At 63.0% G+C, this 111,989-nt stretch carries 117 protein-coding genes, 2 pseudogenes and 2 riboswitches (1 of these 121 running past the window's edge); of the genes and pseudogenes, 42 read left to right on the top strand and 77 right to left on the bottom strand.

The annotated features are described in order from the left end of the window. The 4 genes from cobN to JVX98_RS10975 all read right to left on the bottom strand — a co-directional run. Positions 1-1,117, bottom strand: partial view of a cobaltochelatase subunit CobN gene (gene cobN / locus JVX98_RS10990; protein WP_205238610.1) — the 5' portion only. 2,666 nt of this gene lie to the left of the window's left edge; 1,117 of the gene's 3,783 nt are visible here — the first part of the coding sequence; it begins with the start codon at positions 1,115-1,117; its stop codon lies beyond the left edge, outside the window. A gap of 103 nt (positions 1,118-1,220) precedes the next feature. Beyond that, entirely contained in the window at positions 1,221-2,285 is a 1,065-nt protein-coding gene (gene cobW, locus JVX98_RS10985) for a cobalamin biosynthesis protein CobW (protein ID WP_205238609.1), read from the bottom strand. Between the two features lie 3 nt (positions 2,286-2,288). Beyond that, the gene (gene cobU / locus JVX98_RS10980) at positions 2,289-2,813 is read right to left on the bottom strand and encodes a bifunctional adenosylcobinamide kinase/adenosylcobinamide-phosphate guanylyltransferase (RefSeq protein ID WP_205238608.1); all 525 of its coding nucleotides are present in this window, start codon (positions 2,811-2,813) and stop codon (positions 2,289-2,291) included. 134 nt (positions 2,814-2,947) lie between these two features. Further along, positions 2,948-3,402, bottom strand: a riboswitch (cobalamin riboswitch). 196 nt (positions 3,403-3,598) lie between these two features. Beyond that, complete coding sequence (locus JVX98_RS10975; RefSeq protein WP_205238607.1) at positions 3,599-4,771, bottom strand: MFS transporter; 1,173 nt, start codon at positions 4,769-4,771, stop codon at positions 3,599-3,601. Positions 4,772-4,887: 116 nt separating this feature from the next. Between JVX98_RS10975 and JVX98_RS10970 the strand changes: the two genes are divergently transcribed. Continuing rightward, on the top strand, positions 4,888-5,403 hold the full coding sequence (locus JVX98_RS10970; RefSeq protein ID WP_192446386.1) for a CGNR zinc finger domain-containing protein: 516 nt from the start codon (positions 4,888-4,890) through the stop codon (positions 5,401-5,403). Between the two features lie 25 nt (positions 5,404-5,428). On the opposite strand, the gene JVX98_RS10965 is transcribed toward JVX98_RS10970, so the two are convergent. Both JVX98_RS10965 and JVX98_RS10960 read right to left on the bottom strand, forming a co-directional pair. Next, positions 5,429-6,049: a trans-aconitate 2-methyltransferase gene (locus JVX98_RS10965; RefSeq protein ID WP_192446387.1), complete on the bottom strand. Its 621-nt coding sequence runs from the start codon at positions 6,047-6,049 to the stop codon at positions 5,429-5,431. A 157-nt stretch (positions 6,050-6,206) separates the two neighbouring features. Then, positions 6,207-7,664, bottom strand: a complete 1,458-nt coding sequence (locus JVX98_RS10960) for a cobyric acid synthase (RefSeq protein ID WP_205238606.1) — start codon at positions 7,662-7,664, stop codon at positions 6,207-6,209. Between the two features lie 250 nt (positions 7,665-7,914). On the opposite strand from JVX98_RS10960, the gene JVX98_RS10955 reads away from it, so the two are divergent. The 4 genes from JVX98_RS10955 to JVX98_RS10940 all read left to right on the top strand — a co-directional run bounded on the left by JVX98_RS10955 (position 7,915) and on the right by JVX98_RS10940 (position 12,083). Then, positions 7,915-8,058, top strand: coding sequence for a hypothetical protein (locus tag JVX98_RS10955; protein WP_089044242.1), 144 nt, complete (start codon positions 7,915-7,917; stop codon positions 8,056-8,058). A gap of 785 nt (positions 8,059-8,843) precedes the next feature. Further along, entirely contained in the window at positions 8,844-9,842 is a 999-nt protein-coding gene (locus tag JVX98_RS10950; RefSeq protein WP_192446388.1) for an ABC transporter substrate-binding protein, read from the top strand. A 293-nt stretch (positions 9,843-10,135) separates the two neighbouring features. Beyond that, the gene (locus JVX98_RS10945) at positions 10,136-11,044 is read left to right on the top strand and encodes a proline/glycine betaine ABC transporter permease (RefSeq protein WP_205238605.1); all 909 of its coding nucleotides are present in this window, start codon (positions 10,136-10,138) and stop codon (positions 11,042-11,044) included. After that, a complete protein-coding gene (locus JVX98_RS10940; protein WP_192446390.1) occupies positions 11,037-12,083 on the top strand; it encodes a glycine betaine/L-proline ABC transporter ATP-binding protein in 1,047 nt (348 codons plus the stop codon). The genes JVX98_RS10945 and JVX98_RS10940 overlap by 8 nt, the downstream gene beginning before the upstream one ends. A 111-nt stretch (positions 12,084-12,194) precedes the next feature. Here JVX98_RS10940 and JVX98_RS10935 read toward each other — a convergent pair whose 3' ends face one another. Together JVX98_RS10935 and JVX98_RS10930 are read right to left on the bottom strand one after the other, a co-directional pair. Beyond that, entirely contained in the window at positions 12,195-12,425 is a 231-nt protein-coding gene (locus JVX98_RS10935; RefSeq protein WP_205238604.1) for a hypothetical protein, read from the bottom strand. A 237-nt stretch (positions 12,426-12,662) separates the two neighbouring features. Beyond that, positions 12,663-13,514 carry a D-alanyl-D-alanine carboxypeptidase family protein gene (locus tag JVX98_RS10930; RefSeq protein WP_371742513.1) on the bottom strand — a complete coding sequence of 284 codons (852 nt, stop codon included), beginning with the start codon at positions 13,512-13,514 and terminating at the stop codon, positions 12,663-12,665. Between the two features lie 382 nt (positions 13,515-13,896). Between JVX98_RS10930 and JVX98_RS10925 the strand changes: the two genes are divergently transcribed. Both JVX98_RS10925 and bmt read left to right on the top strand, forming a co-directional pair. Further along, the gene (locus tag JVX98_RS10925; protein ID WP_205238603.1) at positions 13,897-15,255 is read left to right on the top strand and encodes an O-antigen ligase; all 1,359 of its coding nucleotides are present in this window, start codon (positions 13,897-13,899) and stop codon (positions 15,253-15,255) included. A 65-nt stretch (positions 15,256-15,320) separates the two neighbouring features. After that, on the top strand, positions 15,321-16,337 hold the full coding sequence (gene bmt / locus JVX98_RS10920) for a betaine--homocysteine S-methyltransferase (protein ID WP_205238602.1): 1,017 nt from the start codon (positions 15,321-15,323) through the stop codon (positions 16,335-16,337). A 90-nt stretch (positions 16,338-16,427) separates the two neighbouring features. On the opposite strand, the gene JVX98_RS10915 is transcribed toward bmt, so the two are convergent. From JVX98_RS10915 to JVX98_RS10905, 3 genes are all read right to left on the bottom strand, one after another. Further along, positions 16,428-18,395, bottom strand: coding sequence for an acyltransferase family protein (locus JVX98_RS10915; protein WP_205238601.1), 1,968 nt, complete (start codon positions 18,393-18,395; stop codon positions 16,428-16,430). 169 nt (positions 18,396-18,564) lie between these two features. Further along, a complete protein-coding gene (locus JVX98_RS10910) occupies positions 18,565-19,695 on the bottom strand; it encodes an aminotransferase class I/II-fold pyridoxal phosphate-dependent enzyme (protein ID WP_205238600.1) in 1,131 nt (376 codons plus the stop codon). A gap of 105 nt (positions 19,696-19,800) precedes the next feature. Next, positions 19,801-20,436 (bottom strand): transcriptional regulator, encoded by a 636-nt coding sequence (locus JVX98_RS10905; protein WP_205238599.1) that lies wholly within the window; start codon positions 20,434-20,436, stop codon positions 19,801-19,803. A gap of 234 nt (positions 20,437-20,670) precedes the next feature. Between JVX98_RS10905 and JVX98_RS10900 the strand changes: the two genes are divergently transcribed. Then, positions 20,671-21,018 carry a hypothetical protein gene (locus JVX98_RS10900; RefSeq protein WP_192446398.1) on the top strand — a complete coding sequence of 116 codons (348 nt, stop codon included), beginning with the start codon at positions 20,671-20,673 and terminating at the stop codon, positions 21,016-21,018. Positions 21,019-21,355: 337 nt separating this feature from the next. On the opposite strand, the gene JVX98_RS10895 is transcribed toward JVX98_RS10900, so the two are convergent. The 6 genes from JVX98_RS10895 to JVX98_RS10870 all read right to left on the bottom strand — a co-directional run bounded on the left by JVX98_RS10895 (position 21,356) and on the right by JVX98_RS10870 (position 28,057). Further along, entirely contained in the window at positions 21,356-23,524 is a 2,169-nt protein-coding gene (locus JVX98_RS10895; protein WP_205238598.1) for a VWA domain-containing protein, read from the bottom strand. Next, on the bottom strand, positions 23,521-24,048 hold the full coding sequence (locus JVX98_RS10890; protein WP_192446400.1) for an RNA polymerase sigma factor: 528 nt from the start codon (positions 24,046-24,048) through the stop codon (positions 23,521-23,523). The genes JVX98_RS10895 and JVX98_RS10890 overlap by 4 nt, the downstream gene beginning before the upstream one ends. Before the next feature lie 102 nt (positions 24,049-24,150). Beyond that, positions 24,151-24,900 carry a phosphodiester glycosidase family protein gene (locus JVX98_RS10885; RefSeq protein ID WP_192446401.1) on the bottom strand — a complete coding sequence of 250 codons (750 nt, stop codon included), beginning with the start codon at positions 24,898-24,900 and terminating at the stop codon, positions 24,151-24,153. 89 nt (positions 24,901-24,989) lie between these two features. Then, positions 24,990-25,517 carry a hypothetical protein gene (locus JVX98_RS10880; RefSeq protein WP_205238597.1) on the bottom strand — a complete coding sequence of 176 codons (528 nt, stop codon included), beginning with the start codon at positions 25,515-25,517 and terminating at the stop codon, positions 24,990-24,992. A gap of 153 nt (positions 25,518-25,670) precedes the next feature. Continuing rightward, positions 25,671-26,375, bottom strand: coding sequence for a 4Fe-4S dicluster domain-containing protein (locus JVX98_RS10875; protein WP_205238596.1), 705 nt, complete (start codon positions 26,373-26,375; stop codon positions 25,671-25,673). A 107-nt stretch (positions 26,376-26,482) separates the two neighbouring features. Beyond that, positions 26,483-28,057: a trimethylamine methyltransferase family protein gene (locus JVX98_RS10870; RefSeq protein WP_205238595.1), complete on the bottom strand. Its 1,575-nt coding sequence runs from the start codon at positions 28,055-28,057 to the stop codon at positions 26,483-26,485. 334 nt (positions 28,058-28,391) lie between these two features. Here JVX98_RS10870 and JVX98_RS10865 point away from each other — a divergent pair, with 334 nt between their 5' ends. Next, the gene (locus tag JVX98_RS10865; RefSeq protein WP_205238594.1) at positions 28,392-29,090 is read left to right on the top strand and encodes a B12-binding domain-containing protein; all 699 of its coding nucleotides are present in this window, start codon (positions 28,392-28,394) and stop codon (positions 29,088-29,090) included. A 95-nt stretch (positions 29,091-29,185) separates the two neighbouring features. Here JVX98_RS10865 and JVX98_RS10860 read toward each other — a convergent pair whose 3' ends face one another. Next, positions 29,186-29,344, bottom strand: coding sequence for an entericidin (locus JVX98_RS10860; RefSeq protein WP_205238593.1), 159 nt, complete (start codon positions 29,342-29,344; stop codon positions 29,186-29,188). A 39-nt stretch (positions 29,345-29,383) separates the two neighbouring features. Here JVX98_RS10860 and JVX98_RS10855 point away from each other — a divergent pair, with 39 nt between their 5' ends. The 5 genes from JVX98_RS10855 (at position 29,384) to JVX98_RS10835 (ending at position 32,442) form a co-directional block, all read left to right on the top strand. Further along, positions 29,384-30,004: a DUF1638 domain-containing protein gene (locus JVX98_RS10855; RefSeq protein ID WP_205238592.1), complete on the top strand. Its 621-nt coding sequence runs from the start codon at positions 29,384-29,386 to the stop codon at positions 30,002-30,004. 99 nt (positions 30,005-30,103) lie between these two features. Further along, entirely contained in the window at positions 30,104-31,096 is a 993-nt protein-coding gene (gene dmeF / locus JVX98_RS10850; RefSeq protein WP_205238591.1) for a CDF family Co(II)/Ni(II) efflux transporter DmeF, read from the top strand. 21 nt (positions 31,097-31,117) lie between these two features. After that, entirely contained in the window at positions 31,118-31,393 is a 276-nt protein-coding gene (locus JVX98_RS10845; protein WP_205238590.1) for a metal/formaldehyde-sensitive transcriptional repressor, read from the top strand. A gap of 396 nt (positions 31,394-31,789) precedes the next feature. Beyond that, the gene (locus JVX98_RS10840) at positions 31,790-32,023 is read left to right on the top strand and encodes a hypothetical protein (RefSeq protein WP_205238589.1); all 234 of its coding nucleotides are present in this window, start codon (positions 31,790-31,792) and stop codon (positions 32,021-32,023) included. Positions 32,024-32,139: 116 nt separating this feature from the next. Next, a complete protein-coding gene (locus tag JVX98_RS10835) occupies positions 32,140-32,442 on the top strand; it encodes a hypothetical protein (RefSeq protein ID WP_192446409.1) in 303 nt (100 codons plus the stop codon). 30 nt (positions 32,443-32,472) lie between these two features. Here JVX98_RS10835 and JVX98_RS10830 read toward each other — a convergent pair whose 3' ends face one another. The 3 genes from JVX98_RS10830 to JVX98_RS10820 are packed head-to-tail and all read right to left on the bottom strand — an operon-like array spanning position 32,473 to position 33,063. Continuing rightward, on the bottom strand, positions 32,473-32,688 hold the full coding sequence (locus JVX98_RS10830) for a hypothetical protein (RefSeq protein WP_034788194.1): 216 nt from the start codon (positions 32,686-32,688) through the stop codon (positions 32,473-32,475). After that, the gene (locus tag JVX98_RS10825) at positions 32,688-32,846 is read right to left on the bottom strand and encodes a hypothetical protein (RefSeq protein WP_192446411.1); all 159 of its coding nucleotides are present in this window, start codon (positions 32,844-32,846) and stop codon (positions 32,688-32,690) included. The genes JVX98_RS10830 and JVX98_RS10825 overlap by 1 nt, the downstream gene beginning before the upstream one ends. A gap of 43 nt (positions 32,847-32,889) precedes the next feature. Then, entirely contained in the window at positions 32,890-33,063 is a 174-nt protein-coding gene (locus JVX98_RS10820) for a hypothetical protein (protein WP_156552966.1), read from the bottom strand. Between the two features lie 414 nt (positions 33,064-33,477). Between JVX98_RS10820 and JVX98_RS10815 the strand changes: the two genes are divergently transcribed. The 12 genes from JVX98_RS10815 to JVX98_RS10765 all read left to right on the top strand — a co-directional run bounded on the left by JVX98_RS10815 (position 33,478) and on the right by JVX98_RS10765 (position 42,916). Next, the gene (locus tag JVX98_RS10815; protein ID WP_192446412.1) at positions 33,478-33,783 is read left to right on the top strand and encodes a hypothetical protein; all 306 of its coding nucleotides are present in this window, start codon (positions 33,478-33,480) and stop codon (positions 33,781-33,783) included. A 42-nt stretch (positions 33,784-33,825) separates the two neighbouring features. Then, the gene (locus JVX98_RS32545) at positions 33,826-33,948 is read left to right on the top strand and encodes a hypothetical protein (protein WP_034788190.1); all 123 of its coding nucleotides are present in this window, start codon (positions 33,826-33,828) and stop codon (positions 33,946-33,948) included. Between the two features lie 47 nt (positions 33,949-33,995). Beyond that, the gene (locus JVX98_RS10810) at positions 33,996-34,259 is read left to right on the top strand and encodes a DUF1488 domain-containing protein (protein ID WP_205238588.1); all 264 of its coding nucleotides are present in this window, start codon (positions 33,996-33,998) and stop codon (positions 34,257-34,259) included. Between the two features lie 275 nt (positions 34,260-34,534). Then, a complete protein-coding gene (locus JVX98_RS10805; protein WP_205238587.1) occupies positions 34,535-35,308 on the top strand; it encodes a pyrroline-5-carboxylate reductase in 774 nt (257 codons plus the stop codon). A 433-nt stretch (positions 35,309-35,741) separates the two neighbouring features. Continuing rightward, positions 35,742-35,921: a hypothetical protein gene (locus JVX98_RS10800; RefSeq protein WP_060601062.1), complete on the top strand. Its 180-nt coding sequence runs from the start codon at positions 35,742-35,744 to the stop codon at positions 35,919-35,921. 45 nt (positions 35,922-35,966) lie between these two features. Further along, positions 35,967-36,770 (top strand): formyl transferase, encoded by an 804-nt coding sequence (locus tag JVX98_RS10795; RefSeq protein ID WP_205238586.1) that lies wholly within the window; start codon positions 35,967-35,969, stop codon positions 36,768-36,770. A 339-nt stretch (positions 36,771-37,109) separates the two neighbouring features. Continuing rightward, positions 37,110-37,412 (top strand): virulence factor, encoded by a 303-nt coding sequence (locus JVX98_RS10790; RefSeq protein ID WP_060520592.1) that lies wholly within the window; start codon positions 37,110-37,112, stop codon positions 37,410-37,412. Further along, on the top strand, positions 37,405-38,007 hold the full coding sequence (locus JVX98_RS10785) for a methylenetetrahydrofolate reductase C-terminal domain-containing protein (protein WP_246764998.1): 603 nt from the start codon (positions 37,405-37,407) through the stop codon (positions 38,005-38,007). The genes JVX98_RS10790 and JVX98_RS10785 overlap by 8 nt, the downstream gene beginning before the upstream one ends. Further along, positions 38,004-39,095: a methylenetetrahydrofolate reductase gene (locus tag JVX98_RS10780; protein ID WP_192446416.1), complete on the top strand. Its 1,092-nt coding sequence runs from the start codon at positions 38,004-38,006 to the stop codon at positions 39,093-39,095. Before JVX98_RS10785 ends, JVX98_RS10780 begins: the two co-directional genes overlap by 4 nt. A gap of 95 nt (positions 39,096-39,190) precedes the next feature. Further along, positions 39,191-40,156, top strand: a complete 966-nt coding sequence (locus tag JVX98_RS10775; RefSeq protein WP_192446417.1) for a methyltetrahydrofolate cobalamin methyltransferase — start codon at positions 39,191-39,193, stop codon at positions 40,154-40,156. 159 nt (positions 40,157-40,315) lie between these two features. Beyond that, the gene (locus tag JVX98_RS10770) at positions 40,316-40,654 is read left to right on the top strand and encodes a hypothetical protein (RefSeq protein WP_043619775.1); all 339 of its coding nucleotides are present in this window, start codon (positions 40,316-40,318) and stop codon (positions 40,652-40,654) included. A 189-nt stretch (positions 40,655-40,843) separates the two neighbouring features. Next, positions 40,844-42,916, top strand: a complete 2,073-nt coding sequence (locus JVX98_RS10765) for an ASKHA domain-containing protein (RefSeq protein ID WP_205239427.1) — start codon at positions 40,844-40,846, stop codon at positions 42,914-42,916. Positions 42,917-42,948: 32 nt separating this feature from the next. Here the strand turns inward: JVX98_RS10765 and JVX98_RS10760 are convergent, their stop codons facing one another. After that, positions 42,949-43,347 (bottom strand): hypothetical protein, encoded by a 399-nt coding sequence (locus JVX98_RS10760; protein ID WP_205238585.1) that lies wholly within the window; start codon positions 43,345-43,347, stop codon positions 42,949-42,951. 204 nt (positions 43,348-43,551) lie between these two features. Between JVX98_RS10760 and JVX98_RS10755 the strand changes: the two genes are divergently transcribed. Together JVX98_RS10755 and acpP are read left to right on the top strand one after the other, a co-directional pair. Next, on the top strand, positions 43,552-43,869 hold the full coding sequence (locus JVX98_RS10755; protein ID WP_034788160.1) for a hypothetical protein: 318 nt from the start codon (positions 43,552-43,554) through the stop codon (positions 43,867-43,869). A 312-nt stretch (positions 43,870-44,181) separates the two neighbouring features. Next, complete coding sequence (gene acpP, locus JVX98_RS10750; protein WP_205238584.1) at positions 44,182-44,436, top strand: acyl carrier protein; 255 nt, start codon at positions 44,182-44,184, stop codon at positions 44,434-44,436. 336 nt (positions 44,437-44,772) lie between these two features. Here the strand turns inward: acpP and JVX98_RS10745 are convergent, their stop codons facing one another. The 5 genes from JVX98_RS10745 to JVX98_RS10725 form a co-directional block, all read right to left on the bottom strand. After that, complete coding sequence (locus tag JVX98_RS10745; protein ID WP_205238583.1) at positions 44,773-45,630, bottom strand: transporter substrate-binding domain-containing protein; 858 nt, start codon at positions 45,628-45,630, stop codon at positions 44,773-44,775. 64 nt (positions 45,631-45,694) lie between these two features. Continuing rightward, a complete protein-coding gene (locus JVX98_RS10740) occupies positions 45,695-46,471 on the bottom strand; it encodes an ABC transporter ATP-binding protein (protein ID WP_205239426.1) in 777 nt (258 codons plus the stop codon). 2 nt (positions 46,472-46,473) lie between these two features. Further along, on the bottom strand, positions 46,474-47,196 hold the full coding sequence (locus JVX98_RS10735; RefSeq protein WP_192446421.1) for an ABC transporter permease: 723 nt from the start codon (positions 47,194-47,196) through the stop codon (positions 46,474-46,476). After that, positions 47,196-47,915 (bottom strand): ABC transporter permease, encoded by a 720-nt coding sequence (locus JVX98_RS10730; protein WP_205238582.1) that lies wholly within the window; start codon positions 47,913-47,915, stop codon positions 47,196-47,198. The genes JVX98_RS10735 and JVX98_RS10730 overlap by 1 nt, the downstream gene beginning before the upstream one ends. Before the next feature lie 32 nt (positions 47,916-47,947). Continuing rightward, a complete protein-coding gene (locus JVX98_RS10725; RefSeq protein ID WP_205238581.1) occupies positions 47,948-49,402 on the bottom strand; it encodes a M20 family metallopeptidase in 1,455 nt (484 codons plus the stop codon). A gap of 273 nt (positions 49,403-49,675) precedes the next feature. Between JVX98_RS10725 and JVX98_RS10720 the strand changes: the two genes are divergently transcribed. Beyond that, positions 49,676-50,332, top strand: a complete 657-nt coding sequence (locus tag JVX98_RS10720) for a GntR family transcriptional regulator (protein ID WP_205238580.1) — start codon at positions 49,676-49,678, stop codon at positions 50,330-50,332. Positions 50,333-50,356: 24 nt separating this feature from the next. Here JVX98_RS10720 and JVX98_RS10715 read toward each other — a convergent pair whose 3' ends face one another. Together JVX98_RS10715 and JVX98_RS10710 are read right to left on the bottom strand one after the other, a co-directional pair. Further along, complete coding sequence (locus JVX98_RS10715; protein WP_205238579.1) at positions 50,357-50,998, bottom strand: VIT1/CCC1 transporter family protein; 642 nt, start codon at positions 50,996-50,998, stop codon at positions 50,357-50,359. An 81-nt stretch (positions 50,999-51,079) separates the two neighbouring features. Then, the gene (locus JVX98_RS10710) at positions 51,080-51,970 is read right to left on the bottom strand and encodes a LysR substrate-binding domain-containing protein (protein ID WP_034788138.1); all 891 of its coding nucleotides are present in this window, start codon (positions 51,968-51,970) and stop codon (positions 51,080-51,082) included. Positions 51,971-52,082: 112 nt separating this feature from the next. Here JVX98_RS10710 and JVX98_RS10705 point away from each other — a divergent pair, with 112 nt between their 5' ends. From JVX98_RS10705 to JVX98_RS10685, 5 genes are all read left to right on the top strand, one after another. Beyond that, entirely contained in the window at positions 52,083-52,358 is a 276-nt protein-coding gene (locus tag JVX98_RS10705; RefSeq protein WP_192446426.1) for a hypothetical protein, read from the top strand. A gap of 99 nt (positions 52,359-52,457) precedes the next feature. Then, positions 52,458-52,661, top strand: coding sequence for a hypothetical protein (locus tag JVX98_RS10700; protein ID WP_043619754.1), 204 nt, complete (start codon positions 52,458-52,460; stop codon positions 52,659-52,661). 374 nt (positions 52,662-53,035) lie between these two features. Further along, positions 53,036-53,347, top strand: coding sequence for a T6SS immunity protein Tdi1 domain-containing protein (locus JVX98_RS10695; RefSeq protein ID WP_192446427.1), 312 nt, complete (start codon positions 53,036-53,038; stop codon positions 53,345-53,347). 446 nt (positions 53,348-53,793) lie between these two features. Beyond that, positions 53,794-54,798, top strand: a complete 1,005-nt coding sequence (locus JVX98_RS10690; protein WP_034788530.1) for a GlxA family transcriptional regulator — start codon at positions 53,794-53,796, stop codon at positions 54,796-54,798. 415 nt (positions 54,799-55,213) lie between these two features. Next, positions 55,214-55,813: a YdeI family protein gene (locus JVX98_RS10685; RefSeq protein ID WP_205238578.1), complete on the top strand. Its 600-nt coding sequence runs from the start codon at positions 55,214-55,216 to the stop codon at positions 55,811-55,813. A 2-nt stretch (positions 55,814-55,815) separates the two neighbouring features. Here the strand turns inward: JVX98_RS10685 and JVX98_RS10680 are convergent, their stop codons facing one another. The 7 genes from JVX98_RS10680 to JVX98_RS10650 form a co-directional block, all read right to left on the bottom strand. Further along, positions 55,816-56,253, bottom strand: a complete 438-nt coding sequence (locus JVX98_RS10680; protein WP_205238577.1) for a DUF805 domain-containing protein — start codon at positions 56,251-56,253, stop codon at positions 55,816-55,818. Between the two features lie 353 nt (positions 56,254-56,606). Continuing rightward, positions 56,607-57,020: a DUF805 domain-containing protein gene (locus JVX98_RS10675; protein WP_205238576.1), complete on the bottom strand. Its 414-nt coding sequence runs from the start codon at positions 57,018-57,020 to the stop codon at positions 56,607-56,609. Positions 57,021-57,253: 233 nt separating this feature from the next. Further along, positions 57,254-57,730 carry a VOC family protein gene (locus JVX98_RS10670; protein ID WP_043619793.1) on the bottom strand — a complete coding sequence of 159 codons (477 nt, stop codon included), beginning with the start codon at positions 57,728-57,730 and terminating at the stop codon, positions 57,254-57,256. Between the two features lie 112 nt (positions 57,731-57,842). Next, complete coding sequence (locus tag JVX98_RS10665) at positions 57,843-59,135, bottom strand: diguanylate cyclase (protein WP_246764997.1); 1,293 nt, start codon at positions 59,133-59,135, stop codon at positions 57,843-57,845. A gap of 292 nt (positions 59,136-59,427) precedes the next feature. Next, entirely contained in the window at positions 59,428-60,261 is an 834-nt protein-coding gene (locus JVX98_RS10660) for a response regulator (RefSeq protein WP_192446433.1), read from the bottom strand. 185 nt (positions 60,262-60,446) lie between these two features. Next, positions 60,447-61,520 (bottom strand): cyclic nucleotide-gated ion channel, encoded by a 1,074-nt coding sequence (locus JVX98_RS10655; RefSeq protein WP_205238574.1) that lies wholly within the window; start codon positions 61,518-61,520, stop codon positions 60,447-60,449. Positions 61,521-61,648: 128 nt separating this feature from the next. Then, positions 61,649-62,059 (bottom strand): GFA family protein, encoded by a 411-nt coding sequence (locus JVX98_RS10650; protein WP_205238573.1) that lies wholly within the window; start codon positions 62,057-62,059, stop codon positions 61,649-61,651. 168 nt (positions 62,060-62,227) lie between these two features. On the opposite strand from JVX98_RS10650, the gene JVX98_RS10645 reads away from it, so the two are divergent. Further along, positions 62,228-63,637 carry an adenylate/guanylate cyclase domain-containing protein gene (locus tag JVX98_RS10645; protein ID WP_043619738.1) on the top strand — a complete coding sequence of 470 codons (1,410 nt, stop codon included), beginning with the start codon at positions 62,228-62,230 and terminating at the stop codon, positions 63,635-63,637. Between the two features lie 41 nt (positions 63,638-63,678). On the opposite strand, the gene JVX98_RS10640 is transcribed toward JVX98_RS10645, so the two are convergent. From JVX98_RS10640 to JVX98_RS10590, 11 genes are all read right to left on the bottom strand, one after another. Next, positions 63,679-65,436, bottom strand: coding sequence for an adenylate/guanylate cyclase domain-containing protein (locus JVX98_RS10640; protein ID WP_205238572.1), 1,758 nt, complete (start codon positions 65,434-65,436; stop codon positions 63,679-63,681). Positions 65,437-65,600: 164 nt separating this feature from the next. After that, positions 65,601-66,362, bottom strand: coding sequence for an MBL fold metallo-hydrolase (locus JVX98_RS10635; protein WP_205238571.1), 762 nt, complete (start codon positions 66,360-66,362; stop codon positions 65,601-65,603). A gap of 149 nt (positions 66,363-66,511) precedes the next feature. After that, positions 66,512-68,068: a caspase family protein gene (locus tag JVX98_RS10630; RefSeq protein WP_205238570.1), complete on the bottom strand. Its 1,557-nt coding sequence runs from the start codon at positions 68,066-68,068 to the stop codon at positions 66,512-66,514. Positions 68,069-68,358: 290 nt separating this feature from the next. Continuing rightward, positions 68,359-68,637, bottom strand: coding sequence for a hypothetical protein (locus JVX98_RS10625; protein ID WP_205238569.1), 279 nt, complete (start codon positions 68,635-68,637; stop codon positions 68,359-68,361). A 167-nt stretch (positions 68,638-68,804) separates the two neighbouring features. Continuing rightward, positions 68,805-71,612 (bottom strand): mechanosensitive ion channel family protein, encoded by a 2,808-nt coding sequence (locus JVX98_RS10620; protein ID WP_205238568.1) that lies wholly within the window; start codon positions 71,610-71,612, stop codon positions 68,805-68,807. A 126-nt stretch (positions 71,613-71,738) separates the two neighbouring features. Then, complete coding sequence (locus JVX98_RS10615) at positions 71,739-72,299, bottom strand: DUF924 family protein (protein WP_192446441.1); 561 nt, start codon at positions 72,297-72,299, stop codon at positions 71,739-71,741. Positions 72,300-72,407: 108 nt separating this feature from the next. Next, positions 72,408-73,475, bottom strand: a complete 1,068-nt coding sequence (locus tag JVX98_RS10610) for an iron ABC transporter permease (RefSeq protein WP_205238567.1) — start codon at positions 73,473-73,475, stop codon at positions 72,408-72,410. Positions 73,476-73,478: 3 nt separating this feature from the next. Next, complete coding sequence (locus JVX98_RS10605; RefSeq protein WP_205238566.1) at positions 73,479-74,432, bottom strand: ABC transporter substrate-binding protein; 954 nt, start codon at positions 74,430-74,432, stop codon at positions 73,479-73,481. Then, on the bottom strand, positions 74,429-75,232 hold the full coding sequence (locus tag JVX98_RS10600; RefSeq protein ID WP_205238565.1) for an ABC transporter ATP-binding protein: 804 nt from the start codon (positions 75,230-75,232) through the stop codon (positions 74,429-74,431). The genes JVX98_RS10605 and JVX98_RS10600 overlap by 4 nt, the downstream gene beginning before the upstream one ends. 22 nt (positions 75,233-75,254) lie before the next feature. Then, positions 75,255-75,668 (bottom strand): DUF1636 domain-containing protein, encoded by a 414-nt coding sequence (locus JVX98_RS10595; protein ID WP_043619724.1) that lies wholly within the window; start codon positions 75,666-75,668, stop codon positions 75,255-75,257. Positions 75,669-75,772: 104 nt separating this feature from the next. Further along, positions 75,773-75,989, bottom strand: a riboswitch (cobalamin riboswitch). 184 nt (positions 75,990-76,173) lie between these two features. Further along, entirely contained in the window at positions 76,174-76,650 is a 477-nt protein-coding gene (locus JVX98_RS10590) for a RidA family protein (protein WP_205238564.1), read from the bottom strand. Between the two features lie 486 nt (positions 76,651-77,136). Between JVX98_RS10590 and aspT the strand changes: the two genes are divergently transcribed. The 3 genes from aspT (at position 77,137) to JVX98_RS10575 (ending at position 82,391) form a co-directional block, all read left to right on the top strand. Continuing rightward, complete coding sequence (gene aspT, locus JVX98_RS10585) at positions 77,137-78,825, top strand: aspartate-alanine antiporter (RefSeq protein ID WP_246764996.1); 1,689 nt, start codon at positions 77,137-77,139, stop codon at positions 78,823-78,825. Positions 78,826-78,882: 57 nt separating this feature from the next. Next, complete coding sequence (locus JVX98_RS10580; RefSeq protein ID WP_205238563.1) at positions 78,883-80,535, top strand: bifunctional aspartate transaminase/aspartate 4-decarboxylase; 1,653 nt, start codon at positions 78,883-78,885, stop codon at positions 80,533-80,535. 176 nt (positions 80,536-80,711) lie between these two features. Next, entirely contained in the window at positions 80,712-82,391 is a 1,680-nt protein-coding gene (locus JVX98_RS10575) for an aspartate:alanine exchanger family transporter (protein WP_205238562.1), read from the top strand. A 173-nt stretch (positions 82,392-82,564) separates the two neighbouring features. Here JVX98_RS10575 and JVX98_RS10570 read toward each other — a convergent pair whose 3' ends face one another. The 4 genes from JVX98_RS10570 to JVX98_RS10555 form a co-directional block, all read right to left on the bottom strand. Beyond that, entirely contained in the window at positions 82,565-83,044 is a 480-nt protein-coding gene (locus JVX98_RS10570) for an SRPBCC family protein (RefSeq protein WP_205238561.1), read from the bottom strand. A 129-nt stretch (positions 83,045-83,173) separates the two neighbouring features. Then, positions 83,174-84,949 (bottom strand): SLC13 family permease, encoded by a 1,776-nt coding sequence (locus JVX98_RS10565; protein ID WP_205238560.1) that lies wholly within the window; start codon positions 84,947-84,949, stop codon positions 83,174-83,176. Between the two features lie 209 nt (positions 84,950-85,158). Next, positions 85,159-86,385, bottom strand: coding sequence for an RDD family protein (locus JVX98_RS10560; RefSeq protein ID WP_205238559.1), 1,227 nt, complete (start codon positions 86,383-86,385; stop codon positions 85,159-85,161). An 85-nt stretch (positions 86,386-86,470) separates the two neighbouring features. Next, positions 86,471-87,715, bottom strand: a complete 1,245-nt coding sequence (locus tag JVX98_RS10555) for an RDD family protein (protein WP_205238558.1) — start codon at positions 87,713-87,715, stop codon at positions 86,471-86,473. A gap of 284 nt (positions 87,716-87,999) precedes the next feature. Here JVX98_RS10555 and JVX98_RS10550 point away from each other — a divergent pair, with 284 nt between their 5' ends. After that, positions 88,000-88,302: a hypothetical protein gene (locus JVX98_RS10550; RefSeq protein WP_043626645.1), complete on the top strand. Its 303-nt coding sequence runs from the start codon at positions 88,000-88,002 to the stop codon at positions 88,300-88,302. Positions 88,303-88,320: 18 nt separating this feature from the next. On the opposite strand, the gene JVX98_RS10545 is transcribed toward JVX98_RS10550, so the two are convergent. Next, complete coding sequence (locus JVX98_RS10545) at positions 88,321-89,214, bottom strand: LysR substrate-binding domain-containing protein (protein ID WP_205238557.1); 894 nt, start codon at positions 89,212-89,214, stop codon at positions 88,321-88,323. Between the two features lie 141 nt (positions 89,215-89,355). Between JVX98_RS10545 and JVX98_RS10540 the strand changes: the two genes are divergently transcribed. Both JVX98_RS10540 and JVX98_RS10535 read left to right on the top strand, forming a co-directional pair. After that, positions 89,356-89,748 (top strand): RidA family protein, encoded by a 393-nt coding sequence (locus tag JVX98_RS10540; protein WP_205238556.1) that lies wholly within the window; start codon positions 89,356-89,358, stop codon positions 89,746-89,748. A 1-nt stretch (position 89,749) separates the two neighbouring features. Continuing rightward, the gene (locus tag JVX98_RS10535) at positions 89,750-90,862 is read left to right on the top strand and encodes an NADH:flavin oxidoreductase (RefSeq protein ID WP_205238555.1); all 1,113 of its coding nucleotides are present in this window, start codon (positions 89,750-89,752) and stop codon (positions 90,860-90,862) included. A gap of 72 nt (positions 90,863-90,934) precedes the next feature. On the opposite strand, the gene JVX98_RS10530 is transcribed toward JVX98_RS10535, so the two are convergent. Then, positions 90,935-91,900, bottom strand: a complete 966-nt coding sequence (locus JVX98_RS10530) for an MBL fold metallo-hydrolase (protein ID WP_205238554.1) — start codon at positions 91,898-91,900, stop codon at positions 90,935-90,937. A gap of 74 nt (positions 91,901-91,974) precedes the next feature. Continuing rightward, positions 91,975-92,991 carry an alpha/beta fold hydrolase gene (locus JVX98_RS10525; RefSeq protein WP_205238553.1) on the bottom strand — a complete coding sequence of 339 codons (1,017 nt, stop codon included), beginning with the start codon at positions 92,989-92,991 and terminating at the stop codon, positions 91,975-91,977. Between the two features lie 118 nt (positions 92,992-93,109). On the opposite strand from JVX98_RS10525, the gene JVX98_RS10520 reads away from it, so the two are divergent. Continuing rightward, positions 93,110-94,138: a GlxA family transcriptional regulator gene (locus tag JVX98_RS10520; RefSeq protein ID WP_246764995.1), complete on the top strand. Its 1,029-nt coding sequence runs from the start codon at positions 93,110-93,112 to the stop codon at positions 94,136-94,138. Positions 94,139-94,247: 109 nt separating this feature from the next. Here JVX98_RS10520 and JVX98_RS10515 read toward each other — a convergent pair whose 3' ends face one another. The 23 genes and pseudogenes from JVX98_RS10515 to JVX98_RS10415 all read right to left on the bottom strand — a co-directional run bounded on the left by JVX98_RS10515 (position 94,248) and on the right by JVX98_RS10415 (position 111,927). Next, the gene (locus JVX98_RS10515; RefSeq protein WP_205238551.1) at positions 94,248-94,622 is read right to left on the bottom strand and encodes a DUF1515 family protein; all 375 of its coding nucleotides are present in this window, start codon (positions 94,620-94,622) and stop codon (positions 94,248-94,250) included. Beyond that, complete coding sequence (locus JVX98_RS32295; protein WP_246765042.1) at positions 94,609-94,812, bottom strand: hypothetical protein; 204 nt, start codon at positions 94,810-94,812, stop codon at positions 94,609-94,611. Before JVX98_RS32295 ends, JVX98_RS10515 begins: the two co-directional genes overlap by 14 nt. Next, on the bottom strand, positions 94,745-94,987 hold the full coding sequence (locus JVX98_RS10510) for a hypothetical protein (RefSeq protein WP_192446457.1): 243 nt from the start codon (positions 94,985-94,987) through the stop codon (positions 94,745-94,747). Before JVX98_RS10510 ends, JVX98_RS32295 begins: the two co-directional genes overlap by 68 nt. Then, positions 94,987-95,190 (bottom strand): hypothetical protein, encoded by a 204-nt coding sequence (locus JVX98_RS10505; protein ID WP_205238550.1) that lies wholly within the window; start codon positions 95,188-95,190, stop codon positions 94,987-94,989. The genes JVX98_RS10510 and JVX98_RS10505 overlap by 1 nt, the downstream gene beginning before the upstream one ends. Next, the gene (locus JVX98_RS10500) at positions 95,187-96,062 is read right to left on the bottom strand and encodes a hypothetical protein (RefSeq protein WP_205238549.1); all 876 of its coding nucleotides are present in this window, start codon (positions 96,060-96,062) and stop codon (positions 95,187-95,189) included. The genes JVX98_RS10505 and JVX98_RS10500 overlap by 4 nt, the downstream gene beginning before the upstream one ends. Further along, positions 96,038-96,526, bottom strand: a complete 489-nt coding sequence (locus JVX98_RS10495; RefSeq protein WP_205238548.1) for a hypothetical protein — start codon at positions 96,524-96,526, stop codon at positions 96,038-96,040. The genes JVX98_RS10500 and JVX98_RS10495 overlap by 25 nt, the downstream gene beginning before the upstream one ends. Then, entirely contained in the window at positions 96,526-98,199 is a 1,674-nt protein-coding gene (locus JVX98_RS32290) for a hypothetical protein (protein ID WP_246764994.1), read from the bottom strand. The genes JVX98_RS10495 and JVX98_RS32290 overlap by 1 nt, the downstream gene beginning before the upstream one ends. Positions 98,200-98,310: 111 nt before the next feature. Next, positions 98,311-99,834: a tail fiber domain-containing protein gene (locus JVX98_RS10485; protein WP_205238547.1), complete on the bottom strand. Its 1,524-nt coding sequence runs from the start codon at positions 99,832-99,834 to the stop codon at positions 98,311-98,313. A 5-nt stretch (positions 99,835-99,839) separates the two neighbouring features. Beyond that, entirely contained in the window at positions 99,840-100,286 is a 447-nt protein-coding gene (locus JVX98_RS10480; RefSeq protein WP_205238546.1) for a GNAT family N-acetyltransferase, read from the bottom strand. Beyond that, complete coding sequence (locus JVX98_RS10475; RefSeq protein ID WP_205238545.1) at positions 100,283-101,899, bottom strand: hypothetical protein; 1,617 nt, start codon at positions 101,897-101,899, stop codon at positions 100,283-100,285. The genes JVX98_RS10480 and JVX98_RS10475 overlap by 4 nt, the downstream gene beginning before the upstream one ends. Next, the gene (locus tag JVX98_RS10470; RefSeq protein WP_205238544.1) at positions 101,896-102,498 is read right to left on the bottom strand and encodes a hypothetical protein; all 603 of its coding nucleotides are present in this window, start codon (positions 102,496-102,498) and stop codon (positions 101,896-101,898) included. Before JVX98_RS10470 ends, JVX98_RS10475 begins: the two co-directional genes overlap by 4 nt. Beyond that, the gene (locus tag JVX98_RS10465; protein ID WP_205238543.1) at positions 102,495-103,094 is read right to left on the bottom strand and encodes a hypothetical protein; all 600 of its coding nucleotides are present in this window, start codon (positions 103,092-103,094) and stop codon (positions 102,495-102,497) included. The genes JVX98_RS10470 and JVX98_RS10465 overlap by 4 nt, the downstream gene beginning before the upstream one ends. Beyond that, positions 103,091-103,414 (bottom strand): hypothetical protein, encoded by a 324-nt coding sequence (locus JVX98_RS10460; RefSeq protein ID WP_205238542.1) that lies wholly within the window; start codon positions 103,412-103,414, stop codon positions 103,091-103,093. The genes JVX98_RS10465 and JVX98_RS10460 overlap by 4 nt, the downstream gene beginning before the upstream one ends. 3 nt (positions 103,415-103,417) lie before the next feature. After that, on the bottom strand, positions 103,418-103,585 hold the full coding sequence (locus JVX98_RS10455) for a hypothetical protein (RefSeq protein WP_192446467.1): 168 nt from the start codon (positions 103,583-103,585) through the stop codon (positions 103,418-103,420). Positions 103,586-103,897: 312 nt separating this feature from the next. Further along, a complete protein-coding gene (locus tag JVX98_RS10450; RefSeq protein ID WP_205238541.1) occupies positions 103,898-105,082 on the bottom strand; it encodes a hypothetical protein in 1,185 nt (394 codons plus the stop codon). A gap of 16 nt (positions 105,083-105,098) precedes the next feature. After that, positions 105,099-105,716, bottom strand: a complete 618-nt coding sequence (locus JVX98_RS10445) for a hypothetical protein (protein WP_192446469.1) — start codon at positions 105,714-105,716, stop codon at positions 105,099-105,101. Positions 105,717-105,878: 162 nt separating this feature from the next. Beyond that, positions 105,879-107,060 carry a hypothetical protein gene (locus JVX98_RS10440; protein ID WP_192446470.1) on the bottom strand — a complete coding sequence of 394 codons (1,182 nt, stop codon included), beginning with the start codon at positions 107,058-107,060 and terminating at the stop codon, positions 105,879-105,881. Positions 107,061-107,338: 278 nt separating this feature from the next. Then, a pseudogene (locus tag JVX98_RS10435) lies at positions 107,339-107,799 on the bottom strand (DUF5309 family protein); the annotation flags it as partial. A 143-nt stretch (positions 107,800-107,942) separates the two neighbouring features. After that, positions 107,943-108,341 (bottom strand): hypothetical protein, encoded by a 399-nt coding sequence (locus tag JVX98_RS10430; protein WP_205238540.1) that lies wholly within the window; start codon positions 108,339-108,341, stop codon positions 107,943-107,945. Positions 108,342-108,551: 210 nt separating this feature from the next. Then, positions 108,552-108,665: pseudogene (locus JVX98_RS32665) on the bottom strand (head protein); the annotation flags it as partial. Between the two features lie 3 nt (positions 108,666-108,668). After that, a complete protein-coding gene (locus tag JVX98_RS10425; RefSeq protein ID WP_205238539.1) occupies positions 108,669-109,784 on the bottom strand; it encodes a hypothetical protein in 1,116 nt (371 codons plus the stop codon). 195 nt (positions 109,785-109,979) lie between these two features. Further along, positions 109,980-110,777, bottom strand: a complete 798-nt coding sequence (locus JVX98_RS10420) for a phage tail tip lysozyme (RefSeq protein WP_205238538.1) — start codon at positions 110,775-110,777, stop codon at positions 109,980-109,982. A gap of 154 nt (positions 110,778-110,931) precedes the next feature. Next, positions 110,932-111,927, bottom strand: a complete 996-nt coding sequence (locus JVX98_RS10415; protein WP_113540540.1) for a DUF5309 domain-containing protein — start codon at positions 111,925-111,927, stop codon at positions 110,932-110,934. Positions 111,928-111,989: the final 62 nt, after the last annotated feature.

Genomic DNA, 111,989 nt, shown 5'->3' with positions numbered 1-111,989 from the left:
GATCAGCGGCAAAGCGCACCCGGTCTTCGAGCGGCTCGTGCCCGACGATATTGGCCTCGACCTTGGCGTCGTAGATCGACGCCGCCTTGAACGAGACCGCGCGAGCAAGAATACGGCCGTCGACTTCAGGCAGGGCAACGTTCATGGCGAGATCGCGCGCCATCAGCCCTTGCGGCGACGTTTCCCACTGTGCCCGCGACGAGCCGGAGAAGATCACCTGCAGGACAGGCGCACCGGTCGATTCCAGCACGGTCGGCTGGCGATCGGCCCCGGGCGACGAGACGGCAAAACCGGTGGCGTTCATCACCACGTCGGGTGCAGCTTCAGCAAAGATCGCTTGCAGCGTGCCGACGGAAACGGCATCCTTGAGGCTGGAGACGAAGACCGGCAGCGCGCGGACACCTTGTTTCGCCAACGCGTCGATCAGCGCCTCGACCGGTCGTGTCTCACCGCTCTGGACGAGGGCGCGGTAGAAACAGATGGCGATGGTTGGTTCGAATTCCACCCTGTCCGTCTTGTCGGCATCAAAGCCGGCGACGAGCTGCAACCACGCCGAAACCCCGATCACGCCCTTGCCCGGCCACCAGATTCCGGCCTTCAGCAGCGGCTTGGCTGGCTGCGGCTTCTCGGCACCGGTGACCAGCGCCGCGGCATAGTCGAGGAAGAGGCCGGCATTGTCGGCGCCGCCTTCGGTGAAATAGGCCCAGAGGCGCTGGCGGTCGTCGGCTGCGACGGTGGAGAAAGGCTCAAGCCCTGGATCCGGCTTGTCGTCGCCCGGCAGCACCGCGATCTGGAAACGGTGGGTGACGGCGGCGGCATGCAGGGCTTCGAGCAGATAGCGGAAATAGCTGGCGCCACCGAGCGGACGGACGACGATCAGCTTGGCATGGCGCGCCGTACGCTCGACATAGGTGTCGACCGACATCGGATGCATCAGGCTCATGAGGCTGGCGATGCGCAGGCTCAAGCCGCCGTCGCGGCGACCATGGGCTGCAGCGATCGAGGAAAGCTCGGTGTCGGCGGCAGAGAGGAACAGGATATCGGCCGGCGTTTGCCCAAGGTCGATCGCTTCGTTGCCGTCGGCGATCGTTCCTTTCTGGGCGAGAAGCAGATGCATTCGTCTTGTCCGTTCGGGCAATCCCGGACGGAAACGCTGAAAGCTGCCTCCGCCCGAAACTGCATCATTTCAATGTATTAGATCATTTCACTCAAGGAACGGTCTAGACCAGTGCGGTGATCGCAGCGCGCACCGCCGCCTCGTCCATGTCGTGCAGGCCGATGACGACGAGGCGCGTGCCGCGCTTCTCGCCCGCGCCCCAGGCGCGGTCGTAATACTGGTCGATGCGGGCGCCGACAGCCTGGATCAACAGGCGCATCGGCTTGCCGGGCACATCGGCAAAGCCCTTGAGGCGTAGAACGTCATGCTCTGCGATCACGCCCTTCAGGCGATCGATGAAGGCGGCCGGGTCGGCAATCGCACCAAGCTCGACGACGAAGCTGTCGAATTCGTCGTGGTCGTGCTCCTCGCCCGCCTCGTGCTCCATCTCGTGGTGCGACTTGCGGTTGGCGATATCGCTTTCCGTGCCGACACCGAGGCCGAGCAGGATGGCGGCGGCGACTTCGCCGTTCTTCGCCTCGATCATCGCAGGCTTGCGGCTGGTGCGCGAGGAGACCTCGTCGCGCACGGCCTTGAGGCCGGAGGCGTCGATGAGGTCGGTCTTGTTGAGAACGATGAGGTCGGCGGCGGTCAGCTGGTCCTCGAACAGTTCCTCGATCGGGCTTTCATGGTCGAGATTGTCGTCTTCGACGCGCAGCGCATCGACCTTGTCGTGGTCGTCGGCAAAGCGGCCGGCGGCAACGGCCGCGCTGTCGACCACGGTGACGACGCCATCGACGGTCACTTCGCTGCGGATATCCGGCCAGTTGAAGGCGGCGATCAGCGGCTGCGGCAAAGCGAGACCCGAGGTTTCGATGATGATGTGATCGGGACGGTTTTCGCGCTCGAGCAGCTTGGTCATGGTCGGGATGAAATCATCGGCAACCGTGCAGCAGATGCAGCCATTGGTGAGCTCGATGATATCGTCCTCGGTGCAGGCCTCCGCACCGCAGCCCTTGAGCACGTCGCCATCGACGCCGAGATCGCCGAACTCGTTGATGATCAGCGCGATGCGCTTGCCGTCGGCATTCTGCAGCAGGTTGCGGATCATCGTCGTCTTGCCGGCGCCAAGGAAGCCGGTGATGACGGTCGCCGGGATCTTGCCCTGGTTGGCTCTCGCAGTGGTCATTTTTCAACCCTTCATTTTCAGCGGCAAACCGGCCGCGACAAAGTAAACTTCAGCGGATTTCTCCGCAACGATCTGGTGAAGCCGGCCGGCATGGTCGCGGAATTCGCGGGCCATGCGGTTCTCGGGCACGATGCCGAGGCCGACCTCGTTGGAAACGAATACGAGACGCGCCTGCGCCTCAGGGAGATACGCGGCAAGGGCGGCGAACTCCGCCGCGATGTTGCGCTCTTCGAGCATGAGATTGGTGACCCACAGCGTCAGGCAGTCGATCAGGACCACGTTGGCAGGATCGTCGATGCTTCTCAGCACGCCGACGAGATCGACCGGCTCCTCATGCGTCGTCCAGCCTTCGCCGCGGCTTGTCCGGTGATGGTCGATGCGCGCGCGCATTTCGTCGTCCCAGGCCCGTCCCGTGGCGACATAATGTCGGGTGAGGCCGGACGCTTCGGCGAGCCTCTCGGAGAAGCTCGATTTGCCGGAACGGGCGCCGCCAAGAACCAGCACGGGTCCGGCGCTGAGACTGCTCATCGTCGCCGCCTCAACACGCCGAGATCAGCGGCAGGCGGCAACAGCCATCGGGCGCGCCGCGGGCGCGTTCTTGAAAACATCTGCGAGCCAAAACAACCTCCGTGATGGCGTTGGAGACAAACGTCCCCTCGGGCGGAATGCCCATGCCGGATGGCAGGTCTCCTGGCTCACGGCGTCACGGGGCCAAACATCGCCTCGCCCTTAACGGGCAAGGTTCCGATGTCAGGACCCGAACGGCCCGCCTCACCTTCCCGGCGTTTTTCCGACAGCGAACCTTTTGCACGTCATCTCCGACGCTCGGGCGCTGTAGGCGGCTTCGTGAAAGGCGGACGATTCGTAGAAGAAGAGGCGTCCAACCCGGCTGATCACGATGCCACGCCAGTGGCTTTTCCGGCTTGATCCCCGACCTGCCCCGGCTGCCCATGCAACCGGCCGACAACCCGGCATCAAACCCGATGGCGAACCCTGACCGTTCTACAGTCGCGGGGTCGGCTGCGATAAGGATGCCCGATTTGGGTCCATCCGTCACATTCCCAATTATTCCCCCGTGTCGCCACGACAAGGAGGAACCATCCAACACCCGATGATTAGGAACCGGACCGCGCAAAGTCAATCGACGCATGCGACGCCTCCCCGGCCGAGTTGCGCCACGCGACGATTTGTCGAGCCGCGAACGGACGGCCGCGGCCCGCCAAGAACGGTCGCGCATCCGCTTGCCTTCCACCCGTGGCTCGATCCCTTACACTCTCATTGTGGACCGTGCGCTGATCGGCCCCACGGGAGCGCTACGCTTTCGGTTGAGGGTTGACGATTTTCAGCCGGCACGTCGCGATCACCGCTGTGGTCGAGACTGCGGCTGCGGCCAGATAAATGGCGCTCGCCCCCCATCCTTCGCCGAGGCTCCCGGACAAAAGCGTGCCGAGCCCGTAGCCGGCCCACATAAAGCTCGTAAGCCAGCCAAACGCCTCGGTTCGATCCTCCGGTCGGGCACTCAGCCCGACAGCGAGCTGGCCCAGCGCATCCCGGGCTCCGCTGAAAACCCCGGCACCGAGATAGAGCAGCAACAGAAGCCAATGGTCTGAGGTCATGCTCATCAAGATGAAAAAGCAGGCCGTCACCAGGTGAAAGGCAATCATGCCGCGCTTCACTGAAGGTTGCGCGCGCAGCGCGCCATAGAAAATGCCGCCGAAAACCTCGCCGGCGGCAAATCCACCGAGAAGAACACCTGCCAGGGTGGCCGTGACGCTCGCCACCGCGCCAATCTGCATGGCACCAATCGTAAAGGTGTCGAGGGCGACGATCGCCAAAAGCAGCGCCAGCGGAGCGTTCGCCAGGACGGAAAACAGCTTTCGCGGACGGCGCTCGGTGGCCTTCCTTGCCATGGGACTGTTGGCGATCAGCATGTCGCCAACGACCTTTGCGACAGCGCACGACCCCACGATCATGTTTGGCGGCATCACATAGAGCAAGGCACCGACCAGGATGGGCCCGAGTATGAAGGTGCTCGAGTTGATGACTGTATCGAGCGCATAGGCACTCGATAGATTGCTCTCGGGCACGAGATGCGGCCAACTGGCCCGGACGACGGACCCCGATGGCGGCGTCGTCGCACCCAGGGCCGCGGCAGCCAAGAGAAGATAGGCGGCCGACAACTGATGGACGAGCGCGAAGACCACCGCCACATAGGACAGGGTATGAAACCCGACGAACACAAAAAGAGTTCGCCGCGAACCGAAACGATCGACGAGGCGGCCGGCAGCGGGGGCGATCAAGGCCAAGGCAACGGCGTGCGCGAACAGGACCGCGCCCGCATCCACGACTGAGCCCGTGCTTTTCGACACCGCGATCAGAAGGGATAGGCTCAGCATCGACGTGGTCATTCGACTTATCGATGTCGCGATCACGAGACGGACGACACCATCCCCGCGCAGCACCGCAGCATAGCTCTCACCGACCATTCTTGCGTTACCTTCGTAATCCGAATAGTTAGTAACGAGTACACAACCGGTCCGTTACCTGTCAAATGCAACTTACACGTAACTCACAACGCCAGGCCGCCTTGGCGGCGACTTTGGTGAACCTCGCACTGGACGGTCAATCCGGCGGCCGCGCCTATGCTGGCTTGACAGCCGACGCGCTGAAGCGAGCATTTGCCGAACAACTCAACCCATCGATGAGCAAGCGCGTTCTGCCCGTCGTCGATGGCGGCGCGCGATTGCGGTCGGTCGCAACGGACCTCGGCCCGGTGTTTGAGGCCGCCACGGACGAGACCGCTGCGGCGACGCTGAACCACCTGATGAAGCGCTACGCCCCTCGTCCCTATCTCGTGGCCGACGTCGACCAACCCCATCACCTGCATTTCCATGGAGATGGCGAAACGATCATCGAGACGCTGGCAGCCGAGTTCGTGGTTTCCCTGGCGCTGCTCATGGACAGGTTCGGCAGCCGGCGCTTCGGACGGTGCCATGCGAACGGATGTGACCGCGCCTATATCGACGTGACGCGAAACGGGTCGAAGCTGTACTGCTCCGACGCGTGCATGGCACGTATGAAGATGGTCGAGTATCGCGCACGCTTGCGCAAAGGCTGAACGGCGCAGGATCAACCCACGCGATCTATACCCGCTCAAACACGCTGAACTGGAAGGACTGGATCGTATTCCCCGGCGTACGGTGCTGGTGCTCGAAATGCTCGACCAGGCGGAAGGACGGCCCGACCACCTCGGCAAGGGCTGCCGGGTCGTAGCGCACCACCGGCAGGCCGCTGCAACGCTCGGGACCATCGGGGGCGAAGGTGGCGATGATGGCGTGTCCGCCGGGCACGACGGCACCGGTGAGCCGCTCGATATAGGCAGCCCGGTCGCTGGCATCGGTGAGAAAGTGAAAGGCGGCGCGGTCGTGCCAGAGCTCATAACGGCGGTCCGGCATCCACGTGGTGACATCGGCCGCGATCCAGTGCACGTCATCGGCGCGGGTGCCGAGCCTTGCCTTGGCGGCATCCAGGGCGGCCGGCGACAAATCGAGCACGGTGATATCGCTCATGCCCGCAGCGATGAGCGCATCGACCAGCCGCGAAGCGCCGGCGCCGATATCGATCAGCGATGTCGAAGCCATCGGCGCATGCCGGCGGATGAGATCGAGGGAGACGGCAGGCGTATCCTCAAACCAACTGACGCCCGCCTCGCCTTTCGACTGATAGGCCTTGTCCCAATGGGCTCGTCTGGTTTCGTCCTGCATCGCGTTCCCTGCCTGGGAACGCACGACCGTGACGGGCGCTCCCACCTTCCTCCATCCATTTTACAGCGGATTGCCCGGTAACGTTGGGCGGTTTCCGTCGGGGCCTTTGCTGACACCGGCAGGCCCCCGCCGACCGCAGTCGATACCGTTCTCTCGGCTAACGACCGAGCAGCCCATCCAGCCAGCGCCGGTCAAGTACCGCCTCCAGTTCGCTCGCGACATCGTCGAGCGCGCGATCCACCGACTGGCGGTAGTTGCTGGCGCCGCCCTCGATGCCGAAACTTTTCAGCAGCGCGCCGCGATAGGCGTCGCTGGTGAAGAGCCCGTGCAGGTAGGTGCCCATAACCCGACCATCGGCCGAAAGCGCGCCATCGGCGCGGTTGTCGATGCGCACCGAAGGCCGATCACAGTCGGCACCTTGCGTCTTCCCCAGGTGGATTTCATATCCCTCGAGCGCCACATCATGCTCAAGCGACCAGGCGCGGCTGTTGCGCACGGTCTTTTCCGGCGCCATCTCGGTTTCGACATCGAGCAGCCCGAGGCCCTCGACCGCCCGTTCGCCGCCTTCGATGCCGAGCGGATCGGTGACGCACCGGCCGAGCATCTGGTAGCCGCCGCAGATGCCGATGACCCGGCCGCCGCGCCGCACGTGGCGTTGAAGGTCGCGGTCCCACCCTTGAGCGCGGAAATCGATGAGATCGCCGATGGTCGACTTCGACCCGGGAATGACGACGAGACCGGCATCCGAAGGAATGGGGCTGCCCGGCCGCACGAAGACGAGATCGACCTCCGGCTCGGCCGCGAGCGGATCGAGATCGTCGAAATTGGCGATGCGCGACAGCACAGGCACGGCCACCTTCAGGGCCCGCCCCTCGCCGCGCGTCAGCTTCTCCAGCACGACGGAATCTTCCGCCGGCAACCGTGCCGCCGCCTTCAGCCAGGGCACGACGCCAAAGCAGGGCCAGCCGGTGAAGCGGTTGACGGCGGCAATGCCGTCGTCGAACAACGTGACGTCGCCGCGAAACTTGTTGATGAGATAGCCGGTCACCATGCGCCGGTCTTCCTCGGACAGGATCGCATGCGTGCCGACCAGCGAGGCGATCACCCCGCCGCGGTCGATGTCGCCGACCAGCACGACCGGCACGTCGGCGCGCGTGGCAAAGCCCATGTTGGCGATGTCGCCGGCGCGCAAGTTGATTTCGGCCGGCGAGCCCGCGCCTTCGACCACCACGAGATCGGCACCGGCCGATATTTGTTCGAAACTGTCCATCACGGCGCCCAGCAGCTTGGGCTTGAGCGCCTGATATTCCCGCCCCCTGGCCTGCCCGGCCACCTTGCCCTGGACGACGATCTGGCTGCCGACATCCGACTGCGGCTTCAACAGAACCGGGTTCATGTGCACGGACGAAGGCACGCGTGCCGCCAGCGCCTGCAGCCATTGCGCCCGGCCGATCTCGCCGCCGTCGTCGGAAACGGCGGCGTTGTTCGACATGTTCTGCGGCTTGAACGGACGGACCTTCAGGCCCTGGTTGGCGGCAAGCCGGCAGAGCCCCGCCACCAATACCGATTTTCCGACATCCGAGCCGGTTCCCTGCAACATGATCCTGCGTGTCATGCGGCCATCGGTAACACTGAAACGATGAGCGGCAAAGGTCTGTTTCGACACGATTTCGCCGCAATTGACAAAGCCCTTTCACGCATTGTTTCGCGCTTTCGCAAGGCTTGTCGAAAATGTCGCGCCCGGTAGCCAGAATGCGACATGGCGTGGCGAGTTTGGCATTCAATTTTTTGCAGCGCACACCTATATCAACGGCATAGCAACACGCCCCGGAGGATAGGCCTCCGGCCTCTCAAGGTTCACGTCCATGCTGTATATTTTCAGCAAGCCCAATTTCGTTCAGATCGCCTGGAACTCCAAGGTTCCGTCCAGCCAGTCGCGCGTGCGCAACCTCGTCGTCGACGCGCCCTTCGGTCCGCTCGGCGTCATCCGCACGTCGAACGTCGGCTAAGGCCAGCGATCGGGGCGAATGCCCCTTCGAGCTCTCCTCCCAGAGCCTCCTCCACCGCCCCTCCGGGGCGGTTTTTTTATGTCCGGCATTGGTCCTGAAATGCGAAGGCCGCATCAACCTCGCCAAGAGGGATGCGGCCGCCAAAATACGCCTGGTCACTTCGGAAAAACACACCGAAGGTTCGCTCAAAGTCCGGGACGCACAAACCTGATCCGGACCGGCGGCAGTCCCCCGCCGCGAGAAGAACAATTAGCTGGACATCGTTACCGGATGGTTATTGAGGATTTAACCAAAGATGAATTCCGGACTTTTTTGTAAATTTTTCGCGACATGCGCGCTATTTGGCATGACGCAATCACGACAGGAAACGTCAGGATCTCGACAGGGTTTTGAGACCCGTGGCGTCCAGCGCCATTTTTTGCGGCAAGAATTGTCGCTATTGCTTAAATTCGGGGTCCCTCACGCACAAAATGCGCGCTCCCGCGATGTCGCAGACAGAACGCAAGAGCGCCCGCGCCTCCCGGTCAACCGATTGAAGAGGTTGATTTCTCAGCGAGAAACCTTAGGCTTGGCTTGCGGTATAAGAGGAGATTGGCTGGCGACAGGGTTCCGCGGCCAGGGCTGAAAACGAACTCCCGCACCGTCCGCAGCAAGGGTGAACCTTGGCTTGTTTGATGCCGACCCCCCGGCTGCATCGTTGTTTCGGGTAACGGAGGATGTGTCGCGTCCGCCGTGGATTCCCGTTTGGATCTTGGCTGCAAAATAAGACTGGGAGGTCTTGCAACATGAAGAAACTCCTCGCTTCCACCATTCTCGCCGCTGGCCTTTACGCCATGGCGGGTTCCGCGCAGGCCGCGGAATGCGGTGAAGTCAGCATCGCCGAAATGAACTGGGCTTCCGCCGGCGTTGCCGCCCAGGTGGACAAGTTCATCCTGGAAAACGGCTACGGCTGCACCGTCACGCTGGTCACCGGCGATACCATGCCGACCTTTGCCTCGATGAACGAAAAGGCCCAGCCGGATATGGCACCGGAACTTTGGGTCAACGCCGTGCGCACGCCGCTCGACGCCGCGGTCAAGGAAGGCCGCCTCATCGAAGCTGCCAAGATCCTCAGCGAAGGCGGCGTCGAGGGCTGGTGGATCCCCAAATTCCTCGCCGATGCGCACCCGGATATCAAGACAGTGCAGGACGCGCTGAAGCATCCGGAACTCTTCCCGGCGCCCGAGGACTCGTCGAAGGCCGCCGTTCACAATTGCCCGTCGGGCTGGAACTGCCAGGTCTCGACCGCCAATCTCTATCGCGCGCTGAACGCCGAGAAGGACGGCTTCCTGCTGGTTGACACCGGCTCGGCCGCCGGCCTCGACGGCTCGATCGCCAATGCGTTCGAAAAGAAGACCGGCTGGCTCGGCTACTATTGGGCACCGACCGCCATCCTCGGCAAATACGAAATGACCCGCCTCTCCTTCGGCGTCGATCACGACAAGGCCGATTGGGACGCCTGCACCGCCGTGCCGGATTGCCCGAACCCGAAGGTCAATTCCTACCCGGTTTCCGACGTCTTCACGGTCGTGACCAAGTCCTTCTCCGAAAAGGCCGGCGTCGCCATGGATTACGTCAAGGCGCGCAAGTGGGACAACGGCACGGTCAACAAGGTTCTTGCCTGGATGGACCAGAACCAGGGCACCAACGAGGACGGCGCCAAGCACTTCCTCGCCGAGTTCCCTGATATGTGGACCCAGTGGGTGAGCCCGGAAGTGGCCGAAAAGGTCAAGGCAGCGCTCTGATCGAAAGTGACGGCAGGCGGACCGTCGAATCGGCCGCCTGCCCGTTCCGGCGTTGATGCCGGGACCAAGGAACGATGGGGCGTCCTTGCGGGTTTCGTTTGAACGTTCATCGTCCCAGAGGCGGCGAACCACGGGCCTTCGCGTCGCTATCAGGTAAGCGCACGCCACATTTCGCTGCCACAGTTTAAGTGCCGGGACCCAAAGAGGTCACCCAAGTGTGCGCCGTCATCGACCCGTTCGATGCCGAGACGCGGCCGGCTTTAAAAAAACTTCCGGCCAAGAAGGGGAAACAAATGGCCTCCATCTGCAGTGTCTTGCCAGCGTTGCTCTGCAAGTTCCCTGCCATTGACGAGAGCGCTATCAGGCTCGCCCGCAAGACCGTCGATGACGGCTTCCGGGCGTTCGTGCGGGCTAACGGTTGGATCGACAATCTGGTCCAGCCGCTTCAGTGGTTTCTGAACTATCTCGAAAGTCTGTTCGTCGGCTCCCCCTGGATCGTGATCCTGGTGGCGATGGTCGCGATCGTCTATTTCGGCAGCCGCAACATCAACGTCACCATCGGCACGGCGCTGTCGATGATCGCCATCGGCCTCGTCGGGCTTTGGAACGACACCATGGTCACACTCGCCATGGTCACCGTCTGTACGCTGATCTCTGTCGTGGTCGGCATTCCGATCGGCATCCTGATGGCGCGCTCGGACCGGGTGCAGGCCTTCGTCAATCCGATCCTAGACGTCATGCAGACGATGCCGAGCTTCGTCTACCTCATCCCGGTCGTCATGATCTTCGGCATCGGCAAGGTGCCGGGCCTCATCGCCGTCGTCATCTATGCGGTGCCGCCGATGATCCGGCTCACCAATCTCGGCATCCGCCTCGTCGACAAGGAAGTGCTGGAAGCGGCCGACGCCTTCGGCTCTTCGACCTGGCAGAAACTGAAGAACGTGCAGATGCCGCTGGCGTTGCCGACCATGATGGCCGGCATCAACCAGACGATCATGATGTCGCTGGCGATGGTCGTCGTCGCATCGATGATCGGCGTCGGCGGCCTTGGCAAGAACGTGCTGCAGGCGATCAACAACCAGTTCTTCACCGTCGGCTTCCTCAACGGCTTTGCCCTTGTCGGTATCGCCATCATTTTCGACCGTACCAGCCAGGCCTTCGGCAAGCGGCTGCAAAAGCACTCGGAGGTTATCCATGGCTAGTCACGCGATCGAGGTGAAGAACCTCTACAAGATCTTCGGGCCCCGCGGCGTCGATTACGTCGACGCCGTCAAGAAAGGCATGGGCAAGGCCGAGCTCAACGAGCAGCACGGCCACGTGCTCGGCCTGCAGGACATCAACATCTCCATGCCCGCCGGCAGCGTCATGGTGGTCATGGGTCTCTCGGGCTCCGGCAAGTCGACGCTGATCCGCCACATCAACCGGCTGATCGACCCGACCGCCGGCGAAGTGCTCTATGACGGCGTCGACGTCTGCAAGATGAACGACAACGACCTGCGCGAATTCCGCCGCCACAAGACGGCGATGGTGTTCCAGAAGTTTGCGCTGCTGCCACACCGCACCGTGCTCGACAACACGGTCTATGGTCTCGAAATCCAGGGTGTGGATCGCAAGGAGAGCGAGAAGCGTGCCCGCGGCTGGATCGAGCGCGTCGGTCTCAAGGGCTTCGAGAACCACTACCCGAACCAGCTGTCGGGCGGCATGCAGCAGCGCGTCGGTCTCGCCCGCGCGCTCACCAACGATGCCGACATCCTGTTGATGGACGAAGCCTATTCGGCGCTCGATCCGCTGATCCGCGTCGACATGCAGACGGTGCTGCTCGACCTGCAGAAGGAACTGAAGAAGACCGTCGTCTTCATCACCCACGACCTCGACGAGGCGCTGCGCCTCGGCGACAAGATCGCGATCTTGCGCGACGGGCGCGTGGTGCAGCAGGGTACTGGCCAGGAAATCGTGCTGTCGCCGGCCGACGACTACATCACCGCCTTCGTCAAGGAAGTGAACCGCGGCCGGGTGATCAATGTCGAGACAATCATGCGGCCGATCTCGGGCAATGCCGAAGGCGTGCCGCTTGTAACCGGAACGGTGCTGGAATCGGCAGCCCGCACCATGACCGCCGCCCGCGTTGGCGTTGCCCATGTGGTCGATGAAAACGGCCGCCCGATCGGCGCCCTCGACCTTTCGACGGTCATCGCCGCGATGGTCACGCCGGTCAGCCACGAGGATCGCGCCGCGGCCTGAGCCACAGCTTTATGCTAACCGGCCCCTCATCCGCCTGCCGGCACCTTCTCCCCGTTCTGACGGGGAGAAGGGACGCGTGGCGCCCCCATTCTCATCGATGAGCCATTGGCACTAGGCAGTTGCGACAACTACGGCTGTAAACAGCCATAGACACACGCCGATCATGCCTGCCAAATCCATATGACACATCAGTGAGCCATCGCGGGCTCGTTTAAATCCCAACCAGTTAAATCCTCTTTCGGACGAGGATATCGGTTGCACGCGCACTTTCCCGAGTGTGATGATCGGCAGGACCAGCCGGGCTGTCGTATAGCCAAGCACCCCGACAATAATGTCCATCATGAGCGAACTCCGACGCAAGATTGCATCACAGCTTCGTCGATTCTCTTGACGAAACAAGAGGTGACGCTGATTGACAACCTCGCGAACACGTCGCTCGAAATCAAGAACGTTGCGACAACGCCGGCCACGGACGGTCAGCGGTAGCCCTCGTCCCCTCGCCCCGCCTGCGGGGTGAGGGTTAGGGTGAGGGGCATACTCTCACGCCAATCTGGCTTTGAACGACGATGCGGAGGCGCTTCAGTTCGTCGTGGTCGTCGCCGTCGTTGCCGCCACCGGCTCGGTGACGCTGGCAGCGCTCGCGTCTTCCTTCGGCGGCAGGAACTTGTCGAGCAGCGCGATCATGTCGTCGTCGCGCGATTGTGCCGTCTTGCCGCCCATGACGACGGCGACGAGGCGAGTGTCGCCGCGCTTGGCAGAGGTTACGAGATTGTAGCCGGAAGCGTCGGTATAGCCGGTCTTGATGCCGTCGACGCCCTCGTAGCGCTTCATCACGCCGTTGTGGCCGCGCAGTTTCATGCCGCGAAACTCGATCGTCTTGTTGGCGAAGAGCTGGAATTCCTGCGGGAAGTCGCGCATCAGCGCGAGGCCGAGCGTCGCCATGTCGCGCGCCGTGGTCACCTGCGCCGGATCCGGAAGGCCGTTGGCATTCTTGAACACCGTGCTGGTCATGCCAAGCGTCCGGGCCTTGCTCGTCATCATCTGGCCGAAGGCCGCTTCCGTTCCGGCCAATTGCTCGCCGATGACGACGGCAGCATCGTTGGCCGAAAGCACGACCATGCCCATGACGGCTTCACGCACGGTAATCTGGCGTCCGGCGCCGACAGCGAGCTTGAAGGGCTCCAGGCTGTTTGCGCGCTCGGAAACTGTCAGCTTCTGGTCCCATTGCAGGGTGCCGTTGCGCAACGCTTCGAACGCGAGATAGATCGTCATCATCTTCGTCAGCGAGGCCGGGAAGTTCAGCTCGTCGGCATTGTCGGCCTCGAGGATCGAGCCGGTGTCGGCGTTGACGACAAAATGGGCCTGCCCGGCGGCGGCAAAGGATGCGCTGCCAAGCAGCAGGCTCACGGAGACCGCGGCGGACGCGACCATACGGATAAGGGACTGCATATCGTGTTTTCTCGTTTCGACGCTATCGAACGACCTCGGGACGAAAATCGTGATCGAATTATGGAAGACGGACCGCGAAATACGGCAAGGGCCGCGTTTTCCACACGGCCGACATACCCGAGCCTTTTAAGGGCCCGGCGACCGGGCGGCAAGCACCTGCGGCAATCAGCGCGCAAATATCGGGACCGGTAATGCCGCGACTGCCAATCCCGCCCGGGCGGCCCGTCCACCGTTTCACCGAGGTTTAACCTGATTGCGCCAAGGTGCGGATCTCCCAAGGCCGGCCCTGTCCGAACGGCAGCACGGCCCGGGGTCATGATCACCGATGCCGAACCGCGTCCCAGTCATTCGTTTTTAAACCGCCATGCACCCGAACACCGCCACGGCAGATACCTCCACCGCGCGCCAGCGCGTGCCGGAGGCGTTCGACGCCGGGCTGGCGGAACTCGTCAACGGCCTTGCCGCGCTGCTTTCAGGCCTTGGACTGTTCCTCATCGTCTTCACCCTGATCCCGTTTCAGGGCACGGTGACGACGGATCCGAACGCAGCGAACGAAGGCAATATCATCAACCAGGTCGGCTACCTGGTGCTTGGTGCTGTCTATCTCTTTGCCATGCTCCTGACCGTCGATCGGCGGGTGCTCGCCCGCCTCGTCTCTCCGGCCTGGATCGCGATCTTCGCCATCGCCTATTTCTCCTGTCTGCAGTCCTACGACCCGGCGGCTTCGGCCCGCGGCCTGACGCTCAGCCTCGTCGCCATGATCATGGTGGCGGGCGTGCTGGTGCTGCCGAAGAGCGAGCGCGATTTCGTCAATGCCGGCGCCAATGCGATCCTGCTTCTGATCCTGATCGACTATGCCGCTCTCTTCGTGGCGCCCGACCGCGCCATCCATTCGGCCTTCGGCGACGAGCCCTGGCACGCCGGTTTCTGGCGCGGCCACCTGCTGCACAAGAACGTCTCGGCGCCGGTCTTCTCCATCCTCTGCATGTTCGGCATCTACTGTCTGCGCGCCGGCGCGCCGCTTCGCGGCTGGGCGATCACCCTGCTGGCCGCCAATTTCGTGCTGCACACGGGGTCGAAGACGACGATCGGTTTCCTGCCGATCGCGATCGGCCTCGTCCTTGCCGGTCGTGCGGTGCGCAGCCCGGGGCTGATGATCCTTGCCCATCTCGCCATGTCGGTGCTGGTGTTCGGCCTGACGCTCGGCACCATCTATTCCGACACTCTACTTTCGATCACCAAGCTGCTGCTCGACGATGCGACCTTCACCGGTCGCGACGACATCTGGAAATTCGCGAGCGCCAGCATCGCCGAGCGCCCCTGGCTCGGCCAGGGCTATGCGAGCTTCTGGCTCTCGCCCGTGATCATGGGACTGGAAGCGAATTTCGAGGCGAGCTGGGACGTGCGCGGCATCGTCACCGGCCACAACAGCTATCTCGACGCGGTGTTGATGTTCGGCCTCCCCGGCGGCATCCTGATGACCGCGCTGCTCTTTATCAAACCGCTCTTCGACTATGCGCGGGCCTATCGCCGGCAGCAGGGCCGCATCTTTGCCGATTTCTGCGTCATGGTGGTGATCTTCATGACCTACAACGCCATGCTCGAAAGTTTCTTCTTGAACCGCGCCGATCCGATGTGGCTGCTGACGGCGCTCGCTGTCTTCGGCCTCGGGCTCGCCGGCCGCATGAGCATGCGCGCCGAACCGGAAACCTCCCATCGCTGAACGCTTGCCAAGACATAAAGATATCTTTATATCTTGTTGCAATCTATTCTAGCCGGGAAAAACCGATGACCGCAGCCTCCAATGCCCTCTCCGCTCTGCTTGCCGAAAAAGGCGTGCTTCTCGCCGATGGAGCCACCGGCACCTCGCTCTTTGCCATGGGCCTCGAGGCCGGCGAAGCGCCGGAACTCTGGAACGAGACGAAGCCGGAGAGTATCACCAAGCTGCACCAGGATTTCGTCGACGCCGGCGCCGACATCATTCTTACCAACACCTTTGGCGGCACCCGCCATCGCCTGAAACTGCACCAGGCCGACGACCGCGTGCACGCGCTGAACAAGCGCGCCGCCGAGATCGCCCGTGCCGTTGCCGACAAGGCATCGCGCAAGGTCATCACCGCCGGCTCCGTCGGCCCGACCGGCGAGTTGCTGATCCCGCTCGGCGCGCTTTCCTATGAGGATGCGGTTTCCGCTTTCGTCGAGCAGATCGAAGGCCTGAAGGCCGGCGGCGCCGAAGTCGCCTGGATCGAGACCATGTCCTCGCCGGACGAAATCCGTGCTGCCGCCGAAGCTGCCGCCAAGGTCGGCCTTCCCTACGTCTATACCGGCTCGTTCGACACTGCCGGCAAGACGATGATGGGCCTGCATCCGAAGGACATCCACGGCGTTGCGACCGACTTCGGTGACGGCCCGGTCGCCGTTGGCGCCAATTGCGGCGTCGGTGCTTCCGACATTCTCTCCTCGCTGCTCGACATGACCGAGGTCGCACCCGGCGCGACCGTGATCGTCAAGGGCAATTGCGGCATTCCGGAATTCCGCGGCTCCGAGATCCACTATTCCGGCACGCCGCCGCTGATGGCCGAATATGTACGCCTTGCGGCCGATGCCGGCGCCAAGATCATCGGCGGCTGCTGCGGCACCACCTGCGGCCACCTCGCCGCCATGCGCGTGGCGCTCGACGAACATGTGCGCCGCGAGCGCCCGACGCTCGACCTGATCATCGAAAAGATCGGCCCGTTGCGCAACAAGACCGCCAACGAAACGGCTGCGGCACCCGCCCGCGAGCGCCGCAGCCGCCGCGCCTGATCAAGCCAGGCACGGCAGACCAACAAGCAAACGCCCCGGGATCGAGAGATCCGGGGCGTTTTCGTTTGTGCGTCGATGTCGCGGCTGTCCTTAAAGGGCGGCGTTGTCGAAGGCCTTGGCGTCCGTTGCCCGCTCGGCCACGGGGCTGCCTTTCGCCGCCCCGATGAAGGCGCGGTAGAAATCGAAGGCGCGCCCCATCTGACGGGAGCCTTCCTTGGAGAAGTGCCCAAAATCCTCGAAGAGCGCGACGCCCTTGTCCTCGATCTTGCAGCTGTCGTCGTCGCAGAGATAGTCCATGAAGCTGACGACAGGATACTCGTCGGCTATATCCGCAACCACGTTCAGGACATCGCGGTCATATTCGCGCACGATCTTCAGTGCCGGTTCGCATTGCTGGTCCGACAGGCCGAGCAGACGGGCTCTTGCAACGCAGAGCCCGGTATCGCGGCCATCATGCGGCGTCGGCGCGACGAAGACGGGTTCGAAGCCGTTCGAACGCAGCCAGGCAAACGTTGCCCGCAGGCCGTCGATGAGAAGCTTTGTCTCGGTCGTCACTTCGTTGCGACCGTCGACCAGCACCTTGTCTTCCTTCAGGTACTGGCTGAGCTGCGAGGACAGCACGACGTAGCGGATCGACCGGTTGGCGAGCAGAAAGCGGCGGACTTCTTCGTTGTAGCGGGCGCAATCGTCGGACCAGTCGCGACCGAGCCGCGGCATGATCGGCGACAGGTTCAAAAACGGCCCGCAATTGTTCTTGGCAAGCTGCACCAGCCGCACGTCCGGCTTCGACGCGATGATGCCGTCGACCAGGTGCCGAGCGAAAGAGTCGCCCCAGACGGCGACCTCGGGTTCTGGACTTGAGGCGCAGCGCAGATCAGCAACGGCGTCGCATTTCTTGCCGAGGCCGACGCTCGGCTCCGAGAGTTGCGCAAGCGCGCGGTTCCTGGCGGCGAGGCCGTCGGAACCGTCGAGCGTGAAGCCGAAGGCAATCGCGACCGATCCGGCGGCAAACGTCGCGCTGAAGACCGCGCGGCGGCTGAAGCGGCCCGGCTTGCGGAAGGGCTGCTCGACGAAACGCCAGCTGAGATAGGCAAGCGCGAAGCAGAGCGCGACCAGCAGTGCGTAACCTTGAGCCGGGATTTCCTCGATCGCCCTCAGCCGCGCGAAGGCAAAAACCGGCTGGTGCCAGAGATAGAGGCTGTAGCTGATGAGCCCGATTGCGACCAGCGGCTTCAGCGAGAGCAACCGACCGACGACGGTATCGCTGCGGCCGAAGGCCAGAACCAGCGCCGTGCCCAGCACCACCGGCACGGTCGTCCAGCCGGGATAGAAGGCCGATTCCACCACGAACAAATAACTCGCGACGATCGCCAGCAGGCCGAGGCCTGAGAGCAACTCGCGGCGGCCTTTCGAAAGATCGAGCTTTTCGACGCCGACGAGCGCAAGCAGCGCGCCGATGCCAAGTTCCCAGAAGCGGCTTGGCAGCAGGTAGAAATTCGCGGCTGGGTCCAGGTTCGCAAAGATCTGCGTTGCCGCAAAACTCAGCAGCACGAGCGCCGAAACCACCTTCAGCGGCGTTGCCCGGGAGTAGCGGTGAAGGAGCAAGAGGAGCAGCGGGAAAACCAGATAGAACTGCTCCTCGACCGCCAGCGACCAGGTGTGCAGCAGCGGCAGCAGCGCCGTGCTCGGCGCAAAATAGCCGGTCTGGTCCCAGAAGAAGAAGTTCGAGGCGAACAGGTTCACCGAATAGAGGCTCTTGCCGAAGCTGTTGAGCTCCTCCGGCAGCATCCACATCAGCGCGAAGGGAATAGAGACCGCGCAGACCAGGAGCAGCGCCGGCGCAAGGCGACGGGCACGCCGCTCGTAGAAGCGCACGATGCTGAAGTTCCCGTCGCTGATCTCGCGGTGGATGATCGCGGTGATGAGGTAGCCGCTAATGACGAAGAAGACATCGACGCCGGCAAAGCCGCCAGGGACAAGGCCGAAACCGGCATGGAACAGCAGGACCGGGACGACGGCAAGCGCGCGCAGTCCATCGATTTCGGGTCTGTATCGCATCAGCAGAGGAAACACTCGGGTGGCGGGGGCCGCTCGTTAACACAATCTTGACAATGGAACCATTGTCGCGCGGTCCGTATCCACATGCGCGCGTTCTAAAATTCCGGGGCATGTGCCCCGGAGCGGGGGACCTGCGGTAACAGGCAGGCCGAAGATGGCGACACTGGGGCTATCGGCGAATATGCCGGCGCCAGGCGTCGAGCCCGATCTCGATATCCTTGCGACCGAAACCGACGCGGAAGCGATCGGTGGCGACCGGCAGCAGGTCGGATACAAAGAGGCTCGACGGCAAGAGCAGCACGCCAGCCTCCTCCACCAGCCCCCGGCAATGGCTCTCGACGCCATCGGCACCGAGATAGCGGGCAAAGCCGACGCAGCCCCCGTCAGGTGCCCGCCACTCATAGAGATCCGGGAATTCCGCAAAGAAGGCGCCGAGCCTCTCGAGATTGGCGGCAACGAGCGCCCGATTGCGATCGAGGATAACGGCACGCCCCTTGAGCGCGATTGTCGCCAGCACTTCCGACGGCCGCGAATTGCAGATCGACAGATAGTGCTTCATCTTCTCCATGCGTTCGAGAAGCGCATGGTCGCGGCAGGCGATCCAGCCGATCCGGAGACCCGGAAGACCATAGGCCTTGGACATGACGTTGAGCGAGATGCCGCGCTCGAAAAGTTCCGCCGCCTGCCGCAGGCGCAGCGAGGCGTCGCGCTCCAGACCGCGATAGACTTCGTCGCTGAAGAGATGGATGCCGCGCTCCGCGCAGAGCGTTGCGAGCGCCGCGAAGGTCTCCTGATCGGCAATCGCGCCGGTCGGGTTGTTGGGGAAGTTGACGCAGATCAGCTTCGTGTTGGGCTTCAGCGCGGCGCGCACGTCGGCGATATCGAGCCGCCAGTTGTTTTCCGGGCGGAGCGGCACGCCGGTGACCGCGCCGGCGATCGTCACCGGCAAGGTCTCCATCGACTGGTAGTTCGGCACCGTCACGATCGCATGGTCGTCGGCCCCGAGCAGCGCCAGCATGGCGCAGTAGAGCCCCTCTTCCGCGCCGGCAAAGCAGAGGATATCGGCAGCCGTCAGCCCGTCATAGGTCGCAGCGATCGCTGCTCTTAACGCCGGCGCGCCATAGGTCTCGGTGTAGCCGAGCGTGATGTTGTCCCAGGCGGCGCGGTCCTCCGCGTCGGCAAGCGCCAGAAGATCGCGCATGCTGGTCGTCTGGCTGTCGCTCGCGGTCATATGGTGGCGGGCGCTGAACTCCCAGCGGGAGAAATGGGTTTCGAGCCGGAAATCGGGCAAGGTCGTCATCAATAGTTCCTCCTCGCGCGGCTGAGGCGCACGCGAACGGTTATGGGTCAGGCAAGTCCGGAGAGCCGCAAACCGGTCTCCATGCGGAAACAGTGCGTGTTGCAATCAGAGCGCCTCGCCGCGGGCGGCAGCGAGATAATTGTAGATCGAGGCGCGCGAGGCGCCGATGAGGCTCGCAAGGTGATCGACGGCGTTGCGCGTCTGGAACAGCCCGCGTTCGTCGAGCGCAGCCACCAGCGCCACCCGGTCGCCCCGCTTGAGCGCCGAAAGCGCCAGCCCCCGCTCCTTCAGCCAGCCATGCAACGTCGCGTTGATCTCCTCGCGCCAGTCGCGCGAAAACAGCGCCTGCGGCTTGGGCTGCCCGGCGCCGGCGAAAGCCGAAAGCAGCTTCACCGCCTGATCGATCATCGACATGTCGAGATTGATGCAGAGCAGACCGATCGCCTCTCCCGCGCCGTCACGCAAAACGGCCGAGATCGACTTGAAGCGGCGGCCATCCACACCAGTCTTCTCGTAGGGACCGAGCACCGGGTCACTGCTGCCGAGGGCTGCGAACTCCTCTTCGATCAGCGAATCTTCGCCGACCGCCCGGCCGGAAAAGCAGTTCCAGATGCCCGCGATCGTACCGGTCTTCAGGTCGTGCAGCACCACTTCCCCATGCGGGTAAAGAAGCGCGCTGATTGCAGCCGCGGTCGGCGCGTGCGTCGCAAGGATGGAGGCGAAGGAGGGTGCAATGGTCATGGGTCGCATATGCCCACACTTGGATTATTTGTCAATATTGGACTATATGTTCATTTTTCGCATATTCGCCGCCGCTTGCACACCCGTGGCCGCTGGCCTATCCCCGATGGAAGAGAGATTCGTTGCTGCCTGTTTCCGCCGCTAAAGGACGAGATCGTGCAGCAGCTCAACGTGCCACAGCGCCCTTTGCGTCCCGCAGAACGCACCGCGCGGCCGCAGACGGGAGACAGTGACATGAACGCCGGCCCAGCCTCCTTTCCCGACCGGGACACCGTCGCCGAAAAATTCGGCGCCTTCGGCGAGGCCGAGCAGTCCTTCCTGCGTTTGCTGATGGAAAATCCCGAGCAGGACGAGCGGCTGATGGACGGGCTCTACCGCCACCTCGACATCGCCTCGGAGGCGAAGTTCCTCAACTCTCTGAAGCTCGAAAAGCTCGGCCAATGGCTCGGCAGCCACGCACCGGCACGCCTGCAGATGCGCCTGATGGAAGCCGGCCGCTCCAGCCAGCATGCGGCCTACCAGGCGTTCAAAGCCGGCCTGTCGAAGGCCGGTGGCTTGGATCGGGCCTTTCCGAAGGCCTGAACGTTCGCGTCGAAAAGCGGCGCGACAACGACCATTCCCTCGTACCACGCGCCGGCATGACCGTGACGCAGCGCTCGCGCCCGACGCCCCTCACTGTGCTGTCGCACATCTCTACCCGCAAGCGGGAGAGAGATGCTAGGCGCAGCCTCCGCTGCCAGACCTCAACGTCAGTGGCAATCTCAGCCTTCACGATGGGTGAAACGGTAGCCACTCGGCACCTTCTCCCCGCCATGACGGGGAGAAGGTGCCGGCAGGCGGATGAGGAGCAAACCCTCATCGCATAGGTGGCGGGTATGTCCTCACCACGCGGTTGAGGACGGCCCCGCCCCACTCGACATCACTTCCCGGAACCGCCAAGCCCCTTGGCCAGCCGCGCCAGATTGACGAACTCGGCTCGATAGCCGAACGGATCGGCGCCCTTGGCGGCTGCAGCGAGATCGATGACTGAGTCATAGGAATAGTCGGCGAGCGCCGTCACCCCTGCAAGCTTCTGCCCGAAGGCCGCCACGGCCACCGAGAAGCGGACATCATTGGACGCCTCGGCAAGCGACGGAACCGCGTTCGTCTCGGTTACCGGCGTAGTGATCAGCTCGCTCTTGTCGCCATCCGGCTTCTTGTAGCGGATCTTCAGGAAGGCAAGTTCGCCGCTATTTCCTGTCGCTTCAGCCGCCGGCTTCTCAGCCGTCGCATAGCGCAAGTCGTCGTTCAGCACCGCCGGGCTGCCCTTCGGCGTCACCTCGTAGATCGCGGTCACGCTGTGCCCGGAGCCGATGTCGCCGGCATCCACCTTGTCGTTGTTGAAGTCCTCGCGCTTCAAGGCGCGCGTCTCGTAGCCGATCAGCCGGTACTCGGCGATTGCCGCCGGATTGAACTCCACCTGCAGCTTGACGTCCTTGGCGATCGGGAAGAGCGAAGACCCCGCCTCCTCTACCAGCGTCTTCTGTGCCTCGGCCAGCGTGTCGATATAGGCGGCCGTGCCGTTGCCGTTCTGGGCGATCGTCTGCATCAGCGCGTCGTTGTAATTGCCACGGCCGAAGCCGAGCACCGACAGGAAGATGCCGCTCTTGCGCTTGTCCTCGATCAGCCCTTTCAGGTCCTCGTCGCTCGACGGGCCGACATTGAAGTCACCATCCGTCGCCAGCATGATGCGGTTGACCCCTCCCTTGACGAAGGCCTTCTCGGCAAGCCCGTAGGCCGCGTCGATGCCTTCCGCACCGGCGGTCGAGCCGCCGGGCTGCAAGGTATCGATGGCAGCGAGGATCTTTGCCTTGTCCTTGACCGCCGTCGGCTCCAGCACGGTTCCGGCGTTGCCTGCGTAGGTGACGATCGAGACCGTATCCTCGGGCTTTAGCTTCTCGACCAGCAGCCGGAAAGCGCCTTTCAGGAGCGGCAGCTTGTCGGGCTCGTCCATCGAGCCGGACACGTCGATCAGGAAGACGAGGTTCGCCTTCGGCGCCTCGGCCGGCACGACGTCGTAACCCTTGATCGCCACATGCATCAGCCGCGTGCCGCCATTCCAGGGCGTCGGCGTCAAAGTCACCGTCGCCTTGAAGGGCTCGGCAGCGCTCGCAGGCCGCGGCCAGTCATAGGGGAAGTAGTTGACCATCTCCTCGACCCGTACGGCATCGCGCTCGGGCATCTGCCCTTCCATCAGCGAACGGCGCACGAAGGCGTAGGAGGCCGTGTCGACGTCGACCGAGAAGGTAGAGACCGGGTCGGTCGCGACGCTTTTCACCGGATTGCTGTCGGCCTTGCCGAAGCGCTCGCGGTTTTCGGGCGGCACGGTTTGCATTTCCTCCTGCACGACGGGCGCCGGCAGATAGGTCATCTGCGGCTGCGCGCCGCCAACGGCAGAAAGCGGGGCAACACTGTCACGCGCAACGCTGTTGGCCATCGCGTCGGCTTCCGCGGCGGGCGCTGCGGCCTCGCCTTCGGCGGCCAAGCGCTTGGCTTCGCCCATCTCCGGCGCGGGACGCTCCAACACATTCGCTATATCGTCGGAATTGGTTTCTTCCTTCGACGTGGCGGCACGGGATTGTTCGGCCGCACGCGCCCTCTGCGCGGCAGCAACCTGATCGGTCGCAGCGCCGGACGCCTTTCCGTCCTGCGTCCCGCCGAGATTGCCCTCCGGCACCGCGTCAGGCTGGGCCGGCTTCGATGCCGATTGGGGCGTTGGCTTTTCCTTCAGCGCGATCTCTTGTGCGCCGTCCCCGAAGGGCGAACCGTTTCGTGTCAGTTCCAGCGTCAGAAAGGCGGCGGCGGGCACGACCAGAAGGGTGGCGAGTGCCGACCCGGCAAGCAGTTTCCGGTTCATGATGGGGCTCCATATCCGGTTGAAGATGGAGCTTTGACGAACCGGCCGAACCGATCCTTGGGTGGCACTCGAATTTTCTTCGGCTTCGTCGAAGGCCTGCATGGCCAAGGCTAGCGCACGGGCGCGCGCTTCCGGCGAAGCCTTCGGCGGATTGATCCGGCCAAGCTTTTCGAAATCGTCGCTCATGGTCACACTGCCTCCTTGCCGAGCAATGTCTTCAGGCGCTTGCGCGCCTCGTGCACATGCCAGGAAATCGTTGCCTCCGAACAGCCGAGCACGTCGGCCGCTGCCGCATGGCTCAAGCCTTCGGCATAAACGAGCAGCACCGCATCGCACTGCTTCTCCGGCAGCTCCCGGACCGCGGTCCAGAGCGCGTCGCGCTGTTCCTCGTCGGGATCATCAAGGCGAGCTGCCGTCGCCTGCTCGCTGGCATAGGCCTGCATGCGGCTATTGTCGCGCACCTGCCGCCGCCGATGGTCGCGCGCGGCGTTCAGCGTCAGGGTGTAAAGCCAGGTGCGAAACCGGCTGGTGCCGCGAAAACCGCGGATCGCAGCTCCGAGCCGCAGGCAAACGTCCTGGGCGATGTCTTCCGCGTCCGAGCCATTGCCCGACCAGCGCCACGCGACCGCGTGGACAAAGTCGTAGTGTCGTTCGACCAGCTGGCCGAAAGCCTGCCGGTCTCCGGCAACCGCCTTTTCGACGAGTTCAGCGTCCAAATCCGTGCCCGCCCTCACCTCATTTGAACCTTAGACGTTGCAGGCTGATCATTCCTTGGGTGCGAGGCACATTTTTTTCGACCAATGTCGAAATTTTCCCGATCAGCGTGGAAATTTTCCAACGACGGCGATCATCGGCCCCATCGGGAACAGCCGGTCGTGGCGGTTGATATCAGGCGCGTAGACGCTGGAGATCGTGCCGTCGAGGAACAGTGCATTGGGGCAATCGAGCGTATCGCGAAACAGCGTCGCAAAATCATGGAAGCGCACCGGCCGTTTGGAGACAACAAAGACGACCTCGCCATCAGCCGTCACGCCGACGCCGTTGCGGGTTTTCAGGCTGGTGCTATCCGGCAGGAAGCGCGGATGCAGTTTGCCGTCGATCACCAGCATCGGCCCGGACTGGGTGGCAAAGCGCGGTGTTAGCCTGGCGTCACGATAGGCGTCCGCCGCCATCACCCCCGCCTTGCCGTCATCGACAAAAAACACCCCGTTCGGCAGCAGGTGGAAATTGCCCCAGCCGGAATTGGTGTTGAGCGGCGCCTGCTCTTGGCCCTCCTCGATATGGAGGCCGACCGGCGACAGGTCGTCATGATACATGCCGCCGTTCATGGCGAAGCCCATATACTCATCGCGGTGACGCAGCTCGAGCGACAGCGCCCGGAACGAACGGAACGGCACGCCCGCCTGGTCCTTGTTGTAGAGGCGGATATCGCTCGTTGCCGGGTCGAAACTGCAGGCGACATAATCCTGGCCGAGATGGCTGACATCACGGCAGGCGCCGAGCGCCGGCCCGGCAAGACCGGCCGACAGAACGGCACCGACGAGAAAGGGTTTTGGGAACAGAGGCATGTGAAAAGGTCCAATCGAATCAGACCCCAAGCATGACGCAGATTGCGGCGGTTCTGGCGCGGGCACAGGCGAAATCATACGTTTGGCGACTAGCCGCCGACGATCGCCGCCATGGTGGTGACGAGACCGGCGATGCCGGCGAGGCTTGCAAGGCCGAAGATCGCGCAAAGGCAGGCAAAGCCGCCGACACCTGCAAGCAGATAGGATTTGGGATCGCGGTTCAGCACATCCTGCGACAGCGACAAGAGCAGCCGCTTCTCTCTGAGCGTCGTTGCCACCTTCACCGCATGGCGCCTCGCTTCTTTCTGGACCTCGCCGTAATTGTTGCCGATCGCCCAGAACGTGAGGAACAGGCCGAGCGCGCTGACGGTAAGCGCAAATTTCCTCAGGATGTCGATGGCATCGGGCAGAAGATCGCCGGCGAGAACCGAGCGGTCCACCAGTGCATCGAAGCCGGCGATACAGGCCGCGATGACGGCCGCATGGCCGGCGCCGATCGCCAGAAGGCGCTTGAAAGCGTCCTCCAGAACCTGGCTGTTGGCCGCGTGAATACTGTCAAGCCGAGATATCTGCGCCTGCACGTCCTCGCGCGACAGGTGCGGAGGATAGTTGCTCACGGATACGACTGGGCTACCTCTCATACGATGGACTCCAACGCCACGCCGTCCAGATCGTTATAAATTCGATAATATTACCTTTCCACGACACCTCCAATTTTAGTCATTTTGGAGATTTGCACCATCTTTGCGCGCCAGAGTGGAGACCGGCGCTCACACTTCAAGCGCAGACATATGGAAGCGCAACTGCTCGGGCGGGTAGCGATACCGGCTGCCGGCGGGACAGGCGTCACGCGACAGACAGCCCTGTGCAAGACAACCCGCCCTGCCCGCGCCCGTGCGCAGATGGCCGCGACAGAGCGCGACGTCGAAGCGCTCGCCGGCGAGCGCTGCGGCCGGACAGGCGGAAATGCAGGTCTTTTCCGAGCACCGGTCGCAGGGGTGGTCGGTCCCGCGCTCGCCCGTGTCGCCAAGCGGTATGTCGAAGCCGAGCGCTGCGCGATAGCCGTGCCAAAGCCCGAAGCGCGGATGGATGAGGATGCCCAATGGCGACGGCTTCAGGCCCTCGGCCCGCATCGCCCATTGCTGGAAGGGTTGCCAGGGCGGGTCGGATGGGAAGTAGGCGGTCGCCCCGCAGGCTGCAGCGATCGGCTGGATCACCGCCTTCGACCAGTTGTCGAGCGGGTCGGTGCCCCCGCGATCAGCCACGCTGCAGCGCCAAGCATCGAAGGGCTGCCACAGCGAGCCGCCGATATTGCCAACCAGCACCACGCTTGCCGCCGGACGGCCATCGGCCAGTAGCGGTGCAGCCTCACCGGAGGCGAAGTTCACGGTTCCGCGCAAAAAAAGACCGTGCGGCGCGAGCGCCGCACGGATCGTTTCGATTGTCTTGTCCGCATTTGCGGAAGGCGCCGTCATTTCGGTTTCGGCCCCTGATGTTCATAATGCGGGCGCCAGACCTCTTTCTGGATCATATCGGCCACCTGCGCCGCGCCGCCTTGCTCCCTGGCTCGCTCGGGACCCTTTCAGGTGAAAGCGTCCGGCATCGAGTTCTTGCGCTGATCGATGAAGGCCTTAAGCTTTTCGTCGATCTCGGGATCGAGGTAAGGCGCCTCGTAGTGTTCCAGCCAGCTGCGGCAGAGCGCATTGGCGCGCTGCTCGATGCGCTTTTCGCCTTCCACTTCCCACTGTTCGAAGGAGTTGTTGTCGGCCAGCGGCGAACGGTAGAAGGCCGTCTGGAAGTTGGCCTGGGTGTGGGCACAGCCGAGATAGTGGCTGCCCGGACCGACTTCGCGGATCGCGTCGAGCGCCTGGGCGTTCTCCGAGAGATCGATGCCTTCGGCCATCTTCTGCATCATGCCGAGCTGGTCCTGGTCGATCATGAACTTCTCGTAGGACGAGATCAGACCGCCTTCGAGCCAGCCTGCCGCATGCAGCACGAAATTGGTGCCGGCAAGCAGCGTCATGTTGAGCGTGTTGGCCGATTCGTGCGCTGCCTGCGCGTCCGGAACCTTGGAGCCGCAGAGCGAGCCGCCGGTACGGAAGGGAAGCTTCAGGCGACGGGCAAGCTGGGCCGCGCCATAGGAGACCAGCGACGGCTCCGGCGTGCCGAAGGTCGGCGCACCCGACTGCATCGAGATCGAGGCGGCAAAGGTGCCGAAGAGCACCGGCGCGCCCTTGCGGATGAGCTGGGTGAAGGAGGCACCGGCGAGAACTTCGGCAAGGATCTGCGTCAAGGTGCCGGCGACCGTTACCGGGCTCATGGCGCCCGACAGGATGAAGGGCGAAAGCACGCAGGCCTGGTTGTGGCGGGCATAGACCTTGAGCGCGCCGACCATGGTCTCGTCGAAGACCATCGGCGAGTTGGCGTTGATGAGGTTGAGCGTGACGCAGTTGTTTTCGACGAAGTCGTCGCCGAAGACGATCTTCGCCATGGCGATCGTGTCTTCCGCCCGTTCCGGCGCCGTCACCGAGCCCATGAAGGGTTTGTCGGAATACTTGATATGGCTGTAGACCATATCGAGGTGACGCTTGTTCACCGGAATATCCACGGGCTCGCAGACCGTGCCGCCGGACGAATGCATCGACGGCGCCATATAGGCGAGCTTCACGAAATTGCGGAAATCCTCGATCGTCGCATAGCGCCGGACGCCTTCAAGGTCACGCACGAAGGGCGGGCCGTAGACCGGCGCAAAGATCGTCGCCTTGCCGCCGACCTGGGCGCTGCGCTCCGGGTTGCGGGCATGCCAGGTGAACTCGGAAGGTGCCGTCTTCAGGAGTTCGCGGCAGAGACCCTTGGGGAAATGCACGCGCTGGCCGCGCACGTCGGCGCCGGCCTGCTTCCAGAGTTCGAGCGCCTCGGCGTCGTCACGGAATTCGATGCCGATTTCCTCGAGGATGGTGTCGGCATTGCGCTCGATCAGCTGCAGGCCTTCCTCGTCGAGGACCTCGTATTCGCGAATCTTGCGCTGGATATAGGGCAGAGACGGCCCCGGGCCGCCGCCGGTGCGCGATGCGCGCCTTGCCGCTGCTCCCCGTCCCTCGCCGCGTGCGCGGCGACCGCCGCCTTCAACCGCGCCCTGATCTGTCACGTCGCTCATTCGCTTTTCCTCTCCCGCGCATCACTTTTTGCGCCTTCAAGCATCAATTTGCCCTAATGCTACCAAGCATCGGGGGCCTTGCGGGTCTCAATGCGCCAAGGCGTGGCGCAACTCGAACACTGCCGAGCGGCGACAAGCGGGCGCAAAAACCGCGTGGCGCGAATATATTGTTTTTGTTAAGAATATACAGGCGGCAAAAGAAGCCGCCCTCCCGTCGCTTTTTGTCATATGCGACGTCGCTTTCGAAAACAGATTTTTAGACATCGACCGCTATGGATTGATGGACGCGTCCGAAAATTTCGCGCGACCGTGCCAGGAACCGAGGAACCCCAATATGGCAGACGATGAAATCATTCTCGAGGACCTTTCCGACGAAGAACTCGTGCAGCAGATGCACGACGACCTCTATGACGGCCTGAAGGAGGAAATCGAGGACGGGACCAACATCCTGCTCAAGCGCGGCTGGACGCCCTATGATGTCCTGACCCAGGCGCTGGTCGAAGGCATGCGCATCGTCGGCATCGACTTCCGCGACGGCATCCTGTTCGTGCCGGAAGTGCTGCTCTCGGCCAACGCCATGAAGGCCGGCATGACCATCCTGCGCCCGCTTCTGGCCGAAACCGGCGCGCCGAAGCTCGGCAAGATGGTGATCGGCACCGTCAAGGGCGACATTCACGACATCGGCAAGAACCTCGTCGGCATGATGATGGAAGGTGCGGGCTTCGACGTGGTCGACCTCGGCATCAACAACCCGGTCGAAAACTATCTCGAAGCGATCGAGCGCGAGCAGCCGGATATCCTCGGCATGTCGGCGCTTCTGACGACCACCATGCCCTACATGAAGGTCGTCATCGACACGCTGAAGGAAAAGGGCCTGCGCGACGACTACGTCGTTCTCGTCGGCGGCGCGCCGCTGAACGAGGAGTTCGGCAAGGCCGTCGGCGCCGACGCCTATTGCCGCGATGCGGCGATCGCCGTCGAAACCGCCAAGGACTTCATGAAGCGCAAGCACAACCGCCTGGCGGCCGGCTAAAACTTCGAGCGATCCGAAATCACGAAGCCGGCCACAGGGTGACATCCGCGGCCGGCTTTCTTATGTCTGGCGAAGCGTCAGACAAGTGTGCCGGCTCAGTTGACGGAGTTCGCCACCTTCTTGCCTGCCGACTGTGTCGCGTTGACGGTGTTTGCAGTATCCTGCCCGATGCCGCGGATGGTGTTGCCGCAGGCGCTGAGGGTCGAGAGCGCGACGAGAACGGCGCCGATGGTTGCAAGGGTCTTTACTGTCATGGTCAGGTTCCTTCCCGCTGAAAGCCAAGTGGACTCAAGATGGAAAAAATATCGCCGGCAATAGAACGTGCACAACCGAAAAAAGTTCACGTCATCGGTTGCGGCGCCATCGCGCGGGAAATCCTGGCGGTCTGCGAGGCCAACGGCCTTGATCATATCGACCTCAACTGTCTGCCCGCCATCTGGCACAACACGCCGGACAAGATCACGCCCGGCGTGCGCGACGCCATCGCCAAGGCCCGCGCCGAAGGCTTCGAGCGCATCTTCGTCGCCTATGCCGACTGCGGCACCGGGGGCCATCTCGATCGTCTCCTTGAGGAGGAAAAGGTCGAGCGCATCCCTGGGCCCCACTGTTATTCCTTCTTCGCCGGCAACGAGGATTTCTCCCGCCGCTGGGACGACGACATCACCGCCTTCTTCCTTACCGACTTCCTCGCCCGCCAGTTCGAAGCCTTCGTCATCGAACCGCTGGGCCTCGATCGCCACCCGGAGCTCCGGGACATGTATTTCGGCCACTACCGCAAGCTGGTCTATCTCTCGCAGCAGGAAGACACAGGCTTGCAGGAGAAGGCCAAGAAGGCGGCCGAGCGCCTGGGCCTCGAATACGAATACCGCTTCACCGGTTATGGCGATCTGACGACATCGCTTCTGAAAGCTTGAATTAGCGACATCATCAATTTGAAATCGCAGGCCCGAAACAGAGACTTTACGTTGATCTCCACATAGGGTACCCCCCTATATCATATTGGAGACATCGACATGGGCAATCACGAGCACGACCATCATCACCACCACGCTCACCAAGGGCATGCGCATGACGAGGCGCGCGTGCTCGCGGCCAGCCACGATCATGTCTTCCTTGGCGGCAATCATGAGCGCAACGAGCGGCGGACCTGGATCGTCATCGCGGTCACCGCAACGATGATGGTGGTCGAGATCGCCGCCGGACAGGTCTTCGGGTCGATGGCGCTCGTCGCCGACGGCTGGCACATGTCGACCCATGCCGCCGCGATGCTGATCGCGGCGCTTGCCTATCTCTATGCGCGCAAGCATTCGAACAATCGCCGCTTCACCTTCGGCACCGGGAAACTCGGCGACCTCGCCGGTTTTTCCAGCGCCATCGTGCTGGCGCTCATCGCGCTTCTGATCGGCTGGGAAAGCCTGCGCCGCCTCGGTTCTCCAGTCACGATCGATTTCCGCGAGGCGATCCTCGTTGCCGTCGCCGGCCTCATCGTCAATCTCGTCTGCGCCTGGCTCCTGAAGGACGATCATGGCCATCACGATCACCATGGGCATCATCATGGGCATCTGGGGCATCAAGGCAGCCAGGATCGCAACCTGCGCGCCGCCTATCTGCACGTTCTCGCCGACGCGCTGACCTCGGTTCTCGCGATTGTCGCCCTTGGCCTCGGCGCGATCTACGGCTGGCTGTGGCTCGATCCCGCCATGGGCATCGTCGGCGCGCTTGTCATTGCGCGCTGGTCCTTCGGCCTCATCCGCGACACCGGGGCGACCTTGCTCGACTATATCCCCGAAGGCGAGGATCTGCCGGAAGAGATCGGCGAGATCGTTGCCGGGGAAGATGCCGAAATCGTCGACCTGCACATCTGGCAGCTCGGGCCCGGCCACCACGGCGCGATCGTCTCGATCGTCGCCGACAATCCGCGGGCGCCGTCCTATTATCGCGAGAAGCTTGCCGCCATCCACGATTTGTCGCATGTGACCGTCGAGGTCGAACCAAGGGCCGCATAGCACCCGAAACCGGAGTATCCGATGACCCATACGATCCGCGAGAAGCAGAAACTCATCAACAGGGTCCGGCGCTTGCGCGGCCAGATGGAGGCGGTCGAGCGGATGCTGGAGGAGGAGAAGGGCTGCGCCGAGGTCATGCAGGTGATCGCCGGCATACGCGGCGCGGTCAACGGGCTGATGGCGGAAGTGGTCGAAGACCATATCCAAATGCATGTCGCCGCAGCCGAGCTGTCGCAGAAGGACCGGGAGGAAGCGGCGGCCGAACTGGTGGATGTGGTGCGCGCCTACCTGAAATAGCGTCGCTGCCGCGCACTTTGCCAAGGTCACCGTTGCCGCCGAGAACCATGCTGTGCTCGGCGATGGCGACCGGTCATGCTTTCTGCCAGTTCACAGATTGACCGCGAATTCCTGCCGGCCGCATGCTTCCGGCCGCGACAGCACGTCGTCCGCCTGATCGCCGGTGATCACGTTCCGTCAGAGGCCGACGATCCGGCTTCCGCCCGGGCCCCCTCATTGCCAGGCCCCTTGCCAGGCCCCTTGCCAGGTCCCCTCCTTCGCCGTCTGAACTCTTAATTTGAAACCATGTTCGCGCAAGCCCGTTTAGCTGGCGTAACTCATCCCTGACGCTTCCTCGGCCGCCTGACACTTGGCCGTCTTTGCGCCAAGCACGGAGCCAGAACGCGGGAGCGTCCCATGACCAAGAATTTCACGAACGACAATAAGAGAGTGCTTCACGCCTGGGATGCGGTCTACGATCTCGAAGAGTTCATTCTGGCCTATCAATTGGCACCGCTGGCGGCGCGTGACATCTTCGCAAAAGTCGGCCCGCGCAGGCTCGATCTGGCGAACGCGATGGATGCGCACAGGACAGCGACGGGCGACGAAGCGAAACGCGCGCTCGGCCAAAACATAGCTCCCGGTGCTTGAGTGAAGTTCGTTGCGCTGGCGCGACAACGCGTGCAGGGTGCTTCATCGACGGCGATTGAAGCGGGCGCCGTCGCCTACGGGCCTTCTTGCCTGGGCCCCAACCAAAGGAGGACGCAATGTCTTCCAGCAATCCAGAACATTGTCTTCACTCCGACGACCTCAGCCTTCTGGTCGAGGTACTCGCCGCTGCCGGCTACTACGGAACGACCGCGACGGCAGACTCGGGCGGACGACTTGCTGCCACGCGCTTCCTGATTGCGGCACTCGAAAGCGGCGTCGACAGCCACGCCACTCCGGAGGCGGCGCTGGCCGAGCCGGGCACTGCCGCGGAGTTTCCGAGGTCCCCTTCCCGTCCGGCGCCTTATGAGCAATTCAGACAGGCTGCTGTTGATCGAAAGACCGGCAGCGTGCCCCGCTGAGCCACCATCGTGGGTTTCCAGCCCACCCATCTAACCCCTATCTTCCGGCGGCCGGGGCGGAAGCTGGATCGTGCCCCTGCGTATGCGGTCTTTGAGATTGAGAATATCGAGAAGATCATCCGCTTCGTCGCGCGGCAAGTTGGACATCAGATAACCGTCAACAACAACCGGTTGCCCGGTGAAGACATCGACAACCGCCCAAACATTGTTGGCTTCGACCTTGAGACCGTACCTTAGTGTTGTCATCAGCCCAGTCCGTAAGCGGGGTTAACCATCTGCCCTTGCTCAGCCACATGCGGCATGGCGGGGCGATCGCTCGCATTGCCCTGAGGTGGCCTGAAGGCCCAGACAAGAAAAACAGACAGGGCGACCAGAAACAGTGAGAAGACCAAACGGGAGGACATCGCGCCTCTCCTTCATCGAATGAGGCCATCGCGGCTGGGGATGTCACGCGGCTGGGGAAAGAAAGCGCGCAATAACCTTCTGCAAGGTCTCGGCAGCCGCTCGGTTCAGCGCGACCTCGATCTGGCCGTCGTCGCATTCCAGGCAAAGAGTGCCGATCAGCGGCGCCTTGTGCAGGGTGATTATTTCGCTCTGGTAGAGTTTGTTCGGCTCGGACATGACAGTCTCCAGTTCCAAGCGACGAGCTTAACACATCCTCGATCGGCACGTGGCTTTTATCACGCGAGCAGCGAGAAACTCGGGAGGAACACCGGCGTCGCGCCAAAAACACTTTAAATCTGCGTCGGCAGACACACGCGCCTCAATTGAAACTCAATCGACGCGCAATAGTATATCCAAGTAAATTTGGCCGATGTGGCTTTCGCGGTATCAGAATTTCTAACCGCACCTATTCTCCTAAATTTTCGAACGACACGCAAGCTTCGGATCCAGTGCTTGATCCATGCTTCGCCTCGAAGCACATCGCGCATTGTAACGTCTGTTCGTTCCCCGAACCTTGGTTGATCGGTCGATAACCGGCTCATCGCAGCCGACCGACCGTGCCTGCCCACACCTAAAAGGACTGAGACCACTATGAACGCTTTATCTTTTACGAAACGCATCATCCGCGGCCCCCGCGACCAGTCGCCGGCTCACCGCTTCCAGGTCGGCCAGCTTGTTCGCTCGAAGGGAGCGCTGACCAGAGAGTCGATCATCGGGGACACCTACCGCATAACCGCCACGCTCCCCATCCGCGACAATGCGCTCCAGTACCGCATACGCAGCAGCGACGAATGCCATGAGCGCGTGACCGATGAAGGCAATCTCGAACTGATCCGTCCCGCCGATGAGCGAATGGCCCTGGCCGAACGGGCCTTCAAGGCCAGGCACGCCCTTTAGATCCAAACCATCGTCCTAACAGATCAGCTGCAGGAGGCGATCATGAAGTACCACATACCGGCTCAGATCTATCTATTCGACTACCGCGGCCTGCTTGCCTGGATCGCCCTTTCGCTGGCGGTCGCCGTCGTCGTGACCACGATCCTTTTCGGGCGGATCTTGTGACGGCCCGTCTCTGGCCGGCCTGGCTTACCGCCAAAAGGGATACGACCATGCCGCTCACCTTTCCGAACCCATGCCGAAGCTTCGATGAAGCGCGCAAGGCCGTACGTTTCCTTGGCCACGATGGCATGTTCGAAGTGCCCTTCTATGTTGAGGCGGCCGCCCTCTCCCGTGGCGCGCCCGCCCGGACGACCGAAGCAGCCTGCTTGCTGGCCTTCGATGCCGCGCGCAACGCAATCCACGAGGCCGCGACGGCAGCCTATGCCAAGGGGCGCCGGACGATCTATGTCCTCACCGCCGATGACTTTCGCTAGGTCCCGGGCCAAAACGCAGCAGCCTTTCGACCAACACCCCTTGGCCTAGCAGGGGTCTCCGCCTTATGCGGCAACGCCCCGCAGCGGCCGAAAGGGCGTGGCAATCTCAACCGCACTGTTGAAATGCGTCCTGCTCTCCTGTGGGCGACGCTGTCGCGGGCGCTTGTCGCCGCCGCCTTTGCTATTATTATTCCGCGAATTCCAAACACGTGCCCGTGCATGCCACACCCGGCAGTTTCACGGACCTTCTGAAATCACCAGGCGACAGAACTTTCATGAAACTCGGCTTCATCGGCACCGGCGCACTCTCCTCGGCGATCGTCACCGGCCTCAAGACGCTTCCCGGCGAGATCACCACCGTCGTCCTTTCGCCGCGCAACGAAGAGATCGCTGCGGGCCTTGCTGCCCGCTTTCCTGACGTGACTGTCGCTGCCGACAATCAGGCGGTGCTCGACGCCTCAGACACGGTCATGCTCGGCGTCCGGCCGCAGATCGCCCGTGATGTCCTGCCCGCCTTGCGCTTCCGCCCGGATCACCACGTCGTCAGCCTGATTGCGACCTTCTCCTGCGCCGAGATCGCCGCCATGGTTGGCCAAGTGAAGCGCGTGACCAAGGCCTTGCCGATGCCGATGATTGCGATCCGTCAGGGGCCGACGATCATCTTCCCGCCGGATCCGGATATGGCGGCGTTTTTCGGCCGGCTCGGCACGGCGATCGAAGTAACAAGCGAGAGCGAATTCGATGCGCTAAGTGTGGCCACCGCCACCTATGCGAGCTACTTCAAATACCTGGAAACGATCCATAGCTGGCTGAAGGACAACGGCGTTGACGACGCGAAGGGCCGCGACTATGTGGCCAGCCTGTTTGGCGCACTCGGCCAGGCTCCGGCAACGACGCCGGACGCAAGCTTCGCCCATCTGGCCGAGGACTACGCCACCCGCGGCGGCATCAACGAACAGGTGCTGCGGGAATTGACGGAGCACGGCACCTTCGAGCGGTTCCGGGAAAGCCTCGGGGCTATACACCGGCGGATCACCGCGGCTTCGTGACGATCCGAAGCGCCTGAAAATGCCCCTCATCCGGCCTGCCGGCCACCTTCTACCCGCAAGCGGGGCGAAGAGGATCGCGCACCCGCTCGCTTCGCTCTCGATCCCACCATCCGTGGCGCTCCACTACGTCAGCAATCGGCAGCCTGCATGTCCCCGACCACGGTGCCTTGGTTCGCCAACAGGACGAGCAAGGCACGTCCCCTCCCTCCGTCTGCGGGCAGAGGGTTAGTCCTCGGGTTAAATCCGAGAAGAGGAGCAACCTCGTCCGCAAGCACCCGTGCAGCATGATCCTCCGATGACCCGCACTGCAGGCGCCGGCATCTGCCTTCGCAAATTGCAACGAAAAATAAGCTCTTCCTAATCCCCATATCTGCGCTACCCTGCGTTACATCTCAGTGCGCGACGGCTGCGTCTTGGGACGGGAGGCACACCAGTGAAATTCCTCGAATACCTGCCCTACGCCATCGGCTGCGCCGCCGGGCTGCTGCTTTCGCTGGTCGTCGGCGCAGTCTGCAGCCTTTCGGATGACGTAAAGATGGTCGAATCCGTGGCGCTCGTCGTGCTCGGCGGCGGTGTCGCCGAATGGTACTGGAACCAGTTAAGCCGGCGGTAACGGGCAAGCCTTCATAACTCGGCCCTGTTCATCCGCGGGGCCGCCATGACCGAAATCGCCAGCCAGAACCACGCCGCAGGCAAGCGCCCGGGCCGCGTCGTCGTGGTGACGGCGGGCGGCGAAAACCCTTGGATCATGATCAACGCGCTCGCAAGCCGCTTTGCTGAGGTGGCCGTCGTGGAGGAGCAACCGGAATCGAAGGGCCTGTTCCTGCGCCGCCGCGCCCGCAAGCTCGGCTGGCTGACGGCGCTGGGGCAGCTTGCGACCATGATCGCCTCGCGCTTCGGCAAGCGCTTCACCCGAAAACGCGCCGAAGAGATCCTCGCGACCTACAAGGTCTCGGGAAAACCCGCCCCCTCAATCCCGGTCAAATACGTCGCCTCGGTCAATGACGCCGACGCCATAACGCAGATCCGCGCGCTCGAACCCGACGTCGTCTTCCTCATCAGTTGCCGCATGCTGAAGGCAGCGACGCTGGCGGCCATGGCCTGTCCGGTCCTCAATTTCCACGCCGGCATCAATCCGGCCTATCGCGGCCTGATGGGCGGCTACTGGGCGCGGGTGAGCAATGACCTCGAAAACTTCGGGGCGACCGTGCATCTGGTCGATGCAGGCGTCGATACCGGCGGCGTGCTCTACCAGTCACGGCAGAATCCTGCCCCTGACGATACGATGCACACCTATCCGCTGCTGCAGACAGCCGCCTCAACGGAAATCGCGATTGCCGCGGTCGCAGATGCGCTCGACGGAAATCTGCGGACCATCAATGTCGCAGGTCCGTCACGGCAATGGTATCACCCGCCGATCTGGACCTGGGTATGGAACGGCCTGACGCGTCGGATCTGGTAGGCGAAATCCCTTCGCTTGCATCGGCCAGCTTCAGCCTAAAAGCCTGATACTGCATGCGATCCACGACCGCGGCTCCTGCCCACAATAATCGGCTCAACTGCGACTTGCGCGTCACCGCCAAGACGTCTGATATGGCATCTGCGCGAGCGTCGTTTTTGGACATATCCGACGTCGTGGCGAGATGAGCCCGGACGCCGGGACATGCGCATTGTCGCACTACAGCGCCGCGCGTCTTCTGAGACGCACAAAGGTCGCTTTAGCGCTTAGGAGTGCTGCATGTTTTCGGCCTTTGATCGGCACCGATCAAAGGAAACATGCAGGGGAGGAGAACAACACCCGATGGCAGATCGCATTATCGTCTACTGGCGCGACATTCCGGCCCAGGTCATCATCAAGAAGGGCCGCACGACGGCGAAGCGTGAACTATCGCTGCGCTTCACCGAGGCGATCGACATGTGCGCGATGCGCACCGGTGCGGCCGAAACCGACGACTACCTCGCCGAATGGCGCAAGGCCGATCCGGTGCCGGTCTCCGACGATCTGGAAACGGAAGCCGACCAGGCTGCCGCCGAGCTCGAAGCCGCCTATGACCGCGAACGTCTGGTGGCGCTCGTCAAGGCCGGAGGCCGCGACAATGGCTGACGCCAAACCGGCAGGCGAACAGAAAATCCTGAAGGGCAACGCCGCACCGGGCGCCAAGGCCGCGACCGGCGCCTTCACACCGTCAGGCGTGTCGCCGAGCCGCCGCTCGCGCCACAAATACACGGTCCGGCTCTGGGCAGTGCGCAACTCGCGCTTCCTCGAATGGTTCTACCACCGCTTCGCCGACCTGTTCCTGCTGCTTCATCCGCTCTGGAACGCGCTTGGCTACGGCCGGGTCGAGCGTCCCGTGACCTTCGTCGAGCGCCACGTCAAAGGCTTCCTCTTCGACTGTCGCATGTGCGGCCAGTGCGCGTTGTCTTCAACGGGCATGTCCTGCCCGATGAACTGTCCGAAGCAGCTGCGCAACGGCCCCTGCGGCGGCGTGCGCGCCAACGGCAATTGCGAGGTCGAGCCGGACATGCCCTGCGTCTGGGTCCAGGCCTGGAAGGGCTCGCAGAACATGGAGAAGGGCAACGCCATCATGAACGTGCAGAAGCCGGTCAACCAGTCGCTGCGCGAAACCTCGTCCTGGCTACGCGTGACCGCGGAAGCAGCAGCGCGCCGCGATGCGGCATCCAAGGAAGGCCAGGCATGAGCCCCGACTACAACCCGCACGATCCCGGCGCGCCGCTCGATCCGCTGCCCGGTCATTCCTCCCGCGGCCGGCTTGAACGGGTCTTGCGCCGCGGCGAGTTCGCCGTCACCGCCGAGCTCAACCCGCCCGACAGCGCCAACCCGCAGGACGTCTACGAGCGCGCGGCGATCTTCGACGGCTGGGTCGACGGCATCAACGCGGTCGACGCGTCAGGCGCCAACTGCCACATGTCCTCGGTCGGCATCTGCGCGCTGCTCACACGCATGGGCTATGCGCCGATCATGCAGATCGCCTGCCGCGACAAGAACCGCATCGCCATCCAGGGCGACGTGCTCGGCGCCTCTGCCATGGGCGTCCAGAACATCATGTGCCTGACGGGTGACGGCGTGCAGGCCGGCGACCAGCCGGGCGCCAAGCCCGTCTTCGACCTCGACTGCATGTCGCTGCTCGAAACCGTGCGCATCATGCGCGACAACTCGAAGTTCCTCTCGGGCCGAAAGCTGACGACCCCGCCGCAGGTGTTTCTGGGCGCCGCCATCAACCCCTTCGCGCCGCCCTACGATTTCCGCCCCTATCGTCTCGCCAAGAAGATCGAGGCGGGCGCCCAGTTCGTGCAGAGCCAGTACTGCTTCGACGTGCCGATGTTCCGCGAATACATGAAGAAGGTGCGCGACCTCGGCCTGCATGAGAAATGCTACATTCTCGTCGGCGTCGGACCGATGGCGTCGGCCAAGACCGCCCGCTGGATCCGCTCCAACGTGCCGGGCATCCATATTCCCGATAGCGTCATTACCCGCCTGGAGGGCGCGCAGGACCAGAAGAAGGAAGGCAAGCAGCTCTGCATCGACATCATCAACGAGGTGAAGGAGATCGAGGGCGTCTCCGGCATCCACGTGATGGCCTACCGCCAGGAAGAATATGTCGCAGAAATCGTGCATGAATCGGGCGTGCTGAAGGGCCGCCAGCCCTGGAAGCGCGAGAGGCTGCCGGCCGATCAGCTCGTTGCCGAGCGTCTGGAGCAGATCCGCGAAGGCAAGGAAGAAAACCAGCAGCAGATGGCCGAGGCGGCAGCCCACCATCCGCACTGAAGAGACAGCAGACAAAACCGGCGCCGGTCTCCGACGCCTATCATCGATCTCCAGGGCGTGATTACATAGCCCACCGCCAGGACAAAGGACCCTTAATGACCCGCACAATCGTCGCCTCCGCCACCCGCGAGATCATCATTGGCTTTGACCAGCCCTTCTGCGTCATCGGCGAACGCATCAACCCGACCGGCCGCAAGAAGCTCGCCGCCGAGATGATCGAGGGCAACTTCGACACCGTCATCAAGGACGCACTGGAGCAGGTTGCAGCGGGCGCGACCATGCTCGACGTCAACGCCGGGGTCACCGCCGTCAACCCGAACGAGACCGAGCCGCCGCTGCTCGTCAAGACGCTCGAAATCGTCCAGGGCCTCGTCGACGTGCCGCTGTCGATCGACAGTTCCGTCACCGCTGCGATCGAGGCGGCGCTGCGCGTCGCCAAGGGCCGCCCGCTCGTCAACTCCGTCACCGGCGAGGAAGAGAAGCTCGAAGCGATCCTGCCGCTCTGCAAAAAGTACGACGTGCCGGTCGTTGCCATCTCCAACGACGAAACCGGCATTTCCGAGGATCCGGACGTGCGCTTTGCCGTTGCCAAGAAGATCGTCGAGCGCGCCGCCGACTTCGGCATCAAGCCACATGACATCGTCGTCGACCCGCTGGTCATGCCGATCGGCGCCATGGGCACCGCCGGCCAGCAGGTCTTCGCGCTTCTGCGGCGGCTGCGCGAAGAGCTGAAGGTCAACACCACCTGCGGCCTCTCCAACATTTCCTTCGGCCTGCCGCACCGCCACGGTATCAATGCCGGCTTCATCCCGATGGTCATCGGCGCCGGCATGACATCGGCGATCATGAATCCCTGCCGCCCGCAGGAAATGGAAGCAGTGCGTGCGGCGAACGTCTTGAACGGTACCGACCCGAACTGCACCCACTGGATCAAGACCTATCGCGACCACAAGCCGGCCGAGGGTGGCCATGTGGTTGCTGCCGCACCGGCGGCCGCCAGCGGCGGCGGCCGTCGTGGTGGCCGTGCGGCCCGCACCGGCGGTGCGGCTGCAAGCGAATAGGTTCTTTTTTCAGCATCGAGCTGAACCAAGGAAGGGAGAACGACGTTGAAAGGTAGCCATGCCTCATTGCCGTCCTTCTCCCTTTAGCCGTTCAGAAGCCAGCCTTCAGCACCGACAGATTTCGAGATTTCATCCGGCAACGCAAACCTGGAGATCATCATGACACGCAGCCTTCGCCTTGATGCTGCCAGCCTCTGGTTTGAAGCCCCTTTCGTGATCGCCGTCCGACTGCAGGAAATGCAGATGGCGGCGCTGACGGGCAAGTCGCAGGATGTGACCGAGCTTCAGCGTATGATCTCCGAGAAGATCGCGGCGACCGCCGAAAGCGTCGTTGCCGTCAATGTCGCGCTCTGGAAAGCCGCCTTCGACAACACGATACGGATGATGACCGGCGCCACGGCATCGGGCCATGGAACGGCGATTGCTTCGGCGGCGCTGAGGCCCTATGGCAAGCGGGTGCGCAGCAACGCTCGGCGTCTGCAGCGCAAGAAGCCGTAAGCAATTTCCCCGTCATCGCAACAGCCTCCCGAAATGATGCTTTGAGATCGCTCCATGTCGGGATTGGACAACTATCCGACCGGGTTCCGGTGCAGTCTGAAACCGTTTACCCGTGCTTCGCTCGCGAGCTGAAACACCAAAGCGGTGCTTCACCCCGGAGAGAGTGGACCTGATGAAAGACCATTGAGCATGCGCATCGAAGGCACTTCCGAGATCGAGACCAACATGAGCGAAGCCGCGCAAAAGGAACCTCTGGTGCTGTTCATGCCCTCGGGCAAGCGCGGCCGCTTCCCGGTGGGCACACCGGTTCTCGACGCGGCGCGCAAGCTCGGCGTCTATGTCGAAAGCGTGTGCGGTGGGCGCGCCACCTGCGGGCGCTGTCAGATCGAGGTGCAGGAAGGCAATTTCGCCAAGCACAAGATCGTTTCCTCGCTGGAGCACATCTCGGAAAAGGGCGCCAAGGAAGAGCGCTATGAGAAGATCCGCGGGCTTCCCGATGGCCGCCGCCTCTCCTGTTCCGCCCATATCCTTGGCGATCTCGTCATCGACGTGCCGCAGGATACCGTCATCAACGCCCAAGTCGTGCGCAAGGCCGCGACCGACCGGGTGATCGAGCGCAATGCCGCCGTTCAGCTCTGCTATGTCGAGGTGGACGAGCCCGACATGCACAAGCCGCTCGGCGATCTCGACCGCCTGAAGGTGATGCTGGAGAAGGACTGGGGCTGGAAGGATCTCTTGATCGCGCCGCACCTGATCCCGCAGGTGCAGGGCATCCTGCGCAAGGGCAACTGGGCGGTTACCGCCGCCATCCACCGCGACATGGATAGTTCGCGCCCCTTCATCGTCGGCCTCTGGCCCGGCCTCAAGAACGAGGCCTATGGCGTTGCCTGCGACATCGGCTCGACGACGATCGCCATGCATCTGGTGTCGCTGCTATCGGGACGCATCGTCGCCTCCTCGGGCACGTCCAACCCGCAGATCCGCTTCGGCGAAGACCTGATGAGCCGCGTCTCCTATGTGATGATGAACCCGGATGGGCGGGAGGCGATGACCAAGGCCGTGCGCGAGGCCGTCAACGGCCTGATCGGCAAGGTCTGCACCGAGGGCGAAGTCGACCGCCACGACATTCTCGATATGGTCTTCGTCGCCAACCCGATCATGCACCACCTGTTCCTCGGCATCGACCCGACGGAACTCGGCCAGGCGCCGTTCGCGCTCGCCGTGTCCGGCGCGCTGCAATACTGGGCGCATGAGATCGATATCGACGTCAACCGCGGCGCCCGGCTCTACATGCTGCCCTGCATCGCCGGCCATGTCGGCGCCGATGCTGCGGGTGCGACGCTTGCCGAAGGTCCTTACCGCCAGGACAAGATGATGCTGCTCGTCGATGTCGGCACCAATGCCGAAATCGTGCTCGGCAACAAGGATCGCGTCGTCGCCGCCTCTTCACCGACGGGACCGGCCTTCGAGGGTGCGGAAATCTCCTCGGGCCAGCGCGCCGCCCCCGGCGCGATCGAGCGCGTGCGCATCGACCCGGCAACGCTCGAGCCGCGCTTCCGCGTGATCGGCGTCGAAAAGTGGTCGGACGAGGAAGGCTTTGCCGAGGCTGCAGCCTCTGTCGGCGTCACCGGCATCTGCGGCTCGGCGATCATCGAGATCGTCGCCGAAATGTATCTCTCCGGCATCATCTCCGAGGATGGAGTGGTCGATGGCGGAATGGCGGCAAAAAGCCCGCGCATCATCCCGAATGGCCGAACCTTCTCCTACCTGCTGCACGACGGCGAGCCGCGCATCACCGTGACGCAGAACGACATCCGCGCCATCCAGCTCGCCAAGGCAGCGCTCTATGCCGGCATCAAGCTCTTGATGGAAAAACAAGGCGTCGATCATGTCGACACCATCCGCTTCGCCGGCGCGTTCGGCTCGTTCATCGATCCCAAGTATGCGATGGTGCTGGGCCTCATCCCGGACTGCGATCTCGACGACGTCAAGGCCGTCGGCAACGCCGCCGGTACCGGCGCGCTGATGGCGCTCTTGAACCGCGGCCACCGCCGCGAGATCGAGCAAACTGTCAGCAAAATCGAGAAGATAGAGACGGCGCTTGAATCGAAATTTCAAGAGCATTTCGTGAACGCCATGGCGATGCCGAACAAGGTCGACAACTTCCCCAAGCTCTCGACGGTGGTGACTTTGCCGGAGCGCAAGGTGAGCGCTGATGATGGCGAAGGCGGCGGCAGGCGGCGGCGGAGAAGCCGGGAGTAGAGCGGCACGACCAAGCCGATATCCTCAAGCCCTCACCTCAAAGCGCTCGCAAGCGTCCGATGCAGCGGCCCGCCTCGCTCGTCTTGAAGCTCGAGCGAGACCGTTTCGAACAGGACTTCGATCGTCACGTCGGTAAAAGATATAAGCCAGAAACGCGGACTGAGGACCTTCCATTTAGCTGCTTCGTCACTGTCCGCAACCTCGTTGAATTCCCACGGTCGGATTGGGTACCTACAATCGCGCAGGCCCTCGACCGTCATCGGTGAAATGCGGAAATCGATAACCTCGCCGAACTTGAGAACGACGTTGCCGCCGCCAGCGCTGGGAGCAGCTTCATAACAGACAAATGCGCTGAGCCCATCGTAGAGCACAGCAGGATTTGCGACGGTTCCCAATGCGGGAAAGGCCTCAGGCGGGATCGATATCTGCATGATTTGATTGTGTGGGCACTATTTCAGTTGACGATCCGATCGTCTCGGTCCGCTGTCACTTTGTCAACTCGCCCGCCGCCTCGCACCGTTTAGACGCCACCCTACCCTCACCAGACGTGGACACTCGATATTTGAGCTTGCCTTAATTCCGGCGGCGGGCGACGGTCTGATGAAACCTATTCCTTGAACTGGCATCCAAAACCTATGAACGACAAGATTCTCGACACTCTCACCGGCATGTACTTCACCGTCGACGATCCCGATGGCACCTATGGCACCGGCCAGATCATCCGGCTTGCTGCCGAAGGCATCTACTTCATCCGCTACGACGGCAACGAGGTGGAACTGCCGATGGAACTCGTCTCGATCGGCGAGATGCTGCAGACCACCGAAGAAGACTACAAGCTCTGGCGGTTCTTCGACACGACGGAGGAACGCGACAAGTGGATTGAATGGCTGGACGCGCCGTCGAAGCCGCGGGTGGTCTCGCTGGTGCGGCCGACGCCTGCTCCGACGAAATAGGCCATCGTCGCAAGGTGACCGGAGCGGCTTTGCCGCTGTATTTGGCTTGGCGCTGCGGTGGTAGCGCCTTCCTCACCGCCCGATCGAGGCAGACTTTTCCTTAGGCCGCTCCATGAACCGGCCATAGTCGATGGTGGTGCGTGCCTTCGCGTTTGCAAATGCCGAGGTTCGGCACCCGCAAACACCCCGGGGCTGTCCCTGACCGAAATGATCTAACCCATTTGGATCATGACGAAATCAGCCAATGATCCTATAGGCCTAGACAGCCGTTCGCCGCCCTCTGTGTTATGCTTTATGGGAGGGAGAAGATCCATGGCACCCACACGATCCGATGTTTCCGAACGCGTAAAGGCGATCCTTGTCGAGCTGCTCGGCGTCAAGGCGTCCGAAGTCACAGACGATGCCGAGATCGAAGACGATCTGGGCGCCGACTCGCTCGAAGTGTCTCAATTGGCGATGTTGGTGGAGGAAGAGTTCGAGATCTATCTGACCGACGACTCGGCCGAAAAGCTCATCACCGTCGGCGACCTGGTCGACTTCGTGCTGGCGTCGAAAACGCTGAAGTGATCATCCGGCAATAAAAAAGGCCGGGGCGAAACCGCACCGACCTTCCTCATCATCGCTCTTACACCAGTGCCAGTACATCCGTGGTCAAAAGTCTAAAGCGACGCGACAGTTGCGAGCGGCGAACACATTCAGCGCTCATAAGCAAACGTCGACAGATGGGCTTGTACGCAGCGATTGTGTCCGAAAGATGACCGCACGCGCTGCGCGTTGCTATAAATAAAGCAGCCCGGCCAAACCGCCTCGCAAGCACACGAGCACCGGACACTCCAAACACAAAAAGCGCCGCGCGTTGGCGGAACACGCGGCGCTTCGGTTGAGGGGGCGAACCGACCCGGCTTATTGCGGCGTCAGGTCGAATCCGAACCACTTCTCCGACAGGCGCTTGATGGTGCCATCCGCCTTGGCAGCTGCAATCGCATCGTCGAACAGCGCCTTCAGTTCCGGGTCGGTCTTGCGCAGGCCGACGGAGCTGCCGGCGCCGAGAAAGCCGCCCTGGAAGCGGGGGCCGGTGATGACCATGTCGCTGTTGGCAGGCTTTTCGACAGTCGTCTTCAGGTAGCCCATGGACGCCATGACGAAATCGACGCGGCCGGCGACGAGATCGAGATCGTGCTGCTCGGTCGTCTTGTATTCACGCACCTCGACGACGTCCTTCAGATATTCGTCGATGAAGCGTGCTGCGATCGAGGCGGTCTGGACGCCAATGGTCTTGCCTTCAATCAGCGGCTTCAGCTCGTCGACCGCCTTGCGCGCGCCGGCCTCGTTGGAGGCGAGCGAGAACAGCTCACCCTTCATCGGCAGGGTTTCGAGGTCGCCACCCTTCAGCGTCGCGAAGGCCTGGCCGGTGCTGCCGTAGGACATCGAGAAGTCGATGACTTCCTTGCGCTTCTCGGTGGCCGACATGCCGGCCATGATCGCGTCGAACTTGCCAGCGTTGAGCGCCGGGATCATGCCATCGAAGGACTGCGCGATGACGGTGCATTCGACCTTCATGTGGTCGCAGAGGATCTTGCTGAGCTCGATCTCGTAGCCGTCGAGCGTGCCGTCCGCCTTGGTCAGGTTATAGGGCGGAAAGGCACCTTCGGTGGCGATCGTCACCTTCGTCCACTTCTTGTCTTCGGCCTGCGCCGGCATGGACATCAGCCCCGCGGCAACGGCAAGCGCCGATGCCATGATTGCGGTGGTCTTTTTCATTGCAGCATTCCCCTTTTGTGGATGTTGATTGCTTTGTTTTTCGGCCCGCCGATCACGGCAGGCTTCAACTCTTGATGAACTGGCGGAAGCGCTCCGACTTCGAATGGGTGAAAACTTCGTGCGGCGGCCCCTCCTCCTCGATCGTGCCCTTGTGCACGAAGACGACGCGGCTGGAGACGTCGCGGGCAAAACCCATCTCGTGGGTGACCACCAGCATGGTGCGCCCCTCCTCGGCGAGCCCGCGCATGACGCGCAGCACTTCGCCGACGAGCTCCGGGTCGAGCGCCGAGGTCGGCTCGTCGAAGAGCATCGCCTTCGGGCGCATGGCCAGCGCGCGGGCGATTGCGGCGCGCTGCTGCTGGCCGCCGGAGAGATGCGAGGGATAGTGGTTACGCTTGTCGGCAATGCCGACCTTCGCAAGCAGCGCCTCCGCCTCCTCGATCGCTTCCGCCCGCGGCCGCTTCAGCACATGCACCGGCGCTTCGATGACGTTTTCGAGCACGGTTTTGTGGGACCAGAGATTAAAGCTCTGGAACACCATGCCGAGTTCCGAGCGGATGCGGTCTACCTGCTTCTGGTCAGCCGGGCGGCTGCGCCCGTCGCTCGACGCCTTCAGCCGGATCACCTCGCCCGCCACCTCGATGGTGCCCGAATTCGGCACCTCCAGCATGTTGATGCAGCGAAGCAGCGTCGACTTGCCGGAGCCGGAGGATCCGAGGATGGAAATCACCTCACCCTCGCGCGCATCGAGCGACACGCCCTTCAGCACCTCGACCGGGCCGAAACTCTTGTGAAGGTCGTGCACGCGGATCGCAACCGGCGTGGTAACGGCGGCGGACATGTTCAATGGGTTTCTCCCTTGAGTTCGGCGGCGATCGGCAGCGGCGCGCGCAGTTGCGGGTTGAACCGGTATTCGGCCAACGCAACGAGCCGGGTCAGCGCGAAGTTGATGGCGAGATAGATGAGACCGGCGACGACGAAGACCTCGATCACCCGGTAGCTCTCCGAGATCAGCTTGGCAGCGACGCCGGTGATCTCCATCAGCGTGATGATCGAGGCGAGCGAAGTGGCCTTCACCATGGAGATCATCTCGTTGCCATAGCCCGGCAGCGCCTGGCGCAGCGCCTGCGGCATGACGATGCGGCGGAAGATCATCAGGCGACCCATGCCGCAGGCCCTTGCCGCCTCCACCTGTCCGTGCGGCACCGAGAGCAGCCCGCCGCGGATGATTTCGCTCGCATAGGCGGCCGTGTTCAGCATCAGCGCCAGCACCGCGCACCAGTAGGGCTCGCGCAGAAGCGGCCAGAAGATGCTGTGGCGCACCGCCGGAAACTGGCTGAGGCCGTAATAGATCAGGAAGATCTGCACGAGCAGCGGTGTGCCGCGGAAGAGGAACACGTAAGTGCGGGCAAAGAGGTCGAGCGCGAGGATGCCCGACAGACGGGCGAGCGCCAGCCCGAGAGCCAGCACCGAGCCGAGCGCGATTGACGTTGCGGCCAGCTCCAGCGTCAGCGGCAGGGCTGCCGCCAGGCTCCAGAAGGTTTCGAGGGCAAATTTGATATCCATCAGCCCCTCCTGACGCCGCGCGAGAACCGACGCTCGGTGACCTGAAGGATGAGGCCCGAGACGGTGGAAATCGCGAGATAGATTATCGCTGCAATGAAGAAGAAGTCGAAGGGGCGGCTGGTCGACCCCGCACCGATCTGCGCTTGGCGCAAGAGTTCGACGACGCCGGTCACCGAGACCAGTGCGGATTCCTTCAGCACCACCTGCCAGACGTTGCCGAGGCCCGGCAGCGCATAACGCAGCGTCAGGGGCGCGGTGATCCGGCGGAACTTGAGGAGCCGGCCCATGCCGCAGGCGGTTGCCGCCTCCAGCTCGCCCGGATGCACGGCGCGGAAGGCGCCGCGATAGACCTCGGTCTGCTGGGCGCCGGAGGTGATGCCGACCGCAAGCGCACCGGCGATGAAGCCAGGAAAGCTGACGAAACCCTCCGCGCCGAACAATTGGCCGACGGCTGTCACCACGGCGCTGCCGCCGAAATAGAAGAGATAGATGACCAGGAGGTCGGGAATACCGCGAAGGACGGTGGTATAGGCCTCGGCGCAACCGCGAACGACCGGGCCGCCGGAGATCTTTGCCCAGGCGCCGAAGGTACCGATAAGGCCGCCGATCGCAAAGCCGGCGACGGCGATCAGGATCGTCATCCAGGCGCCGGCGGCAAGCGCCGGCCCCCAGCCGTCCGGACCGACGCTGATGATGTCAAGGAAACCGGGCTCAGTCATCGCAGCGCCTCCCTTCGCTTGTGATCGATGACTTAACCATGGACGCCCCCGGGGATCGGCGCTTTCACGTCGCCGACCCCAGGGATCGGCGGGTCGACATCGTCAGGAATGGGATTGACGAAGGGCGTGCCCTCCAGCCGTGCGACGTGATCGGCCTTGGCCTCAGCGATCAGCGCCGGATCGAGGATCAGCTCGATTGCCGTGCTCGCCATCACCTTGGCCGCGTGTTCCATGCCCTTGTGGGCGGCGGGCAGCTTGCCTTGCGCAACCAGCTGCCAGGAATGGCCCGGCGTACCGATCGCGTAGGTCGCGCCGCGCATCTGCACGGTCGGCACCACCCAGCTGACGGTTCCGACATCGGTGGAGCCGACGAGCGTGCCGGCGCCGTTTTCCGGCGGAAAGATCGTATCGCAAAGGGCAACGCCGCGGCGCAGCTTGAGCCCGAAGCGCTCAAAGGCAGAGGCGATATCCTCACCGGTGAAGGTCTCCTGGAACTTGGCCGCCATGCGCCGGTCGTCCTCGTCGAACTGCGGCGGTCCCAGATGCTCGAGCTGGCGATGCATCAGCGCTTCGAGCGGCGTATTGCCGACGAGGTTGGCGTCGCCGCTGACGATCTCGTCGGTGACGGTGGTTCCGGTCATCATCGCGGCACCCTTGGCGACGCTGCGGACACGTTCCACGAGATCGAGCAGCTCCGGCAGGCTGCGGGCGCGCACGAGATAGCGCGCCTTGGCGCGGGCCTGCACCACGTTCGGCGCGTTGCCGCCCGTATCGGTAACCGCATAGTGAATGCGCGCCGATGACGGCATGTGCTCGCGCAGATAGTTGACGCCGACATTCATCAGTTCGAGCGCATCGAGCGCGCTGCGGCCGAGATGGGGGGCAGCCGATGCATGGGACGCCCGGCCGCTGAAGCGGAAGTCGAGCTCGTTGCAGGCCAGCGAGATCGGATTGTTGACGCCGGCAAAGGGTGCAGGGTGCCAGGAAATCGCGATATCGACATCGTCGAACACGCCGGCGCGCACCATGAAACCCTTGGATGAGCCGCCCTCTTCCGCCGGGCAGCCGTAATAGCGCACCCGCCCCTTGATGCCGTTGGCGGCGAGATAATCCTTGACGGCGGTCGCCGCCATCATCGCGCCGGCGCCAAGCAGATTGTGGCCGCAGCCATGGCCGTTGCCACCGTCGACCAGCGGCCGCTCCTCGGCAATGCCTGCTTCCTGGCTGAGGCCGGGCAGCGCATCGAACTCGCCGAGGATGGCGATGACCGGTCCGCCCTCTCCCGCCTCGCCCATGACAGCCGTCGGCATGCCGGCGATACCGCGCGATACGCGAAAGCCCTCGGCCTCCAGCAGTGCGGCGTGTTCGGCCGACGAGGAAAACTCCTCGTAATTGGTTTCCGGCGTATCCCAGACCCGGTCACTGAGCACGAAGAACCGTTCGCGCTTGGCTTCGAGCAGGTCCCAGACGTCACAGGCATTTTTCATCGTTTCTTGACTTCCGCAACAATAGTAACCAGAATTGGCGCCAATTTATGATAACATTTTTGGATACACAAGAGGGCCCTGAAACATTTCGCGCAATGTGCACAACGGCGAGAGGCAGGCTCGCAACGCCGCTCTCGCGCATTGAATTGTTCGGGACGGCATCATAGTTTCTCCAAAAATGGAGCCAATTCCGCCGCAGCAGGCAGCTTGGGACATGCACCAGAACCATGCGGCGGGGGCCGGCGACAGGCGGGAAGAGAGTGTAAGGCAGGAATGAGCGACGATCTGACGGAAATGCTGGCGGCCGAGGAAAAGCCCGAGGAGAAAAAGGATGTCACCGACCTATTGCTGCACGACATCCTGACCGGGACCTTGCCGGCCGGAGCCTGGCTGAAGCAGATCGACCTGGAGCGCCGCTACGATTGCACGCGGCCGGAGGTGCGCCGGGCGCTCGACCGGCTGTCACAGCGCCGGCTGGTGCAGCACAATCCGAACCGCGGCTACCAGGTCTATGAACTCGATGACCAGCGCACGCAGGAAATCAGCGACATCCGCGTGATTCTCGAAACCGGCGTCGCCGACCGCATGGTTGCCAATGCAACGCCCGCCACCATCGCCGAGTTGCGGCAACTCGCCCGACAGTTCGACGAGATGTCGTTCCGCGGCTCCATCATGGAGCATTACGATGCCAACCTCGCCTTCCACCGCGCGCTTCTCATGCTCGCCGGCAATTCCGAACTCGTCGACGTCGTCGCCGAAATCCGCCAGCGCACCGTATCCGCGCCGGTGTCGCAATGGCGCACCCGCGCCCGCATCGAGCAGTCGGCCCGCGAGCACCACTTGATGGTCGACGCGCTGGAAGCCCGGGACCTGCCCGAACTGAAACGGCTGATCGAGATCCATATCCGCCAGGCGCCGATCAAGACCTGAGCCTTGCCGGCGCCCTGGACTTGACTACCCGCCAAAGAGGATCGTCACGGCCACAAGCACGGCGCCGATCGCCGTCATCGCGAGGGCCATTGGCCAGGGGCTGCGGCCCATGTAGCGGCCAAGGCGTGCGCCGATGACGAAGAGCATAGCGAGCGCGATGGCGTTGGAGGCGCGCATGGCGAGCCCGACGTCCGTCAGCAGGAACGGAATGCTTGGCGGCAGGGTCGAGGCGACGACGAGCAGGAAGATCGCGACGGCCGCCTTCAGGTCGCGCGCGGTCACGACCCTGTGCCTGGGATCGGGGGAAAGCGCCCTCACCCGGACAAGCAGCGCTTCCGTTTCCTTCGGCGAAGAGACGCGGCGCACATCGTCGGGCAGGCTTTCGAGAAACAATTCGCGGGCGCGATCGAGCCGCTCATGCCTGAGCCGATCGAGGAAACCGCGCCGTCGCACCCGCTCCACCACCGTCGTCAGCACATACATGACGCCGTCGACGATGCCCCAGGCGATGTTGCAGCCGAGGGCGGCGACCAGCACGGCATTGACCCCACCCTCGCCGCCCGCAACCGAACTCATCGTTCCCGTGAAGGACAGCGCCATCAGGAGCCCGAAGATGATCTCCGACAGGCGATCGATCGGATCGAGAATGCGCGACCGCTCGCTCATGCCCGGGCACTCTCTGAACGTGACCGGGACGCCAGGGAGGCGGCGGGCAGCGACCGGGAAGCGCGCAACCGCTACCTCCCCTTACTGGACCTGCAGATCGGCGAAGGCGTCGCGCACATGATCGGCAACCGCCAGCACCGGCGCCGGCGCATCCGAGATCACCTGCAGGCCGATATTGTAGTGGCCGAGATCCGGCAGGCCGTCGCGCTCGCCGAGCTGCACCATTTCCCCCTGGACGAGGTAACGCGGCAGCGGCGCGATCGCGAGACCGGCGAGCACGGCGGCGCGCTGCCCGGTGGTATAGGCGCTGAGGAACGCGATGCGGAACTTGCGGCCGGCCCGCGCCAGCTTTTCCACCGCATCCGCCCGCCAGACGCAGCCGTCCTCCCACATCGACACCGGCAGCGGATCCTTCAGATGGGCGCTGCCGCACTTGGCGCCGGCCCAGACCAGCTTCTCCTGCATCAGGATTTCGCCGTTGCGCGGCGTTCCCTCGGTCAGGCTGTTGAAGATGGCGATATCGAGCCGGTGCTCGTCGACCTTCTTGCGCATGGCGTTGCTCATGCCGATCGATACGTCGACAGTGACATTCGGGTAGGATTCGGCGAAGCGCTTCAGCACCTCGGGCAGGATGCGCTCGCCCACGTCCTCAGGCGCGCCGACCCGCACGACGCCGTTCATGTCCGGCAGCAGGAAGCGCGACACCGTTTCATTGTTGAGCGAGAGGAGCCGGCGGGCAAAGCCGAGCAGCAGCTCGCCCTTGGGCGTCAAGGTGACCGAGCGCGCATCACGCAGGAACAGCGTGCAGCCGAGCATTTCCTCGAGCTTCTTGATCTGCATCGAGACAGCCGACGGCGTGCGATAGACGGTTTCGGCGGCGGTGGTGAAGTTGCCGGTCTCGGCAATCGCGATGAAAGTCTTCAGCACGTCCATTTCGAGAAGCGGAAGCGCATGGCGCATCAGCATGTTCATGGCGGCACCCTCATTCAGAAAAATTGAAAGATTGCTTCACTTCATTTCGTTTGATTGAACATCAGGGATGACCGATAGTCAAGCTCAAGGACGACGAAGGAAGGAAAAACCGATGTCCGCCGAGCTTGTTATCGCCGCTTCGAAGAGTTCCCTCCGTAACAGCCGCCTGCCGCAGGCAGTGGTAAAAAAGGAGCATAGCAGGAGCAACGACATGGTCCTCAACGCCCTCAACCAGATGATCGCCGTCCTCGACGGTGTTGCACGGCAACGACGCGAAAAACAGATCGCACGGAATCGGGTGGAAGCCCGGCGCGAACTCGCCAAACTGCCCCAGAGAGTCCGTGACGACGTGATGTTTGCGGACCCGCTAATCAATCACCATGTTTGATGGAAGGCATCAAACATATTCGTTGGAATGATAAGTCAGGTTAGACCATAAATATCATCATGGTCGCGACCTGCTGAGACACTCAGAAGGAGCCATGAAATGTCCAACACTCATCTTTCATCGGCCTCGGAACGGGCATCCTCCCACTCGTCCCTTCCGGGTCTCTTCAATCTGCAGGTTCGTGCCTGGGCAGCGTGGAAGCGTCATCGCCAGGAACGGGCTCTGGAAAACCTGTCCTATGACACGCTGAAGGACATCGGCTTCCCGTCGGTGGACGATGCGGTGCACAAGACCGAGCAATGAACGACGGCGTGACCTGTCTCTTCTGAGAGTTACGTTCCGGATCAACCGAAGGGCATCGCCGACAAGGCGATGTCCTTTTCGTTTGCGCGGATGGTTCGGGTATGGCCCCAACCTTGGTCACCATATTGCCTGTGACAACTGCACCGATCTCTCTCGTGATCATAAGTTGTGCATGAGGGGCGCCCGCGCTTGCAGCGAAACTGCCGACCCATCACAATTGCCGGATGCAACAGGACCACTCGGATTTCCTTGCCTGTGAGATAGACGCTGTCCACCTTGACGCGTGGTCAGACCTCCTGCCCGTACCGTGCCGTATCTTGCGGGCTAACCTTTTCGGAGACGTGTTCCTCGCGGATGCCGCGGGAGCAATCCACATGTTGGAAGTCTCCGCTGCTTCGATCGCGCTGATTGCGGCTTCCGAGGACGAGTTCCGTCAACGTTGCATCGACGACGCTGAAGGGTGGCTGCTACGCCGACTGGTGGATCGATGCCGCTCGGCAGGAATGGTTCCTGGCCCCGCTCAGTGCTACGCCTTCCACACACTTCCTCTGTTTGGCGGCGAATACAAGGTCGACAACATTTGGATGTGTGACTGGAAGGAATGGTTGAGCTTTACGGCTACAATATATTCGCAAACCAAAGACCTGCCGGATGGGGCCACCGTCGCAATCAAATTAGCCGACTGAGGCCGCCTGCTCGGCAACAAGCTGTTTCAATGATCGGCATGGCCCGATGCATCTTTGCCGATTTTAATTCATGCGCTTCGAGCCGTTGCTTCCCAATGGGCCCAACCGGGGAGCAATCGTCAGCGCGCAGTACCCGGACTTGTCTCATACCGACACCCGCAGTATCCGCGAAAAGAGTCGCAATCGGCAAACACAACCCTTGCGCGCGCTTTGCAGATGTTGCGTATCTCTGGCAGTTCTTGTCCGATAGCGTCAACCGCACTGTAAAAACTGTCGCTTTCCTTACAAAAGCCGGAAAGCGGGGCCGAACCGCCTTTTGCCGCGCGATGTCGCAATGCGAAATCTCTTTGCGGTCGCTGCTATCCATGCGAATGTCGCAAACAGACAAGCCGAAGAGTATCTTCCAAGCGACGAATATACCCGCATCGCCAAGCATGGGAAGCCTCATGAACAAGCCACTGACCAAAAAGCGTTCTCTCGTCTTCTTCCTGGTGCCGAACTTTTCCATGCTGCCCTTTTCGGCGGCGATCGAAACGCTCCGCATCGCCAACCGCATGCTCGGCTACGAGGCCTATTCCTGGCGCCTCGCTTCGTCGGACGGCGAAAAGGTCCTGTCGTCGAGCGGCATCGCGCTCGAGGTCAACTCGTCGCTCGCCGACGAGCGCAAGTTCCTGGGCGGCGAAAACCGCCCCTCGATGGTGCTGGTCTGTTCCGGTATCTATGTCGAGGACTTCAACAACAAGTCGGTCAATGCCTGGCTGCGCGAAGTCTACAACCGCGGCGTGGCCGTCGGCAGCCTCTGTACCGGCGCCCATGTGCTGGCCTCCGCCGGTCTTCTGACCGGCAAGCGTTGCGCCATTCATTGGGAGAACCTGCCGGGCTTTTCCGAAAGCTTCCCGCAGGTCGACGTCTATGCCGACCTCTACGAGATCGACAGCAACATCTACACCTGCGCCGGCGGCACCGCCTCGCTCGACATGATGCTGAACCTGATCGACCAGGATTTCGGCGAGAGCCTCGTCAACCGCGTCTGCGAACAGGCGCTGACCGACCGCGTGCGCGGGCCGCATGACCGCCAGCGCCTGCCGCTGCGCGCCCGCCTCGGCGTACAGAACGCCAAGGTGCTGTCGATCATAGAACTGATGGAGGCAAACCTCGCCGAGCCGCTGTCGCTCTTGGAAATCGCCGAGGGCGCCGACCTTTCGCGCCGCCAGATCGAACGCCTCTTCCGCCAGGAAATGGGCCGCTCGCCCGCCCGCTACTACCTGGAAATCCGCCTCGACCGCGCCCGCCACCTCTTGATCCAGTCGTCGATGCCGGTGGTCGAGGTGGCGGTCGCCTGCGGCTTCGTCTCCGCTTCGCACTTCTCCAAGTGTTATCGCGAACTCTACAACCGCTCGCCGCAGCAGGAGCGCGCCGACCGCAAGCTGACGCTGCAGATGGCGCGGTAACGGCCGATAGAAGGAAACACTCAAAGGGCGGAGCGATCCGCCCTTTTCGTTTGCCTTTCGCGTACAGGCAGCGTTCGCCCGCAGACGCTTCCCCTTCCTCGCCGCCATGCTCGGGCTTGCCCCGAGCATCGGCTTGGCCCGAGCATCCAGGCACCAACCCGTCGCTCGGCATGGATCCTCGGGTCGAGCCCGAGGATGACGAATCGAGAGGTCATCACGCGGGTTGTCGTCTTGCTCACAGCCTGCCTTTGATTGCTTGCCGTTCCGCTCCGTTTGGCGACACCACAACCCTCACGGTGTGACGGAGCTTGCACCCGCACAACTTAGATAGGAATGTCGGTGCGCACCGGGATTCGGCATGTCCATCACATGCCGCGACCAGACCAAACCGCCATCACCACGAGCAGGAGCCGACATGGCACCCGTTGAAATCGATCCCGCCAAGGTCCACGAATTCAAGGATTTCCAGAGCTTCTACGACTGGCTCGCCGCCCACCACCAGAGCGAAACAGAAGTCTGGATCAAGACGCACAAGGTCAACTCCGGCCTCGCTTCGATCACGCCCAAGGAGGCGATCGACGCGGTGCTCTGCTGGGGCTGGATCGACGGCGTGCGCAAGGGGTTCGACGACAGCAGCTTCTTGCAGCGCTATACGCCGCGTGGCAAGAAGAGCATCTGGAGCAAGATCAATGTCGACAATGTCGCGCGACTGATTGCCGAAGGCCGCATGACCGAGCACGGCCTGAAACAGGTGGATGCCGCCAAGGCCGACGGCCGCTGGGACCGCGCCTATGCGAGCGGCAAGGAGATGAAGATCCCCGACGACCTGCAAGCGGCGATCGATGCGGTTCCCGAGGCCCGTGACATGCTTGGTAAGCTCAGCGCCCAGAACCGCTTCGCGCTCGCTTTCCGCACCCACAACATGAAGACCGAGGCGGGCCGCAAGAAGAAGATCGAGACTTTCATCGAGATGCTGAAGCGCGGCGAGACGATCTATCCGCAAAAGGGCAAGTAGAACTATCGCAAGGCGCGACCGAAAGGTCGGTCTTTGCCCTGGCGGACCGGCATAACCCGAGGCTGATCCGGCACCGGCGAGGTTCGACGCCCGACTATCGGGGCCCCAAAGCTGTTTGTGCCCTCGTCGCCCGGAACGAAACCGAGCACGATCAAACCGACCAGCAGCCCTCCCGGGACAACCAGAATGAGGTTCCACCAGCCTGACTGGCCGAGATCGTGCCAACGTCGAATGCTGATGAGTAGCCAGATGACATAGGCTGGCAGCACGATGAAAGGCACCAGCAGGATCGCGTAGAATAAAACCAAGAAGGCATATTCGTTGACACGGCCGGTCGACGCCAGAAAGGCAACCAGTGAAAACAGCAGGAACGTGGCGACGCCCCAAAGCACGACTGTCATAAGCCACCAGCGTTGGCGCCCCATGCGGCCGCTTGTCATCGCCCAAGTCCGCAAATCCAGCCCCCCCCGAAGCGTCGCTCGTCCGGCTCGTGTCGTACTGAGATTCCATTATAGGAAACGGGTTAATAAACCCATTGGTGCGGATACCATGGCAGACACGCCCTTTGATTGCGGGACGGTTTACAACCTGCCGGTCACGGAAAGAACTCGTTGCCAGACGTGACTGTCAGTGGCGCCTAGCCTAATCCTGCCCGTGAAGGCGCGCCAGTTCAGCGATGTCGGGCCTGATCATGCCGACATGCCCCGCCACACGCTCGCCACGTGCAGGGGTGAAAATCAGCGCGACGGCAACGCGCAAGCGGCGCCGTAGCCTTTTGACTTAGCGCCCGGCTTCACTGACCGGCGCGGCCGAAGCGCTGTGCATCGTCTCCGGCGTAGCGAACGGCCAGCGGGCCGAACCGATTGTCACCCTCCTCGCCTGCGAGAAAGCCCAGCATAACGAGGCCCAGCAGCGGCCCGACCACCGGGACGAACAGCGCAAGGTTCCACCATCCGGAACGGCCATGGTCGTGCCAGCGCTTGGTGTTGACCGTGAAGCCGAAATAGAGAGTCGCGGCGATGATGATGGAGGCAAGCATATGCATAAGGCTGAAGCCCGCGGCATAATTGTCGACGCCCGAAAGCGCCAGCAACGCCCCGCCCGCGAACATAGCGACCACCGCCGCGACGCAGATAACGATCTGCGCCAACCACCAGGCCTGACGTCCGATGCGGCCATCAGCACTCGTAAACATCTGCAAATTCACGTCGTTTCCCCCCCAACAACCAATGCGCTTCCAAGCGCCCTCGCGCAGGCCAGCCTTGTGATCCTGTAAACGCTTCGCGCACAAACGGGTAGATGTCATAACGACAAAAAACGCCCCATGGTTGCGCCGATGGCGGGCTTGTGCGTGACATCCTGAGCGTCGTCGGAAGCGGGCCAAAGCCCGCTTGCCGCCCCCGCCGCTCACGGGTCCTGCACCCACGAGACTGCCATTCCCTAGCCGTGGAACGCCCGCTCCAGTTCGGCGATGTCGAGTTTGATCATGCCGAGCATCGCTTCCGTCACGCGCTTGGCGCGCGCACGGTCGGAATGGGCGACCATGTCGCCGAGCACACGTGGCACGATCTGCCAGCACAGCCCCCAGCGGTCGCGGATCCAGCCGCATTGTTCGATCTGCCCGCCGTTTTCGCTGATCGCGTTCCAGATCCGGTCGATCTCCTCCTGGGTGTCGCACTGGATCATGATCGAGAATGCATGGTTGAACGGATCGAGCGGCCCGGCTTCCAGCGCCAGGAATTCCTGATTGCCGAGCGTGAACTCGATGGTCGTCACGCTGCCGGGTGGCCCACTCGGGCTTTCCGCCGGCAAGGTGGTGACGCGGATGATCGCCGAATTGGGAACGAGCGAAATGTAGAAGTCGACCGCTTGGCGCGCCTCCTTCGCAAACCAGAGATTTGAAACGACATTGGTCATGATTTGGGTCCTCCTTACGCCGCGGATCATGTGCGGGTAACCGAAGGACGATCGAGTTCGTTCCCAGCCGACAGGTGGCGGAAGACTTTTGTCGTCGGGTTTTCGCTTTGAACTAGGACGCCAGCGCGTCGAGCAGCGCCAGTTCGGAAATCACCCGGTTCCGGCCGGCATGCTTGGCCATGTAGAGAAACTGGTCTGCGGCGTGCAGGTAGTTCTCGAAGGCTTCCGAGCTCTCGATGGTGGCAAGGCCGATCGAGACCGTGATCGTCAGTTCCTCGTCGTCGGCGACGATGCGGGATTTTGCGAGTTCGAGCCTCAGCGCGTCACAAAAGGCGAAGGCGCGCCGCACGTCGCAGCCGTTGAAGAGAATGCCGAACTCCTCGCCGCCGAGGCGGGCAAGCAGATGATCCTCGCCGACGAGCGCGGACAGGCGCTTGGCCACGTGCTTCAGCACGATGTCGCCGATCTCGTGGCCATAGGTGTCGTTGAGGCGTTTGAAATGATCTATGTCGAGCACGGCGATCGCCGTCGGCTCGCCGCGCCTGAGGCACTGCTCGACCACCCGCGGACCCGCCACGAAAAAGTGGCGGCGATTGTAGAGGTCGGTGAGGTAGTCGCTGGCCGCCTGCCGCTGCAGCGTCTGCAGCCGCTTCTGCACACCGGCGGCCTGCGCAATGCGGCCGTTGAACTCCGCTTCGAGGAAGGGCTTCTGGATGAAATCCGTACCGCCTGCTTCCAGGAAGCGCGCGCCGGCGCGCCGGTCGCCACTGTCGGAGAGGCCGATGACCGGCACCGCGCCGTCGCCCCGCCGCCGTTCCACCTCGGCAAGCAGCGCCGCACCGGACATGTCGGAGAGATCGAGATCGGTGACGACGAGATCGACGGCTTCGCCGCTATCGAGCACCTGCAGCGCATCGGCGGCAGACGCGACCTCGCAGACGGAAATCCGCTGCCGCCGCAAGATGCCGGCCAGTTCGCTGCGTGAGGCAGAATCGGAATCGGCAAGCAGCACCGTCGTCTTGCCGTTGGTCAACGCCCGGTCGACGGCGCCGATCAGAAGATTGATCGATTCCGGCTGGTGCTTGATGACGCAATCGAGCGCGCCGCGCCTGAGGATCTCCTCGCGCGTATGGTCGTTGAAGGCGGCGGTGAAGACGACGGCCGGAACCTGGTTGTCGAGAATGAAGTCGAGCGCCTCGCAATTGGGCGCATCCGGAAGATTGAGATCGAGAACGGCGAGAGAGAAACTGTCAGGCGCCTGTTCCAGCGCTTCTCTCAGCGCCGCCAGCGAGCTGCAATGGGTAACGCGAATGCCGTGGACGGATTCGAGCCCGTACTTCAGCGCCGTCGCGAACATCCGGGAGTCCTCGACAAGCAGCATGCGCTTGTCGCTGTGCTTTTGCACAGAATTCACCCGGCCTGGCGTGCGGCGCAATCTCACGTCCCTGCAACCCCTCTCGAGCCGCAGGCGTGCTTCCCTCAAGGGGTGACGCTGGCTCCCGATATCTTCAACCCGGCCACTTGCCGCGCCTGGCCTTTCGGCCGGCGTGATCCGTGTGACCGGGCTCCCCGCTCCTGCTGCGGCGGATTGAAGACCGATCGGATTGCAATTTCGTTAATACGGCAACCTGTGCGCGGCATTTTTGATGCACGCGCCCGATAATTCTAAGGGGTTTTCGCCCTTCTTGTCTTGATGGTTAAGCAGGAACCCTAACTTTTTCACTGAGTGTGCGGATCTTCGTCAGCGTGTCCAGATTCTGGTTGACGCGGCAGTAGAACTCCTCGTTGACGAAGGGGCGAACGACGAAGTCGTTGCCGCCGGCTTTGAGGAACCGCGCAGACAGAAGCCGGTTGGTCGACGACGAAACGCCGATGATGCGCAACTGGTGGGGCCCGTAGGAACCGCGGATGCGCCGCGTCAGCTCGAAGCCGTCGATATCGGGCATGTTGTAGTCGGTGATGACGAGGCCGATATCCGGATTGTTCCTCAGAAGCTCCAGCGCCATCGCGCCGTTTTCGGCCGAGCTGGTGCGGAAGTTGTAGCGCTTCAGCTGCGTCGTCAGCAGCGCGCGTGCAGTCGGGCTGTCGTCGACGATCAGCACGTGGTGCTTGTGGTTGGTGAGGAACCGGCAGACCGATTCCGCCAGCATGTCGACGGCAAAGACGCTGTCCTTGATGACGTAGTCGACGATCTCCTTGGCGAGGATCTTCTCGCGCGTCGATTCCTGGAACGAGCCGGTAAAGACGACCGTCGGCACGCTCATCTCGATCAGATAGTTGAGCGCCTCGCCGTTCTCGGCCCCCGGCAGGTTGATGTTGGAGATGGCGAGCGAAGCCGGGAATGTCGCGTTTTCAACGGCGAACTGCAGATCGTCATAGTCGCGGCAGACGATGACATCGATGTCGAACAGCTCTTTCAGCCGCTTCGAGACCATCGAGGAAAAGAGGTTGGAGTCCTCGGCGAGCACGATGCGGTGCTCGGCAAGGGATTCGCCGGAATAATACATCCCGGAAACGCCAAAAAATGACATTGAACGCCTATGTAAAAGAGTGTCCCCCTACAGCTCCGCGCGTTCTTCATGCCCGCCTAGTCGCTGTAACTTGCAGGTTCCATGCTAGAGGAGAAAGGCTTTCTTCGGTGTTAATGGGCGGCCGGCGAATTAATGAGAAGGGCGTGCCGGGTTGAGACGCTAACGGCTCCGAACGCCTGCATCCCTCATGCCTCCGGGGTTCGCCCACGCCGCGTCTCGGCGGTCCGGCGGATGACCTCGGCGATCTCCGGATTGCTGCTCGACAGCATCTGAAAATCCTCCGAATAGAGCGACAGCAAGGAGACCTCGGTGGCGGCGGTGACGGTCGCAGAGCGCGGCTCGCCCGATATCAGCGCCATCTCGCCGAAGAAGCTGCCGGGACCGAGCTCGATCGGCGTCGGCGACGGCGTTGCGATCGTCACACGCCCCTCGACGATGAAGTACATCTGGTCGCCCGGCTCGCCCTTGCGGCAGATGATGCTACCTGCCGGCACCACGCGGGAGCGCAACGCTCGGACGATCTCGACGAAGGCGGCCGAGCCGAGCTTTTCGAACAGCGGCACCGCCGCGACCAGCTGCCAGTTGCGCACGAAATCCTGCCGGCGCACTTCTTCGAAAAACCCGGTGGCAAGAATGCCCGCCCAAAGCGCGAAGATGCCGATGCCGCTCATCATCACCAGGCCCGCAAGGACCCGGCCGGCCAGCGACTGCGGGATCTCGTCGCCATAGCCGGTGGTCGACAGCGTCACCACCGCCCACCACATGGCCTGCGGAATGCTGCCGAACTTGTCCGGCTGGATGTCGCGCTCGATCAGGTAGGCGATCAGCGATGCGCCGAACAGCACGATGCCGAAGAGCGAGGTGACACCGACGAGATTGGGCGCGGCGCGCGCCACCACCCGGCCGAGCAGCCGGAAGAAGGTGGAATGGCGCAAGGGCTTCAGGAGCCAGACGCCGCAATAGAGGCTCTGGTCGCGCGGATCGGCGAACAGGAAGGCGGCCAGCGGAATTACGACGGCAACCGCATCGATGACGAGATGCGGCATCAGCGCCCGCCGGTCCGCCGTGGGCCAGGCGGCAAGCGTATCGGCCAGCTGCAGCACGTAGAAAAGCCAGAGGCCGCCAAGCACCAGCTCCAGCGACAATCGCGCCGTCGCGCCGATATTGCGCGTCGTCAGCGCCGCGACGGCGGCAAGGCCGAGCGCTGCGAGCAGCCCGTTGAGCGGCGTGGAAATTCGTAAGAAAGGCCGTGCCGACATTCACTCCCCCAGCGTCCGCCCGCCGACGACACCTCGGCCGGATGGGCGGCAACGCTTTGATCTAAAGCACAATTCCTTGCATGAATCGATGCTCATTTAAGGGGTTTGGAATTTGTGGCGAAACGCCCCTAGTAACGGGTGCCGGCCGGCCCGTCATTACCGGCGCGCACGCGGTCTTCCTGGTACTGCGCAGCCCCTTCGACCGGAGGCAGCCACGGCTCCCGGCGCTTGACCCAGAGTTCGTAGCTCGGCTTCAGCGGCGTCGGCGCCTGGGAGAGCACACCGAGCTTGACTTCGGCCTCGTGTGCATCGACCGAAAAGACGCGCGAGCCGCAATGCGGACAGAAGCACCGACCCTGGAAGTCCGAGATTTCACCCGAATATTCAAATTGTTCCGCCGGCCAAATGCCGTAGAAGGTGAAGGCCGAGCCGCTCTCCTTGCGGCAGTCCATGCAATGGCAGATGCCGACCCGGATCGGTTCACCGCGCACCGAGAGCGTGACCTGGCCGCAGAGGCAGTTTCCCGAAAGTCTCGTCATGACGCGCTCCTGTCCTGACCCGTCTGTCGCCCGACCAAAAAACGACGTGGTCGGGTGTTAAGTTCCAGCCAGTGCTGTGGTTTAGGCTGCAGCGGGCCGTTCCGGCATCGCGCCGCGTGCCAACGAAAGCGACTGCCTCTCGGCCTGTTTTGGGTGTAGGATGCAGGCATGAGTGAAGCCCAGCCTCTGTTCGATATGCTGCGCCAGACCGTGCAGCCTGAAATCGCCGGCGTATTGGAGCGATTTGTCCGGGAAGCGCCGGACCGCAAGCTCGGCCGTATCAACGCACTCGCCTTTGCCGCCGAGCACGGGCTCGACGAGGAAAAGGCGATCGCCGCCTTCCTGCATGCCTCCCGCCTTGGCCTTTTTGAGCTTTCCTGGAACGTGCTTTGTCCCGGCTGCGGCGGCGTGCTCGATGCCAACACCTCGCTGAAGACCGTGCAGAGCGACACCTATACCTGCTCGCTCTGTGCCGCCGGCTATGAGCCGACGCTGGACGAAATGGTGGAGGTGACCTTCACCGTGAACCCGCGCATACGCCACATCGAGGCCCACAGCCCGCACGAACTGCCGCCGCTCGAGTATTTCCGCCAGATCTACTGGGGCTCGGGCATCGAACTGCCCGAGGAGGGCTACGAGGCCCAGGTCGACGACTTCATGATCGAGGCTCTGGAATTGCCGCCCGGCGAAAAGGCGGTGATCTCGCTGCAGATGCCTGCGGAATTCATCATCATCTTCGAGCCGGTTACCCATGCCGCGCAGTTCATCGACGTCAAGGGCGAGCCGACCAAGGAGCGACGCACGCTGTCGCTGGTCTTCGACCGCGGCCATCGCCACGACGAAGCGCTCACCATGCAGCCCGGTCCCCTGCGCATCCAGGTGGAAAACCACACGGATGTGCGCACCCTGCCCTCGGTCTGCATCGCCAACGACGCGCTGCATGGCATTCTCGGCCGGCGCCGGCCTTTCCTGACGGCCAAGCGGCTGCTCTCCAACCAGACCTTCCGCGACATCTACCGCACCGACACGATCGACGTGGACCAGCGGCTGAAGATCACCAGCCTCACTTTCCTGTTCTCCGACCTGCGCGGATCGACCGAGCTTTACGAGCGGGTCGGCGACCTCGCCGCCTTCGATCTGGTGAAAACCCATTTCAGCGTCGTCAACGAGATCGTTGCGGCGGAAGCCGGCGCGGTGGTCAAGACGATCGGCGACGCCGTCATGGCCACCTTCCCGACGCCGGACCGGGCGGTTGCCGCCGCCATGCGCATGCGCGACGCCATGCGAAAGCTGAACGACGACCGCGGCTCGGAAGACCTGCTCTTGAAAATCGGCATCCATGAGGGACCGTGCATCGCCGTCAGCCTCAACGAGCGGCAGGACTATTTCGGCCAGACGGTCAACATCGCCTCTCGGGTCCAGCATCTGGCCAGCTCGCGCGAAATCTTTGCGACCGGTTCGGTGCTCGACGATCCGCGCGCCTCAAGCCTGCTCAGCGATCGTGGCCTCAATCCGCAATCGCACAATGTCGCGCTGCGCGGCATCACCAACGAGATCAGCATCTTCTCGATCCCGTGAAGCGGGCCGGAAACGCAACGCGCATGTCCCGCAAACGGCAATCAGCGTTCGGGCACTCCGGATTGCCGTAGCCCCTCGGCCATCCGATCCCGCCACTGCGGTATCCTCTGAAACCAGGGCAGCGCCCGATACCGCTCGATCGTGAACCCCGCCTCCGCTGCCAGCAGCTTCTGGGCCGCCCATCGGGCGGTCTCCATGTCCCCTGCTAGCGCCGACCAGGCCGCGAGGTGGCGATAGGACCAGGTCACATCGGGATATGTGTTGACGACGTCCTGGGCTATCGCGATGGCTTGCGGGAGAGCCCCTTGCATGGCCATGGAAAAGGCCATCCCCAGTCTCATGTTGAATGCCAGCGGGTCCCTCGGGCTCAGCGTCATCCCACGCTGGAAGCGCTCCGTCGCACGCGCGGGATCGTCGGTGAAAAGCGCGAGCCAGCCGAGGCGCGCCCATGCCCAGGCATTGTTCGGATCGAGCGCCAGCGCCTTTTCGATAAAGGTGGCGGCGCGCTCCTGATCGCCGCAGATGCTCATTGTCGCACCAGCCGCAGTCAAAGCCGTCGGATCGTCGCTGATCGCGCCCGCGCCTTCGATCGCCGCCCGTGCCAGGTCGAGTTCGCGCTCCGGCTGGTCGGTCCACATGTAGGACGCGCTCGAGGCATGGCACCAGGCCAAAAGCGCATGGGCACGGCCGTAGCCGGGATCGACCAGGATCGCCTGCCGAAGCAGTTCGATCGCCTGGTTGTTGGTATCCTTGCGGCGCCCCCAGAGATTGGGGAAGGCGCGCATGACGAAATCATAGGCGCGCAGGCTGGCCGGCGGCTTGCGCTTGGCAAGCTCGATCTCGGCATCGCGGATGGCCGGGTGGATGGCGCCAGCCACCTGCGCGGCGATCCGATCCTGGAATTCGAATATATCCTCGACGGCGCCCTCGTAGCGATCCGACCAGGATTGGGTCCGGGTCTCGGCGTCCACCAGTTGCACGGAAATGCGCAGCCGGTCGCCGCCGCGGCGCACGGTGCCTTCGACCACATAGGTGACGCCGAGCTCCCTGCCGACGTCCCGCACGTCGACGAAGCGCCCCTTGTAGGTGAAGGCGGACTGGCGCGCGATGACGAAGAAGTCGCGGACGCGCGAGAGCGCCGCAGTGATCTCCTCCACGACACCATCGACGAAGTAGTCGTCGCCCGGACCGCTCAGATTGTCGAAGGGCATGACCACGAGCGATGGCTGGTCCTTGCTGCGACCGACCGGCGGCACCCCATCGAGGATGCCGCCTCCGACAGCGACGTCATCTTGCCAGTCGACCCGGAAAACCAGAATGGGCCGGGGAATGTTCTTCAGGTTCCGCTCGCCGAGGCTGGTCAGCGCGAAGGGCACCTTGCCGTCGAGATGTTCACGCACCGCCCCGGAAATGCAGATGCCCGACGGAGCGGCGATCTCCTGCAGGCGCGCAGCGATATTGACCCCGTCGCCGAGCAGATCGTCTCCCGATACGACGATGTCGCCGAGATTGACGCCGATGCGAAACTGCAGGCGGCGTTCTGCGGGCAAATCCTCCATATCGAGAAGACCGCGCTGGATTTCCACCGCGCAGCGCACCGCCTGAACCGGGCTTGGAAACTCGGCGACGAGACCATCGCCGGCACTGCCGAAGATGCGGCCGCCATGGTCACCCACCAATTCGGCAATTCGCCCCCGGCACCGCTCGAGCGCGCGAAGCGTGTTTTCTTCGTCGAGCGCTGCGAGGCGACTGAAGCCGGCGACATCGGCCGCAAGGATGGCTGCGAGCTTTCGATCCACAACGGTGACCGCTCCTGCGGCGGAGGATTTCGCTGAGCCTAATATGCGCGAATTCTAGAATATTCACAGATGCCAGTGGCAAGCGAGAGCGGATGACAGCCACCGCCGAGCAATAACGCGCGCCCCGCAGTGTGAAGGCTTGCCCTGCTGCAATCTGCCGGCCCCTACACGACAGGCGGTATCAACGTCAGCACGTCGCCATCATCCGGAATGAGCAGCCTGGTCAAGGCGATCCCGTGGGCGCTGGCGGCGGCGCGCAGGTCGCCTCGGCTGACCGTCGCATGGTCGAGCGCCTCCATGTGCGTCGCAACCACGATGCTCTTCTTGGAGGCCTCGCAGACCGCGATCGTCTGCGCCGCATCCATCACGATCAGGGCGCCATCCCAGCGCGCGCCGCAGGAATGGGTAACGATCACATCCGGCTCCGTGTCGTGGATGGTCTTTTCGATGGCCGGATAGAGCACCGTGTCGCCGGCCCAGTAGACCGTCGGCTCGCCCTTGGCCTGGAGGCTGAAACCCATGACCGGCCCCATGTCCTGAACGACAGGGCCAAGGCCGTGGCTGCCGTCGCGTCGGGTAAGCTTCAGGCCCTGCCACTGCGCCTTGCCGAGGAGCGGCGTGACGTCGCGAAAACCGGCCCCGCGGATCGCCTCCTCGTCACCCGGCTGACAGAAGATCGGCAGCCCCTTCGGCAAGCGATGCTTGGCAGTGTCGTCGAAATGGTCCTCGTGCAGATGCGAGATAATGACGAGTTCGACCCCGGCAAGAATGGTATCGGTGTCGAACGGCAGCCCGACCAGCGGATTGGGCGCCCGCCCCGCAAAGGACGGCAGGCTGTCCTTCGGCCCTAGAAAGGGATCGATCAGCACCGTGTGACCGGCATAGTCGAGCTTGAGTGTCGCATTGCGGATAAGCTGGAGCTTCATGGGGTGTCCTCCCTTGCCGGAACCGGCCTTGACCATCGCGGCGATCCTTGCGCATGCGGCAGCGAAATCAAGCCCTGAAATGACGCGTTGATAACGCCGCCGCCCTTAACGCCAACCCCGTTCGATGGCGCCAGCATGCGCTGTCCGCTTCACCGCCAGCCGCAATCCCACGGCTGGCCCCTTGCGGTGCGATGACAGGCAAAGGCCCGGCCGCAGGAATGGGTGGCGGAAATCGTCATGCGGCCCCGGCCCGAGCCGCGGGCAAACATCTGCCGGAACGCGACATCGGCATTTGCGGGGCAGTTGGCAAAGCTCTTCTTCTGCAGTTCGGCCGGTGGGCTGATCGCACGGGTGCCGGTGTTTTTCTGCGGTGCCTTGATCGTGCGTTGCGTCTCGCCTGGTTGCGGCAGCTTCGCCTCGCGCCGGATCGAGACGCAGCGGCCGTCCCTGGCCTCCTGGTTGCGCGCACAGACAAGCGGGCAGATCCGCGCCTTCTCCGACTTCAGGCGATCGAGCACGTCGCTGGAGGGCTCGAGCGTCGCTAGGTCGACCTTACCGAACTTGGAGAAGGCTTCGAGCGCCTTGCGACTACCTTCGCCCCAGACCCCGTCTTCGCTGCCGGCGCGACAGCCAAGCCGGTTGAGCTCGACCTGTACGGACCGGGCCAATGTCGTGTCATCGGCATTGGGCGCAGCCAGCGCCGGATCGATGGCCGCCACGGCCTGGCCACCCGCTCCGTCGGGCACGCCTTCGGAGGACGGTGCTGAAGCCCGCTCGATGATCTTGATCTTTGCCCTGGCGAGCGAAGCGAACGCACCGTCGGGATATTGCTGCAGATAGGCGTCGAAGAGGTCGCGGTCCGTCGCATCCTTGATCGTTTCCCAATAGGCAAGCTCGGCGGCCTGACCCGCCGCGGGCGCCTCGGCCGGCGCCGGCTTGCCGTCAATCGCCGGCTTCAGCACCACCTCGCCGGTGAGTGAGGAATTGTCCCAGGGCACCTGCTTGCCGCCGGTTGCCGCCAGCACGTCGCGGCGCACGTCGATCAACTCGCGGGTGATGTCGCGGCCCGGCTGGCCGAGGTGTTTCAACAGCGCCGATGTGAACGGCGAGTTCCGCCCCGATCCGTCGAGGGCGACATTGCCGGGCTGGGTGGAAAAGGCGATCAGCGTGCCGATGCCGGTGCCGACCTTGGCAAGGCCGCGGCCGACCGAGGCGGAACGCGTGCCCATCGAACGGGCGAGATTGACCGCCAGAGGATTGTCGCGGCAGGCGTCGAGCAGGATGATGTTGACCCGCGTGCTGCGCTCCATCGCCGACAGGATCAGGTTCATCGGCACCGCCTCGAATTCGAGATCGACCGAGGAAGCGAGCGTCGCATCGACGGGGGCGAGGTAGTTTTCGCCGTTCACCTGCAGGCCGTGGCCGGCATAGAAAAACAAGGCGAGATCTGCGCCGTCGAGCCGGCCGACGAAGTCGCGCACCGCGCGACGCACCCCGGCAAGGTCGAGATCCGCACCGGTCACCACCTCGAAGCCCAGACCTTCGAGCTTTGCCGCCATGTCGTGTGCGTCATTGCCGGGATTGGGCAAGGTGGCCACATGCTGATAGGCGGAATTGCCGATGACCAGCGCCACGCGCTTTTCGGCCAGCGCCTCCGATGCGAAAAGCACCAGCAGAACGGACAAGGCGATGCGAAGGAATGGCATGGCTCCCCCCGGCAATTCGCGGATGATCGCGACCACGCGTCAGCGCCAACGCCCAAGCGTGCTACCGGCAATGCGGCCTGTCAATGCAAGGAGGGTGTCCGGCAGCTCTGACCGGCCCTGCCCGCCCGAAGGAGTGAGGCGGTCGCCGCCCTCGCCCATCCCTTGGGATTAGCAAGAGCAGCCGCGATCGCTCGCAAGGGCTTTCAGGCGCCACCAGCGCAAATGTCGAATGAAGGATGGAGCCGCCGGTCAGCGGCGCGCCGGTCGCACCGCCTGAGCGGAATGGAAGGTTACTTGACGACGACGTTGCCGTTGACGATCTCGACGTTTTCGTCGCCCTGCAGGCCGATGCGGTCACCACTCGGTGCGGTGACGAAACAGCCGCTCGGGCAGATCATTTCAGTCGCTCCGGATGCGATCGCCACTTCCACACGGCTTTCGCCCTCGACGACGATCAGAACGGTGGTCTCGCTGTCCTTGTTCGTGACAGTCGCGGCACTGGCAGCACCGGCCATCGGCGCGCCGGCCATCAGCAAACCGGAAAGCAAAGCAATCACAAATTTCTTCATCGCCCATCGACGCCAGACGCGCCGCCCTCTTGCCGAGCCGGCCGCCCCGTCGGTTCGCGACGCTGCGCCGGCCACCTCTTCAGCCGATGACCAGCGTAGTCGGTCACCAGAAGAATTGCATGCTTTTTATGGCAGGCCGGCTGAATAGTGGCTGAACGGTCCGTTTATCAGCGGTTTGGGTTTGCCCGGCGGCTGGCGCTCCGGCGGCTGCTTGCCCCCTCCACTTCGCGCTCCTCGTCGAGCGGCGCCGCAGCGGCAGTTTTCTTGTCCGAAGCGTTAGACTTGGCTGCGGCCCTTTCCTCGGCGGAGGTGGCGCCCTTCGGCTCGCCGACCTCTTCCGGGTGGTGGCTTTCGATGCCGGTCTGGTCCTCGACCGGCACGTCCTCGATCTTGACCGGGAACGGCGCACCGATGCCCTCGTCGCGGAAGCGCTCGTAGATCGAGACGCGCAGATCGTTGCGCACGCCACCGCCGGTCAGGACGTCGGCCACGTAGATGCGCAATTCGAAGGTCATGCGGTCATCGCCAAAGGCGGTGAAGCCGACGCTCGGCGACGGGTTCTTCAAGACCATGGGATGGGCGGCCGCGATCTCGGCGAGCAGCTCCATGATCCGGCGCGGCTCGCTGGCATAGGTGACGGTGATGGCGATTTCGGAGCGGCCGAGCTTGTTGCGGTGCGTCCAGTTGCCGACCGAGGCGTTGATGAGCAGCGAGTTCGGCATCATGATCGACTGGTGCTGGAATGTCTCGATCTCGGTCGCGCGGACAGAGATGCGCTTGACGAAACCTTCGGTCGTGCCGCTGACGATCCAGTCCCCCACCTTGAACGGGCGCTCGACGAGCAGGATGAGCCCCGAAACGAAGTTCGAGACGATGTTCTGCAGGCCGAAACCGACACCGAGCGAGAGAGCACCGGCAACGAGCGCGAGGTTGGAGAGGTCGATGCCGGCCGCCGACAGGCCGATCAGACCCGCAAGCCCGACGCCGGTATAGCCGATGCCGGTGCGGATCGAATTGCGCACGCCCGCATCGACCCGGCTGCGTGCCATGATGTTGCCGTCGATCCAGCGCTGCACGAAACGGGTGACGGCGTAGCCGAGCGCGAAGAACAGGATGCCGGCGAGGATGCCAACCAGCGAAATCGTGATCGAGCCGATCTTGATCTCGGTCACCATCCGGTAGGCCCAGGACTCGATGTCGGCGACCTGGAAGCCCCACTGCAAGAGGATTAGCGGGATGAAGAACATCACGACCAGCGCGTAGATGCTGAGGCCCGCGGCAAGGCCGATCTGGTCGAGCGCCACCTGTTCGAGATTATAGCGCCGCTCGAGATAACGCCCGGCGGCGGTCTCGGCAAAGGCGCCCTGCTTGGCAACCGCCCGGCCGGTGAGGATGCCGATATACATCGTGACGAGGATCGCGCCCGTAATGATGATCTGCGTGGCGATGAAGCGGGCAAGACCGACATAGCCCGACACAGCGGCAATGATGAGCAAGGCGCCGGTCGCGAGCAGCGCGAAGGACACCACCCGCGGCCAGGCGCGGCCATGGGCGTCGAAGGATTCATCCTTCCTGAGCGTCGGCTTGATCCAGGCCGAAGCCATGATGATCAGGCCGATGACGATGGAGGCAATGTAGCTCTTGACGACGGTCAGCACGACAGGCGAACCGAGCGCCTCGCTGACGCCGCCGAAGAGGTAATCGAGACCGTTGACCAACGCCATGGCGAAGATCGCGATCATCAGCATCCGGGCGCCGCGATCGGACACCCGCACCAGCCGCCAGCGCGCATCGCGTGGCGAAAGCACCGCCTGGGCGAGCCTCGTCACGAAGAACACCACAACCGCCACCCCGAGCGTGATGGCGATGATCGGCGCGATGTCGGACCGCAGCACGTTGAAGCCGCGCAGGAACAGGAAGCTCGATACCGCGAAGGCGGCCGAAGCGATCGTCGGGATCAGCGTCGACCAGAACGCGACCGAGAGCCGCCGGAAGTAGCTCGGCTCCTCATCGGTAATGTCATGCTCGATCAGCGGGCGAAAGAGCCTGCGGCTGCCGGAAAGGAACACGAGCGCCGCCAGCAGCGACAGGAACAGCGCGGTCAGGAGCGGCACGCGCTTGTAGTTCCAGGCAAAGCTCAGCCAGCTCCCGACGCTGCGCGACAGCACCCGGGTCTCGTCCGCCGTCGCCGTCAGCGCGTCGTCGAACATTCCGGTCGAGACTTCGGTGTTCTTCAGAAGCGTATTGGAAAACAGCGCGCGCCTTGTCGCGGTAATGGCGTTGGACAGCTTCGTCGCCTGCACCGACAGGCCTTCCGCCTCGCCGGTCAGCGCATTGATGGCACCACGTTCGGCCATCAGCCGCTTGCGCTCGGCCGTCACGATGTCGGCTTCGGGCGGTTGCCCCTCGGCCGGCGGATCGCCAAGTTCGGTCAGCCGGGCCTTGATTTCGTCGAGGCGCGGGCGGGTCGAAACCGAAACGCCGATGATCTGTTTGGCGAGCGCGTCGACCTGAACCTTGAGGTCGGCAAGCACGATGTCGTCGTCCTTGGCTTTCTCGACCCGTTCGGTCAGTCCCTTCAATTCCTCGCCGGCCTTGGTCAGCTGCTCGGCCGCCTGGCTCTGGGCCGGTGGCGTGGCATCAGCCGGCAAGGCATCGGCCGCCGGCTGGGAATTCTGGGCAGGCCGCGTGGTTGTCGCCGCAGGTTCGGCGGCACCGGGGGTCGCCCCGTTCTCCGCTGGCTGCGCCTCCTGCGCCGGCTTGCCGGCAGCAGGCTGGGCGGCGGTCTGTGACGATTGTGCCCCTTGCGGCGATTGCGCCGGCTGCGCCGATTTCTGGCCCGCCTGCCCGTTTGCCTGTGCGGTTTGTTGCGCTGTCGGCTGCGCCGCCTTCTGGGCCATGACCGGGCCGCCCACGGCAAGCGCCAGCAGGCAGACGAGAATGGCGGGCAGTTTTCCGACAGAACGCAATTTCATGATCCTTGCAGATTGAGACCGTGGTCCGGAATCGCTCCGGCCGTCTTCACGTTTCGATGTGAATACGAAAGACGGCGGAAAGATGCAAAGAACGGCGATAAATCCCCGTCAGCGCCCGCTTTCCCGTTAAAAACCGGCGCCGGGCTGCGCCAGATAGGCAAGTTCGGCCTCCGTGGACGGCCGCGCCAGGAAGGCGTTGCGATGCGGGAAGCGGCCGAACTGCTCGATCACCTCGCGGTGCCGGATGGCATAGTCGAGATAATCGGCATCGCCGAGCTCGGTAAAGAGCTTCACCGACATGGTCTGGTCGGTAAGGTTTTCCGAATGCTCGAAGGGCAGATAGACGAAGGCGCGCCACTCCGGCTTGATCGCCATGTCAGCGCCGGTGCCGACGGCGAGCTTCGCCTCGTGCAGCGCCAGGCAATCGGTGGCAAAGGCGAGCGGCGTGCCGCGATACATGTTGCGCGGCATCTGGTCCAAAAGCACGATCGCCGCCAGCCGGTTCTCCGGGCTCGCCCGCCAGATCTCGTCGACGCCCCGGGCCAGCGCCAGGTGCGACGCCTGGAAGCGGCGGATGCAGGCCTGGTCGAGTTCGTGGCTCGTCCCGAACCAGTCGTCATAGGTGAGTTCGCCAAACCAGAAGTCCAGAACGTCCTGCGGCGTGCAGATGTCAGCTTCGTTCGCCATATGCTCCTCATGCGGGCCAGTCGCCGATCCCTCGGCTGCGCTAACACATAGGCCGGAACCGGCCCTTGTCCATAACCGGCCCTTGTCCATAATGTGTTCCTACCCGCCTTACGCGCGTCGCTTCAGGATGGCAATGAAGGCGATGCCGCCGACGAGCCCGGTGACGACGCCGATCGGCATGTCCTCCGGCGCCATGATGACGCGGGCCGTCAGATCCGCAAGGATGAGCGTCAGCGCCCCGAAGAAGGCCGAAAGCGGAATGACCCTGACGTTGTCGCTGCCGGCCAGGAGCCGCACGAAATGCGGCACCATCAGCCCGACGAAACCGATCGCGCCGGAAAAGGCGACCATCACCCCGGTCAGAAGTGCGGTGACGACGAACAGCGTCAGCCGGAAGCGGCGCACGGGAATGCCGAGCGTCATCGCCGTTTCGTCGCCCATGGCGAGCGCATTGATCTCGCGCGCCCGGATCATCAGCCAGGCGAGCGAAACGAAAAGCACCCCGCCGGGATAGACGAGCTGCGACCATTGCGCCAGACCAAGGCCACCGAGCATCCAGAAGATGACCGTGTGGGTCGCTCTCGGATCCCCAAGGAAAATCATGAGGTTGCCGACGGACGTTAAGACGAAGGCGACCGCGACGCCGGCGAGCACCAGGCGGTCGGCGCTGCTGCCGAGCACGCGGGAGACATAGGCGACCAGCACGGTTGCGAGCAGCGCGCCGGCAAAGGCAAAGAGCGGCACTGTGGCAAGGCCGAGGATCATGCCGGTGTGCAGCAGCGCCACGATCGCGCCGAGCGCTCCACCGGAGGAAACGCCGAGCAGATGCGGATCAGCGAGCGGATTGCGCGTGACCGCCTGCAGCACGGCGCCCGTCAGCCCCAGTCCGGCCCCGACGAGGCCTGCCAACATCACCCGCGGCAGGCGCACGTCCCAGACGATGCTCTCGCGGCCCGCCGACCAGAAGACATCGACGCTACCGGGCGAAATCTTGCTGGCGATGATCGACCAGACGGTTGCAACCGGGATCTGCGCCGAGCCGAGCGATACGGCGGCCGTCACCGTCAGGAGAAGCAGCAGCAGGCCCGCGGCAAGGCCGAGACCGCTGCGGGCCACCCGTTGAGACGCGGCACGCGAAACCGCAACGGTGTCAGCCGACGTATCCTCAGCCAGCATCGGTTACAGGCCTTCGCCGTGAAAGGTCTTGGCGAGACGGGCGATGGCGTCGATGTTGCGCGGCCCAGGCGTCGCCTCGACATAGTCGAGCACGACGAAGCGATCGTTCCTGACGGCATCGACATTCTTGAATGCCGGATTGGTCTTCATGAAGGCGATCTTGTCCTCGGCCTTCACCTCGCCGTAGTTGACGATGACCACCACTTCCGGATTGCGCTCGATCACCGGCTCCCAGGAGATCTCCACCCAGCTCTTGTCGACATCGTCCATGATGTTGGCGCCGCCGGCGGCCTCGATCATCGCCGTCGGAATGCCGAAGCGGCCGGAGGTGAACGGCTTTTCCTCGCCGGAATCATAGACAAAGACCCGTGTCGGCTTTGCCTTGCCGGCATTCGCCTTGGTGATCTCGGCAAGCTGGCGGCGGTAGCCGTCAACAAGCGTCTCGGCGCGATCCTCGACGCCGAAAATGCGGCCGAGATTGAGAAGATCGACGAACATGTCGTCCATCGTCGGCTTTGCCTTGGCCATCACGTGGATGCAGGATTCGGTCAGCTCGTAGACGCCGATCTTGAAGGGCGCCAAGGTTTCGGGCGTGACCTCGCCGCCGACCTTCATGCCGTAGTTCCAGCCGGCAAAGAGGAAGTCGGCGTCGGCGTTGAGCAGCACTTCCTTGGTCGGATACTTCTCCGAAAGCTCCGGCAGTTCCTTGACGCCTTCGCGCAGCTTCTCGTCCAGCGTCTTCCAGCCGGAAACGCCGGTATAGCCGACCATGCGATCCTGGAGCCTCAGCGCCAGCATCATCTCCACCAGGTTGACGTCGTTGGCGATCGCGCGCTGCGGCGCCGCGTCGAAGGTCACCTCGCGGTTGCAGCTCTTGACCGTGACCGGATAGGCGAGCGCCGGCGTGGCGGCGGCCAGCACGAAAAGGAGGGAAAATGGGGCAATATTGATCTTCATGAAATAGATCCCTGTCGAGGAAGTGAAAAGGAAAAGCGGGCGCCGCCGGCGGCGGCATTGTGAACGGTGGCAGTGACGCCGAAGGCGGCCGAAAGTTCGCCGGGGCTGAGCACCTCTTCGGGCGTGCCGAAGGCCGTCAGCCGCCCGGCAGTCAGGATCGCGACGTCGGTCGCAAACTCGGCGGCGAGATTGATGTCGTGCAGCGTCGAGACGATCGTCAGCTTCAACGTCTGCAGCAACTCGAGGATTTCGAGCTGGTGGCGGATGTCGAGATGGTTGGTCGGCTCGTCGAGGATGATGATGCGCGGCTCCTGCGCCAACGCGCGGGCGATCAGCACCCGCTGCTTCTCACCGCCCGAAAGCGTCGAGAACTGGCGACCGGCAAGATGCGCGAGATCGAGATGCGCCAGCGCATGCTGCACCCGATCGCGGTCGAAATCGCTCCAGCCGCTCAAGCCTTCCCGCCGCGGAATGCGCCCCATCATGACGACGTCGCGCACGCTGAAGGGAAAGTCGCCGGGCATTTCCTGCAGGACGACGGCGATCGTCCTTGCTGCCTCGCGCGCCGAGATCGACCAGAGATCGATGCCATCGACCGAAACACGGCCGGAGTTCGGCTGCACCGCCCGGTAGAGGCAGCGCAGGAGCGAGGTCTTGCCGGCACCGTTCGGCCCGAGGATCGCAAGCCGGCTGCCCGCCGCGATCGAAAAGCCGATGTCCTTGACCAGCGTCAGCCCCGCGCGCGGCCCCCAGTGGAGGCCCTCGACCTTGAGTGCCGCTCCCGTCGCCGTGCAGCTCATGGGTTGATCCCTCCCCGCGCCCTCATTGGAAGTGCCCGCCGAGGTCTTCGGAAACGAGCATCGCTGCGGGGATGCGGGCAAGCGTCTTGCCTTTCAACCCGCGTGGCCGCTCGGCCGCCCGCGTCATGCCATCGCCACGCTCCGCATAGGTTGTGGCAAAGCGTACGAGATCGTCGATGTCTTCGTCCGGCGAGACGTCGCCGAAGAGATAGGTTGCCTTCCCCGTCGCCTGGAAGGCGATGGTGCAGGGCCGCGTGCAGGCCGCCATGCACACCGTGCCGGCAATCGAGAAGTCACGATCGAGCGGCGCGCCGAGTGCGGCAATGCTGCCGTTCAGCCGCTTGATCAGCTCGGCACCGGGCGCGCAGGGGCCACCGGTGAAGCGGCAATCGGTGCAGACCGTTATCTTGTGCTGTCGGAAATTCGGCTCAGCCATTCCTGCCCTCCGCCGGACTGACGGCAAGAGATGGCGAAACGGCAGAAGGACGGATAGCCGTCGTGCGAAAGCCAGTTCTTTTCCATCGGAACACCCCGTCCGTTGTGGTTGATCGGTTCGATGGCAGGTCTCCTGGCTCGCGGGTCGTGGCGCATCCACGTCTTCCCGGCTGATCGCCAGTGACATGGTGTGAATGCGCTTTCCGCTCACAGTTGCGGGGGCAGCCACGGTTTCGGCCCCATCAGGGTCGTCCGTTCCGTGTTCCCTTTTCAGCCGCCTCCGCATTGTCGCGGACGCAGCACCATCACCGCCTTCCTCGCATGAATCGGCGGGGGAGACAACCGCACGGCATAGGCGGGAAGGATCTATCAACATGCGGCGTATCGTCATGCACAATTCGTTATTAAATAACATTACATCATGCAAGCCGAAAATTGAGCGTCGGACACGATCCGACGCTCCACGGCCGAAATCCGCCTTGCGGCCGACAGGCGGCCGTGCCGCCTCAGAACTCCGGCGGAAAGAGCTCGGCCGTCAGCGTCACCGCCACCGCGGCGTTGCCCGGCAGGTTGCGCACGCCGCAGACGGAGCGGATATGGCCGGCCCTTTCGCCAAAGGCGGCAGCCAGAAACTCGGAGGCGCCGTCGAGCACCTTCGGATGATCAAGGAAATCCTCGGTGCAGGCGATATGCCCCTCAAGCCGGACGATCTGGCGAATGCGCTCGAAACGGCCGAGATGTTCGTGGATCTGCGCCAGCGCGTTGAGCACCGCCAGCTCGGCCGCCTTGCGCCCCTCGTCGATCGTCACGTCGCGCCCGAGCAGCCCCGTATGCACGAAGCGCCCGTCGAGCAGCGGCCCCTGCATCGAGACATAAAGCATCTCGCCCGCCTCGATCACCGCGCGATAGGCGCCGAGCGGCTTCGGCGGCGTTGGAAGCTGAACGCCAAGCGCCCCCAGCCTACGGATAACCTCATCCATCATTGCTCCCCCTCCTCGTCACCTTACGAACCGGCCGCGCTTGCGGCGACGATGCCGCGTTTCATCTCAACCCTTCGAAGTTCTGTCGCCCCTATCGCAAGCAGAAAGGCCCATCATTCCTTGCGCCTCCAGCCGTATGTTCAAGCATAGCCAAGAGAAAATACCTAATGCCTCACGTTGCGAGATACATTACGAATTACAACACCAGAGTTGAAGTTCCGGCGCGATCCGGCCGCGCGCATCCGTCTTTCGATTGCAGGCGGCGGACGCATCGCGGCGCCTGCGAGTGCGCACCCCAAGTAAAACCGCTGAAATGTAACATACGTTACGCTCACGTAACCCTATGCCGGTTGAGAATTTCGACGACCGAGGCAACAATTGCCGGAATTAAGATTGGGCATCGACAAGATCCGAAAACAAGCTCAACTTAGCCGCGCAGATCCCGAAATGAAGTGATGGAAACTCAACTTTCTGAAGGGAATAGCAGCAGTGAACCCCATCGATTTTTTCGTCGACACGCTTCGGACCTATCCACCCGTCGCCGTCTTCCTCGCCCTCGGCATCGGCTTCCTCATCGGTCCGATCAAGGTCGCGGGGTTCAACCTTGGAAATGTCACCGCCACGCTGCTTGCGGGCGTTCTCATCGGGCAGCTGGGCATCCAGGTTTCCGGTGACCTGAAATCAACCCTGTTCCTGATCTTCCTCTTCGCCGTCGGCTACGGCGTAGGCCCGCAATTCGTGCGGGGCCTAAGCACCGACGGGCCGAAACAGATCGCCTTTGCGCTCTCGGTCCTCGTGCTCTGCCTCATCGTTCCCTATCTCTGCGCGCTAATCGCCGGGCTTCCGCTCGGCTACGGCGCCGGCATGTATGCCGGTTCGCAGACGATTTCGGCGGCTATCGGCGTCGCCACGGACCAGATCAACTCGCTGGGGCTGACACCGGAACAGGCCAAGACCTTCTCCGACCAGATCCCGATCGCCTACGCGGTCACGTATATCTGGGGCACGATCGGCTCGGCGATCATCCTCGCCCAACTCGGTCCGAAGCTTCTCGGCATCGACCTTCCGGCGGCCTGCCGGGAATACGAGGCCAAGCTCGGCGGCGGCACATCCAGCGCCGAGCCCGGCATCACCAGCGCCTACCACGACTTCGGTCTTCGGGCCTACCGGATCGATGCGGCAAGCGGCCTGACCGGGACGCCGGTCAAGAACCTGCTTCCCGGCATCCGCGTCTATGTCGAGCGGGTCCGGCGCGGCAGCGAGATCATCGAAGCGGACGGCAACACCGTACTGCAGCCCGGCGACGTCGTCGCCTTCTCCGGCCGGCGTGCCCTACTCGTCGAGAATCTCGATTCGAAGCTTGTCGAGGTCGAGGACAAGGAACTGCTGAATGCCGAAGCCGAAGTCCTCGATGTCTACGTGACCAGCAAGGCGCTCGCCGGCAAGACGCTTGCGGAAGTCAGCACCATGGACTGGGCGCGCGGCGTCTATGCCCGCAAGATCATCCGCTCGCTGGTCGAGATCCCGGTCTTGCCCGGGACCACCGTCGAGCGCGGCGACATCGTCACCATCGGCGGGGCCAAGCAGCATGTCGAAGCCGCGATCAAGGCGCTGGGCTTTGCCGACCGTCTCGTCGAGACGACCGATATCGCCTTCCTCGGCTGGGGGCTCTTCATCGGCGCGATGATCGGGGCGCTTACGATCACGATCGGCGGCATCCCGATCGGCCTTTCGACTTCCGGCGGCGCGCTTTTGGCCGGCCTGGTGCTCGGCTGGCTGCGCACCACCTACCCCGCCTTCGGGCGGATCCCGTCGCCGGCGCTCTGGCTGATGAACACGCTCGGCCTCAACATCTTCATCGCCGTCGTCGGCATCGGCGCCGGACCCGGCTTCGTCGCGGGTCTGCAGGAGGTCGGCATATCGCTGTTCATCTGGGGCGTGGTGGCAACCTCGATCCCGATGATCGCCTCGGTGCTCATCGGCCACTACGTCTTCAAGTTTCACCCGGCGATCCTGTTTGGCGCCTGCGCCGGGGTCAGGACGACGACGGCAGCGCTCGGCATGATCCAGGAGGCGGCCAAGAGCAAGGTTCCCGCCCTTGGCTACGGCATGCCCTACGCCATCGGCAACACGCTGCTCACCATCTTCGGCCTCGTCATCGTCATCATGCTCGCCTGAGGCGGGCGACAGTCGGGACCACCGATCACAATTCACAGATCACAGGGAGTGTGGATCATGTTGGACAGAAAATTCTACGACAGCATCTCCGATCTCAGCCCGTTCGAAATCAAGGACGAACTGATCAAGCTCGCCAAGACGAGCTCCCAGAAGGCCGCCAAGGCCTTCCTCAATGCCGGCCGCGGCAACCCGAACTGGACGGCGACGCGCGCCCGCGAAGCCTTCTTCCTGCTCGGCCAGTTCGCGCTGACCGAAGCCAAGCGCGCCTATTACGATCCGAAGGCCGGTGTCGCCGGCATGCCGCCGCAGGACGGAGCCCATGCCCGGTTTGAGAAGTGGACGAAGAAGCTGCTTCAAAGCACCGCCGACTGGGACGAAGAGGACGAAGGCGTTCCGCCGGCAAAGACGCTCTCCGACGCCGTCAACTACGCGATCAAGACCTTTCACTTCGATCCGGACGCCTTTGTGCACGAGCTGACGGATTCGATCATCGGCGACAACTATCCGGTGCCCGACCGCGCGCTGCACCACAACGAGATCATCACCCATGAATATCTGATGTGGGCGATGTGCGCCGGCCATCGACCCAGGGCGACATTCGATCTCTACCCTGTCGAAGGCGGCACCGCTGCCATGTGCTACATCTTCAAGGCCCTGAAGAACGCTCGCCTGCTCAACGCCGGCGACACGATCGCACTCGGCACGCCGATCTTCACGCCTTATCTCGAAATGCCGGAACTGGAGGACTACGACCTCAAGACCATCAATGTCAGCGCCGAGCAGGAGGACCGCTTCCAGTTCACCGACGAAGACATCAAGGCGCTCGAAAACCCCAAGGTAAAGGCGCTTTTCCTGGTCAACCCCGGTAACCCGTCCGCCGTTGCGATGGATCCGGATTCGATCAAGCGCCTCGTCGACCTGGTCAACAAGAAGCGCCCTGACTTGATCGTGCTCACCGACGACGTCTACGGCACCTTCGTACCGGGCTTCCAGTCGCTGCTCGGCCATCTGCCGCGCAACACCATCGGCGTCTATTCCTACTCGAAGTATTTTGGCTGCACCGGCTGGCGCCTCGGCGTCATCGCGGTGGCGCAGGACAACATCTTCGACGAGAAGATCAAGGCTCATGGCGAGCCGATCCAGAAGCTCCTCGAAAAGCGCTACAAGGCGATGACGCCGAAGCCGCGCGACGTGAAGTTCATCGACCGCATCGTCGCCGACAGCCGCGACGTGGCGCTGAACCACACCGCCGGCCTGTCGCTGCCGCAACAGGTGATGATGTCGCTTTTCAGCCTGGTCGAGCTGATGGATGTCGACAAGGTCTACCAGAAGGCCTGCATGGCCATCTGCACCAAGCGGTTCTGGAACCTGATCGAGGGCATGGGGGTCGAGTCCAATCCGGGCATCTATTTCGACTACTATTACGGCATCATCGACTTCGAATTCTGGCTGCGCAAATATGTCGGTGAGGATGTCGTCACCTGGGTGAAGGACAACATCCACCCGCTCGACATCCCCTTCAGGCTTGCCGAGGACCACGGCATCGTGCTGCTCAACGGTTCGGGCTTCGACGCGCCGAGCTGGTCGGCGCGCGTCTCCTTCGCCAACCTCAATGACGACGCCTATTCGCAGATCGGTCGCGCCGTGCGCTCGGTCGCCCGCGGCTACGTCCAGACCTACCAGGCGGCGAAAGGCCTGAAAATCAGCTGACCACCAAGGGCGGCCGGCAACCGTCGGCCGCCCTCCCCAACGCCTGGCCAGCGTTTCCTTCGGCCCGCAAGCATCTCCGCATTTCCGGCTGGCGACCGTCTTCCGCCGGCCCAGCAACCAGCGCATTATCCAGCTGAAGCGGAATTCTTCGGCTTGGCACCGAGAGGAAACACCGCGTGATCGATCACCTGTTCAGCATTCTGCGCGCGCATCCGGAACTCGCCCTGTTCCTGGCGCTCGGCATCGGCTACGCGATCGGCAAGATCACCGTCTTCGGGGTCACGATTGGCGCGGTCACCGGCTGCCTGCTCGCCGGCGTGTTGATCGGCCAGACCGGGGCCGAGCTTTCAAACGACGTGAAGCAGGCCTTCTTCCTGCTCTTCCTTTTTGCCATCGGCTACCGCACCGGCCCGCAATTCTTCCAGAGCCTCAACGCCGATGCCCTGCCGCAGATCGCCGTGACCGTAACGCTCTGCGTCGTCGCCCTCGGCGTGGCGATCGTGCTTTCCATGCTCTTCGGCTTTGACCTCGGCACGGCCGCAGGCGTTCTTGCCGGGGGCGCGACGGAATCGGCGACCGTCGGCGTTGCGATCGACACCTTCCGCAAGACGGCACCGACGCCGGAGGCGGCAAGCCAGTTCGAATCCGCCGTGGCGACGGGCTTCGCGGTCGCGTATCTCGTCGGTGTCGTCACCGCCATCCTCGTCCAGTCCCAACTGGCGCCGCGGATGTTCGGCCGCAGCCTGAAGGACGCCTGCGCCGAGCTCGAAGCCGAGCTCAAGATCGCCCCGCAGAATGGCGGCGATACGGCGCGCCGCGAGATCGAGGCGCGCGCTTTCGTCATTGCCGACGCCCTGGTGGGACTGACTGTTGCCGAAGCGGAAGCCAAGGTCCCCGAAAACCAGAAGGCCTATATCGAGCAGATCCGCCGGGCCGAGGAGATCATCACCCCAGCACCCAAGGAGCGCCTGCAGGCCGGAGACGTCATCGCCGTTGCCGGCCTTCGCGGCTTCCTCGTCGAATATTCCAGCCGGATCGGCACCGAAATCGACGACCGCACCCTTCTCGACATTCCCGTCGAAGTGCTGGACGTGGTGGTGACGAACAAGGATGTCGCCGGAAAACGCCTGTGGCAGCTGCGGCAGCAGCCGGAATCGCGCTCGGTGTTCCTGCGCAGCATTCTGCGCGCCGGCCAGCCGATCCCGATCTTTCCCGGGCTGACGGTGCGCCGCGGCGATGTGATGTCGATTGCCGGCGCCAGGCGCCATGTCGAGGAAGCGGCCACGCTTCTGGGCTATGCCGACCGTGAGACGACGGCGACCGACATGGTTTTCGTCGGCGTCTTCATCTTCCTCGGCGGCCTCATCGGCATCCCCGCCCTGAAGCTCGGGGCGCTCGAAATCGGCCTCGGCGTCGCCGTCGGCGTGCTGATTGCCGGCCTTTGCGCCGGCTGGCTGCGCTCGGTGCGGCGCACCTTCGGCTTCGTGCCGGAGGCGACGCTCTGGTTCTTCGACAGCGTCGGGCTCTGCGCCTTCATTGCCTGCGTCGGCATCTCCGCCGGCCCGAGCTTCGTTGCCGGCCTCGTCCAGTCCGGCCCGGCACTGGTCATCGCCAGCTTCCTGATCTGCGCGATCTCGCATGTCGCGGCGCTCGCGCTTGGCCGCTGGGTCTTCCGCATGAACGAAGGCGTGCTCGCCGGCACCTGCTGTGGCGCCGGCACGTCGGCCCCGGCGCTTGCCGCCGTGCAGGAGGCGGCCGGAAGCAAGGTCCCGACCCTCGGCTACGGTCTCGGCTACGCGATCGGCAACGTTCTCCTCGCGCTCTGGGGCGCGGTGCTCGTCACCGTGCTGGCGTAATCGGGGAGGTTCGGGGCGGTGCCGCTCCGAGCAAATTGCGATCGTGAGGGAGCGCCCTGGACAGCGCCGCTGCCGCGGCGCGCGCGCCCATTACGACACAACCGCGTGGCCCGCAGTGGCAACGCCACAAACGGTGTATGGAACGCGACCGTCCAATTGGAGGCCTGCTCGGTCTACACGCCTTCCAGATAATGCGCCTTCTGCGACGGATAATAGTCCGAGAATGACGGCAGGGGCTTGCCGGCGCGCACCGCGACCAGCATGTCGAGGTAGTATTCCCAGCCCGGCCCGACGTCTCCTGCGAGCTTCGGGTCGCTCAGCGTCTGCAGCAGCTGCAACTCGGTCTCATCGCCCTTCTGCGTGAATGTCAGCTCGATCCGCCACGCGCCGGCGTCATCCTTCATCACCACGACCAGGCGGTGCGGCGCAGCGCACTCCTCGATCAAGACATCCGTCCATGGCTGGCTTTTCTCATGGAGCAGTTGCAGCCGCACGGTCTTGCCGGGACCGGCCTCGCCTTCCCAGCGCCCGAACCACAGCGCGGTGCTCTCGGACCTTGTCACGCTCGTCCAGACATCGTCGATGGGGGCACGAAACGTGCGCGTCAGGATCAGGTCGTTGCCACTGACGTGGCCGGTGGGCTTGGGGCTCATACCGTCTTCTCCCTTTGGTCCTCACGGATAGGCAAGCCTGCGGCGGCACTACCGCGCGTCTACCTGTACACGGTAACGGCTATTTCTGCGAGAGCACGCGTGTCCGCAGCAGCCAGCCCCGCCACGCACCTAACGCAGCGGCCAGACCAGCATCAGCGCCGGGATGCTGACGATGACGATCACGATCGACAGCGGCAGGCCGAGGCGCGGATAGTCGCTGAACTTGTATCCGCCCGGCCCCATGACCAGCGTGTTGCACTGGTGGCCGATCGGTGTCAGGAAATCGCAACCGGCACCGATGGCAACCGCCATCAGGAAGGCTTCCGGCCTGTAGCCGAGCGCACCGGCAAAGCTGGCGGCGATCGGCGCCATGACCAGCACGGTCGCCGCATTGTTGAGGAAAGGCGTCACCGCCATGGCGGCGAGCAGGATGATCGTCAGCGCGCCGGCCGGCGGCAGGCCGGCCGCAACCGTGCCGAGCCACTGCGCTATGACATCGGTTCCCCCGGTCGTGCGCAAGGAATCGCTGACCGGGATCAGCGCCGCCAGCATCACCAGGATCGGCCCATCGACCGAGCGATAGAAGTCGCGCAAGGGGATGATGCGGAAGACGACCATGGCAAGAGCCGCCGCAAAGAAGGCGATCGGCACCGGCACGAGACCGACCGCCGTCGAGCCCATAGCGGCCGCAAGAACCAGAAGCGGCAGCGGCGCCTTTCGCGTCGTACCAAGCAGGATCTCGCGCTGCGCCAGCGGCAGACAGCCGAAGTCCTGGAGGAAGAGCGTCAGTTCGCGCCGCGCGCCCTGCAGCACGATGATGTCGCCTGCCCGCAAGCGAATGCTGCCGAGCCGCTGCTTCAGTCTCTCGCCCTGGCGGCTGACGGCAAGCAGGTTGATATTGTGGGTGTTGAACAACGCCAGGCGCTGCGCCGACATGCCCTCGAGCGGCGATCCGCTGCCGACGACGGCTTCGATCGCCTCGATTTCGTCGCCGGCCTTTTCCCGACCATGCGGTGCGCGGTCGCCGGCAATCTTCAGCTTGCCTTGCGAGACGATGCGATCGAGTGCCCCCGGGTCGCCTTCAAAAAGCAGGATGTCGTCGGCCTCGAGCGTCACGTCGGGCAGCGGCGCCAGATGCAGGCCGCGGCGAAATATGGCGATGACGACGGCTCCGCCGTCGCCGAGTTTCACCAGATTGCTGAGCGCCTTGCCGATCGCCGGCGAACCGGCGGCGACTACCGCCTCGGAGGTATAATCGGTGATCTCGATCGCCGAATGCACGGAAATCTGCTGGCTGGTGCGCTGCGGCACCAGCTTGTAGGCAAACAGCAGAAAGATGCAGCCGACCAGCGCCAGCGTCGCGCCGACGGGCGTGAAATCGAACATCGTGAAGCTCTCGCCGGTCAGCTCCTGGCGCACCCGCGAGACGACGATATTCGGCGACGTGCCGACCTGGGTCATGAGCCCGCCGATCAGCGAGCCGAAGGCCATCGGCATCAGGAAGGCGGAAGGCTGAACATTCGACCGCCGGGCAAACTGGAAGGCGACCGGCAGCATGATCGCCAGCGCCCCGATGTTCTTGATGAAGGCGGAAAGCACCGTCACCGTGATGACCAGCAGGGCGAGCTGTGCGCGGACCGAGGAGATGTTCGGCAGGAACCGCTGGATGGCGGCGTCGACGATGCCCGAGCGCGCCACACCCGCGCTGACGATCAGGGCGCTGCCGACGATGATGACGATGTCGTCACTGAAACCATCGAAGGCATGATCGTAGGGAACGATGCCGACGGCGACCGCCAGCATCAGCGCCGAACAGGCGATCACGTCGTATCGAAACCGCCCCCAGATGAAGAAGGCCATCATGGCGCCGATGACGATAAACGCGAGGGACTGATCGGCGGTCATGCAATATCCGGGTTCAGCGAAGGGACTGGGCGGGACGGAACGTGCGGCTGACAAAAGCCGGAACGCGCGATCCGCGCAGAAGTTCACACAAGACGTAACCCATGTTTCGGCAAATCGGAATTCACCTCAGCGACAAATCTGGGCATGAGTGCGAAGCGCATCGATTGCGCGGCGTCGCCCGGCGGCGAGGTGGCAGCCCTGCCGCCCCGCTACTCAATGGTCCTGAATACCGCCGCCTCCAGCGCAGCGAACGCCTCGTCCCGCTTCTTACCCTCCATCAGAAAGGTAACCATCCGCCAGGCGTCTCGCCCACGCAGTGCAATGGTGATCTCCGCGGTGGTGTCCGGTTCCTTGGTCGACTTCATCGCCAGGCGCATCGCCCCTTGGCCGTTGATCATCACCGGCGCCCAGTCTGCGCTCGCCTCGTATCCCGCCCTTGCCTGCAGCTCGGCGAGCACCTCGGCATATTGCCGTTCGTCCATTGTTGCCGGGATTTGCTCGTGCCCGAAATACATGCCGCCGCCTGCCTGGTCCGAGCTGATCGCAAAGAGCATGTTGTCGCGCGAGAGATTCTCGACGACCCAGGCCGCCTCGAACGTCGCCTGCCTGCCGGTCACTGGATTGACGAAGGTCTGCATCGGTGGCGGCGGGGTCAGGGCGGCAACCATCCAGGTCGCCGCCGGGTCCATGGCCTTGCCCAATGCGACCGGAGTAAGCAGCGCCACCACGACACCGGCGGCAAAGCGCGTCCCCGAAATCCGGCGCCCTTCCACCCGGGCCCGTCCCCGGTCATGACCGGCAGGCTCGCCGTGCGCGACACGGCGGTATTGCAGGATGAGCGTGACGAAAAACAGCGGGAAGATATGCAGCGCCAGGCCCTTCAGCCACATCATCAGCTCGCGGGTCAGATGGAACAGCCCACGGGACTGCCCGTTGAGCTGCACCACACGAATGCCGAAGAGCGCCTTGCCGGGCGACGTGCCAAACAGCGCCATGATGACGGCGCGCAGCACAACGGCGATCGTGGCGCTCACGAAGACCGCCGCCACAAGGATGGCAATGCGCCACTCCTGATAATAGAGTTGCAGAACTGGCCAGGGAAGAAGAAGAAGGACCGCGAACGTGAGCATGAGGTTCGCCGCATAGAACAGCAGGGCGAGGTCCAGCGACGTTGCCCAGAATCGCGCCCAGGGCCGTGCCAGCGGCAGGCTCGGGATCGGCGGCAACGCATCGTGCCGCTGTTCGCTCGCCGGCTGCTCCGGCTCGAACTCCACGATCAGCTCGGGCGTGTCGGCGATGCGCATCCAGTCGCCCCTGCCCGATCGCCAGACCAGCGTGTCAGGCGCCAAAGCGCCCGTCCTGACCAGAGCAAGGAGCTCCGTTTCGTCAATCGGACCCTTTTCCTCGCTGCCGACGGCATAATGCCAGAGCGTCATTTCTTCCCCCAAACCTCACGCGCCCGTGCGCGGATAAATTCATGCGCCGCGACCCGGCAAGCCCGTTCGTGCAAGGCGCCCCATTTCAATCGATCGTTTCAAACAGCGCCGTCACGTTTCGCTCCATGTCGAGATCGGCAAGCTTTGCAGCACCGGCGTAAACGACAATTCGCCAGGCCCCTGCGTCGGTCAAAACGAAGGTCAGCTCGATATCACCCGCGGCATTGCCCACCGACGCGGCCGATGCGCGATAGGCACGCTTTCCGCCGATCGTCAGCGGCCGCCAGGGCGATGTGACAGTGAAGAATTTCTGCAGGTCGGCGTCCCAAGTCCTGGCATATTCCGCAGAGCCGACGCCTGTGCCGACATTGATGTCGTGTTCGAAGAGCATGGTGACCGACAGGTCCTGCGCCTCAAAATAGGTATTGACGTTGCCGGCGCCTTTCAACGTGTCGGCCTTGAAGGGGCGATCGAAGCGGGCTTCGCCCAGCGTCTCCGGGTTCACCCATCGGGTCGATGCCGGGACGTCCAAGTCCTTCTTGGACATAGGGATCTGGTTGAGAACGACCGTAAACAACATAATCAGGAGGATCGGTGCCAACAGTGTGGAGACAATGCCGCCGGCAAGCCGCACACCGGAGATCGGCTTGCCCTCGACCCGTGCCTTGCGCTCGTCGTAGCCGGCTGGCTGCCCATCCGACACGCGGCGATACTGAAGGATCGCTGTGACGATCGAGGCCGGGACGATGGAAAGCGCGAGCCCGCGCAGCCAGACGGTGAATTCACGCTCGAGGTGGAAGCCGAGCCGCTTCTGCCCGAGAAGCGGCACGACGCGCACGCTGAAGATCAGCTTGCCGAGCGACGTTCCGAAGGCGGCCGTGATCAGCGCCAGAATGGCGAAGCTTACCAATTGCACGAGAAGAATTAGAGAAAACACCGATGAGAGATCGCCCGCCGCCGCACGCAGCAACAACGGATTGAGATCGACGATGTCCTCCGGCAGTGCAAACGCCGCTAGGGACAAGACGAATATAGCCGGTATGTAAAGCAGCAGCAGATCGAAGACGCGCGCCAGAAAGCGTGGCCACGGGCGGGCAAGTGGATAACGAGGCAACGGTGGCGGTGCCGCCTGTGGGGCCGGCACCGGCGTCACTCGCCGCACTGCCGCCCCGATCTCCCGCGTTTCGCGTGCCGGGATCCATTCCGCCTGCCCATCCCGCCAGACCAGTACATCCGGTGAAAGCTCGTCTCGCGCGATCATCGCCAGCAGTCTGTTGTCGCTGACGGGCCCGTTTCGCTCCGACCCGATCACATAGTGCCACGCTGCCATTTCACCTCCCAAAGCGCGCCCAAACCGTTCGAAAAACATTCGAACGTCAGGTTGCACGCAAACCGGCCGCAACTGTCGCGATCGAGTTTTCCACAACTGGTACAAGTCGTGAACATTTGCAAGCATTGCTTGCGGGATTCCGCATGACAGAACTTGGAATTTTCCGTTTAAGCGCTACTCTTTAGAAGAGAGTGCTGGACCGTACCGGTAACGATCGTCCAAGGCGTTTCCGCCTGACGTTCGACGCGGTGTGCGCCTGACATAGCCATCTGAGGATCGCCGACATGAAACACGCTTTTGCCGCCCTCTCCGTCGTGCTGCTTCTCAGCGGCTGCACGGCCTCGACCGGCCCCTCCAACCTCACCTACGGCTACTCGCCAAACCTCCAGCCCATCCCCGGCAGCATCACCTATGGCGGCCAGCCACGCACCAAGCTGAAGAAGGCGCCCGTCGGTAGCATCGTGCCGCACCAGTTCATCGATTCCTACGGCCGCAAAGTCTACGAGACGTACATCATCGAGCCCGACCGTTCGTTGCGCCTCACCAGCCGCCGTTGGGCGCCGGACTTCCTCGGCTTCGACGACTGAGCGAGATCAGCTCACGGATCAGGCATCGCCGCTAAACTGCGCGCGCACCCAATCGCGAAGCACGCGAGTTGCAGGCCGGTCCGCCATGCGCGGACTGTAGACGAGGTCGTAGCGGTCGCTTTCCAGCGTCAGGTCGAACGGCTGAACGAGAATGCCGGAGGAAAGCTCCTCGGCGACCAGCGTGAGGCTCAAGAGGGCAATGCCCTGCCCGGCGATCGCCGACTGCACGGCATGGATTTCGTCGGTAAAGGAGAGCTGCGCGCCGGCATCGACATCGGGCGCGCCCGCCCGCTCCAGCCAATGCCGCCAGACGGGCGCGCGGTGATCATTGCGGCGTGACGGGCCCCAGTCGAAATGAATGAGCGTTTCCCGTTTGAGATCGGCCACACTTGCCGGCGCCAGTCTCGGCGCGCAGACCGGGGCAAAACGATCGGCAAACAAAGGCTCGGTGACGAGCCCCGGGTAGTGCCCGCCCCCGAAACGGATCGCGGCGTCCGCATCCGCCTCCAGATCGATCGTCCTGTTGGAGGCGTCAAGCCGCAAGGTCCAGTCTGGATAGGCCTCACGAAACGACCCGGCGAGCGGCGCCAGCCGCTTGGCGACGAAGGCGACAGTGGAGGTGAGCCGCGCGACCTTGCCCGCCTGCTCGCGGCGCACATCGGCAATCGCCTGCTCGAAACGGTCGAGCCCATCACGCAGCACCGGAAACAGCGCCTTGCCGGCAGCCGTCAGATGCACCTGCCGCGTCTCGCGCTCGAAGAGCTTGACCTCCAGAATCTCCTCCAGCTGGCGGATCTGGTGGCTGACAGCAGTGGCAGAAACGTTCAGTTCCTCGGCCGCCAGCTTGAAGCTCATCCGCCGCGCGGCCGCTTCAAAAACCCTGAGTGCACCGAGCGGCGGCAACTTCCTCATTCCAACCTCATAGATGAATTCACCTCATCCATTGGCTGAGAAATCACTCTTTGTCAGCCGATGCTCGCCCTAGCATATTGGGATCAACAGCCAAGGCAACAGCGCCAAGCTGAGAAAATCTCAAGCATGAAAGGACATCCCATGTCTCTCGAACAGGTCGTCACCCAGCCGGATCCCTATGCACCCTTCCTGCTTTCCCAGGCGATCAAGGCCAATGGCTTCGTCTTCGTCTCCGGTCAGGCGGCAATCGGCGACGACGGCAATCTGGTCGGCGTTGGTGATTTCGACCGCCAGGCCGAACAGGCCTTCCGTAACCTCAACCGGGCGCTGAAGGCCGCGGGATCCGGGCTCGACAAGATCGTCAAGGTCACGATCTTCCTGCGTTCCATGGAAAATTTCGGAAAAATCATCGAACTGCGCCGCAAGTGGTTTTCAGCCCCCTATCCGGCCGACAGCATCATCGAGGTCTCCTCGCTTTATTCACCGGACGCGCTGATCGAGATCGAAGCGATCGCGCTCGATGGGGGCAAGTGACATGAACGCACCATTTGGCATCGCGTCCCCCGCCTTTACCGGCACTCGTCTCAAGGGGCTTGATTTCGCCAATCGCCTCTCGGTCGCGCCGATGACCCGCATCAGCGCCTCTCCGGCCGGCGTGCCCACTGAACGCATGCGGCGCTATTACCAGCGCTTCGCCCGCGGGGGCTTCAGCCTGATCACGACCGAGGGCATCTACACCGACAAGGCCTATTCCCAGACCTATAAGGACCAGCCAGGCCTGACCGACCACGAACAGGCCCTCGCCTGGCGGCCCATCATCGAGGCGGTCCATGCGGAGGGCGGGCGCATCTTCGCGCAACTCATGCACGGCGGCGCGCTGGCACAGGGCAATCCGCATCGGCCCGAGACAGTGGGTCCTTCAGCCGTGCGCCCAAAGGGCAGCCAGATGACGGGCTATCACGGCCATGGACCCTATGCCCTGCCACGCGAGATCAGCGACGCCGAAATCGCCGAGGCGATCGAGGGTTTCGCCAGTGCCGCCCGGCTTGCAGTCGAGGTTGCCGGCTTCGACGGCATCGAGATTCACGGCGCCAACGGCTACCTGCTCGACCAGTTCTTTACCGACTTTTCGAACCGGCGGACGGATCGCTGGGGCGGAGATATCGTTGAGCGTCTCGGCCTGTCGCTCGAAGTGCTGAAGGCGGTGCGCGCTGCGATCGGCCCCGACGTTCCGCTTGGTCTTCGGCTCTCTCAGGGTAAGGTCAACGACTTCCGGCACAAATGGGCCGAACGCGAACAAGGTGCTGCCCGCGTGTTCGCGGCGCTCGCCGAAAGCCCGGCAGACTTCGTGCATGTGACAGAGTTCGAAGCCTGGCAGCCGGCCTTCGAGGGTGGCGACGCCTCCCTCGTCGCGCTGGCCCGCCGCCACGCGCCGCGCCTCTTCCTCATCGCCAACGGCAGCCTGCATGATCTCGTCCGCGCCGAGGGGGTGATGGCTGCCGGAGCGGACATGATCGCGCTTGGCCGCGGTGCGCTCGTCAATCCCGACTGGCCGCGGCTCACCGCCAAACGCAGCGATCTGCGCCCGTTCGAGCTGTCCTTCCTTGCGCCGATCAGCGACATCAAGGACAGCGAACTGGCTCTCTGAAAGCAAAGAAACGGGCGCGCCTCGCAGGAGGCGCGCCCGTCAACTGTCCCAGCGATGACCGGATCCAGGCGGTCATCCCGCCGCTACGAAACGATAGGCCGCCCCGTTACGCTCGGCCCGCCCGATACCGGGATAGGCCCAGTGATAGCCAAGCAGCGCCAGCCGCTCCGATGCCGCCCGGTCGATCAGGGCCTTGCGGGTTTTCAAGGCCAGCTCCGCATCGGTGTCGAAACCGAAATGCCAATCGGGATGCTCGAAGAAGACGATGTTGCTGGTGACCGCATCGCCCGTGATCACCAGCCCCTGATGTCCCGCGCCGTCACCGCCGGAAAGCTGAAGCGAGATATGGCCGGGCGTGTGTCCCCGGGTGTCGAGCACCCGCATGCCGCTGACGATTTCGTCGCCGGGTTTGACCAGGGTCAGCCGGTCCTTGACCGCGAAGAGATCGCGCTGCGCGCCCTTGGCAAAGCCATGGAGCACCTGCGGCATCACCTTTTCGAAGTTGGGATCGGTCCAGAACTGCCATTCCCCCTCCGAGACGAAATACTGCGCATACGGAAAGGTCAGCTTGCCATCGGCGCCAACGGTACCGCCCGCATGATCGGGATGGGCGTGTGTCAGCACCACCTTCGTCACAGCGCTCGGGTCAATGCCGGCTGCGAGCAGGTTGGCGTGAAGCTTACCGGCACTTTCCTGAAACCGAGTGCCCGAGCCGTCGTCGACCACAATCAGATCGTCGCCGCTGCGAATGACCGGAATGTTGGTGTGAAACGGCGCGCGTTCCGGCGTGCCGCCGAGACGGCGCATGATCTCCGGCCGCTCTTCCGCCGTTGCATCCGGCAGAACGATGCTGACCGGCAGCATGATGAAACCATCGCTGACAACCGAGATATCGAAGCCGCCATGCCGGAAACGTTTGATGTCTGCGGCATGGGCGCCTTTCGGAAGAAGGGCGGCAGCGGCAACCGCACTGGAACCTGCAAGAAATTCACGACGATCTGGGCCGGAAGCATCGGTTGGATTGTGGGAAGAGGTCATGTCTCTGATCCTTGGCTGAAGCGTTTGACAAAGGGCGCCGGCGGCGCCTGCTGGGCGGCACCGGCGAACAACCATCAGGCCCTGGCGAAGGTGAGCAGGTCGGCGTTGAGCTGGTCCTTGTGGGTGTCGGTGATGCCGTGCGGTGCGCCGGCATAGACCTTGAGCTCCGCATGCGGCACCAGCGTCTTCGAGGCTCTCGCCGCCGCATCGATCGGCACGATCTGGTCGTCATCGCCATGGATGATCAGCGTCGGCACGTCGAACTTCTTCAGGTCCTCGGTAAAGTCGGTCTGCGAGAAGGCGACGATCGAGTCATAGGTATTCTTGTGGCCGGCCATCATGCCCTGCAGCCAGAAGCTGTCGATCATGCCTTGCGAGGCGACAGCCCCCGGCCGGTTGAAGCCGAAGAACGGACCGGACGCGATGTCGCGGTAGAGCTTCGAGCGATCCTTGAGGCTTGCCGCCTGCAGGCCGTCGAACACCTCCTTCGGCAGGCCGCCGGGGTTCTTGTCGGTCTTGACCATCAGCGGCGGCACCGCCGAGATCAGGCCGGCCTTGGCGACCCGGCTCGTACCATGGCGGCCGATATAGCGGCTGATCTCGCCGCCGCCGGTCGAAAACCCGGCGAGGAAGATGCCCTTCAGATCGAGTTCGTTGATCAGGTCCGCGAGATCGTCGGCATAGTGATCCATGTCGTTGCCGTCCCAGGGCTGCGACGAGCGGCCATGGCCACGGCGGTCATGGGTGACGACGCGGAAGCCGTTGGCGGCAAGGTGGAAGGCCTGCGCCTCCCAGCTGTCCGACGACAGCGGCCAGCCATGGCTGAGCACGACGACCGGGCCATCCTTCGGCCCCCAGTCCTTGTAATAGATCTCGACGCCATCGCGGGTAATGATGCGGCTGCCCATGGTGCTTGCTCCCTTCGTGCCGGACGCGCCGGCAGTTGCTGCAGTGGTTGATGCGGCCTTGGCCGGCGTGTTGATGGCATTGACCGCGGCTGCCGTGGCGGCTGCACCAAAGGCGGCCGAGAGAACGCTGCGGCGGGAGATGCTGTTGGAAACGCTTGCGGAAATTGCCTTTGCCTGTGTCATTGTCCTCACCTCTTTGATCTTTGTTGCCAGGCTTCCGAACCGTGGAAGCGATGGTTGAATTGATAAATCGGCGGGCCTAACCTCTCGACCGGCAAAGCTGACAACGATGGGGGCAGAAGTGACAAAACGATCGACAAGCGAACCGGCGGAGATCGGTATCGTCGTCTATCCCCGCGCCCTGATGTCGGCGATCCATGGGCTGACTGACATGTTCCAGGTGGCGAGCATGCAGTCGGTCGAACAGAGCGGCAGGGACGCGCCGCAGATCCGCATCAGCCATTGGAAGCTTCAGGAAGACGGTTCGGTGGCAAAATCGCGCGACACCCACGAGGGGGCCTCATCAAGCCTTGTGGCGCTGATCCTGCCGCCGACGCTCTCCGATCTGCCGGTCGGCGAGCGCATCGGCGCCCTGCCCGCCTTCGTGCGTGAACAGCATCAGCGCGGCACGACGATCTGCTCCGTCTGCGGCGGCGCCTATCTGCTGGCGGAATCCGGGCTTGCCGCCGGCCGCACCATTACCACCCACTGGTCGCACCAGGACCTGATCGCCGACCGCTACCGCGATATCCGCGTAGACACCGACAGGCTGCTGATCGACGAGGGCGACATCATCACCGCCGGCGGCATGATGGCCTGGATCGACCTCGGCCTGAAACTCGTCGACCGGTTTCTGGGAACCGACGTCATGCTGGCGACCGCACGCTACATGATCATCGATCCCGGTGCGCGCGAACAGAGCTACTACAGCATCTTCGCGCCGAAGCTCGACCACGGCGACAGCATCATCCTGAAGATCCAGCACTGGCTGCACGGCGCCAACACCAAGGGCGTGACGCTGCAGATGATGGCCGAGCGCGCCGGCCTCGGCGACCGCACCTTCCTGCGCCGCTTCCAGAAGGCGACCGGCTTCAACCCGACCGAATACTGCCAGCGGCTGAGGATCGCCAAGTCCCGCGACCTCCTTGAGCGCTCGCATCTCTCGATCGAGCAGGTTGCCTGGCAGAGCGGCTATGACGACACCAACGCCTACCGCAAGATCTTCCGCAAGATCCTGGGTCTGTCACCGAAGGAGTATCGCCTTCGCTTCTCGGTTTCGGAGAGCGGACGCACCTTGGGCGCTCCGGCAAGCCCGATACCGGCCGTGTGATCATCGACGGGCAGCCCCCTTTAGCGCACCAAAAGCAAAAGACGCCGCGCACCCTTTCGGGTGCGCGGCGCTTTGATCAAAAAATGGGTGGGACCAGCAGCCCTGAGCGCTAGGCTTTTCCGGCGATCATGAACACGACCCGCCGGATCGCTTCGGCAAAGCTCACACCGAGCGCCATCGCCGCAATGCCCGTCACCCCGAGAGCACCGATGCCCATGAGCTTCCACCGCCTGACATCATCGGTCACGGGCTTCATGTCCGAGATCTCGGCGCCGATAGCAGAGGCCGATGCTTCGAGTTCGTTGACCCGCTCGGCAAGCTGATCCATGCGCCGGTGAACGCTGGCCTGACTGGCAGAAGATTTGTCCTCGGCCCGCCTGGCACCATCCTCGATCCGATGAATGGATTCCTGCAGGCCGCGCATACCGGCAACCAGTTCTCCCAACTGGCGATGAACGACGATATCGATTTCAGCCTGCGACATGATCGTCGCCCCCGTGCTTCGCGCATTCGGCCTTCGTCCAGATATCCGCGGCACAAAGTCCGACGACCGTGCGGTCGATCCGGCGCTGGTCGGCCGGCGACGCTCCGCGCGCGCCGACAAGATCAGTCCCGACCACGCCGCGCAGCCCGGGAGCACTGGCCGGAGGTGAAGTCCCACACCCCGCCAGCATCAAGGCAGGAATCGTAATCAAGGCGCTTCTCGCGAGCGCGGCTCTGAGCGTCATTGTTCTGCCTTTCGATGGCATTGGCGTAGGATCGGGCGCCGTCCGCGCGGATCTCATGGATAAGCCAGACGAGACCTGCGAGGATGAGGCCGGCGATGAGGAGCTTCGGCCAGGCAAACATCACTTCGCCCAGCCAAGACGTCGCGCCAGCACGTACCAGCACTCGGAGAGAAGGCCCGCACAAAGGCCGATACCCACCTCGATCAGCATCTGCACGTCCGGATCTTCGGCCAGCACAAGGCCTGCGTCCGGCGCCAACAATCCTTTGGCGACGAGCAGGCCCGCGCCATATCGCAACAGGATGCGGATGACGACGGCACTCATTTCGCCCACCGTGCAAGAAACGCGACAGCCGCCTCGATGAGACGGCGCAGGCGATTGGATCTGGCCCCTTGCGACGCGTTAACGGCTTCTGCGCCGGGCGTTTTCTCGACCGCGCCGGGCCGGAGGACCACAACAACGGCCGGATCGCTCTCGCGCCCATAGCCGGCCGCACGCAACGCCGCCTCGAACGCGCGGCCGTAGGCCTCGATTTTCGGGCCGTTCTGCCTGATGTCGCCGTTGATGATCGCGCGCGAGGCCGCATAACGATAACCGGTCGCGACCGCCGACCGGCTATCGTCTGTGTCGAAATCGGTCAGCCGCTTGCCGGTGAAGAGACCGCGCTCCATGCCGTCGAAGAGGATGTGAATGGCTGTCGCCGGATCACAGGCTCGATCAGGCGTTTCCACCAGGCCAAACTTTCCGTAGTTCGCGCGACCGGTAATCTGCGCAAGCCCTCGCCCGCGAAAGACCCACCCGTCATCGGCTTCGACGTTGCCAAGCCTCCCACCATAGACCCGGTTCGCGAGCTTGCGCGGATTGCCGGCATAGGGCTCGGCGCTTGCAAACGTCGGAAACCGGGCCGGCCACACTTGAGTAAGCCGTCTTGCCGAGTAGTTCAGGTTCTCCTCGACCGGTCGCATTGCGCCGCCCGTTTCGTGATGAGCCTCGGCGAGAATTGCGGCCAGATGGCAGAGGCTCACCGCGCGCCGGCGCCCCTCCAGGACGATCGCCTCCGCGCTTTCGAACTGCTTTGAAGAATAGGTCTTGAAAACACCCGACGCGGGATCGCGCAGGGCTGCGTGAAACGCTGCTCTGTTCATGCATTCACCTTTTGGAGAATTTTCGCTTAAAGCGCGGCCGCAGCCACCCACAGGGCATCGATCTGCGCGTCAGAAAGGCCAAGCGCCGTACCAACGGTGGCGATCAACGGATGCGTCCGGTTGAAGGTCGTCGCATATTCCCACTCGATCTGCGCCTTGTCCTGATCCGGACCGGCGGGCATCCCAGCGATGGCCGCGGTCACGGTCGATGGCGAGATATCGGCATTCACCAGGCCAAGGCGGAATTGGCGAGCGGTTAGGCTGCGCATCCGCTGCCGCAATTCATCTTCCGTGGGCGGATCGGGAGGGATGTATAGCTCGATCTGGAAACCGGGATTGTCGCGCAGCCATTGGCGGATCAGCGGATTAACGCCGACGGTGTCATCAGGACGACTGCAATAGTCGGTGTCGTAGGACGCGCCGAGATAATCCGTAATGTTGCAGTGGATGTTGTAGACGTCGGCTTCTTGCGTAGCTCGAACGGCATGAACCATATTCACAGACATCGATGTCATTATGCCGTCCTCACGAAGCAATAGGCCCACGCACCCGACCCCGGCGAATCGTAACCGCCCCGAGCACGCCAAGTTCCAGCAAGCTGCGCCCCACCCCCGCCAAAGCCGTAACCATAGCTGGAATTGAGATAAATCGCATGGGCGGAATTCCTCTCTTTGATGTCCGCATTGCCGGTTTCAACCAGGATGGTGTGGCCGATCGGGAAATTGGTTTCGTCGCGGGTGCCGCCAGTGTAGACGCTGGCCTTACCGTTCACGACGTTGCCGAGGTAGTCCCCCCAAATCGGCATGTACATATTGCCGTCCGACTGAATAAAGAAGCTGCCGCCCCAGTATAGACGATCGCCGACGGAGCCGTTGACACCGAGCTTGTTGCCACCATAGCCGAACTGTATCCAACCGTTAGCCAAATTGGCCTGACCCCGAACGGAGAGTGTGTCTGCTTGGTTGACGTCACCAAGCCACACATCGTCGCCGACCTTGATAGCTTGGCCGTCACCATTCGCGGTTGCTATCAACCGAGGGGCATATATATTGCTCGGAAACGTCGCTTCATTCATCCCGTTCCAAGAAAGCAGCGTCGGTGCATTTGATACGAAACGGTCGCTGGACCGTTGAATATACAAGCCGCCGTCGCTCACCCCGATCATGCGATAGCTGTGACCGATGTTGTTGGTGAGCAGTTGGATTTCTCCGGATGGTCCGCTGCCTCCAACTCGAGCGATGTGGCCAGACCATGAATAAAGACCAGTTTCGTGCCAGCTCGCTAACTGCTGAAACACACCGGAAGTGTTCCACACGCCGATCTGCATGGCTGCGTTCGCTTGGCTCGAAACGATCGTGCCGCGAGTTACCGACGCTGCCGACTGGAATGCAAGTACTCTGTCGCTGTTGGACAGGATGTACATTGCGCCGCCGGAACCACCGGAAGCAACGAAATTGACCGCCGACACGTTGCTTGAAAACGCCGCGCCGACGCCGATGATGCCACCCGTGAAGTAATGTCCACCATGCGCGATGTACGTCAGGCCCGCTTGTCCGAGCGAGGCGTTACCGCCTGAGGCCATAATGCGTGCATCGTAGTCAGCTCCATTTCCGCCTGAATGGAAGTCAATGAACGGGGTGTTCGCCGTGTTCGGCGGCCCCAACTCAATCCCATGGTTTGCCCCCGTGGTCACAAACCCCTGAGCCGTCAAAGCCCCCGTGATGGTCTTTGCCGTCATCGTGGGCGGCAACCGGGCGTCATCTAGTGTGCCAGTCGTCAGGTCGCCCGCCGAACCGGACGAGGCCACGGCCGCGAGCCCGAGCCTCGTCTTCATCGCGGCAGCGGTGGCATCACCAACGAGATCGCGCGCGAGCGGGGTAAGCGCCGTCGTCGCATAGGCGTCGGTCGCCGTCGTGTAGAGGATCTGGTTCGCGACGGTTGTTTGGCCTGCGATGGACTGCAACGCAGCGTCGTAGGCCTGCACGTTCGAGCCGATCTCCACGCCGAGAGCGGTGCGCGCGCCGCTTGCCGAGGTGGCGCCGGTGCCGCCGGCCGTAACCGGCCGCGGCGCGTTGGCATCTGCCGTCAGGTCGTCGATCAGCGTGTTGTAGGGCACGCTTTGGATGGTGGTGTTCGGCACGCCTTTGGTGCCGGCGGGGGGCGAATAAACGCCGCCAGTTCGGGGCATTGGATCTCTCCAGGAAAGCGTTCCGCTGAGCGCTCAATGTTTGATTGGAAGGGCCGCTGGGCGGCGGTGCTTCAGCTGTCGGGGCTGGACAAATTCGCGTGTCGACCGCCGCTAACGTTTCTTTCGCCCGGCAGAAAACAACCGGCCATAATCGACGCGGCGCATGCCGTCCGGGCCGCGGCTGACGGCGTCGGGGCGGGTCTTTTCCACCTCCTGCGCCATCACGCCGAGGTGTTTCGGATCACGCCTCGGCTCGTCCTTGTAGCGGTACTCGTACAGAGAATGGCCATCCAACTTGCCGACCTTCTTGATGTCCTTCTTCAGGCGACGGTCTGACGGCTTCGGCAAGGCACCAAAAATGCTCCCGAGCATACCGCTGATACCTTCCCGCTTCTGATTGTAAGCCGCGACACGGTTCTGATAGTCCTGTTGAATCAGCCCGGCATAATCCACCGGCTCGATCCTCTGCCCCTGCGTCGGCACAAAATTCGGGCTGTTCACCTGCGCGCCAGAAAGCAGGCTGGAGATCTCGTTGATCGGCTGATTGCGCTGCGCATACATCTCATTGAGATACTGCGCCCGCGCCGCATTTTGAGCGGCGAGCTGGGCCTGCTGGGCGTTGAAGGTCTGGTCCTTCAACGTATTGTTGGCTGCCGTCGTCGACTGGCTGTTCTGGTGCATCTGCTGCAGGGCGTCGTTGCTGAAGCCCGCAGCGGCGAGTGCCTGGTTCAAGTTCTGCTGCTGCGCGGCGTTGGCGAGCTGCATGTTGTTGGCGTTCTGGGTGTACTGCTGGTTTTGCGCCTGGTTGGCGAACTGGCCGTTCTGCAGCATCTGGCCATAGGCCTGTTGTTGCGCCGCGTTCTCGAAGGAGGCCGCCTGCTGCGCGAGCCCGGCGAGACGGGATTGCTCCTGCCCTGCGTTGAGGATTGCGCCGAAGCGCGCGTCGTTCGCCTGGCGGTTTGCCTGGTCGATCGCCCGGTTATAGGCCTCGGAGCCCGGCTGCAGGCCCTGGTTGGCAAGCTGCGTCTCCAGGGCTGCGCGGTCCCGGTCGAGCTGCGGGTTCATGCGCGCCATCAGCGCGTCCTCGTAGCGCTTGGTGTCGAAGTTGGTCTCGTAGTTTCGCTTGACCTCCCCCGCATTGCCGAGCGACGTCTGGATTGCGCCGGAGTTTGCAACTGCCCCTTGCACGTTTCCGGTGTTGGGCAGCGTCGTCTGCAGCGTCGGGCCAGGGCCATATTGCTGGTACTGCGGTAGGTTGATCGCATTGGGATTGCCGGCGGCCGGCGCCCCGGAAAGGTCGATCGGGCGCCCGAGAAGGTCGTTCAGTCGCGCCGACTGGTTGTTGGCGAGTGTCGCCATGTTCTTTTCGGCGGCGTCCGTCTGGTCCTTGATCGCCTGCTGCGCCGGCGAAAGTGTTTGCGTTGCCGTCCAGTTCGGCAAGTCGTAGACCTTGCCGTTCATCGGGTCGGTCCACTTGGTCGACCCTGTTTGGCTATAGGTCAGGCTCCCGTCCGGCGTCACCTGGTTGATGTTGCCGAGTGTGCCATTCGCAATTGCGGTCCCGATGTTGGTCGCAGTCTGGGCCGACGCGGTTTCGCGCGGGTCCGGCGGCTTCGGAGCTTTGGGTTTTCCCATGGTGCCTACCTCTGGTTCGCGGGATGGGCCCGCCAGTCGTTGTCCGTGAGTGTGAAGATGATTTCCGCTTCCGCGCGCCCGCGAAGGCGCGGAATTCGATGCGGCGAAAAACCGAAGCGTTCGGCGATCGCGATCATGCCGGCATTGCGCTCAGAGACCCTGAGAACCACCATCTGGCAGCCGATCTCATCGAAGGGGTAGCCGAACATCGCCCGGAGCACCGGGCGTGTCAGCCAGCGCTTGCTGGTCGAGGCCGCCGAAAGCTCGATGACGCCCGCCTCCGGCGCATAGTTGTGAAACACCACGCCGGCGACCAGCGCATCGTTTTCGCGCACGCCCATGGTGGTGAAATTGGCAAAGCCGCGCTCGCAGCCAGCAATGTGGCTGGCGACGAAATCGGCGATCGTCCGGTTCGCCTCGGTGTTAGCGGCGCCACCCCAGGCGATCCTCATGCGCTCGCCTCCCCGGCTTGCACCTGCAATGTGGCAAGGTCCACTTCGAGATCGAGCCTCACCTCACCGCCCGAAGTGACGGCGCAGCCAACCGCCAGCATGTCGCCCGCCGCCCGCACATTCTGGCGAAAGCTGTAGCGAAGCTGCTGCGTCAGAGCATCCCACACCGCCCTGTCCCATAGGCCGACATCCCATTCCGATGCAGCCGCATCGCCGATCGTGACCTGGTCGGATGGCGGGATCGTCCTGTCGAAATCGGCACGGGCAAAGAGCCGCACCTTCGGCTTGCTCTTCGCTCGAAAGAACATGTGGGCGAGCGTGGCCCGCGCCCGCTGTCCAAATTGCGTCGCCGGCGTAAACTGCGAGAGATAGGCGGCGGTAAAGGCAAGCCCGTCATCGGTCCCGGTGGTGTCGCCCTGCCAGCAAAAGCCACCGGTCGAGCCGAAGAACAGCCCGCCCTGCAGGGTCTCGTAACAGCTTGCCTCCCAGTTGCTGATCGTCGACCATCGACCGCTCAGCACGTTGAGCACAAAAGTCGTGTCGACAATGACGCTGTTGGCCGGAAAGGCGATGAAGACGAGGTTCTGCTCCGGCCACTGTTTCACCACCCAGCCCGCGCCGGTCGCATTCGCCGCCCGCCGCCAGTCGTCTTCGATCGGCCGCGAAATCGAAACCTGGCTCAACGCCTGGCGATCACGCTGAAACACCTGGGAGATCGGCGTCAACCCGTCACTGGTGGCGATCAAGATATCGCCGCCGGCGCGGATCCAGGCGTTTTTGCCAAGCGGCCGGCCGATCTGATAGACACCCTTCAGTGCAAAGCTGTTGGCGTCGCCGGGGTCAGATCCGGCATAGACAGCAACCTCTCCCTCAGTCGAGACGAAAACGCAGAGATCGGAAAGCCCGTCGCCGCTTTCGAGCGACCAGGAAAAACCCGTGAGCAGCGAGCCGCCTTTTTTCATCACCCCGCCGAGTGGAAACAGCTTGGCTGCGCCGCCGACCAAATTGACCGGCAGATAGTAGGCGTCGAGCGTGGCGTTCTTCAGGACGAACTGCCGGTTCTTGAACAGCCATCCGTAGTTCAGCTGCGCCATCGTCGTTTCGTCGGTAAAGGTGATCTCCGGCGCTGTCGTCCAGGTGCTGCCGTTGTACACCCGCCGCGGATCGGCGCCGTTGAGGCAGACGAGAAACGAACCGCCTGCATTGGTGTGCTGGAAGGTGCACCAGTCGCCACCGGAAAGCCCCGCGACAGCGGCGGCCGTCGCGGCCGGGGGTGCGGCTGGCGATGTCATGTCGTAGATCGCCGTATCCGTCGCCATGAACAGCTTTTCGAACGAACCGTACTTGTATTTGAAGGCACTGCGGATCGTGCCGCCATCTGCCGCGCGTCCACGTTTCTGCGAGCCGCCGCGAATGCGGCAACCAACGAGCGTCGGGAGAAAATTACGAAGGACGGTCGCCGAGCCGGGCTGTTGCGAGGCCATGTCGGCTGTCGTCACCAGACCGCTCCTCGGCGCCGGAAAGGTAATGGGTTGCGAGGTCTGAGCCCTGCCGACGCTGACGGCGCCACGATTGCTCTGCCCGATTCTTCCGGGCTTCAGTTCAACCTTCATGAGACCCCCCGGTCGGCATTGATTTCCTGAAGAAGATCGGCTTCGAATTCGGCGAGGCTGTCGTCGAAGGGCAGCCCCTTCTGCCGTTTCCATCGCCAGAGAATACCCTTGGCGAGCAGACGCTCCGGAAACAGTGTCCGATCGTCATCCGCGGTCAGCGTGTCGCGTTCTTCATAGGGATCACCAAGCACCCAGTTCCTGGAAACGTAGTCGATGACGGCGCCCACGCCCGCCGACGCCGGCGAAAACAGCAGCTGGTTGCCACGCAGAAAGAAAAACGGCTGCGCCGACCCTTGTGCCGTGATGACGGCCCATTGCGAACCGTTGGTGATCGGCCGGAAGCTTTCGCCGGATCCGGCCCGGACGGCGCCGCCCGGTGTCAGCCGTTGGTAGTCCGCTGGCAACGTCATCGGCGAAATGATCGCCGCCTGCTGCTTCAACAGGCGCCGCCAGTCGCCGCGACGGGAAATCTCCTCGCCGCTTTCCTGTGCCAGCGCCACCATGGTCTGTGCATTCGGATCGATCGAGCCGTAAATGCTGTCGAAGCGGTCGAGCGCGACGATGTCGCAGACCTCGTTGATTGCGGAAAGCAAAGTCATGGGGTCATGCCTCCAACGGTCATTTGGGCATCGCCCCATCGGGCACGTTCGTCGGCTACGCCGAGACCACCAAGCGCCGCCATCTTCAGTTGCTGCGCGGCCCCGGCCTTGCCGGCATCGCGCTCCCAGATGGCGATCTCCTCGACGAGCCCATAGAGATAGACATCCGGCGCCTTCTGCAGCAGCCAGTTGGTCGGGCTTGCGGCTGAAAGCGACGGGATTCGGGCGTAGTGGATCATCGTCAGGCCGTAATTGCCGGGCGGAAAAGCTCTGATCCGATTGCCGACAACCGCATAACCGAGCGGCGCGCCGGCGCCGGCAGAGCTGTTCCCGGCAAGCTGCTGCAATGCCATGGCGCGGATCGGCCGGCCGCTTGCGGTTAGAACCTGCCGCGCCTCGAGATAGTCCGCAGGCAGCGGCGCATCGCCCTCGACGACAGAGAGCGCTGTCGTCGCTTCCATCTCGCTGACACGCAGCATCCGGTTGAGCTTCAATTCAGCAAGACCGACGAACCGGGGAAACAGATGGGCGATGTCGTTGCGCCCGCTGTATTCACCCGCGTCGACCAGCAATGCGGCGTAATCGGCAATGCTCATAGCCTGCCCTCCTTGGTGCGCCAGGCCCGGTTGTCGCCATCATTGAGAAAACGTTTGACGAAGCGATCGTCGCCTTCCGAATGCGCCTGCACCAGACCGGACGCATGCGCGACGTTGAGCGGAACCGAGGCAACGCGATGCCAGTCGCCGCGCCAGGCTTTTTCGGCGTTGTGGCGCACCGCCTGGTTCTCGCTCAGAAGATTGTCGACGGGATAGTCGACGCGATAGACATCCTTCTCCCCGTCGAAATGGTGCCAGACCGAGCGGCCAGTCATCCTGTCATGATCGTAGAGCGTCCAGGCTCCATCGCGGATCACCATGGCTCACTCCCCCGGCAGCGGATCGGCGCGCTCGGCCTTGCCGGCTGAAATCAACGCTTTGGCCTCATCGAGGCTGACGGGAACAACAGCACCGGCGGGCGTACGTTCGTCGTCCCGGAACCAAACGTCGTAAACGAGCCGGACGGGTACGGGTTTCTTTGCTTCGGACATCGATGTCTCCATAAAAAAGAGGCAGCTCCGAAGAGCCGCCTTGGCAAGAATTGTGCATATCAGGAGAGGGCAGCCGCCAACTCGGTGGCGCCGCCAGATCCACGAACACTAAGGGTTCATTGGTGCTTCGGCCGCATGGGGCCAGGCTGTGTCGGTCACAGCTGATGCGAAAGCTGCCGCTCGCATGTGCGTTCTCGCTCAAGGGAAGAGAACCGCGCCGATCGACGGTGCCGGCCGGCATGGTGACCCGTCGCAAACTGGAGCATGTGGGCGAACAGCGGGACAGTTACACCCCGACCTTAAGCTCTGTTCTCACTGCCTGAACAGGTCTTCGGGATCGGGAAAGACCGTCATATCGCCCATCATGTCGGCCGTTGCGCCACAAAGCACATTGCTGAGCAGGGGCATGTTCGACCGTTCCACCTTGAAGACGCGATAGGAGAGTTCCTCCGCCGCGGCGCCTTCCGCCTTCGCGCGAGCGCGCGTCTCCAGCGCCCATTCGCCCCAACCTGTGCGCTGCGCCTGGCCGAGAATCTCGGCGCGTGTCGAGAGCCAATGGACGGCAAGCCGCGCATCTTCCTGCGCACGGAACCCCCACCAGAAGGCGACAGGCTTGCCGTCGCTCGTGTGCAGCATCTGGGTGTACCCGGCCAGATCCAGCCCGTAAGCTCTGATCGGCTCGGCAAAGGTCACGGTACTTCCCGATACCTCGCCCGTCCGACCATCCGGCGCGGTCACCGAAAGCGGCTCGATCTTCACCCGTCCAAAACGGGCCTTGGCCTGCCCGAGCACCGCAAAAAACTGTGCATCGCAGCGGGAGAACGCCTCAAGCACATCCTCCTCGTTCACCGTATTCGGCAAGACGAAGAGGCTCGTAGTGGGCGGAAGCCGCTTCCGGCCGGTCCTGTCGTCGGTCTTCAGCTCCGGCATCATGTCTTCGCTCGCGCTGCACAGGACCAGGCTACGGTCAGGCCGGTCATCCTGGAGAACAAACAGGCTCCGATAGCCTTCCCCGGCTCGTGTCCCGGACTTTGGCTCGGAAGAGCCAGGCTCGAGGCGCAGCTCAAAACCACGTACGCCGTTCTCAAACCGAGCGCCGGAAAGGCGCGCCTCGATCATCTTGGCGACATCAGCCGCTTTCCGGTTCGCGACGAATCCCCAGGTCAGGCCAGGGCCGCCCGCAGCCTCGGTATGTCGCTGCATGTAGCCCGTGAGAGGCACGCCATCGACATTTACCTGGGCGGAAAAGGTTACGCCGCGCAGGTCCTGCCAGACAGGGCCTACATAATCCTCATGCACTCGGAACTCCTTCGCCGGAAAGTCCATGTGAGCGCCGGCCAGGAGATTGAAGAATTCGACCTTGCAGGTCAGAAAGGCATCGAACACCTCCTCGACCTTCGCGCGCTGAGCCTCTGCGGCAGCGGGTGCGGACCCGATCAAGGTACAGAGCGTCAGAATGCGTATGAAACTGACAAAGCTGAAGACCTGCGCTTTCACTTTCCGCTCCTGGAGCCTATTGCCTGAACAGATCTGCGGCATCGGGCAGCGTCTTTAAGCCATCCATCAGGTCTGACGTGACGATGCACAAGACGAGAGATTCATTCGGATTTTCCGTCGCATTGATCATCATCGTCCGCGCCGATGCCGTGCCCCCCGGGACATTTCCCTCTTCGATCACGCGGAAGATCATGTTCTCCTGAACGATGAACTCTGCCGTCGGCTCCCGACCACGAATGGCGTCGATGAGGTCTCTCGGCGCTCGGTCGGTGACGAACCCCCACCACCAGGCCTCCGGTTCACCGCTGGCTTTCATCTGTGTGTACTTCAGAAGACGAATTCCATTGATGTCGACCGGTGCGGCAAAGCTTACCCTGGCCGTTTCCATCATACCCTCGACAGCAAGATCGGGCGCGGGTGAAACGACCTCGCTTGCGCCGAATGCTGCCCTCTCGGTCCGCAGCACGGCGAAGAACTCCGGCTTGCAGCCCAGGAAGGCGTCGAAAGCCTTCTGCGCGCCAAGACCCTCACCGCTCGCCAGTGCCGGCATCGCATGCGCCATGGCGCCAGCCATGGCCAGACCGATTGCGAAACAACGAATTAACATCAGCCAGTACCCCCATGCACCGTTCAAAACCGCTCCGCGGCGCCATGAAAAGAATTTTGCCCACACAGCGTTTCCCGTTTTGCTTGTAGAACATTACAAGAACACGCGCAAGAGACACGCCGGCTTCGCATGAATCTTCAAACAGGGGCGTAACGCGACGCAAACACGGCCGCAACGCCTTTGACGAAATCACTCAAACCAATTCCGCACCGCGTCGAAAAGGCTACCTCGAGTCGGCATCCTGTCCTGCCAATATCGTTGGAGACCTGAAACTGGCGGCGCTGTCATAGATGGCGCCCGTCTGGTCGGCCACATTTGCAGCGCGTCTCGCTTGTCATGAAGGCGTTCCAAAGAAGGCGGCGGCGCCTTTCGTTCCAACGCCTGCCGTTCCTTGGGAGTATCGAAGCCGCGGTAGGGAGCCAGTTCACCGCGCGCCGTGGAAACGGCTGCGCGTCCATCGTAGGTAAATTCCGGATTTGGTCTCTCCGGCCCTTGCCAGGCGCCTCGCAGGACGACCGGTCCTCTCATCGAAGGCGTTTTTACCAGTTCGTCCTCGGGAATGTAAGGCACAACATTTTCGCCCTGGATGCGCCCCACGTTCATCGCATTCTTGATCCCATCGACGTTGTTCAGATGCTGCTCGCCGCCATCCCCGTACGGGTTGAAGTTAAACTGCCGCCCCTCCGCCTTTGCTTTGGCTTTGCTTGCGGCAATGTTCCTTGAGAGGCTGTCCGGTCTCATCTTGTAGTACATGACGCGCAGTGCATCCTGCTCGTCGGGAGATAGGCGGTTCCAGGCCGCCTCGTCCTCGCTGGCAAAATAGCGATCGGCGTTACGTATTTTCAATCCGGCGATCGCGACGCTCGCCTCTGGCTTTTCGTTGTCGAGCAAATCGTCACGTAATCGATCATAATGTCCAACGTAGCGCTTTAAGCGGAGCGGGTCATCGTCGGGATTTTCCGTTGAGTAATCCTGCAAGAGATCGATAGCGGTATTAAGGTCGATGTTTCCGGGGCCAACATCAATTTCACTGGGACTGTAGGTGTGACTAAATTTGTCCCAGAACTTGCCGGCTTCACCTTCCGGAAGGGGCAGATCTTTCGTTCGAAGGTAGCTCTCCTCGAGCGCTTCATGGTCAACGCCACCAAAGTAATTTCTCTTGGCGAAGACATCCCCTAGCCACTGCACGGGCGCTCCAGACCAGCTCGCGAGCAAGCTGTTGTTGTGGCGGGTGTCGTACTCGTTCGCAAGTGCGCCTGAAACCGCCCTCGGAGATACACCCAGTATCTTTGTTACATGGTCCGCGACGCGCGCGTTGCGGGCGATGAAATCCAGCGACTCCGGCTGAAACTTTGAAGTCGGCTCGGCCATCAGGGGCTCCTCCGTTAGATGTTTCGATTACGTTCGGACCGAAGTCCGCCGTTTGACGTTTCTGCCCGGCCCGCGCCGAGTATCTGCAAGCTGAAGGTTCTGGCTCGCAGGGTCATGACCTGCGCGAATGGGCTCTCGTCACCGGAGAACATTTAGCGGACGTACGCAGCTGCCTCGATCAATCGCAGGCGTCCACCGCCACCACTGGGGCAGCGCTCTATGTGCCACTTGCGGGGCCACGGGAGCGCCGTCGAACAAGAGCGGCTCCTTGAAGCCACTCACGCTGCCAACACTGCGGCCGGGATCACGCCTGCGAGGGAGAGTGTCCTCCAATCAGCGTGCAGCATTAAGCCGAACAGGCCCGCCGCAACGCCGAGGCCCTTTTCGTTGCGCACCTTCAGCGTGCCCTCGCCGATGATCACGCCCTTGTCGACGTCGCCAGTCTTGGCCACCGCCTTGTCCTCCTGGATGCCGCGCAGCCAGAGGAAGGAGGCGTTGCGCGCGAGCTTGGCACTGCCCGCCTGCACCCGGTTCGGGTGGATCATCACAGTGCCGAACGGGCCCTCATAGTAGTCGGCAGTCGCCACGATCGTGTTGCGCTCGCCGCCTTGCGAAACAGCGTAGCGGAACGGCGCCACGTTGGCGTCGGACATGAAGGTGACGAAGACCGATTTCACTTGAAGCGAGAAACCGAGACGTGGCGGAAGTTGGCGCCGTTCTGGTAGCCCGTCTGCATCACCCAGCGACGAGATCCTGAATCTCGCGTCCTCGGACGAGAAACCAGTCAAAGATCCGCGCCCACCATCGGCCCTTGGTGTCCCATTCCTCGGAAAACGGGTTGACGACATCCGGCAGCGCCCAGATGTTGTCGAGGTTCGCTCGCTACACAGAGCAGTGCAAATCGGCGCCGGTTTCCCCGGCCGGCAGCGGCTTGGAAACATAGAAGTTTTTCTGGGTTTGCACCGGGAACTTTAACGCCCTCAGCGACTCATCGCTGCCTTCAAAGCCTTCGGGAAAATGGTCCCGAAGGGCGAGCACAGTGCCCGCAGGCGTTTCATCAACCTGAAACCCCCATTCAAAAGAGGTCGGCCGCGGGCCATAGCAAAAGCCTGTCTGCTGCCGGTAGCCGGTAAGGCGAAGGCCAAGCACCTCCACTGGCGGATCCAACTTAACAATGTCGATGCGCTGATTCTCTGGAAAGATTGTCCTGACTTCCCGAGAGCGAAAGGCCGCCCGCTCGCGGCTCAACACCTGGAAGAAATTGGTGTCGCAGGCAAGCAAGGCTTCAACGGCTCGCTCTGCTCAAGCGGCGGCCGGTGACGCAAAACCCGTAAACCACAGGACAACCAAAGCCGTCACCATCACTTGAAGCAACGTTTCCTCCCACCGACGCCGAGCGCCCTTCGCTACAATCCAAGCTGTATTGCACAGCGCCTCAACAATGCCGACTGCGTGTTTGCAGACCGAAATCGCACGCATTAGTCGTAGAACCGGCCTTTCATAGTAGCCGGCGGCGGCCACGATGGTGTTGCGCTCACCGCCTTGCGAGACGGCGTAGCGGAGCGGCGCCACGTTGGCGTGGGGCATGCAGGTGACGAAGATCGAACCTTAAGGCACTACGTTGAAAAGCCTGTGGGGATCGGACATTTCGCCTGCAGCATCGTCCAAGGCATCGCGGCGAGAGCAGGAAAGAACGCTACCGTCCGGCTTATCGTCGGCAACGGCGAAAGTCTTTGCGGGTGCATATCCACCGTTCTCCTCCTCGTTCAGGTTGACGATCCATTGGCCGTCGACGTTCACACTTTCTGTCCTGCCTTCTATGACAAATGCCACCACACGTGGGCTCTCCTCTACGTGAAGGCTCCATGTGGTCGTCCCTTTGCGCGCCCGTTGGCCGATACGCCGCTCGTAGCCTTTAAGCCGCATGCCCCAAGCGTGAACGATCCAGGGGAAATCTACGCGCACAACCGTTCCTCCAGATCCTGGCGTGTTGTCTCTGACCTTCCGGGTGGTCGCCTTGACGGGGCCGAAGGCAGCTTTCTCGACCTTCAGCGCCTCGAAGAAATCATCGCTGCAAGCGAGAAACGCCTTCATGAGCCGATCCTGATCGACCAGCGGTGGACCGCCGATCTGCGGCGGCCCGAAAAGCTCCATCGGCACCGGCATGGAAATGCGACGGGCGTCATCCGTCCGCATCTCGCAGAAAACAAGAGCCTGGCGAGCGCCTGTCCGATAGTCGGCTTCGATCCGCAGACCACTCACAGAGAATGGCTCGGCCAGCGACTGATCGAGCCATGTCTCCAATCCCTCTTCCTGCTCGTAGCGTGTTCCAAGCCGCGCATTGATGAGTTGCGCTACCGCTTCCGGAGCCTCCGCCACCCCAAAGCCCCATTCAGTTAGGCTCGGCTGTGCGCTTTCCACGAACCGATCCTGATCGTAACGCAGCAACGTGAAAGGTCCGACCTTAAGCGGCCGGCCAAAGGTCACGCGTTCATAGGTGAGCTTGCCTCGATCCGGGTGAAGCGCCGTCGTACCCGTATCATCGAACACCTCGATCTTCACAGGCCCAAATGCTGCGCGCTCGCTCTTCAGCACGTCAAAGAACGTCGGCTTGCAGCTCAGGAATGCTTCAAGTATCCGCTCCGCCTCGGGCGAGGCCGCGACGGGTGACGTAAAGCCGATTGCGGTGAAAACAGCCAAAGCCGCCAACAGAGATCTGAACAAGGCCCCTCCTCGGACACTATCTGCATCTCGGTCCGGCAAGCTCTTTCGCTTGGTCCGGTGCGAAGAAACGCCACCTGAAGCAGTGGGACAATCGACAAAATTCAACTTCCGGAAAATAGAACATTTAGCGAACACACGCAAGCTTTCCCATCGCAGGCGTCCACAACCATCAAGGGCAACGCCCGACCGATCGCGTCATGGGCGCGCCCGGGGTATCGGTGTCTTCCAAGGGCGATGATCGTGGGGCACGTCGTTTTCGTGGTCGGGCAGCTTCATCGCGTTTGCAGCCGCATACTGCCGCCTGTCTGCGTGCGCCTTATCCTTGTTCGGAGCGAGAAATTTGTCCGACACGAGTTTCGTTGCCGATTCAAGATCATCAGTCTGATAGAGCGCATTCATGAACTCACCCCAGTTTTCGTCCGTGAGTTCCTTCTCCAGATAACCGTAATTGGCCTCATAAGATTTCGGATCGAGGTCTTCGCTATATTTTTTGAACGCGTCGCGCCTATCCCCGGTCCACTGAGCCCAGCCGGCGCCGCCTCTGTCGCCCACACCGACCTCCTGGTGGTATCGAAACCCGCCACTTTCGTGATCAAGGTTTCCGACGATAGCAGCCGCTTGATATTCACTGAGCTTGAACCTCTGCTGAAGATCACGCTTCAAACGTTCGGCAATGTTGTCCGAGAGCTTGTCGCGAGCACCGGTCGGTTTGAGGCGGTCGGCTGGCAACACTCGATCGTTGTTGTGGAACCTCGTCGTATCCGTCAGCGTACCGCGATAGGGAATCGGCGCCTTGCGAAAATCACCGCTCATAAGTTCGCTCGGCGGCGGATGCTTGAAGCGTGCTTTCTCACCGCGCGGCGCCTCCACTTCGGCAAAAGTCTTGTTGCCCGTCAGTATCGGGTTCTCGTCGAAGTACCCCATCGCCTCTCGAACGGATTGGATTCTGACGGGTAGCCCCATCGAATTCAGCGGTTTGTCCTGCTTGGTCACATTGTACCTCTCATAGCTCGGTTTCGTTTTTACGCGTCCCTTCAATTGCGAGCGTGGCCCGCAAAGGCGCCGACGAACAAGAGCGGCTCCTTGAAGCCGCTCAAGCTGCCAACACCGCGGTCGGGTTCACGCCTGCGAGGGAGAGGTTCTCCGATCAGCTCGCAGCACTCAGCCCAAACAAATCGGCCGCAACGCCCAAGCCCTTTTCGTTGTGCACCTTCAGCGTGCCCTCGCCGATGATCACGCCCTTATCGGCGTCGCCAGTCTTGGCCACCGCCTTGTCCTCCTGGATGCCACGCAGCCAGAGGAAGGAGAGCATGTCGGTGTCGAGGAAGTAGGCGTTGCGCGCGAGCTTGGCGCTGCCCGCCTGCACCCGGTTCGGGTGGATCATCACGGTGCCGAACGGGCCTTCGTAATAGTCGGCGGTCGCCACGATCGTGTTGCGCTCGCCGCCTTGCGAAACAGCGTAGCGGAACGGCGCCACGTTGGCGTCGGACATGAAGGTGACGAACACGCTCTTGACGTAAGGCGAGACCGAGACGTGGCGGAAGTTGGCGCCGTTCTGGTAGCCCGTCTGCATCACCTGGTCGAGGATCGCCTTGGTGAACGGTCGCTGGGTGCCATCGGTCGGCGCCACCGTCAGCCCCGTCGTCGGGTTGTAGCCGCCATTGGCGCCGCCGGCCCCGCGCGAAACGTTGGTGGTCAACCACGTCGGCAGCGAGCCGAACTCGCGGGTGGCGCCGGAGACCGAAGCATTGGTGTCGGCGATCGCATATTCGAGGTCCTTGCGGATCTCCACGCCCTTCTTCAGCTTCTGGTACTTGCGCTTCTGCACGTTGCCGGCTTCGGCCACCACCTCCTGGGTCGCGGAGATGATCCAGTCCTTGCGCAGAATCTGGGTGTAGTTGCCGAGCCTGGTCGGCGCGATGATGGCGCCGAAGGTGTATTCGTCGCCTTCCTGGCGGATGTTTTCGCCGGGAGCGGCCAGTTCATCCGTCTCCCATTCCGGGTGGTGCGTGTTGCACTTGCCCTTTTCGATCAGCGAATAGATCGGCGTATCCTCGGGCGTGATGCGGGAAACGACGTCCGAGAGCTCCTCGCGGTTGCCGACGGCCTGGGAGGTCGTGAAGGTGTTTGCTACGACAGCCATGCTAGTGTCCTTAATTGATTGAGATAGGTCGGCACCGCCCGCGCCGGAAAGGACGCGCGCAC

The sequence above is a fragment of the Ensifer sp. PDNC004 genome (assembly GCF_016919405.1).
GTDB lineage: Bacteria > Pseudomonadota > Alphaproteobacteria > Rhizobiales > Rhizobiaceae > Ensifer.
This window is presented reverse-complemented; position numbering and strand designations above follow the sequence as displayed.

Coding starts and splice junctions, on each gene's coding strand:
- JVX98_RS10700 (WP_043619754.1), top strand. CDS start 52,458: ATGTCCAACACTCATCTTTCATCGGCCTCGGAACGGGCATCCTCCCAC.
- JVX98_RS10905 (WP_205238599.1), bottom strand. CDS start 20,436: ATGACCATTGCACCCTCCTTCGCCTCCATCCTTGCGACGCACGCGCCG.
- JVX98_RS10785 (WP_246764998.1), top strand. CDS start 37,405: ATGGCTGACGCCAAACCGGCAGGCGAACAGAAAATCCTGAAGGGCAAC.
- JVX98_RS10855 (WP_205238592.1), top strand. CDS start 29,384: ATGGAAAAAATATCGCCGGCAATAGAACGTGCACAACCGAAAAAAGTT.
- JVX98_RS10475 (WP_205238545.1), bottom strand. CDS start 101,899: ATGAAGGTTGAACTGAAGCCCGGAAGAATCGGGCAGAGCAATCGTGGC.
- JVX98_RS10945 (WP_205238605.1), top strand. CDS start 10,136: ATGGCCTCCATCTGCAGTGTCTTGCCAGCGTTGCTCTGCAAGTTCCCT.
- JVX98_RS10595 (WP_043619724.1), bottom strand. CDS start 75,668: ATGGCTGAGCCGAATTTCCGACAGCACAAGATAACGGTCTGCACCGAT.
- JVX98_RS10790 (WP_060520592.1), top strand. CDS start 37,110: ATGGCAGATCGCATTATCGTCTACTGGCGCGACATTCCGGCCCAGGTC.
- JVX98_RS32545 (WP_034788190.1), top strand. CDS start 33,826: ATGAAGTACCACATACCGGCTCAGATCTATCTATTCGACTACCGCGGC.
- JVX98_RS10900 (WP_192446398.1), top strand. CDS start 20,671: ATGAACGCCGGCCCAGCCTCCTTTCCCGACCGGGACACCGTCGCCGAA.
- JVX98_RS10825 (WP_192446411.1), bottom strand. CDS start 32,846: ATGTCCTCCCGTTTGGTCTTCTCACTGTTTCTGGTCGCCCTGTCTGTT.
- JVX98_RS10975 (WP_205238607.1), bottom strand. CDS start 4,771: ATGGTCGGTGAGAGCTATGCTGCGGTGCTGCGCGGGGATGGTGTCGTC.
- JVX98_RS10765 (WP_205239427.1), top strand. CDS start 40,844: ATGCGCATCGAAGGCACTTCCGAGATCGAGACCAACATGAGCGAAGCC.
- JVX98_RS10670 (WP_043619793.1), bottom strand. CDS start 57,730: ATGACCAATGTCGTTTCAAATCTCTGGTTTGCGAAGGAGGCGCGCCAA.
- JVX98_RS10525 (WP_205238553.1), bottom strand. CDS start 92,991: ATGACACAGGCAAAGGCAATTTCCGCAAGCGTTTCCAACAGCATCTCC.
- JVX98_RS10545 (WP_205238557.1), bottom strand. CDS start 89,214: ATGAGGAAGTTGCCGCCGCTCGGTGCACTCAGGGTTTTTGAAGCGGCC.
- JVX98_RS10680 (WP_205238577.1), bottom strand. CDS start 56,253: ATGACAAGCGGCCGCATGGGGCGCCAACGCTGGTGGCTTATGACAGTC.
- JVX98_RS10725 (WP_205238581.1), bottom strand. CDS start 49,402: ATGAAAAATGCCTGTGACGTCTGGGACCTGCTCGAAGCCAAGCGCGAA.
- JVX98_RS10775 (WP_192446417.1), top strand. CDS start 39,191: ATGACCCGCACAATCGTCGCCTCCGCCACCCGCGAGATCATCATTGGC.
- JVX98_RS10515 (WP_205238551.1), bottom strand. CDS start 94,622: ATGTCGCAGGCTGAAATCGATATCGTCGTTCATCGCCAGTTGGGAGAA.
- JVX98_RS10740 (WP_205239426.1), bottom strand. CDS start 46,471: ATGTCCGCCGCCGTTACCACGCCGGTTGCGATCCGCGTGCACGACCTT.
- cobW (WP_205238609.1), bottom strand. CDS start 2,285: ATGACCACTGCGAGAGCCAACCAGGGCAAGATCCCGGCGACCGTCATC.
- JVX98_RS10690 (WP_034788530.1), top strand. CDS start 53,794: ATGAACAAGCCACTGACCAAAAAGCGTTCTCTCGTCTTCTTCCTGGTG.
- JVX98_RS10745 (WP_205238583.1), bottom strand. CDS start 45,630: ATGAAAAAGACCACCGCAATCATGGCATCGGCGCTTGCCGTTGCCGCG.
- JVX98_RS10940 (WP_192446390.1), top strand. CDS start 11,037: ATGGCTAGTCACGCGATCGAGGTGAAGAACCTCTACAAGATCTTCGGG.
- JVX98_RS10660 (WP_192446433.1), bottom strand. CDS start 60,261: ATGTCATTTTTTGGCGTTTCCGGGATGTATTATTCCGGCGAATCCCTT.
- JVX98_RS10485 (WP_205238547.1), bottom strand. CDS start 99,834: ATGGGAAAACCCAAAGCTCCGAAGCCGCCGGACCCGCGCGAAACCGCG.
- JVX98_RS10645 (WP_043619738.1), top strand. CDS start 62,228: ATGAGTGAAGCCCAGCCTCTGTTCGATATGCTGCGCCAGACCGTGCAG.
- JVX98_RS10705 (WP_192446426.1), top strand. CDS start 52,083: ATGTCCGCCGAGCTTGTTATCGCCGCTTCGAAGAGTTCCCTCCGTAAC.
- acpP (WP_205238584.1), top strand. CDS start 44,182: ATGGCACCCACACGATCCGATGTTTCCGAACGCGTAAAGGCGATCCTT.
- JVX98_RS10950 (WP_192446388.1), top strand. CDS start 8,844: ATGAAGAAACTCCTCGCTTCCACCATTCTCGCCGCTGGCCTTTACGCC.
- JVX98_RS10465 (WP_205238543.1), bottom strand. CDS start 103,094: ATGAGCATTGCCGATTACGCCGCATTGCTGGTCGACGCGGGTGAATAC.
- bmt (WP_205238602.1), top strand. CDS start 15,321: ATGACCGCAGCCTCCAATGCCCTCTCCGCTCTGCTTGCCGAAAAAGGC.
- JVX98_RS10505 (WP_205238550.1), bottom strand. CDS start 95,190: ATGAGTGCCGTCGTCATCCGCATCCTGTTGCGATATGGCGCGGGCCTG.
- JVX98_RS10730 (WP_205238582.1), bottom strand. CDS start 47,915: ATGACTGAGCCCGGTTTCCTTGACATCATCAGCGTCGGTCCGGACGGC.
- JVX98_RS10655 (WP_205238574.1), bottom strand. CDS start 61,520: ATGTCGGCACGGCCTTTCTTACGAATTTCCACGCCGCTCAACGGGCTG.
- JVX98_RS10955 (WP_089044242.1), top strand. CDS start 7,915: ATGCTGTATATTTTCAGCAAGCCCAATTTCGTTCAGATCGCCTGGAAC.
- JVX98_RS10930 (WP_371742513.1), bottom strand. CDS start 13,514: ATGGTCGCGTCCGCCGCGGTCTCCGTGAGCCTGCTGCTTGGCAGCGCA.
- JVX98_RS10780 (WP_192446416.1), top strand. CDS start 38,004: ATGAGCCCCGACTACAACCCGCACGATCCCGGCGCGCCGCTCGATCCG.
- JVX98_RS10755 (WP_034788160.1), top strand. CDS start 43,552: ATGAACGACAAGATTCTCGACACTCTCACCGGCATGTACTTCACCGTC.
- JVX98_RS10570 (WP_205238561.1), bottom strand. CDS start 83,044: ATGAGCCCCAAGCCCACCGGCCACGTCAGTGGCAACGACCTGATCCTG.
- JVX98_RS10810 (WP_205238588.1), top strand. CDS start 33,996: ATGCCGCTCACCTTTCCGAACCCATGCCGAAGCTTCGATGAAGCGCGC.
- JVX98_RS10560 (WP_205238559.1), bottom strand. CDS start 86,385: ATGACGCTCTGGCATTATGCCGTCGGCAGCGAGGAAAAGGGTCCGATT.
- JVX98_RS10720 (WP_205238580.1), top strand. CDS start 49,676: ATGAGCGACGATCTGACGGAAATGCTGGCGGCCGAGGAAAAGCCCGAG.
- JVX98_RS10915 (WP_205238601.1), bottom strand. CDS start 18,395: ATGCGATACAGACCCGAAATCGATGGACTGCGCGCGCTTGCCGTCGTC.
- JVX98_RS10460 (WP_205238542.1), bottom strand. CDS start 103,414: ATGGTGATCCGCGATGGAGCCTGGACGCTCTACGATCATGACAGGATG.
- JVX98_RS10870 (WP_205238595.1), bottom strand. CDS start 28,057: ATGAGCGACGTGACAGATCAGGGCGCGGTTGAAGGCGGCGGTCGCCGC.
- dmeF (WP_205238591.1), top strand. CDS start 30,104: ATGGGCAATCACGAGCACGACCATCATCACCACCACGCTCACCAAGGG.
- JVX98_RS10565 (WP_205238560.1), bottom strand. CDS start 84,949: ATGACCGCCGATCAGTCCCTCGCGTTTATCGTCATCGGCGCCATGATG.
- JVX98_RS10550 (WP_043626645.1), top strand. CDS start 88,000: ATGAAACACGCTTTTGCCGCCCTCTCCGTCGTGCTGCTTCTCAGCGGC.
- JVX98_RS10965 (WP_192446387.1), bottom strand. CDS start 6,049: ATGCAGGACGAAACCAGACGAGCCCATTGGGACAAGGCCTATCAGTCG.
- JVX98_RS10530 (WP_205238554.1), bottom strand. CDS start 91,900: ATGACCTCTTCCCACAATCCAACCGATGCTTCCGGCCCAGATCGTCGT.
- JVX98_RS10580 (WP_205238563.1), top strand. CDS start 78,883: ATGTTGGACAGAAAATTCTACGACAGCATCTCCGATCTCAGCCCGTTC.
- JVX98_RS10455 (WP_192446467.1), bottom strand. CDS start 103,585: ATGTCCGAAGCAAAGAAACCCGTACCCGTCCGGCTCGTTTACGACGTT.
- JVX98_RS10960 (WP_205238606.1), bottom strand. CDS start 7,664: ATGACACGCAGGATCATGTTGCAGGGAACCGGCTCGGATGTCGGAAAA.
- JVX98_RS10540 (WP_205238556.1), top strand. CDS start 89,356: ATGTCTCTCGAACAGGTCGTCACCCAGCCGGATCCCTATGCACCCTTC.
- JVX98_RS10615 (WP_192446441.1), bottom strand. CDS start 72,299: ATGGCGAACGAAGCTGACATCTGCACGCCGCAGGACGTTCTGGACTTC.
- JVX98_RS10860 (WP_205238593.1), bottom strand. CDS start 29,344: ATGACAGTAAAGACCCTTGCAACCATCGGCGCCGTTCTCGTCGCGCTC.
- JVX98_RS10535 (WP_205238555.1), top strand. CDS start 89,750: ATGAACGCACCATTTGGCATCGCGTCCCCCGCCTTTACCGGCACTCGT.
- JVX98_RS10685 (WP_205238578.1), top strand. CDS start 55,214: ATGGCACCCGTTGAAATCGATCCCGCCAAGGTCCACGAATTCAAGGAT.
- JVX98_RS10935 (WP_205238604.1), bottom strand. CDS start 12,425: ATGATGGACATTATTGTCGGGGTGCTTGGCTATACGACAGCCCGGCTG.
- JVX98_RS10795 (WP_205238586.1), top strand. CDS start 35,967: ATGACCGAAATCGCCAGCCAGAACCACGCCGCAGGCAAGCGCCCGGGC.
- JVX98_RS10610 (WP_205238567.1), bottom strand. CDS start 73,475: ATGCTGGCTGAGGATACGTCGGCTGACACCGTTGCGGTTTCGCGTGCC.
- JVX98_RS32290 (WP_246764994.1), bottom strand. CDS start 98,199: ATGCCCCGAACTGGCGGCGTTTATTCGCCCCCCGCCGGCACCAAAGGC.
- JVX98_RS32295 (WP_246765042.1), bottom strand. CDS start 94,812: ATGCTGGCGGGGTGTGGGACTTCACCTCCGGCCAGTGCTCCCGGGCTG.
- JVX98_RS10440 (WP_192446470.1), bottom strand. CDS start 107,060: ATGGCCGAGCCGACTTCAAAGTTTCAGCCGGAGTCGCTGGATTTCATC.
- JVX98_RS10845 (WP_205238590.1), top strand. CDS start 31,118: ATGACCCATACGATCCGCGAGAAGCAGAAACTCATCAACAGGGTCCGG.
- JVX98_RS10555 (WP_205238558.1), bottom strand. CDS start 87,715: ATGGCAGCGTGGCACTATGTGATCGGGTCGGAGCGAAACGGGCCCGTC.
- JVX98_RS10630 (WP_205238570.1), bottom strand. CDS start 68,068: ATGCCATTCCTTCGCATCGCCTTGTCCGTTCTGCTGGTGCTTTTCGCA.
- JVX98_RS10605 (WP_205238566.1), bottom strand. CDS start 74,432: ATGAAGATCAATATTGCCCCATTTTCCCTCCTTTTCGTGCTGGCCGCC.
- JVX98_RS10925 (WP_205238603.1), top strand. CDS start 13,897: ATGCACCCGAACACCGCCACGGCAGATACCTCCACCGCGCGCCAGCGC.
- cobU (WP_205238608.1), bottom strand. CDS start 2,813: ATGAGCAGTCTCAGCGCCGGACCCGTGCTGGTTCTTGGCGGCGCCCGT.
- JVX98_RS10625 (WP_205238569.1), bottom strand. CDS start 68,637: ATGAAGAAATTTGTGATTGCTTTGCTTTCCGGTTTGCTGATGGCCGGC.
- JVX98_RS10480 (WP_205238546.1), bottom strand. CDS start 100,286: ATGAGGATCGCCTGGGGTGGCGCCGCTAACACCGAGGCGAACCGGACG.
- JVX98_RS10510 (WP_192446457.1), bottom strand. CDS start 94,987: ATGTTTGCCTGGCCGAAGCTCCTCATCGCCGGCCTCATCCTCGCAGGT.
- JVX98_RS10885 (WP_192446401.1), bottom strand. CDS start 24,900: ATGCCTCTGTTCCCAAAACCCTTTCTCGTCGGTGCCGTTCTGTCGGCC.
- JVX98_RS10600 (WP_205238565.1), bottom strand. CDS start 75,232: ATGAGCTGCACGGCGACGGGAGCGGCACTCAAGGTCGAGGGCCTCCAC.
- JVX98_RS10650 (WP_205238573.1), bottom strand. CDS start 62,059: ATGACGAGACTTTCGGGAAACTGCCTCTGCGGCCAGGTCACGCTCTCG.
- JVX98_RS10470 (WP_205238544.1), bottom strand. CDS start 102,498: ATGACTTTGCTTTCCGCAATCAACGAGGTCTGCGACATCGTCGCGCTC.
- JVX98_RS10760 (WP_205238585.1), bottom strand. CDS start 43,347: ATGCAGATATCGATCCCGCCTGAGGCCTTTCCCGCATTGGGAACCGTC.
- JVX98_RS10590 (WP_205238564.1), bottom strand. CDS start 76,650: ATGATGGATGAGGTTATCCGTAGGCTGGGGGCGCTTGGCGTTCAGCTT.
- JVX98_RS10875 (WP_205238596.1), bottom strand. CDS start 26,375: ATGACGGCGCCTTCCGCAAATGCGGACAAGACAATCGAAACGATCCGT.
- JVX98_RS10620 (WP_205238568.1), bottom strand. CDS start 71,612: ATGAAATTGCGTTCTGTCGGAAAACTGCCCGCCATTCTCGTCTGCCTG.
- JVX98_RS10835 (WP_192446409.1), top strand. CDS start 32,140: ATGTCTTCCAGCAATCCAGAACATTGTCTTCACTCCGACGACCTCAGC.
- JVX98_RS10805 (WP_205238587.1), top strand. CDS start 34,535: ATGAAACTCGGCTTCATCGGCACCGGCGCACTCTCCTCGGCGATCGTC.
- JVX98_RS10635 (WP_205238571.1), bottom strand. CDS start 66,362: ATGAAGCTCCAGCTTATCCGCAATGCGACACTCAAGCTCGACTATGCC.
- JVX98_RS10830 (WP_034788194.1), bottom strand. CDS start 32,688: ATGACAACACTAAGGTACGGTCTCAAGGTCGAAGCCAACAATGTTTGG.
- JVX98_RS10910 (WP_205238600.1), bottom strand. CDS start 19,695: ATGACGACCTTGCCCGATTTCCGGCTCGAAACCCATTTCTCCCGCTGG.
- JVX98_RS10865 (WP_205238594.1), top strand. CDS start 28,392: ATGGCAGACGATGAAATCATTCTCGAGGACCTTTCCGACGAAGAACTC.
- JVX98_RS10815 (WP_192446412.1), top strand. CDS start 33,478: ATGAACGCTTTATCTTTTACGAAACGCATCATCCGCGGCCCCCGCGAC.
- JVX98_RS10695 (WP_192446427.1), top strand. CDS start 53,036: ATGTTGGAAGTCTCCGCTGCTTCGATCGCGCTGATTGCGGCTTCCGAG.
- JVX98_RS10415 (WP_113540540.1), bottom strand. CDS start 111,927: ATGGCTGTCGTAGCAAACACCTTCACGACCTCCCAGGCCGTCGGCAAC.
- JVX98_RS10840 (WP_205238589.1), top strand. CDS start 31,790: ATGACCAAGAATTTCACGAACGACAATAAGAGAGTGCTTCACGCCTGG.
- JVX98_RS10715 (WP_205238579.1), bottom strand. CDS start 50,998: ATGAGCGAGCGGTCGCGCATTCTCGATCCGATCGATCGCCTGTCGGAG.
- JVX98_RS10820 (WP_156552966.1), bottom strand. CDS start 33,063: ATGTCCGAGCCGAACAAACTCTACCAGAGCGAAATAATCACCCTGCAC.
- JVX98_RS10710 (WP_034788138.1), bottom strand. CDS start 51,970: ATGAACATGCTGATGCGCCATGCGCTTCCGCTTCTCGAAATGGACGTG.
- JVX98_RS10495 (WP_205238548.1), bottom strand. CDS start 96,526: ATGACATCGATGTCTGTGAATATGGTTCATGCCGTTCGAGCTACGCAA.
- JVX98_RS10770 (WP_043619775.1), top strand. CDS start 40,316: ATGACACGCAGCCTTCGCCTTGATGCTGCCAGCCTCTGGTTTGAAGCC.
- JVX98_RS10735 (WP_192446421.1), bottom strand. CDS start 47,196: ATGGATATCAAATTTGCCCTCGAAACCTTCTGGAGCCTGGCGGCAGCC.